Raw genomic sequence first — 115,343 nt, forward strand, 5'->3', positions numbered from 1 at the left:
TCAGCGAGCGATTTAATACGATGTTAAGGTGTGTTCCGTTCCGGACGCACCATCGCTTCACCAACCCGAAAGTGCAAAAGCAGGCCACCCAGCCTGCTTTTTTTGCTCATGCGCTCTCGTGCGCGCGTGCATACGTCAGGGTGATTAGTACGGTGCGGCTGCTCCAATCACATTCGTTGTTCGTAACCCGCCAAACAATACTATGTTGAGAGAAGATTATCTGCCGGCGAGCGCGGCCGCGCCCGACGAACGCGCGTCGTCGCCCCTGCGCTCATGGCTCGCGGTAGTGGCCGTTGCAATCGGCGCTTTCGCATTCGTGACCACCGAATTTTTGCCCGTCGGACTTTTGCCGCGCATTGCGGCAGATCTCGGCGTGTCGCCCGGCACGGCCGGCTTGATGGTCACGGTGCCCGGCGTCATCGCGGCGATCTCCGCGCCTGGCCTGATGCTGGTCGCCGGCCGCATGGATAGGCGACTCGTATTTCTGTTGCTTACGGCTTTACTGTTGGCATCCAATCTGATTTCGGCGCTGGCGCCGAACTTCATTCTGATGCTGGTGGGCCGCGCGTTGCTCGGCGCCGCGTTGGGCGGTTTCTGGACACTTGCTACCGCGGCGTCGGGGCGTCTCGTGCAGCCCAAAGATTCGGCGCGCGCCATGGCGACGATCCTCACCGGCGTCACGTGCGCAACCGTGATCGGCGTGCCGCTCGGAACCTTCATCGCGAGCCTTGCGTCGTGGCGCGCGTCGTTCATGGCAACCGGCGGGCTCGTTGCGAGCGCGCTGATTGCGCAGTTTCTGTTCGTGCCGTCGTTGCCGTCGAGCACCGCCTTACGTCTGCACGATATCGTTTCGCTGCTGCGCAGGCCGCATGCGCGTCGCAGCCTGCTGATGGTCGGACTTGTATTCGGTGCGCATTTTTCGTCGTACACGTACATCACGCCGTTCCTGCTGCACAACGCGAACCTGAGCATGGCGACTATCACCTGGCTGCTGCTCGGCTTCGGCATCATCGGTTTCTTTTCGAACTTCGCCGTTTCGTCGACGGTCACGCGCAGCCTGAAAATCTCGCTCGGCGCGATGATTTCGCTGCTGATGTTTGCGCTGGTTCTGCTACCCACGTTGCAGCAGTCGTCTGCCGGTGTGATTGCGCTCGTGCTCGCGTGGGGCGTGGCGTTCGGCGCGTTGCCGCTTTGCTTCAGCGTGTGGATTCAGCGCGCCACGCCCGATTCGCCTGAAGCCGGCTCCGCGCTCTTCGTGAGCATCATTCAGGTGGCGATCGCGGTGGGCTCGCTGGTTGGCGGTATCGTGGTCGATCAGGTGGGTATTGCGACCGACTTTCTGTTCGGCAGCGGCCTCGCGTTGCTCGGGCTCGCGGCGCTCGTCAGCTTCGGCAGAAGCAGTCAGGCAAGGCCCGCGACGAAAGCAGCGGCATGCCCCGAATGCAGCACCGCGTGCAGCGACTAGTCACGCAAGCCGGGCGCGCGAGTGTTGAATTTCACGCGCGCGCCCGCAACTTCGGTTGCTGACTATTCATATGCGACAACTGAAGGAACACGTAAAGACAAGCGGATGAAAAGAGTCCCTTCCCGACTACCACCAGCCAAACGCGCCGAACTGCTGTGCTTTCTCGTCGCAATTGCAGCAGCGTCGTATGCGCTCAGCGCGGAATGGCGCGTCGATCACATCGTCCAGTGCTGCCGGCAGTGGCTCGCAAAAAACAGTGCGCGCATGCATTGGCTCGAGCGGCTGCGCATCGGCCAACTTGCATTGAAGATCGCGAGCCAGGATCTGATGAACGCGGGCGTGGCAGTGCGCCTGTCCAATGTGCAGGCGCTTTTCACGAGCGAAATGGAGTTGAACGAAGCCAGCACGATGGTTCAGCGCATGATGGCGCTTTGTCAGGAAGCGATCTGATACCACTCATTGATGATGCGTATTGCGCAGCCCGCGTCCATGGGTGTATCGCAATGCCGCGTCCATTGGAGAAGCGCAAGCGTGCCATGCGCGCGCACTAGGCTGCAATTCGGCGCGATGTGTCCTGATTCGCTTTTGTTATCGACCTTTCGAATTCTCGGATTGTTGCTGCATCGGCGGGCTCGTATATTGGCGTAAAACACCGACACGACAACACGAACGCCGGAGACACGAATGAACCGAATCGACCTGGAAGGACGCGTGGTGGCCATTACCGGCGGCGCGCGCGGCATCGGCTATGCAGTGGCGCAACGGGCGCTGGACTCGGGCGCCTCGGTCGCGCTTTGGGACGTGGACGCCGAGCGCCTTGCGCGCAGTCAGCGCGAGTTGGGCGAACGCGGCAAGGTGACGGCGGTCACCGTCGAACTTACAGAGGAAGCGGCCGTCGCGCATGCCGTCGCGCAAACCGTACTCGAACACGGCGCGATCGACGTGTTGATCAACTCCGCGGGCATAACCGGCGGCAACGGCGCCACGTGGGAGCTCGAGCCCGAGGTGTGGCGCCGCGTGATCGACGTCAACCTGGTCGGCCCGTATCTCACGTGCCGCGCGGTCGTGCCGCAGATGCTGAAGCAGGGCTATGGGCGGATCGTCAATATCGCTTCGGTGGCAGGCAAGGAGGGCAACCCGAACGCCTCGCACTACAGCGCGTCGAAGGCGGGGCTCATCGGCCTGACGAAATCGCTCGGCAAGGAACTCGCGACGAAGAACATCCTCGTCAATGCGGTCACTCCGGCCGCCGCAAAGACCGAGATTTTCGATTCGATGTCGCAACAGCACATCGACTACATGCTCTCGAAGATTCCGATGAATCGCTTCCTGCTGCCGGAAGAAGCCGCTTCGCTGATTCTCTGGCTCGCCTCCGAGGACTGCGCATTCAGTACCGGTTCGGTATTCGATCTGTCCGGCGGACGCGCGACTTACTGAGTCTGTCGCGCGCGGCGGAGCGCCAACCCACGCCAACCTGGGCCGCCAAACCTGCAAGCCGTAGATCAAACGAAAAGCGCAAAGCCGCGCAAGCGAGCTGCGCGAAGGAGACGACATGGACCCGCATGCGAGCGCTTCCCTGGAAGCGATCAACAGCAAGGTAATGCGCCGGCTGTTGCCGTTCCTGCTATTGATGTACGTGCTGGCGTTTCTGGACCGCGCGAACATCGGCTTCGCGCAGAAAGCGCTGCAGCACGACACCGGGCTTTCGAATGCGGCGTTTGCTTTCGGCGCGGGCGTTTTCTTCGCGGGTTATGCATTGTTCGAAGTGCCAAGTAATCTGTTGCTCCATCGTGTCGGCGCACGAGCATGGATGTGCCGCATCATGGTGACGTGGGGCATCGTATCGGCGGCGATGAGTCTTGCGCACACCGCGAGCGCGTTCTACACCCTGCGGTTTCTACTGGGTGTCGCCGAAGCCGGATTTTTTCCCGGCGTTATCTATTACCTGACGCACTGGTTTCCGCAGCGTGCGCGTGCCCGCGCGGTCGGCATGTTCTATTTCGGCGCGCCGCTGGCATTCATTTTCGGCAGTCCGCTGTCGGGCTCCCTGCTCGAACTGAATGGGGCACTCGGCCTCGCCGGCTGGCAGTGGCTTTTTCTTGTCGAAGGCGTACTCGCTTCGCTCGTCGGCGTGTGGGCATTCTGGTATCTCGACAATCGTCCGGAGGACGCACGCTGGCTCGACGCCCGCGAACGCACGAGCTTGCGCACGGTTCTGGACGAAGACGCCCGCGCAGCTTCCACGCATGGACCGCATCGCATTCTTGCCGCGCTAGTGGATCGTCGCGTGTTGCTGCTGTCGCTGATCTATCTGCTGATCCAGATGAGCGTCTATGGCGTGATCTTCTATTTGCCGCAACAGGTAGCCGCTTTGCTCGGCACGACGGTCGGCTTTCATGTCGGCCTGGTCGCTGCATTGCCGTGGCTGTGCGCGCTCGCCGTGACCTGGTATGTGCCTCGCCGCGCGGATCGAACGGGCGGGCATCGTCGCTGGGCGTGTGCGTTGCTCCTGGTGGCGGGTCTTGGCATTGGCGTGTCGGGGCTCGCGCATAACCCGGCTATAGGTCTCGTCGCGCTGTGCTGCGCGGCAAGCGGTTTCATCGCCGCACAACCGCTTTTCTGGACTTTCCCGACGCGCTTACTGACCGGCGCGGCGGCCGCGGGCGGCATCGCGCTGATCAACTCGCTCGGCAGCCTTGGCGGCTTTATCGCGCCGAGCTTGCGAACCGCCGCGGAGCGCGCGTTTTCGTCGACATCGGCGGGACTGGTGGTGCTCGGCGCCTCCAGTCTGCTCGCCGCGCTGCTGATCGGCACGCTGTTGCGGCGCGACGGCGCACAGGCGCCAGACTCATTTCACGAGTTGCTGCATCGCGCCCGCTAGGCGCATTTCCGGCGACACGTTCGACGTCAATCACGGAGCCTCTCTCTCATGGCCATGCCCACTATCCGGCACGTGCGTGCCTTCATCGTCCGCGGCGGCGGCGCGGACTATCACGACCAACCCGGCGGACACTGGATCGACGATCACATCTCCACGCCGATGGCGCGTTATCCCGAATATCGCCAGAGCCGCCAGTCATTCGGCATCAATGTGCTGGGGACGCTGGTCGTCGAAATTGAAGCGAGCGACGGTACGGTCGGCTTCGCGGTGACGACGGGCGGCGAGATCGGCGCGTTCATCGTCGAGAAGCACCTGGCGCGTTTTCTGGAAGGCCAGCTTGTGACCGACATCGAGAAGATGTGGGATCAGATGTACTACTCCACGCTTTACTATGGGCGAAAAGGTGTGGTGCTCAATACGATTTCCGGCGTGGATCTCGCCTTGTGGGACCTGCTCGCGAAAGTGCGCAAGGAGCCGGTGTATCAACTGTTGGGCGGCCCGGTGCGAGACGAGCTGGTGTTCTACGCGACCGGCGCGCGTCCGGATCTCGCGAAGCAGATGGGCTTTATCGGCGGAAAACTGCCGTTGCAGCATGGGCCAGCCGAAGGCGAAGCGGGACTCAAGCTGAATCTGGAGAGACTCGCCGATATGCGTAGCCGCGTCGGCGACGATTTCTGGCTGATGTACGACTGCTGGATGAGTCTCGACGTACCGTACGCGACGCGTCTCGCACAAGGCGCGCACGAATACGGACTCAAATGGATCGAAGAGTGTCTGCCTCCTGACGACTACTGGGGTTACGCCGAACTGCGCCGCAATGTGCCGCGCGGCATGATGGTGTCCACGGGCGAACACGAAGCGACGCGTTGGGGCTTTCGCATGCTGCTCGAAATGCAATGCTGCGATCTGATTCAGCCGGACGTGGGCTGGTGCGGCGGCATCACCGAGCTCATCAAGATTTCGGCGCTTGCAGACGCGCATAACGTGATGGTCGTGCCGCACGGTTCGTCGGTGTATAGCTATCATTTCGTGGTCACGCGTCACAACTCGCCGTTCTCCGAGTTTCTGATGATGGCGCCCAAGGCCGACCAGGTCGTGCCGATGTTCACGCCGCTTCTGCTCGACGAACCTGTGCCCGTGAATGGACGCATGAAAGTGCCGGACACGCCGGGCTTCGGCGTGCGGCTCAATCCGGAATGCGCACTGGTGCGGCCTTATCCGCGTTGATCGAGCGTGCCGCATTCGGCCGCATTCGCATCTACTCAGAGGAGAATCACGTGCTGCTCAAGGACAAGGTGGTGATCGTCACGGGCGGGTCGCGCGGCATCGGGCGAGCGATAGCGGTTGCGTGCGCAACGGAAGGCGCGGACGTCGCGATCAACTACTGGGGCGATAACGACGCATCGTATGGGCGCCGCTCGGCCGTCGCGGAAGTGGTCGAAGAAATCGAGGCGCTCGGGCGGCGCGTGATCGCAATAGAAGGCAACGTTGCCGCGCGCGAAACGGGTCAGCAACTGGTGCGCCAGACGGTCGAAGCGTTCGGTAAAGTCGACGTGCTCGCAAGCAACGCCGGCATCTGTCCGTTCCATGCGTTTCTCGACATGCCCGCTGAGGTACTCGAGTCCACAGTCGCGGTGAATCTGAACGGCGCCTTCTATGTCACGCAAGCCGCCGCGCAGCAGATGAAAGCGCAAGGCACGGGCGGTGCGATCGTCGCGACGAGTTCAATCAGCGCGCTGGTGGGCGGCCGCATGCAGACGCATTACACGCCGACCAAGGCAGGCGTTCATTCGCTGATGCAGTCGTGCGCGGTTGCATTGGGACCGTACGGCATTCGCTGCAACTCGGTCATGCCGGGCACGATTGCGACAGACCTGAACGCGGAAGATCTCGCCGATGAAGCAAAGAAAGCCTACTTCGAAAAACGCATTCCGCTAGGTCGCCTTGGCCGCCCCGAGGATGTCGCCGAGTGCGTGGTGTTTCTCGCGTCAGACCGCGCGCGCTATGTGACGGGCGCGGCGTTGCTCGTCGACGGCGGCCTGTTCGTCAATCTGCAATGACGCGCGATGCCCGCTTTAACTGACCGGCGCGGAAGCATTCGCGGCTTGCGTGGAAGCGGCTGCGTCGTCGCGTGCAAGACGCCGCGAGAAACCGCGCAGCAGTTCGATGAAGCGCAGCGCCGGCTCCGCGAGCGGCTCTTCCTTGCGCGTGAGAATGCCGAAGCCCGCGAGGCTTTTGCCGATTTCGAGCGGCAACGCGACCAGCAGCTTGCCGCGCACGTGATCGCGCACCACGGACTCCGGCAGCATGGCGACCGCGTCGTAGTTTTCGAGCAATTGCAGCGTCGCAAAGATCGACGCGCATTCGGTGAGATTGACCGGCGTGGCGAGCCCGGCACGCGCAAGCTCTTCCTCGAACAGCACGCGCGCCGGACTGGTCACGGGCTGCGCAACCCACGGCCAGTCGATCAGTTCGCGCAGCGTGATGCGTGTGCGGTTCGCAAGCGGATGCACCGAGCGCACCACGAGCAGCAGCGTCTCGCGCGCGAGCGGCTCGAAACTGAAATCGTTGTGTTGCAAGGGACTTGTCAGACGGCCAAGCGCGAGATCGACTTCGCGGCGATGCAGCAACTGCACGACCTGGTCGCTGGTTTCGCCGAGTATGCGCACGTTCAGCAGCGGACTTTCGGTCTTCAACGCGGCGACGGCCATGGCCATCAGATCGGGCGCGGCGCCCATGATCGCGCCAACCGTCAATTGACCGTGCCCGCCGCGGCGCTTGACTTCGAGGTCTTCAGCGAAACGCGTCAGTTCGGCGAGCGCCCGCCGCGCATACGCCAGCGTGACCACGCCGAGCGGCGTGGGCGTCATGCCGCGCGCGTTGCGCTCGAACAGCAGAAAGCCGAAGGCTTCCTCGATGTCGCCGAGCATGCGGCTCGCGCTCGGCTGCGCGACGTTGACTGCTTCGGCGGCCTGATGGAGATTGCGCGCGTCGTCGAGCGCGACCAGCAGCGCGAGGTGTTTGAACTTGAGCCGATTGACGAGTGCGACGGTTGCTGAGAGTTGGCTCATGGTCCCGGTGCGATTCGGTTTGTGGATCGCCCAATCAGAACAACGGATTGAGATGCTATCGACGCAGGAATTATAGTCTTTGCAGGCGCTTCGCCAGGAAAGCGCCAATAACGAAGAGACAGCCGCAATGGAGACAATCGCTTTCCGGATGGTGCTCAACCCCGGCATGCGCGAGGAATACGAGCGCCGTCACGCGCAGATCTGGCCGGAACTGGGTGATGCGCTGCACAACGCCGGCGTGCGCGACTACCGCATCTTCTTCGACCCCGGCACCGACCACCTTTTCGCCGTGCTCACGCGCACTTCGCATCACACGATGGATGCGCTCCCTCAGCTCGAAATCATGCGCAAATGGTGGGATTACATGGCCGACATCATGCATACCGCCGTGGACCATACGCCGCTGCAGCAACCACTTGAACAGGTTTTCCGTTTGAGTTCGCTTACCTGATTGTCACGCTTGGCACGCTTCGTACGTTTCAAGAGCCGGAGGCACCGCATGCAGGTTGTCGATTCGCATATCCACCTGTGGGACCTGAAAACGCATCGCTATCCGTGGCTGGAAAATCCGGGCGTGTCGTTCGTCGGCGACGCTCGCGATCTGAAGCACGACTATCTGCTCGACGACCTGCTCGCCGAAGCAGGCGACATCGACGTGAAGAAACTCGTGCACGTGGAAGCGAATCACGATCCCGCGGACCCCGTCGAGGAAACGCGCTGGCTGCAGTCCATTGCTGACCAGACGGAATCGCGCGGCATGCCGAATGCGATTGTCGCCGCGGTGGACCTGGCCGCGCCGAACGCACCGGCCTTGCTCGAAGCGCATGCGTCGTTTGCGAATACGCGCGGCATCCGGCAGATCCTCAATGTGCACGAGAACAAGCTCTTCGATTACGTCGGCCGTCACTACATGCGCGAGCGGCAGTGGCGCGAAAACTTCGCGCTGCTGCGCCGTCATGACCTGTCTTTCGACCTGCAACTGTACCCGTCACAAATGGAAGAGGCCGCGGCGCTGGCGCGCGCGTATGCCGACACGCTTTTCGCCGTCAATCATGCGGGCATGTTCGTGGACCGCGACAGCGTCGCCGGTTATCGCGCGTGGCGCGACGGCATGCGCATGCTCGCCGGTTGCAGGAACGTGTGCGTGAAAATCAGCGGACTCGCGATGTTCGATCATCAATGGACGGTGGAAAGCCTGCGGCCCTATGTGCTCGAAACGATCGATACGTTCGGTGTCGAGCGCGCGATGTTTGCGTCCAACTTTCCCGTCGACCGTTTGTTCGGTTCGTACCCGGACTTGTGGCATGCGTATGCGGCGATTGTAAAAGGGGCGAGCGTGGCGGAGAAAGACGCGCTCTTTTGCGGTAACGCGGAGCGTTTCTATCGCATCTGACGCAGCTTGCGCGGCACCCAGGCACATTCGAAGCAGAGGCACAGCAAAGCACACGCGGCCATCACGCAATAGAAGGAGACACGCAGTGCAGCAACCCTCAACCGCTCACGCTCAGCCGAGGCTTGAATTGCGGCATGCGAGCAAATCGTTCGGGCGCGTGCGCGCACTGTCCGACGGCGATCTCGCGCTCTGGCCCGGTGAAGTGCATGCGTTGCTCGGCGAGAACGGCGCGGGCAAGTCGACGCTCGTGAAGATTCTGGCGGGCGTGCATCAACCGGATAGTGGCGAGTTGTTCGTCGACGGCGTGGCGCGCCGCTTCGCGACGCCTGCCGAAGCACGCGATGCCGGGCTCGCTGTCATCTACCAGGAACCGACGCTCTTCTTCGACCTGTCGATTGCCGAAAACATCTTCATGGGAAGGCAGCCGGTGGACCGCATCGGCCGCATTCAATACGACGCGATGCGCCGCGAAGTGGACGGCCTGCTCGCCTCGCTCGGCGTCGATCTGCGCGCGGATCAGCTGGTGCGCGGCTTGTCGATTGCGGATCAGCAGGTGATTGAAATTGCGAAAGCGTTGTCGCTGAACGCCAACGTGCTGATCATGGACGAACCGACAGCCGCATTGTCGCTGCCCGAAGTGGAACGGCTCTTTGCGATCGTGCGCAAGCTGCGCGAGCGCGACGTCGCGATTCTGTTCATCACGCACCGGCTGGACGAAGTGTTTGCGCTGACGCAGCGCGTGACGATCATGCGCGACGGCGCCAAGGTGTTCGACGGCCTCACCGCCGATCTGACCACCGACGCCATCGTCGCAAAGATGGTGGGCCGCGATCTGGAGACGTTCTATCCGAAAGCAGAGCGGCCGCCTGGCGAAGTGCGGCTCGCGGTTCGCGGCCTCACGCGCATGGGTGTTTTCAAGGACATTTCCTTCGACGTCCGCGCAGGCGAAATCGTCGCGCTCGCGGGTCTCGTCGGTGCGGGGCGCAGCGAAGTGGCGCGTGCGATCTTCGGCATCGACCCGCTGGACGCCGGTCAGGTTCTGATCTGCGGCCAGCGTCTTTCCACCGGCAGTCCCGCCGCCGCGGTGCGCGCGGGACTCGCGCTCGTGCCCGAAGACCGTCGGCAGCAAGGGCTCGCGCTCGAGCTGAGCATCGCGCGCAATGCGTCGATGACGGTGCTCGGCCGGCTCGTCAGGCACGGCCTCATCACGACGCGCAGCGAGACGCAGCTTGCCGACAAGTGGGGCACACGGCTGCGCTTGAAAGCAGGCGATCCGCATGCGCCGGTGGGCACGCTGTCGGGCGGCAACCAGCAGAAGGTCGTGCTCGGCAAGTGGCTGGAAACGGGGCCGAAGGTGCTGATCATCGACGAACCCACGCGCGGTATCGACGTCGGCGCAAAAGCCGAGGTGTATGGCGCGCTAGCGGAACTGGTGCGCGAAGGCATGGCGGTGCTGATGATTTCGAGCGAATTGCCAGAAGTGCTGGGTATGGCTGACCGCGTGCTCGTCATGCACGAGGGGCGTATCAGCGCGGAGATTGCGCGCGCCGACGCCGACGAGGAACGCATCATGGCCGCTGCACTCGGACAACCGATTCCTCCGTTGGGACGGGCAGCATGATGCGCCATTCTTCGACTCACCCTGCGCCGGTGCAAGCGCCGCCGCCCGCGAAGCGCTCCGCGAGTTCGGCTGGCGGCTTTGCGGCAACTCTCGCGAAAAGCCGCGAGACGACGCTTTTCATCGTGCTGATTCTGCTGATTGCAGGCACCGCGCTCGCGAGGCCGCAGTTCCTGAACTTGCAGAATCTGCGCGACGTGCTGCTCAATGTATCGATCATCAGTCTGTTGACCGCGGGCATGACCGTCGTGATTCTGATGCGCCATATCGACCTGTCGGTCGGCTCGACGGTCGGCATCAGTGCATATGCGGTGGGCAGCCTGTACGTCGCCTTTCCGCAGATGCCGGTAATCGTCGCGCTCGCGGCGGGGCTCGCAATCGGCCTGGTGGCGGGCGGCATCAACGCGTTGCTGATCGCGGTGGGGCGCGTGCCGTCGCTGGTCGCCACGCTCTCCACGCTCTATATTTTTCGCGGCGCGGACTACGCGTGGGTGCATGGCGGACAGATCAATGCAACCAGTTTGCCCGAAGCGTTTTCGCGTCTTGCCACCGGCACGTTCTTCGGCATCCCCTCGCTCGCACTGATCGCGCTCGTCGTGCTGCTGGCGCTTGCCGTCTACCTGAAGCAGTTTCGCGGCGGCCGCGAGCATTACGCAATCGGCTCGAATCCCGAGGCCGCGCGTCTTGCCGGCGTCAATGTCGAGCGGCGCGTGATGGCGGGCTTTCTGCTGTCCGGCGCCATTGCCGGCTTTGCGGGCGCATTGTGGCTCGCGCGCTTCGGCACCGTCGACGCCAGCACCGCGAAGGGCATCGAACTGCAAGTCGTGGCGGCGGCCGTGGTGGGCAGCGTCGCGATCACCGGCGGTGTCGGCACGATTCTCGGCGCCACGCTCGGCGCGCTCGTGCTCGGCGTGATCAGCATCGCGCTTGTCGTGCTGCATGTTTCGCCGTTCTGGGAGCAGGCAATAGAAGGCGCGCTGATCGTCGCCGCGATCACCGCCGATACCTTGCTGGCCCGCTCCGTCGCCAAACGCATGATGAGGAAACGCGATCATGGCTAAACCCGATTCCGCGCTGCTCACGCGCAAACGTGAAACGCCGCTGCAATGGGAAGTGCTGCTGGTGATCGTGCTGATACTTTCGCTGGCACTCGGACGCGTGCTGTCGCCGGTGTTTCTGACCGGCGCGAACCTGAGCAACGTGCTGGCCGATCTCACCGAGATCGCCTTGATGGCCTTGCCGATGACGCTGATTATCGTCGCCGCCGAGATCGATCTTTCGGTAGCTTCGGTGCTCGGCGCGTCGAGCGCATTGATGGGCGTGCTGTGGCACATGGGCTTGCCGATGCCGGTCGTGATCGCGCTCGTGCTGGTCGCGGGCGCGGTGGCGGGCTTGCTGAACGGTCTTGTCATCGTGAAGCTGAATCTGCCTTCGCTCGCGGTCACGATCGGCACGCTTGCGCTCTTTCGCGGCCTCGCTTATGTGCTGCTCGGCGACCAGGCTGTCGCCGATTTTCCGCCTGCCTACACCGCGTTCGGCATGGATACGCTCGGCGCCACTTTCATTCCGTTGCCGTTTGCGGTCGTGATTGTCGGCGCGGTGCTGTTCACCGTGCTGCTGCAAGCCACGGCGTTTGGCCGCAGCCTCTATGCGATCGGCGCAAATCCGACCGCCGCCGCGTTCTCCGGCATCGAGGTCGCGAAGATCAGGCTGCGTCTTTTCGTGCTGTCCGGTTTGATGAGCGCGCTGGCCGGCGTGATCTACACGCTGCGCTTCACGAGTGCGCGCGGCGATAACGGAGAAGGCTTCGAACTGTCGGTGATCGCGGCGGTGCTGTTCGGCGGCGTGAGTATTTTCGGCGGACGCGGTTCGATGATCGGTGTGTTGTTGTCGCTGCTGATTATCGGAGTACTGAAGAATGCTCTCACGCTCGACGACGTATCCAGCGAGACGCTCACCATCGTCACCGGGGTGCTGCTGCTTGCCTCCGTGCTGATATCGAACGTGGTCGCCCGTTGGCGCGCGGCGCGCGACCGGCGTTTCATCGCGAAGTCGGCTTCTTCCACATAGCGTGACCATCAAAACCCGGACACCACTTCGTCCAACAACAAGCAGGAGACACTTCATGTTCAAACCCCTACGTCATACCGGCGCGGCGGCGCTCTGCGTAGCGTTGCTCGCGATCAGTTGCGCGAGCTCTGCCGCGGGCCTGAAAAACGGCCTGAAGATCGCGTTCGTGCCGAAGCAGATCAACAACCCATACGAAGTGATCGCCGACGACGGCGGCATGGCCGCGATCAAGGAATTCGGCGGCACGGGCAAGGTGGTCGGGCCGTCGGACGCGGGCGCTTCGTCGCAGGTGCAGTACATCAACACCCTGATCACGCAGCGTCAGGACGCAATCGTGATCGCAGCCAACGACGCGAACGCCGTCGTGCCGTATCTGAAGAAGGCCATGTCGCAAGGCATCAAGGTGGTCACCTTCGATTCGGATACGGCGCCCGAAGGCCGGCAACTGTTCGTCAATCAGGCGAACGCGGAGGGCATCGGCCGCGGCCAGATTCAGCTCGTGTCGAAGCTGATGGGCGGCGAGGGCGAGTTCGCGGTGCTGTCCGCCACGCCGAACGCCACCAATCAGAACACGTGGATCAAGTGGATGCAGGAGGAACTGAAGAAGCCCGAGTATTCGAAGATCAAGCTCGTCAAGATTGCGTACGGCAACGACGACGACCAGAAGTCGTTCGTCGAGACGCAGGGTCTGCTGCAGGCGTATCCGAACCTGAAGGCGATTGTCGCGCCGACCACCGTCGGCATCGCGGCGGCGGCGCGTTATATCTCGTCGTCGTCGAGCAAGGGCAAGGTCGCGGTGACCGGGCTCGGCACGCCGAACCAGATGCGAGCGTTCGTGAAGAACGGCACCGTCAAGGCATTCCAGTTGTGGGACCCGAACCAGTTGGGTTATCTCGCCGGTTACGCGGCGGCGGCGCTCGCTTCGGGCACGATCAGCGGCAAGCAAGGCGAGTCGTTCGATGCAGGCAAGCTCGGCAAGCGGACCATCGGCGCGCAAGGCGAAATTATTCTCGGACCGCCGACTACCTTCGACGCCAGCAATATCGACAACTTCAACTTCTGACCGGCGTAAAGCGCCGCGCATGTGCGCGCAGCGCCGATGATCGGGCGCGCGGCACCGACTATCACACGCGAGGCGCGCCAGGCAATGAACCGCCCGCGCGCCGCGCTTTTCTTGCATGCGTGACGCGGCTCCCGAGCCGCATGCAAAGCGCGTTCAGAAGCGGTGCTGAATGCCCGCGGTCACGCCCGTTTGCGTGTCCGCGGCGCCGGTCAGATCGCGCGAGAGGCTGACGCCGTTGCCGTGCCTGGCCATCGCATAGCCGCCCGCCAGATACAGCACCGTGCGCTTCGAGAGAGCATATTGGCCGCGCAGCGAAATGAGCGTCGGGTCGGCGTCGCTCGCGTTCTTGATGTCCTGGTGATAGACGGCGCCGAACAGCGAGAAGAACGGCGTGATCTCGTACTGGCCGCCGATCCAGTACATGTCGCTCTTCAAGGTCGGCGTGGCCGTGTGGAACGTGCGCCGGTAATTGCGGTAGCCGGCCATTGCCTTCACCGCGCCGAAGTCGTAGCTCAGGCCCGCGTGAATGCCCTGAATGTAGTTGGTGGTGTCGGCGGGCGTCACGCTGTCGTTCGCGCCGTTCTGACGGTCGAAAGTGACCACGGCGGCAAACGGACCGTTCTCGTAGCCCATAGCGAGGTCGTATTTCGAACTCGATTTCATGCTGCCGGGCACATTGCCGAAGCCATACATCGCGCCGAGTTTGAAGCCGGAGAAGGTGCCGTCGTAGCGCACGGCGTTGGCCGAGCGCGTGAACATTCCGTCCTTGCGGGCGCCCGTTGCCGTGGATGAAGTCGCCCACGAGTAGTTCGGCGCGTAACCCATCGGGTCGAACTGCAGCATGTAGTCGTAGGTGGTCGTGAAGGTGCGGCCCAGCGTGATTTGCCCGAAGCGGTTTTTCAGGCCGATGGTCGCACGCCGGTCGAAGATCGCACCGGGGCCGTCGTCGAACTGGCCGTTCGCGACGTTGATGCCGCTTTCCAACTGGAACACCGCCTTCAATCCGCCGCCCAGATCCTCCACGCCGCGCAGACCCCAGCGCGACGTATTCTTGCCGCCGGACACGAGACGCGTGGCGCCGCCGTCCGCGCTCGCATGGTTCACGTATTCGACGCCCGCGTCGACGATGCCGTACAAGGTCACGCTCGACTGCGCGTGCGCGCTGCTAACGAAACCCGCAAAACCGGCGAAACCCGCGAGGCCGGCGCAGGTCGCGCCGAGGGTCGTTTTCCTGATGCTCAACTTCATCAACAGTCTCCTGTAGCTGCTTTTTTTACTTCGGTGGGTGATTGTGCAAAGGGCCTTGCCGCGGCGCTGAGCCGGCCCGTCAACCGGCCTGGGCGAAGGCCCAGCAGTCGTTCGCGGGGAATTCGATCCAGTGGCGCCCGGCCGCGCGCGGCACGTTGCCGAACGCGCGCAGACGCAGGTCGCCGCAATGGAACAGGTACTCCCAGCGGTCGCCGAGATACATCGACGTAATCAGGTCTGCTTGGAGGCGATTCGCGCCCGGGCCGTCGGCCACCTGCACGCGCTCGAGGCGAATCACGGCTTGCGCCTGCTGCCCGGCTGTCAGCGCCTCGCGCGCTTGTGCCTGCAACTGCCAGCCCTCGCCGGCCAACGTCACGTTTTCGCCGTCCACCGCGGCCACGCGCGCGTCGATGCGGTTATTGCTGCCCATGAATTCGGCGGTGTAGAGCGAGCGCGGCGCGCCATAAAGTTCCGCGGGCGTGCCTTCCTGTTCGATGCGGCCGTTGCGCAGCAGCAGGATGCGATCGGACATCGCCATCGCTTCGGTCTGGTCGTGAGTCACGCAAAGCGCCGAAAGCCCGAGCGACACGATCAGTTCGCGCAGCCAGGCGCGCGCTTCCTCGCGCAGCTTGGCATCCAGGTTGGAGAGCGGTTCGTCGAGCAGAATGACGGGCGGGTTGTAGACGAGCGCGCGCGCAATCGCGACGCGCTGCTGCTGGCCGCCGGAAAGCTGATACGGGTAGCGCGCTGCGAGATGACCGAGGCCCAGTTGGTCGAGCGCGCTTTGCACGCGCTTTTTCTGCTCGGCCGAAGAGACGCGCCGCAGCTTCAGCCCGTAGCCGACGTTATCCGCCACGGTACGGTGCGGCCACAGCGCGTATGACTGGAACACGAGCCCGAGCGAGCGCTGTTCGACGGGCAGATCGACACGCGCGGCACCGTCGAAGAACGCCTTGCCGTCGAGTTCGATGCGCCCGGACGAAGGCTGCTCCAGACCGGCGACCGCACGCAGCAGCGTGGTCTTGCCGCTGCCCGACGCACCTAGCAGGCACACCACTTCGCCGGGATTCAGCTGGAACGACACGCCCTTGAGAATCGGGTTGTCGCCATAGCTCAGAAAGAGGTTGTCGACTGAGAGCTTATCCATGAAGTTTCACTCCGAAGCGCAGGGCCACGCCGAGCCCGGCGCCGACCATCGCGATGTTGATGACAGAAAGCGCCGCGACCTGATCCACCGCGCCGGTCGCCCACAGCGACACGAGCAGCGCGCCGATCACTTCAGTGCCGGGCGAGAGCAGATAGACAGCGGTCGAATATTCGCGCTCGAAGATCATGAAGATCAGCAGCCACGCCGCGAGCAGGCCGAAGCGCACGAGCGGCAGCGTGACGTCGAGGCTTACGCGCGCGCGCGTGCCGCCGACGCTGCGTCCCGCTTCCTCGAGTTCGGGGCCGACCTGCAGCAGCGCGCTTTGAATCAGACGCATGCCGTAGGCGAGCCACACGACGGTGTAGGCGATCCAGATGCTCCACATGGAGTTCTTCAGCTCTTTCAAGCCCGGCACGAACAGAAAGATCCACAGGAACGCAAGACCAGCGAGCAGACCCGGCACCGCGCGCGGCAGCAGCACGAGATAGTCGAGCAGACGCGTCGCCCAGTCGTTGCGGCGATGGCCGGCGAACGCCACCAGCGAATAGAAGCCCACCGCCAGCGCGCCGCCGAGCACGCCGATGCCGAGCGTGTTGAGCACCGCGCGAACGAGGTTGTCCTGCTCGAACAGTTCGGTGAAGTTGGCGAGCGTGAGCACGTCGGCAAGACGCACGCCCTCGCCCCAGTTGGTAACGAACGCGCGCAGCGTGATACCCGAAAGCGGCACGAACACGGTCAGGAACAACCACACGGCGACGATCGCCAGCGCGACCCAGCGCCATGCGCCGAGCGGCAACACAGTCTGGCGTCCCGCCTTGCCTTTCACGGTGACGAAGCGGTTCGCGCGCTTGAGCAGCCTGCGTTGCAGCAGCACGAGCGGAAACGTGATGGCGACGATGCACACCGCGACCGCCGCCATCAGGTGATACGACGGCATGCCGAGCTTGTTGGTCAGCTTGTACAGATAGGTGGCGAGCACGAGGTGGCCTTCCGGGTCGCCGAGCACGAGCGGCAGACCGAACACCTCGAAGCCGAGGAAGAACACCAGCACGCCCGCGAAGAGCAGCGCGGGCAGGGTCATCGGCAGGCTCACGTCGAGCGCGACGCGAAACGGACGCGCGCCGGCAACACGGGCGGCTTCCTCGACATCGGAGCCGAGATTGCGCAGCGCCGCCGACGAATACAAATACACATGCGGCACGTGCGTGAGGCCGACGATTACCGTGATCGCGAGAATCGAGTACACGGTCCACGGCGCTTCGGCGCTGCCGAAGAGCGCCTTCCACCAGACCGAATAGAAGCCGACCGGGCCGGCAGCGACGACATAGCCGAAAGCGAGCACCATCGGCGAAACGAATACGGGCGTAAGCAGCAGAGGTTCGAGCCAGCGGCGGCCGGGCAGGTCGGTGCGCACCATCAGGAACGCGAGAATGCCGCCGAGCGGAATCGAAATGAAGAGCATGCCGCCCGCGATCACGAAGGAGTTCTTCAGCGCGGACCAGAAGTCCGGATCGCTGAAAATGAATTCGAAGCCCGCGAGGCCGAGCGTGCGGTTGGCGTCGAAGAACGGCGCGTTGAGCACGCTCTGGAACAGGATGAAGCCGAGCGGCAACGCGACGGCGACTGTCAGCACGGCGACGACGAGCCAGCGCAGCAGCCCCGCCAGCGGTTGCAGGCGGCCGCGCGGCAATGCGCCGATGGAGCCGCCGTCGGCCGCGAGCGGCGCGGCATCGCGAGGCCCGGTTGCGCTAGTGGAAAGCATGAGTGTCCCCCTGCGGCGCAAAAGCCGCATATCGACAGGTGTTCAACGGAAAACCGCAAGCGTTCGCGCGTGGCGGCGCGAACGCGGGTGTCAGGCGAAAGCCTTTAGCTCAGAGGCAAGCGTTTAGCGCTTGATCGACTGTTGCCATTGCTTGAGGAATTCGAGGCGCTTGGACTGGTCGAGATAAACCAGCAGGCCTGAGCCGATCGGAATCGGCTTGAGCGAGTCGCCGAGTTGCTTCGTGAGGCCGGCCATCGACGTTTCGCCTTCCACGTCCGAGCGGATCGAGAACAGGCTCGCCTGATTCGCGAGCAAGGTCTGGCCGCGCTGCGACAGCAGATAGTCGACCCACAGCTTTGCGGCGTTCGGATTTTTGGCCTTCTTCGAAATGGTGACGAGGCGGCTCACCACGAGCGTGTAGTCCTTCGGGTAGACGTAGCCGATCGACGGATCTTTCTTGGCCTTGCTGAGCGCGTACGAGCCGAGAATGTTGTAGCCGATCAGGTTCTCGCCCGACGAAATGCGCTCCATCATCGCGCCGGTGCTCGATTGCAGCTTTGGCCCGGTGGCGCCCATTGCCTTCACCAGATCCCAGGTGACCTGCGGGTTCACGCGCGCGTCCTGCGTCAGATAGTTGAAACCGACGCCAGACTTCTCGATGTCGTAAGTCGTGACCTTGCCTTTGAACTGGTCGGGCTTCGCCTGCAGCAGCTTGATGAGATCGGCGCGCGTCTGCGGCACCTCTCCGGCGGGCACGAGACGCTTGTTGTAGACGATCGCGAGCGGTTCGTACGTAGTGCCGTACGCCTGCTTCTGATACTGCGCCCATTGCGGCAACTGCTTCGCTTCGGGCGAGTCGTAAGCCGCCATCAGGCCGTCGTTGACGAGCTTCACCTGCAGGTCCATTGCCGAGCTCCACAACACGTCCGCGCTGGTGCTGCTCGCCGCGTTTTCGCTGATGTAGCGGTTGTACAGCTCGGTGCTGTTCATGTCGTTGTATTCGACCTTGATGCCGTACAGACTTTCAAAGTCCTTGATGAGCGGACGCACGAGGGCGGTGTCCGTCACCGAGTAGACGATCAGCTTGCCTTCTTTTTTCGCGCCGTCGACGGTGGCCTGGTAGTCGCCCGGATAGCCGGCCGGAAAGGCCGCCCACGCTGCGTTCGCGGCGAACGCCACAGCAGCGGCGAGAAGCTTCAGAGAGCTGTGCATGTCTTCCTCCAGAAAATATCGTGTTGGTTTTGTGAAGGCGAATGGTAAGAGAGAGGCGCTTTCTGAACGCTTTCAATTTGCGAGGGAAATGCGTCACAATGATCGAATTCGCCTCATGGATTTCCCTGGGATTCTGTTCATGCGTGTGCTGCTTGTCGAAGACAATCCGATTCTTTCCCGCTCGCTGACCGACGCGTTGACCAATGCGAAACTCACTGTCGACTGCATGCATGACGGCGAATCCGCCGATCACGTGCTGCGCACGCAGGACTACGCGCTGGTGATTCTCGACATTGGTTTGCCGAAGCTCGATGGGCTGGAAGTACTGCGCCGTTTGCGCGCGCGCCGCAACGCGGTGCCGGTGCTGATGCTGACCGCGCACGGATCGGTGGAAGAGCGCGTGCGCGGCCTCGATCTCGGCGCAGACGACTATCTCGCCAAGCCTTTCGCGCTCACCGAACTCGAAGCGCGAGCGCGCGCGCTGCTGCGCCGCGGTCACGGCCAGGAGGCTTCGCGTGCCCAATGCGGCACACTGATTTACGACAGCGTCGACCGCAGCTTCACGCTCGACGGCGAGCCGCTCGCGCTCACGCCGCGCGAACGTTCGGTGCTCGAAGTATTGATCTTGCGCAACGGCCGCGCGATCAACAAGGAAACGCTGTCGGAGAAAATTTTCGGGCTCGACGAATCGGTGAATGCGGACGCCATCGAAATCTATGTGCACCGTTTGCGCAAAAAGCTCGAGCGCAGTTCGGTCGGCATCGTCACGTTGCGCGGGCTCGGCTATCTGCTGGAAGCGCGCACGCCATGACACGGCCGAATCTGCGCGTGCGGGTCGCGCTGTGGCTGCTGCTGCCGCTTCTGTTGCTGCTCGCGCTCGATGCCTGGCTCACCTATCAACGTGCAATGAATGCGGCACACGCGGCATTCGACCGCACGCTTGAATTCGCGTTGCGCTCGATTCGCGACGGCGTGCGTCTGCGCGATGGACGCATCGAGGTCGACCTGCCTTACCTCGCGCTGGAAATGTTCGAATCGAATGGCGGCGGCAACATCTACTATCAGATTCGCGAGGAACATGGGCGCGTGGTGACGGGTTACCCCGATCTGCCCGAAACGGTAAAGATGCCGGCCGAGCCCTACAGCGTGCAGTTCTACGACGACGTGTTTCGCGGACGTCCGCTGCGCATTGCCTTTCTGAGGCTGCCGGTGCACGACGTGCCCACTGCGCAAACCCGCGTCGTGCTGGTGAGAGTGGGCGAGACGATCGAGCCTCGGCAGGCGCTGGCGCGCGAGATTCTCACCGGCTCGCTGCAGCAGGAAGGCTTGCTCGTCATGCTCGCGCTCGGCATTGTGTGGCTCGGCGTGGCGCGTGGCTTGCGGCCGCTCAATCGGCTGTCGGCCAAAGTCGCCGCGCGCGACGAAGACGATCCCACGCCGCTCGATACCGTCGGCCTGCCGAGCGAAGTCGCGCCGCTCGTCGATTCGATCAACCAGTACATTGGCCGCACGCGGAACATGCAGTTGTCGCGGCGGCGCTTTTTCAACGACGCCGCGCATCAGTTGAAAACGCCGCTTGCGGTCATTCAGGCGGAGTCCGAACTGGCGCTGCGCGATCTCGACGGCGTGGAAGAGAGCGGCGCGAGCCCGAGGCGCCAGGGCGTGCATTTGCGGCGCCTGAACCGCGCGGTACAACAGGCGGTGCGCATCGTGCAGCAGTTGCTGTCGCTGTCGCGGCTGGATGCGGATAGCGGCTACACGGTGAGGCATGCCGCGGTGCCGTTGCACAAGGTTGCGCGCAGCGTGACGCTCGACTGGTCGCCGGTGGCGCGCTCGCGCGGCATCGATCTCGGCTTCGAGCAGGAAACGCGCATCGACGTGACAGGCCAGGCCGATCTGCTCGCGGAACTGGTGGGCAACCTGATCGACAACGCGATCCGTTATTCGGGCGACGGCGCCGTCATCACGGTCCGGGTCGCATGCGAGCACGGGCAACCGCTGCTTCAGGTCATCGACAATGGGCCGGGCATTGCCGCGAGCGAACGCGACGCGGTATTCGAGCGCTTTTATCGCAGCGAGGCGACGCAGGCAGTGGAGGGCAGCGGGCTTGGCCTGTCGATTGTGCGCGAGATTGCGCGGGTTCATGAGGCGCGCGTCGCGTTGAGCGATGCCCGCGGCGGTGGCCTCGTGGTGAGCGTGTGGTTTCCCACGCCGCAGCAACAGGCAGCGTGAGTTGGGCGCTTATCGACGGATCCCGAAGCTTCGGGCGAAAGTTGCGGCCGGCGTGGTGCTGTTCCATGTGACGCCGTCCATGAATCTTTGCGTGGTTTCATGCGCCGGCACGGCGACCTTCACATGCGCGGCCGCCTCGCGGTACAACTGCGTCTGATTGATACGCTCTGCGATCTGCGCGTAATCGCCGCGCGCGTCGATCATCCCCCAGCGCTCGAATTGCGTCAGGAACCAGGCGCCCTCGAACGGCTGCGGATAGTTCACCGCGCCCTCGTCGAAGAAGCGCACCGGCAAACCGTGCGGCACCGAAGCGGGAAGCGCGTCGCCAAAACGCGCGGCGATCAGTGCTTCGTCGATGCCGATATACTCCGGCCGCGCCAGCCAGCGCGCGATCTCATTGCGGTGCCCGGGGCCGTCGAGCCAGCGGCAGGCTTCGAGCATCGTCTGCACGAGCGCGCGCGCGGTATTCGGATTCGCGCTGACAAAATCGCGCCGGCACGCGAGCACTTTCTCCGGATGATCGGGCCACACTTCGCTCGTATAAGCGACCGTTCTGCCAACGCCTTTCACTTCGGCCATCGCATTCCACGGCTCGCCCACACATAGGCCGTCGAGCCGCTCTTCGGCAAGCGCGGCGACCATCTGCGGCGGCGGAATCACCACGCTCTCCATGTCGCGCAACGGGTCCACGCCCTGCGCGGCGAGCCAGTAATACAGCCACATGGCGTGCGTGCCGGTGGGAAAGGTCTGCGCGAAAACCGGCTTGCGGCCGAGCGTGGCGAGCGCTTCGCGCAATGTGCCGCGCGCGGCGAGCGCATCCGCGAGACGGTTTGACAATGTCAGCGCCTGGCCGTTGCGGTTGAGCACCATCAGCACGGCCATGTCCGTTTGCGGACCACCAAGGCCGAGTTGCACACCGTAGACGAGGCCGTACAGCGTATGCGCCGCGTCGAGATCGCCCGCGATCAGCTTGTCGCGCACGGCGGCCCATGAAGGCTGGCGCGACAGTTCGAGCGTGAGTCCATGCGCGTGGCCGAATTCGAGCAGCTTCGCGGCGACGAGCGGGGCGGCGTCGGAAAGCGCGACGAAGCCGAGGCGCAGATGCGTTTTCTCGAGCTGCCCCAACGGCGATGCAGCAGACGGCGAAGCGGAAGGGCTGGCAGAGTTCATGGACATGCTTCACTTGAGCGATTCGGCCGCCGCGACCACCGCGCGCGCGACCTCGGCGAGCTTGACACCCTGGTTCATCGCGCGTTTGCGCAGCGTGGCGTAGGCGGCATGCTCGGTGATTTTCTGCTGATCCATCAGCAGGCGTTTTGCGCGGTCGATCAGCTTGCGCTCCGCGAGCTCGTTCTCGACCTGGGCGAGGCGTTCGCGCAGTTGCGATTCCTGCGCGAAGCGGGCGAGCGCGACTTCGAGAATCGGCGCGAGCCGCCCGGTTTCGAGCCCTTCGACGAGATAAGCGGTAACGCCCGCGCCGACGGCGTCGCGGATCAGTTGCTGATTGTCGTCGTGGCTGAACATGAGCACCGGCCGCGGCGCGGTGGCGTTCATCACCGCCAGTTGCTCGAGCGTGTCGCGCGAGGGCGAATCCGTATCGATGATGATGACGTCCGGCCGCTCGGTCTGAACCGTGCTGTGAAGCGCGTGCGGCGTCGCGGTGCTCGCGAGCATCTCGTAGCCGAGCCGGGCGAGCGCGTCGCGCAGGTCGCCTATCGGCTTATCGGTGTCGGTGACGAGGAGAACACGCAGCATGGAGTAGTGGCAATCGACGGCTGAACACCGTTTAAGCAACTTCAATGCCAGGTGCCGGAAAGCCTTGTCTGCGAAGGAATCACGCGCTTACGCCGAGTTTCCCCTGGCAGCGGCGCACCGCGACAGGGCATGCGCGACCGATGCACCGAAGCAGCGCACGCCGAGCAGCGCACGCGGAGCAACCGAGGGGAGACGGATAGGGAAGGTGCGCAAAAAGCGCGAAAACCGCGAGACGCGCAAAACGCGATCAGGATCGCGAGTTGGTTCCGGGCGGCGTAACAGGCATCGCGACGCATCGCGACGACCGTCGCAATGAGCGAGCCCTGCATGCCTGCCGCAAAAGCGACGCTGCTGCGCCGCCCCGGTTCGGCTCATGCCGGACCGGAGAACGCACGAGAATGCCTCTGCGTACAACACTGGCTCCAGGCCACGAGCAAGAGCTTGCCCGGCCCGGCGCCGGTCGCCTTAACGGCGACGGAATTGCGAATTGCTGCGAGCCGCGCCGCCACCGCCTGCCCGCTCGTCCTTGTGACGAAAGTTGATCCGGCCTTTGGTCAGGTCGTAGACCGACAGTTCCAGCGTCACGCGGTCGCCCGCGAGAATACGAATGTGGTTCTTGCGCATGCGTCCGGACGCGTAAGCGCCAACCACGACGCCGTTGTCGAGCGTCACGCGGTAACGGCTGTCCGGAAGTACTTCGTCGACGATACCGTCAAGTTCAAGCAGTTCTTCTTTCGCCATGCATAACTCCTGGTCGATGGGATAGGGGCGCGCGACGCCTCACGCGAGGCGCTGCAGCGGATAGTGTTGCGAGCGGGCGGCAAGCCCGCGGTTTGCGTCAACGGCTTATGCGCCGTTGCCGCCGCTCAAAGATCGGCGACCGACTGGCCGTCCACGCGGCCGTCAATCAGTTGCTCGGCGTGGGCCGTGCACGCAATGCGCGCCTTGCCCGTGCCGTCGAACGGAAACAGATACTGCAGGCGGAACACGCGGCCCTCGGCCGCCGGATTCGCGCCCACGCGGCAGATGCGCACCGACGCGTCGTAGCCGGCGTCCGCGTTGCGGCTCGTCTGGCCGTTGGTAGGGCGGCGCGGATAGACGAGCGGGTGGATTTCATAACCCTTGTACGTCTTGACTGCTGAGTTCATAAGCACATGTCCTGTATTACGTGGCCGGCGTGTCACGCGTGTTACGCGGGGCACGGCAGGCCGGGCAGCGCAGCACCGGAAGGCGCGCCGCCATGGAAAAAGTTGGCGCAGGCCCGATGAGAAAGGCTTGAGCGCGCCGCGCAAATTCGCGGATTCGATGGAGAAGAAACACGCTGATGTCGCGCGGACACCGGGCGCGTGAAAGCTGAAATTCAGCTGAACAGCTCAGCTACACAACTCGCGACGGCTAATGCAGGCGGCGCATTGCCGGAGTGACGGGATCGCCGACGGGCGGCGGTCGAACAGTCGGGGATGTTGCGGAGATGCCGGTATGAGACTGCCAGTGCTGCAAATGCGGAATACAACTATTCCAATATGATGCACTAAATAGGTCCGATTGGATAGCAAAAAGTTCCCGGCGCGCCCAGATCGTCCGGCGGGCTCGCTACAATGGCGAGTTGCCGCGCGAGGCGACGCAGCAATGCGCTGCTCGTTTTGCAGCCCGGTACGATAGCCCGGCTTCGGCCGACCTCCGCACTCCATCATTCGCTCTCAACGCCGCCACACCGTCATTTGCCAATGCGCCAGACCACCGCGTCCCCCGTGAAAGACCTGCTGCTCGAGCGCTACGCTCCCATCGCCGACGGCATTGCGGCGCTTTTCTATCCGTGTGCCGAAGTCGTGATTCACGACCTGCGCGACCAGACCATCGCGTATCTCGCGAACAATCTGTCGAAGCTCGAGGTAGGCGGACCTTCGGTGCTCGACGAAGTGCACTATGCGGCTCGCGGGCGCACCATCGGCCCCTACGAGAAGCTCAATTGGGACGGCCGTCGCATGCGTTGCGTGAGCAACATTCTGTTCGACGACAACGGCAAGCCCGCCGGCATGCTGTGCATCAACTTCAATATCGCGGTCTTCGAAGACGTGCGCTCCACGCTCGATCTCTTCATCCGAGGCGGCAATCTGACCGACGCGCCCGCCGACGACCTGTTCCGCGACGACTGGCAGGACCGCATCAACACGTATCTGCACACGTGGCTGCGCGAGCGGCAGATCGGCATCAATGCGCTCACCCGCGAGCATAAGCGCGAGATTGTCGAGGCGCTGCATGCGCAAGGTGCGTTTCGCGGCCGCAGCTCCGCGAATTACGTGGCGGCCGTGCTGACCATGGGCCGCGCCACCGTCTACAAGATCCTCAAACAGATGAAAGAAGGCGGCTGAGCGCCGCCCACGCAATCCATGACGACAAACACGCGCTACCGCCATTACAAAGGCGGCATCTACGAGCTGATTTGCGAGGCGACGCTCGAGTCCGATCCGTCTGTCACGATGATCGTCTACAAGGCGAGCAACGGCGCGATCTGGACGCGCCCGGCATCGGAGTTTTTCGGGCAGATCGAGCGTGAAGGCGTGAGCATGCCGCGCTTCGCGCAGATCGACTGACGTTCGGGACGCTCAGGGCGTTAAAGGCGTTAAAGGCGTTAAAGGCGTTAAAGGCGTTAAAGGCGCTCAAAACGCTCAGCGCGACTGTCGCGCCGGCAGTGCGATTGCCTCCGGCGCTTCTATCACCACGTCGGTTTGCGCAATCGCCACACACGGCAGGATGTAGCCTTCCTGCTTTTCCTCGCGGCTAAGACCCGGCCATTCGATCGTGTAGCGCACTTGTCCCGCCGTCATTTTGCAGATGCAGGTGCGGCACGTGCCGTTGCGGCACGAACGCGGCAAGCGCAGATCGGCGAAGCCGGCGGCTTCGAGAATGGTGAGCGTATCGGGCGCCTCGAAGCTGCAGCCAAGCGGCTCGACGCGAACGAGAGGCGGACGGTCTGAATCGGACATCATGCGAATGTGTGACTGGGTTCGTCACACTTTACACGCTAGTGCCGCCGTCCATCGGCAATTGCGGTGTGGCCGGCTCAGTGCGTCGAGCCGCCGCGCCGCAAATAGCGGTACACGGTATTGCGCGCGAGTCCCAGCTCGCGTGCCGCCGCCGACACGTTGCCGTCGAGCCGCGCCAGCGTCTGCGCGATCAACGTGGCCTGCCAGTCTTCCATGCGCGACGGCGCGCGCGCCTGGGCGTCGAACGGCACGCTTCGCGCGTCGTTGCCGATCGCGCGCGCCGCGAATGCCTTGTCAGCCGGGCTGTTTTTCGCCGCGGCCTCGGCACAATCGTGCAGGAAGTCTTCCGGCAAATCGTCGAGTTGGATCTGCTCCGCGCCCTCGGCCATGATGCTCGCCGTGCGCAGCACGTTGGCCAGTTGCCGCAGATTGCCTGGCCAACCGTATGTCATGAAGCGCTCGAGCACTGGCTGCGAAACACGGCGCGGCAGGTTCTCGCCCTCGCGCTGAAGCTCCAGCATGCGCGTGACGAGCGCAGCGAGATCCGTGCGCTCGCGCAGCGGCGGCAACGTCACCACGAGTCCGTTGATGCGGTAATACAGGTCTTCGCGGAAGGTGCCTTCCTCGATCATCGCGCGCAGATTGCGGTGCGTCGCGCAGACGATCCGCAGATCCACCGGAATTGCGCGCGTGCCGCCAAGCGGCACCACGGTGCGCTCCTGCAATACGCGCATGAGCCGCACCTGCTGCGCGAGCGGCATGTCCCCGATTTCGTCGAGGAACAGCGTACCGCCGTCGGCCTGCACGATCTTGCCGACGCTGCCGCGCTTTTTCGCGCCGGTGAACGCGCCGTCTTCATAGCCGAACAACTCGGCCTCGATCAAGGTGTCCGGCAGCGACGCGCAATTCAACGCGACGAACGGCGCCGCGCGCCGCGGCGAATCGTGATGGATGGCGCGCGCGAGCCATTCCTTGCCGGTGCCCGTTTTGCCGAGGATCAGAATGGGAATGTCGCGGCCGCGAACCTTGGCGACGCGCCGCAAAATCGCAGAGACTTGCGCGTCGCCGGTATCGAGCGTCTGCAACGTGGCCGGCGTAGTCGTGGCGGCGGGCAGCGCCGGCTCAGCCGTTCGCGCTGCGTGACGCGCGGCGTGCGATGCGAACCCGCCCACTGTCTGCACGGATTCCGCTGCCGCCCCCACATAACGCTGCGCCGAATATTCGCCGCGCGCGACAACCCGTACGCCGCTTGGCAATGTGAGCACGACGTTCTCGCCAGGCGCGTGGGCGATCCGCTGCAGCACATTGGTGAACGCGACGCCGAACAGCGCCTCGAACGGCTGCGCTTGCAAGGCCGCAAGCGGCTGTCCGAACTGGAACAGCGCGCTGCGATTCGCCGACAGAAACGTACCGTCGGCGGCGAATGCGGCCAGCCCTTCGAACAGCGTGCCGATGAATTCCGCGCGCGCGTGAAAGTGCACGCGCACTGCATCGGCGAATTGATTGGAGAACAGATGATTCTCGATCATCTGCGCCGACATTCTGACGAGCGCAAGCGTGTGTTTGTGAAAGCCGCGCGTGTCGCCGCTCACGTCGAGCGCGCCGATGGTGCGCCCGAACGGATCGGCAATCGGCGCGCACGAGCAGGTGAGAATGCGGTTTGCGTGCAGGAAGTGTTCGTCGGCGTGGACCACGGTCGGCTGCCCGTCGACAAGCGCCGTGCCGATGGCATTCGTGCCGCGGTCGGCCTCGGCCCACGACACGCCCGGGCACAGCGCGACGCGATTCGCCTTCGCGACGAAATCGCTGTCGCCGAGACTATGCAGGATCACGCCCTGACTGTCGGTGAGCAGCACCATGCTTTGCGTGTCGACGATCTGCGCGTGCAGCGTTTCCATGACCGGCAGCGCATGCGTGAACAGCGACTGATTGCGATCGACCAGTTCGCGCAACGCAGGCCGGCGCAGCGGATGAAAATCCGGCACTTCGGACGCTCGCAGTCCGAGCTCGAGCGAACGCGCGTGAGCTTGTGCGATGACATCGGGCCGACCGGTGCGGGACGGCGTGGCGGGGCGATGGCTCAAGGCATGTCTCCGGTGAGCGGGGCGGCGGGTACATTGCCCGCCGTTTGATGCCGCAGCGCAGCATGCACGCTGGTGGCCGAACACCGATATTACAGGAGCCAGAGCCCTCCGCGCGGCAGGGAAAACACGGCGGCCGGCGTCCCGCGGGTTGCATGCGCCATGGCGCCCACTCCCGACGACAATGCGCGCCAATGCACACTGGTGCACGATTCGCGCGCCACCCGCACCATCATCAAGCAAACAAAAAGGAAAACTTGCGCCGCGCGCGAACTCGTCTAAAGTGAATCAAATCATCCTCGCGACGTGCGAAGCACGTGCCCGTGACAACGGATGACGAGCCCGCGTCGCCCGCATTGGACAAGGAGGAACGAACGGCAGGCGCGATCAGATGTAACCGGCGTGCGCATTACCCATGCGAATCGTGCGCAGTGCCTAACTTCCAGGTGACTCCCATGCAGATCCTTTTCCCAAATGAAAGTCCTGAATATTCAGGTCGCGAACTCACCCTGGCGTTCCCGGCGCTGGTCGATGGGCAGAGGGTGGAGTGCATGATCACCGCGGAAGCACTCGAAGATCACTTCGGCGCAGCCTCGCCACGCCTGGAAGATATGGTCGGCGCATTTGACACGCACCGCGAGCGCATCGAGGCGGCCACGCGGCGCCTGCTATCGGAAACCAGCGCGCAGTGCGTCGTCCTGCGAAGCGGCTATGTGCGCTTTTATGAAGCGAACTGGCGCGCCTGATGCCTGACGGCACCGGCGCGCGCGGCCCATTGCGAGACTACTCGCTGCCGAGATAGAAGTAGCGGAACAGAAAAATCGCCGCGATGATCCACACCACCAGCTTCACTTCGCGCGCGCGGCCGGTCAGCAGTTTCAATCCCGCATACGAGATGAAGCCGAACGCGACGCCATTCGCGATGGAGTAGGTGAACGGCATCAGCAGTGCGGTCAGCGCGGCCGGCACGACTTCGGTTGCGTCGTCCCATGGCAGGTCGAGCATTTCGCGCAGCATCAGGCACGACACGTAAAGCAGCGCCGGCGCCGTCGCGTAGCCCGGCACCACCCCCGCGAGCGGCGCGAAGAACAGCGCCGCAAGGAACAGCACGGCCACAGTGATTGCCGTCACGCCGGTGCGGCCGCCTGCCTGTACGCCCGAGGCGCTTTCGATATAGGCGGTGGTGGACGACGTGCCGAGCACCGAGCCCGCCAGGATCGCGGTGCTGTCCGCGAGCAGCGCGCGATTGAGCCGATGCATCTTGCCTTCCACCAGCAGACCCGCGCGATTTGCCACGCCCATCAGCGTGCCGGTTGCATCGAACAGTTCGACGAGGAAGAACACGAGGATCACGTTCAGCACGCCGGTGGACAGCGCGCCGCGGATGTCTAGCTGGAACAGCGTCGGCGAAATGGACGGCGGCGTGGAGACGATGCCGTGGAACTGATTGCCGCCGAAGAAAAAGCTCAGCACGGTCACGCCGACAATGCCGATCAGGATCGCGCCGCGCACGCGCAGATAGTCGAGCGTGACGATCGCGAAGAAGCCGATGATCGCGAGCACCACATGCGGGTTATGCAGATCGCCGAGCGTGACGAGCGTGGCGGGATTGCCGACCACGACGCCCGCCGTCTTCAGCGAAATGATCGCGAGAAACAGGCCGATGCCGCCGGTAATGGCAATGCGTATGGAGTGCGGAATGCCCTTGACGATCACCTCGCGCACGCGAAACAGCGTGACGACGAGAAACAGGCACCCTGAGATGAACACCGCGCCGAGCGCGGCCTGCCATGTGAAACCCATGCCCTTGACCACGGTGTACGCGAAGTACGCGTTCAGTCCCATGCCCGGCGCGAGCGCAATCGGGTAGTTCGCATACAGACCCATGATCAGCGAGGCGAGCGCCGCCACGAGGCAGGTCGCGACGAATACCGCGTCTTTCGGCATCCCCGCGTCGCCCAGAATGGCCGGGTTGACGAAGATGATGTAGGCCATCGTCAGGAAGGTGGTCAGGCCGGCCAGTACTTCGGTGCGTAGATTGGTGCCGGCCGCGTCGAGGCCGAAGTAGCGTTTTATGGAATCCATAGGGCGCATCTCTCGTCGTAGGGGCGAGATGATACCTTGCCAGCGCCTCATGCGCAGCCGCAAGCGAATTTATGCAGCCCGGTACCAAAGAGTAGCAGCGGAGTAGCAGCGGCAGCCCGCGCAATTAACAGGCCCGCGTGGGCCTCGCGACCGTTGCAGTCGCGCGCAGCGTGGCCTGCCGTGCTTCAGTAAGACACTTATTGAGTGACGGTCGTGCCCGTCTGCTGCGCATGCCGTTCGGCGACGATGCGCGCTGCGCGCTGGGCGTTGTGCGGATAGTTGATCCAGTCGAGCGGATCGTAGCCGGCCGCGCGCCACTCGGCGAGGTCGGCCTTGACCTCGGCGCGGGTCTTCGGCGCGGAGGGATCATAGGCGCGGGTTGACGACTGCGCCAACGCAGCGCTCATGCTGACGGCGGCCAGCAGCGCGCCGAGTCCAATACGGGAAAGCGTTTTCATGATGGGCTCATCTGAGCAGTTAGGGACGACCCTGGTATTGTAGGGTTGCCGGATGTGCCGGGTAAGGCGCCGTTGCACAATGCACTGTTTCATCGGGCGCGCGCGGCGACCCGCGTCGGCCCCGTTCACGGCGCCGGCGGCCTGGTGAGACGGTCCACCACGGCGTTCAGCAGGTCGACAGGCAGCGGAAAAACGATCGTCGAGTTCTTGTCGGCGGCGATCGTCGTGAGCGTTTGCAGGTAACGCAACTGCATGGCCTGCGGCTCGCGCGCGAGCGTCTGCGCGGCCTGCAGCAGTTGCTGCGACGCCTGCAATTCGCCTTCGGCATGAATCACCTTGGCGCGCCGCTCGCGTTCCGCTTCCGCCTGGCGGGCAATCGCGCGGATCATCGTTTCGTTGATGTCCACGTGCTTGATTTCGACGATGGCCACCTTGATGCCCCACGCATCGGTCTGCGCGTCGAGCACTTTCTGGATGTCGGCGTTCAGTTGCTCGCGCTCGGCGAGCAGTTCATCCAGTTCATGCTTGCCTAGCACCGCGCGCAGTGTGGTCTGCGAGAGCTGGCTGGTGGCCTCGAAGTAGCGGGCCACCTGGATCACGGCCTTCTCAGGGTCGACCACGCGGAAATACACCACGGCGTTGACCTTTACTGACACGTTGTCGCGCGTGATCACGTCTTGCGGCGGCACGTCGAACACGACGGTGCGCAAGTCGATGCGCACCACCTGCTGCACGACCGGAATGATCAGCACGAGCCCGGGCCCCTTGACTTTCCAGAAGCGCCCGAGCATGAACACGACTCCGCGTTCGTACTCGCGGAATATCCGTATCGACGAAGCGATCAGCGCCGCCACCAGCAGAACAAGAAGACTGCTGAAACCGAATGTGAAACCGATCATGAGGTCTTTCCTCCCAGAGAGGGTTGCTGCTGCCGCGCGTTGGCGGCAACGACGGGCTCGACCATCAGCGTGAGCCCTTGCCGCGCGCTCACGCGTACCGCTTCGCCCGCCGCGAGTGGAACCGGGCTCGACACGTGCCAGCGCTCGCCGTTGATGCGCGCCCAGCCGGCCGCCGCGCTGCCTGCCAGGGTGCTTGCCGTGCTGCCTGCGATGCTGCCGGGCCCGGCGGCGGTGACGAGACCCTCGTCGAGCACCACGCCGACGCTGCCGATCAGCCCCTCCGAACCGGTCACCACCGGCCTGCGCCGCGCGCGCAGCGCGAGCCTCGAGACGCCCAGCACGAACAGCACGCTGAATACGACGACGGCGGCGATCATTGGCAGCGGAATGCCGTAGCCGGGCACGTCGGTGTCGATCAGCATCAACGCGCCGATCACGAACGCGACAATGCCGCCGAAGCCGAGCGAACCGAAGGTCGGCAGAAACGCCTCGCCGATCAGAAACGCAATGCCGAGAAAGATCAGGCCGAGGCCGACGTAATTGATGGGCAGCATCTGCATGGCGAACAGCCCGACGAGCAGGCTGATTGCGCCGACCACTCCGGGCAGCACGAAGCCCGGGTTCGCGAATTCGAAGAAGAGGCCGTACATGCCGAGCATCAGCAGCATCAGCGCGACATTCGGATCCGTGATGACCGCGAGAAAGTGGCTGCGCCAGTCGGCCTCGAGCGTGACGATGGGCGCGTGGGCCGTCGCGAGCTTGATGTTGCCCGCGCTCGTCGTGACGGTGCGCCCGTCGAGCTGGCGCAGCAGGTCGGGCACGTCGCGCGCGTTGACATCGACGACGTGTTGCGCGAGCGCGTCGGCGGCCGTCAGGCTCACCGCCTCGCGCACCGCGCGCTCTGCCCAGTCGGCGTTGCGCCCGCGCATTTGCGCGAGGCCGCGGATATAGGCAGCGGCGTCGTGAACCTGCTTGCGTAGTTCCGTCGACTGGGTGTCGAGCGGCAGCGAGCCTGACGCGGCGGGTGCGCCGGTCCCGCTGCTGGCCGGACTGGCCGTGGCGCGGCTCGCGGCTGCCGGCGCCGCGCTGCCGGAGCCGGAGCCGGGAGCCGCTGCCTGCGGAGCCGGCGCTTGCGGAGCCGGTGCCTGCGGAGCCGGTGCCTGCGGCGCGCGGTCGCCCGTGCCCGGCAGGCGCGGCGTGCCGCCTCCGGGCGGCTCCGTGCCGCCTATACCCATCTGGATCGGCGTGGCCGCGCCGAGATTGGTGCCCGGCGCCATCGCCGCAATATGGCTCGCATAGACGATGTACGTGCCGGCGCTCGCGGCCCTCGCGCCGCTCGGCGCAATGAACGTCGCGACCGGAACGGGCGAGGCCAGAATCGCCTTGATGATCTGCCGCATGGAGGTGTCGAGCCCGCCCGGCGTATCGAGTTGCAGCACCGCGAGCTGGGCGTGGCCGTCGGCGGCACGCTGGAGACTGCGCACGATGAAGTCGGCGCTCGCCGGACCGATCGCGCCGCTGACCGGAATCACCACGACACTGTTGGCCGCATACGCATTGGCCGCCGGTTCAGCGACGGGTGCCGCGTGAGCCGCGGACGCTGCAACGTATTCGCTGGATGCGAATAAAGATGCAAACTGGGACGCGAGCGGAGACGCAAGCAACAGCGCGAACGCCAAAAGCCTCCCGAACGCGGTCATGCCGCGCAGGAACCGGCGCGCGGCACCGCCGTGGATAAACGGCCGGCGCGCGCCAGACTGCCGGAACGGGCGACGCGGATACGTGCTCATCGCTAATGGGCGCCGCGCGCCGTCGACGGATACTGAGCAGCGCGGGCCGACACTCCAGAAAGACTGGCCTGCTGCTTACAGCTTAGTCCGATTCCGCGCGCCGCGTGAGGTCCGCGCGCGCCGGGCGATAGTCGGTGGGCCGCATGCCGGTCCATTTGCGGAACGCGCGATGAAACGCGCTCGGCTCCGCAAAGCCGACCGAAGCGGCAATATCCGCGATCGTGCGGCGCGACTTCTGCAGTTCGCCGATTGCAATGTCGCGCCGCAGATCGTCCTTGATCGACTGATAGGTATGGCCTTCCTGTTTCAGGCGGCGCCGCATGGTCGCCTCGGCGACGTTCAGGCGCGCCGCCATCTGGTCGGCGGCGGGCCAGCCGGCCGTCGGCAATGTGCGCAGCGTCTTGCGCACGCGCGCTGCAAGCGAGCCCGGATTGCGGTACTTGACGACGAAGCTCGCCGGCGCATCACGCAGGAACGGCTTCGCCGACCGCGGAGTTTGAATCACCGGCAGCTCCAGAAACACCGGCGAGAGATCCACGTACGACTCAGGCTGGCCGAACGCCATGTCGTCGCAGAACATCAACTGGTACTCGTGCGCGGCGGGCGGTTCGGCGCAGCGAAAGCGCGCCTCGATGAGCGGAATGCGCCGCCCGACCAGCCAGCACAAGAGCCCATACACGACGATGAAATACGTCGCATACGCAAACATCGCGGGCGGCTTCGTCCCTTCGCGTTCGACGAGGCACAGGCGCACGCGCTCGTCATTTGTTTCGATGCGTGCGCCCAGGTCGTCGAGTACTAGCCGCATGAAACCCACTGCACGCGCCAGCGCCTGCGCGCCGTTGCGCGCCGTGAGCGCGGTGCGCGTCATCGCGATGAAGCTGCCGAATTTCATGCGATGCGAATCCTGACCGAAGAATTCGTCGTCGAGCGCGCGTGCGATGCCGACCCACAGCGCGCCATATTGCGCCGACGATACGCGGCTTTTCGGCGAAGCAAGCATGGGCGCAGGAATGCCCGCGGCTTCGGCAAGCTGCAACGCATCGAGCCCACGGGCGACCGCAAGCGCCAATGTTTCGTTGACGAGACTTACGGAAATGGTGCCCTTTTCGGTTTTCATCTGCGTTGGCTTTGTGTGTGGTCGGAGTGGCAATCGCGCTCAACGTTTTGCTTATCGAAGCCCGCCTTGCACAGCAAAAAGCGGCCTCGTGCGGTACCAGATGGTACCAGTGTGGCAAATGCGCTCACGCACAATGATCGCGCTGAGCATCGAAGCGTGTGACCGAGTTGCCTACACTTGCAGCGAACGCAAGCACAGGACTCACGCTCATGGACAGCTTCTACACCGAAGAACAACGCATGATCCGCGACGCGGCACGCGACTTCGCGACCGAGCGCCTCGCGCCGAACGCCGCGCAATGGGACCGCGACGCACAACTGCCCGCGGATGTGGTGAGGCAAATGGGCGAACTGGGTTTTCTCGGCATGATCGTGCCGCCGCAGTGGGGCGGTTCGTACACCGACTATGTGGCCTACGCGCTCGCGCTCGAAGAAATCGCGGCGGGCTGCGCTGCATGCGCGACGCTGATGAGCGTGCATAACTCTGTCGGCTGCGGGCCTATCCTGAACTTCGGCAGCGACGCGCAGAAAGACCGCTATTTGCAGGACCTGGCGACCGGCCGGCGCATCGGCGCGTTCTGCCTGACCGAGCCGCAAGCGGGCTCGGAGGCAAACAACCTGCGCACGCGTGCAGTGCTGCGCGACGGCAAGTGGGTACTCAACGGCAACAAGCAGTTCGTGACGAACGGCGCACGCGCGGACATCGCCATCGTGTTCGCCGTCACGGACCCGGATCGCGGCAAGCGCGGTCTCTCCACCTTTATCGTGCCGACGGATACGCCGGGCTTCAACGTCGGCAGGCCGGAGCACAAGCTGGGCATTCGCGCTTCGGACACCTGTCCGATTTCGCTCGACGACTGCACCGTGCCCGAAGCAAACCTGCTCGGCGAACCAGGCGAGGGTTTGCGCATCGCGCTGTCGAATCTGGAGGGCGGGCGCATCGGCATCGCGGCGCAGGCCGTCGGCATCGCGCGGGCCGCGTTCGACGCCGCCCGCGCCTATGCCAGCGAGCGCACGCAATTCGGCAAGGCGCTGAAGGATCATCAGACCATCGCCAACATGCTCGCGGACATGGCCACGCGCCTGAACGCCGCGCGCCTGCTCGTGCATCATGCGGCGCGGCTGCGCTCGGCGGGCGAGCCGTGTTTGTCGGAGGCGTCGCAGGCAAAACTGTTCGCGTCGGAAACGGCCGAACAGATCTGCTCGAACGCGATCCAGATTCACGGCGGCTACGGTTATCTCGAGGACTACGCGGTGGAGCGCCACTACCGCGACGCCCGCATCACGCAGATTTACGAAGGAACCAGCGAAGTGCAGCGCATGGTGATTGCGCGTCACGTTTGAACGCTGCGCGAGCCGCGTTTGAGCGCAAAATAGCTTGCCGACAGAGCAAAGCGAAGCCAACCCGAGCAAGAGCGGACCCATACCGCGCCCATCAGGAGACGACCATGACTGCAGCGAAAGCCTTCTTCGACGCCCGCGACCTGTTATTGCGCCATCGAACCGACTATGACCGCGCATACCGCGAGTTCGCATGGCCGGTGCTGGATGAGTTCAACTGGGCGCTCGACTACTTCGACGTGATCGCGCGCGGCAACGACAACCCGGCGCTGTGGATCGTCGACGACCCGGCCGGCGAGGGCCTGCGTGTGTCGTACGCGCAGATGTCCGAACGCTCCGCGCGCATGGCCAACTTTCTGCGCGGCGTGGGCGTGAAGCGCGGCGACCGTGTGCTGCTGATGCTGCCGAACCGCGTCGAACTATGGGACGTGATGCTCGCCGCCATGAAGCTCGGCGCAATCGTGCTGCCCGCCACGACCCAGCTTTCCGCCGACGACGTGCGCGACCGCGTGCAGATAGGCGGCGCGAATTTCGTGGTGGTGGACAGCGCGGAGTTGTCCAAGTTCGATTCGCTCGATGTACCGTTGACGCGTCTTTCCGTGGGCGCGCCGCGCGACGGCTGGATCGACCTGGCTGCCGCGTACGACGCATCGCCGCAGTTCATCCCCGAAGGCGTCACGCGCGCCACCGACCCGCTGCTGCTGTATTTCACGTCCGGCACCACTTCGAAGCCGAAGCTCGTCGAGCATACGCATCAGAGCTATCCGGTCGGGCATCTGTCCACCATGTACTGGATCGGCCTGCAACCGAACGACATCCATTGGAATATCAGCTCGCCGGGTTGGGCAAAACACGCGTGGAGCTGCTTCTTCGCGCCCTGGAACGCGCAGGCTTGTGTGTTCGTTTTCAACTTCGCGCGCTTCGTGCCGAAAGACACGCTGAATGTGCTGGTGCGTTTCAACGTGACCACGCTGTGCGCGCCGCCCACTGTGTGGCGCATGCTCGTGCAGGAACATCTCGCGGATTATCCGGTGAAGCTGCGCGAGATTGTCGGCGCGGGCGAGCCGCTGAATCCGGAGATTATCGAGCGCGTGAAGCACGCGTGGGGCATCACGATTCGCGACGGTTTCGGACAGACGGAGACGACTTGCCAGATCGGCAACTCGCCGGGACAAGCGGTGGTTGCGGGCTCGATGGGGCGTCCATTGCCCGGTTACAGAATCGAATTGCTCGACGCCGACGACCAACCGGTGAGCGAAGGCGAGATCGCGTTGCCGATTGGACCTGACGGGACCGTGCGTCCGCTTGGTTTGATGACCGGCTATGCGAACAACGCGAAGGCCACCGCCGAGGCCATGCGCAACGGTTTTTACCGCACGTCCGATGTGGCGCTGCGCCGCGACGACGGTTACTACGTGTACGTGGGCCGCGCCGACGATGTTTTTAAATCGTCCGATTACCGGCTGAGTCCCTTCGAACTGGAAAGCGTGCTGATCGAGCATGAGGCTATCGGCGAAGCGGCGGTCGTGCCGAGCGCCGACGCGCTGCGCCTGTCGGTGCCCAAGGCGTTCGTCACCGTACGTCAGGGCTATGAAGCCGGGCCCGAGCTCGCGCGCGCGGTGTTTGCATTCTCACGCGAAAAGCTCGCACCGTATAAGCGGATTCGCCGTCTGCAATTCAGCGAGCTGCCGAAAACCATCTCCGGCAAGATCCGGCGGGTCGAGTTGCGGCGCCGCGAAATGGAGCGGCAGGCCGAACCCGCGCGTTTGCCCGACGAGTACTGGGAAGAAGATTTCCCCGACCTGCGCTAGACCGCGTTAGACACTTTTCTTTCCAAGCCACTGTCCGGGCCCAGGCCCGCAACAGGCACAACAGGAGTTCACAGCATGAACGCAACGGCCTCGAATACCGTGAAGCTGCTGATTAACGGCGAGTTCGTCGAATCGAAAACCACTGAATGGCGCGACATTGTCAATCCGGCGACGCAACAGGTGTTGGCGCGCGTGCCGTTCGCGACTGCTGACGAAGTCAACGAAGCGATCCGCTCGGCGCATGCCGCGTTCAACACATGGAAGAACACGCCGATCGGCGCGCGCATGCGCATCATGCTCAAGTACCAGGCGCTGATTCGCGAGCACATGCCGCGCATTGCGAAGACGCTGAGCGCGGAACAGGGCAAGACGATCGCGGACGCCGAGGGCGACATCTTTCGCGGACTCGAGGTCGTCGAGCATGCATGCTCCATTGGTACCTTGCAGCAAGGTGAATTCGCGGAAAACGTCGCGGGCGGCGTGGATACATACACGCTGCGCCAGCCGCTTGGCGTCTGCGCCGGCATCACGCCGTTCAACTTTCCCGCGATGATCCCACTCTGGATGTTCCCGATGGCGATTGTCTGCGGCAATACCTTTTTGCTCAAGCCCTCAGAGCAGGACCCGTTGTCGACGATGCAACTGGTCGAGCTCGCGATCGAGGCGGGCGTGCCCAAGGGCGTGCTCAACGTCGTGCACGGCGGCAAGGACGTGGTCGATGCGCTCTGCACACATGAACTCGTGAAGGCCATTTCGTTTGTCGGCTCAACGGCGGTCGGCACGCACGTGTACCGCCTCGGCAGTGAACACGGCAAACGCGTGCAGTCGATGATGGGCGCAAAGAATCACGCCGTCGTGCTGCCGGACGCGAATCGCGAGCAGACCTTGAATGCGCTCGCCGGTGCGGGCTTCGGCGCGGCGGGGCAGCGTTGCATGGCGACTTCGGTGGTGGTGCTGGTGGGCGCGGCACAGCAATGGCTGCCCGATCTGGTCGCAAAGGCGAAGACGCTCAAGGTCAACGCGGGCAGCGAGCCCAACACCGATATCGGCCCGGTCGTTTCGCGCGCCGCAAAAGAGCGCATTCTCGGGCTCATTGAAGCGGGCGTGAAGGAAGGCGCGACGCTCGCACTCGACGGCCGCGATGTGAAGGTGCCCGGCTACGAGCAAGGCAACTTTATCGGGCCGACGATTTTCACGGACGTCAGCACGGAAATGGAAATTTATCGCACGGAGATTTTCGGGCCGGTGCTGCTCGTGCTCAACGCTGCGACGCTCGACGACGCGATTGCGCTCGTCAACCGCAATCCGTTCGGCAACGGTGTTGGACTGTTCACGCAGAGCGGCGCGGCGGCGCGCAAATTCCAGAGCGAGATCGACGTGGGCCAGGTCGGCATCAACATTCCGATTCCGGTGCCGGTGCCGTTCTTCAGCTTTACGGGTTCGCGCGGCTCCAAGCTCGGCGATCTCGGTCCGTACGGCAAGCAGGTCGTGCAGTTCTACACGCAGACCAAGACGGTGACTGCGCGCTGGTTCGACGACGACACCGTCAACGACGGCGTGAACACCACCATCACGCTGCGCTGAGGGAGCCCGCAACAATGGAGGCGGCATCATGAAGATTGGCTTTATCGGATTGGGCAACATGGGCGCGCCGATGGCGCACAACCTGTTGAAAGCGGGCCACGCGGTCAACGTTTTCGATCTCAGCGCGCAGGCTGTGCAGGCGCTTGTCGATGCGGGCGCGAAGGCTGCGGCTTCGCCGAAAGCGGCGGTGAGCGACGTCGAGTGCGTGATCACGATGCTGCCCGCGGCGGCGCATGTGCGCAGCGTGCTGAGCGCTGAAGACGGCGTGCTGGCCGGCATTCCGAAAGGCGTGACCATCGTCGATTCGAGCACGATCGATCCGGCCAGTGTCAAAGCGTTCGCGGAGCTCGCGCAGCAGCATGGCAACACGTTTGTCGATGCGCCTGTTTCGGGCGGCACGGGCGGCGCGGCTGCGGGCACGCTGACCTTCATGGTGGGCGGCAGTGCGAGCGCGTTCGAGCAGGTGAAGCCGGTGTTGTCGGCGATGGGCAAAAACATCGTGCATTGCGGCGACACCGGCACAGGCCAGGTGGCGAAGATCTGCAACAACCTCGTGCTCGGCATCACGATGGCGGGCGTGGCCGAAGCGATGTCGCTCGGCGAGGCGCTCGGCATCGACGTGAAGGTGCTTGGCGGCATCATCAATACATCGACGGGGCGCTGCTGGAGTTCGGACACCTACAACCCGATGCCGGGCGTGATAGATAGCGCGCCGTCGTCGCGCGGTTATACCGGCGGCTTCGGCACGGACCTCATGCTGAAGGACCTCGGACTTGCCACGGACGCCGCAAAGTTCGCGCGTCAACCCGTGTACCTCGGCGCGCTCGCGCAGCAGCTTTATCAAACGATGAGCGCGAAAGGCGCCGGACGTCTGGACTTTTCGGCGGTGATCAAGCTGTATCGCGATGACAGCGAAAACAGCAGCGGCAATAACAGCGGCAACGGCGCTGCAAAGGGAGCCGCGCGATGATCGAACTCCACTACCTGCACGAAGACACCGTCGCACAACTCACGTTGAGCCGTCCGCCCGCGAATGCATTCACGCCTGAGGGCCTGCTCCAATTGCAGCAGACAGTTGAGCGTCTCAATGGCGAGCCGCGTGTGCGCGCAATCGTCATCACCGGCGAGGGCCCGAAGTTCTTCAGCGCGGGCGCGGATCTCAACACGTTCGCGGACGGCAATCGCGAAGTGGCGCGTGTTGCGGCAGCCCGCTTCGGCGCGGCCTTTGAAGCGTTGCAGAACGCGCGGCCCGTGGTGATCGCCGCGATCAACGGCTATGCAATGGGCGGCGGGCTCGAATGTGCGCTGGCTTGCGATATCCGTATTGCCGAACAGCAAGCGGTGATGGCGTTGCCCGAGACCGCGGTCGGCTTGCTGCCATGCGGTTGCGGCACGCAGACGCTGCCGTGCCTGATCGGCGAGGGCTGGGCGAAGCGCATGATCCTGACCGGCGAACGCGTCGACGCGTCGACCGCGTTGCGCATTGGTCTCGTCGAAGAAGTCGTGGAAAAGGGCGCCGCGCGCGAAGCCGCGCTGGCCATGGCGGCACGCGTGGCGACGCTGAGTCCGCAGGCCGTCGGCTTCAGCAAGACGCTGATTCATCAGGCACGCAACGGCGTGCCGCGCTCGGCTGCGCTGGCAGTGGAACGCGAACGTTTCGTCGATCTGTTCGACGGCGCCGATCAGCGCGAAGGCGTCAACGCGTTCCTCGAAAAGCGCGCGCCGCGCTGGGAGGTCATGGGCGATGAAGCAGCCCGTGCTCCTCAACCCGCAAACAAGGAGACGCAACAATGAGCGCTTTGCAAAGCGTCGTGCCCGAGTTTGTGCCCGAAGCAGGCGTTGAAGCCGAACGCGAGATCCTGTTTCGTGTGGTCAACCGCGTCGCGATCATCACGCTGAACCGGCCCGCTGCGCTCAATGCGCTGTCCCACGCGATGATTCGCGAGCTCGCGGTGCTGGTCGAACATTGCCGCAATGACGACGGCATCGTCGCGCTCGTGCTGAAAGGTGCTGGAAACAAGGGCTTTTGCGCGGGCGGCGATGTGCGCGAAGTGCATCGCCTCGCGAAGAATGGTGACAACCGCTGGCTTGCGTTTTTCATCGACGAGTACCGGCTCGATTACGCGTTGCATACCTTCCCGAAACCGGTGGTCGCGCTGCTCGACGGTATCGCAATGGGCGGCGGCATGGGCCTCGGGCAGGCGGCGCGCCTGCGCATTGTCACAGAGCGCAGCAAAATCGCGATGCCCGAGACGCGTATTGGCTTCCTGCCCGACGTGGGCGCCACGCGTTTTCTCGCCGTGATGCCCGCGGAGTTCGAGTTGTATGTCGGCCTGACCGGCGCGACCTTGTCCGGCGCCGATGCATTGCGGCTGCAACTCGCCGATCTCTGCGTGCCGGCCGACTGGCTTGCTTCCGCGGAAGAGCGGTTGCGGCGCATCTCGCATGAAGGCGATCTGCTGAGCGCATTGCGCGCCGTGTTCGAGCCGCCGTGCAACATCGTGCCGCACGCCGCGTTGGCACCATTGACGCAACTGGTGCTGCGGCATTTCGACCGGCGCTCAGGCGTCGACAGAATCATGGCGACGTTGCGGCACGATCTCGAACGCGACTCGCCGCGCGAGGTGAGGCAGTGGCTGCAATCCACTTACGATGCGCTTGCGGCGCACTCGCCCACCATGCTCTACGTGACGCGCGAGGCGCTGTTGCGCGGCCGGCAGATGACACTTGCCGAGTGCTTCCGGATGGAGCTGGGCATCGTCAAGCGGGCGATCGAGGAGGGCGACTTCTGCGAAGGCGTGCGGGCGCAGTTGATCGACAAGGACCGCAAGGGGCGCTGGGCGCCCGCCACGCTGCCGGAAGTGCGGCCCGAGCGGGTCCGGCATTTTCTGACTTCGCCGTGGAAGCGCGACGCGCATCCGCTTGCGGACCTGGGTGCAGAAACACACTGACGCATGGAGCGAACGCGGCGCCGTTCATGGCCTCCTTGCTCAGCCTTCCCCGACCACAGCATCGCTGCGCAGGACAGCCGGCGCGGGTGCCTCGCCTTGCGGAGCCTGCGCGCTTCGCACGCGCGAGACCCACACAACGCCAGCAAGCGCGACCGCCACCGAGACCCATCCCACCGTCCCATATCCAACGATCTGCCCGGCAGACGAGTTGCCGAGCATCAAGCCGCCGATCCATGCGCCGCAGCCGGTGCCCAATGCCTGCAGCGCACTGTTTGCGCTGAGAAACGCGCCTCGCCGGTCAGGCTGCGGCACGGTGGTCAGCAGGGCCTGCATCGGCACCGTCCGCCCCGACATGAGGACCATGAACATCGGAAAGAACAGCAACAGTGCGTAGAACGGCAGATCCGGCAGGTGCGTCACGAAGAGCACCGGCAGACAGGCGAGCAGCGCGGCGATGCGAAACACGCGCCGTGCGCCGAAACGGTCCGCGAGTCTGCCGACGCGGCGCGAGGTAAAGAAAGTTGCGGCACCACCGGCCATGTACAGCCACGACAATTGCTCGGGCGCCACGCCGTGATTCGCGACGAGCACCGGCGCGATGAACGGGATGATCAGCATGTGCGCGACCATCATCACGAAGGTCAGTGCAAACGCAGCCAGGTGCCGCGGATTGCCGAGCAGGCGCATGAGTTCGGGCAGCACTTCGGCGAGCGGCGGTTGGCGCCCGCGCAGATGCGCGGCCAGCGACGGCACGAGTTGCTGACCCGTCAGCCAGATCGCGCACGAGAGCGCGACCAGCAGCAGGAACGGCGCGGCCCAGCCGAAGTGCGCGCCGAGCATCACGCCGGCCGGTACGCCCGCGATCGCCGCGAGCGAGAAGGCGGTCATGATGGTGCCCGTGGCGGCGCCGCGCCTTTGCACGGGAACGACGTCCGCGACGATCGCCATGATCACCGACGCCAGCACGCCCCCTGTGATGCCGGCGAAAGCGCGCGCGGCCAGCAGCAAGTGGAAGCTGTTCGCGAGCGCGCACATGAGGTTGGACAATGCGAAGAGCGCATACATCACGAGCAGAAGACGCCGCCGGTCGAAGCGGTCGATATAGGTGGCCGCGAACAGTCCCGACAGGCCCGAGCACCACGAATACGCCGACACCGCAGTCGCGAATGCGGCCGGCGTAATGCTGAACGAGTGCATGATTTGTGGACCGAGCGGCATCATCACCATGAAGTCCATGATGATGGTGAACTGCGTCAGCGCAAGCAGCCACAGCAGACGGCGCTCATGCGTCGAGTCGATTGAATACATCGGCAGGTTTCCCGTTTTTTTTGTTGTCGTTGCAGGCGCCGCTCGCAGTTGCGCGGCGCTCAGTCGTTCAGCGTTTCATGCACGGCCACGGCGCCCTGTTTCCAGTAGCTCGCCGCGCGAATGCGCGATTTGTCGACGCCGCGTTCCGTGCACAGGTGATAGCGGATCGCGCGCATCGTCGCGGCTTCGCCCGCGGCCCATACATAGCCTTCGCCGTCTTCCGGCAGATACGTTGCGCGGACCGCTTGCAGCAGGGCCTCGCCGCGCGTGGCTTCGTTACTGCGGTAAGCCCACACCAGATGCAGCTCCGCCCGAGTCGTGAACTCGATACGGGCCGACGGATCGGCCACTTCGATCACCGTGGCCACGCGCTTGCCGGCCGGCAGTTCCTCGAGGCGCCGCGCGATGGCGGGCAAGGCGGTGTCGTCGCCGATCAGCAGGTGCCAGTCGAAAGCAGTGGGGATCACCAGCGAGCCGCGCGGCCCGCCGATGCCGAGATACTGGCCGGCTTTCGCCTGCGCCGCCCATGTCGCAGCGGGTCCGGCTTCGTGCATCGCGAACTCGATGTCGAGCTCGCGCGCCTCGCGGTCGAAGCGGCGCGGCGTGAAATCGCGCGCGGTCGGCCGGCGTCCTTCGGGGAACACGGGACCGTCGGGGCCAGCTTCGGGCAGCACCGGTCTGTCGGCGCCCGGCTCGGGGAAGAACACCTTGATGTGGTCGTCGAACGAGGCGGACATGAAGTCATGCAGGTCTTCGCCGCCGAAGGTCACGCGGACCAGATGCGGCGTGAGCGTCTGCACCTTTTTCACTTGCAGCAGACGGAACTTGAGCGGATGCCGTACGCGCTGCACGGCGAGGTCGGGGCGGTTTTCTTGAGTCGGCATTGAGGCACTAGTCCTGTCGGTTCGGTGAGTGACGTGCCGCGCGCCTGCGCGGCAGCGTTCGACGAGGCGCGGGCGCGCAATCACGCACCCGCGCTCGCACTGTCACGTGGTGGGGGCGTCGCCGCTATTGCTGCTGCCCGGATTCTGTTCGCCTTCGATTTCCTTCGCGGCCCGCATCAGGATCGCGGCGATGCGGCGCTGTTCTTCCGCGGGCGCGTTGTCACGGCGCAGCAGCGCGTTTTTCAGCGTGCGGCGCGCGTGGTTCAGCTCGGGCAGCCAGCCGCCTTCGCTGATGTCGGCCGGTTCCTCGCCGGCAAAAGCGCGGCGCACCGAGTCCATCTTGCGGGCGATGTGGCTCAGCTTTGCGAGCATCAATTCGACGCGCTCGCGATTGGCCGCGAGGTACTCACGGCCGGCTTGCGCGAGTTCGTAGCGCTTGCGGTTGCCTTCGAGCTGCACGGTGACGTAGCCGAGTTCTTCCAGATACGTGAGCGCCGGGTACACCATGCCGGGGCTCGGGCTATAGAAGCCGTTCGAACGCGCTTCCAGCGCCTTGATGAGCTCGTAACCGTGGCTCGGTTGCGCGTCGATTAGCGCGAGCAGCAGCAGTTGCAGATCGTCGGAAGTGAACTTGCGGCCGCGCGGAAAACCGTCGCCTTCACCGCCGAACCCGCCGGGGCCGCCGCCGAAGATACCGCGCCCGCCGCGTCCGCCGCGATGCTCGTGATGGCGTCCGATCGCATGCCAGAGTGCCCACGGCGAAAAGCGATGCGAGCGTCCGTCGCGCTCTTCCCACGGCAAGCGCTCGTTGCGCTCGTCGCCGTGCCCGCGCACGGCATGGTGATGGGCAAAGGCATGCCAAAGCGCATGCAGCGAGTGGCGCTCGAAGCGAGCGTCGAAAGCGTGGTCTACGCCGTGCGGACGGCGAAAACGATGGTGATGACGCATCTTGCGTCCTCCGTTTGGGTCTTAAGATGTGTCTTAAGATATATATCTAAAGATGGTTTGTCAAAGTTTTTTAGCGGATATCGGCGAACACTAAAGTCTGCGGGCGCGCCGAAACCGTCGTTCACAAACAAAAAAGCCTGCGGGAATGCAGGAATTCGGTGTGCATCGCAAAATAGATAGGCGGCGAGATATGAAGCGGCGGACTGGACTATTTAGATCGCACCCATCGGCTTCCGGTTGGCGCGGAAGCGCTGAGCTGGGGATCTCAGAGGTCTCTGAGGACTGGTCGCTCAGCTGTCGGAGTCCGCTAGCAAAAGACTGCGACCGTTGGTCTGTCGCCCGACATGGCTCGAAGCCTGCAAAAAGGGCTTGGATTGACGGGGAGGTCGGTGGCCGCGATTCCGCTAAAAACGAGGTGGCTCCGGGCGTCAAGCGCACGGGGCAGCGCGTGCGACCGCTTACTAGTCTTCACATATGAAATAGTTTGCGCAGAAGTGTCTGCTTCACGTCGGCTTTAGAGGCGCAGTCGATGACGCTGGCGGCGCCAGCACGTCGAATTTTTCGGGACCGGTAGCCCGTTCGACAGCCGCCGGAACCGTTCGTTGAAGGTTGCTGCGTCGCATTGTTCAACGGAAATACTGACCCATGCTCGGTAATGATCTCCCGCTGTCCGCTTGCGCCAAATACCTTTCGCCGCCGTAAGTTAGCAAAAGTAACGGACACGATCACGCGTTAACGCACGCCATCAGGAGAAGCGAGAATTGCAACGGAGGGATGGGGAAGTAGACATCACGGCGCCGAAGAGGCTCGCTAGCGCGGTACCGCGCCAGCGGGTCGAGCATAGCGCCGCCATGCTCCTAACGGTGCTAAAGATCAAAGCGGACCGTGACGACTAAGAATCATGCGTGACCGAGGACGTGGGGATGTAGTGAAATAACAGCAGGGCTCTTCGGGACGGAACGATCAAAGCGCGCCTTTCAGGCAATCTTCAGCATGCCAGCCGTACAACCACTGAAGCGCGTCGTAGAACTGCTCACGCGTGCGTCCCACCCACAGCTGGTTACGGACCAGGCGTTCGACACCCTTGGCGTGATACACGCGCCCCATCTCCCGCGCGCCCCACAGCACGCGCGCGGTGCGCGGAATCCGCGCCTTCTCGTACAGCTTGAATGCTTCGGTGAAATCGCCGTCGGTTTCCTTGATCGCGGCGCCAAGCGTCACGGCATCTTCGAGTGCCTGGCACGCGCCCTGAGCCAGATACTGCGTCATCGGGTGCGCAGAGTCGCCCAGAATCGTCGCACGGCCGAAGCTCCACTGCTCGACGGGATCACGGTCGGCCGTGGCCCAGCGGCGCCATGAGGTCGGGCGATCGAGCATCTGGTGCGGCAGTGGGTGGATACCCTCGAAATACGACAGCACCTCCTCCTTGCTGCCATCGGTCACACCCCAGACTTCCTTCTGTCGGCTGTGGAACGTCACCACGAGGTTGTACTGCTTGCCGCCGCGCAGCGGGTAGTGCACAAGATGGCAGCGCGGGCCGGCCCACACCACCGGCGAATTAATCTGCAGATCCTTCGGCATGTTCTCGATATCGACCACCGCGCGGTACACGACATGACCGGTCACGGTCGGTTCGTCGCCAATCAGCGCGGCTCGTACCGCCGACTTCACGCCATCGGCGCCGATCACGGCGTCGGCGTCGTAGCGGTTGCCATGCTGGTCGATCACGGTCACGCCGCGCTCGCTCTGCTCGAGCTGCCGCACCTGCGTGCTGGTACGGAACTGGATCAGCGGATTGCGCTGCACCGCCTCGTAGACCGACAGATGGATATCGGCACGATGGATCACGCCATACGGATTGCCGAAGCGCTCCCGGTAGGCGTCGCCGGTTTCGACACGCACGACTTCCTTCGCATCCACGGCGTCCATCAGCGTGAGTGCTTCGGTAAAGACGGCGCGGCTGCGGGCTGCTTCGCCGGCGCCAAGCGCATCGAGCGCGTTGAACGCATTGGCGCCGAGCTGGATGCCTGCGCCGATTTCGCCAATCTGTTCGGCCTGTTCCAGCAGCAGCACTTCGACGTTTTGTTGGGCAAGCGCGATAGCGGCCGCCAGGCCGCCGATGCCGCCACCGACTACGATCACGCGGCCGCGGGTTGCGGAGGTGCGGGTCATGTTTGTCTCCTAATATCTCGGGATACTAAATAATTGCCGGCGACTTGCGCTCAGGGGCGCGAAGTGTCGCGTCAGGCGCTGTAATCTGGCTGGCGCTTCGGGTCCGCCTGGATAAACGCAGGATGCGTGATGGCGTTCTGATAGGCCGCCATCACGCGCGTGTAGGGCGAGGTGTCGCAGCCCATACGCTGCGCGTTTGCGATCTGTGGCACGAGGCAGACGTCGGCCAGCGTCGGCTCGGCGCCGAAGCACCACGGGCCTTCATGCATCCGCGCCGCGCGTGTGAGCAGGCGCTCGGCGGCAGCCAGGCCTTCGGCGATCCAGTGCTTGTACCAGGCATCCTTCTGCCCGGGGGTCACCTTAACTACGTCGGTCAGATACTTGAGGACGCGCAGATTGTTGACCGGATGTATATCGCAGGCGATCAGGTCCGAAAACTCGAGCACGCGTGCGCGCACGGTCGGATCGGCGGGCATCAGGCGCGGTTCGGGATACACATTGTCGAGCCAGTCGATGATCGCGAGAGACTGCCCGAGCGCGAAATCACCCTCGACGATTGCGGGCACGCTGGCCGACGGGTTCACCGCAGCGACGTAATCCGCTGCGCGATGCTCGCCCACGCGGATATTGACGCCATGAAAGTTCGTCTCGATGCCCTTGAGCGCGAGCGCAATGCGCACGCGGTACGAGGTCGAGCTGTTAAAGAAGCTGTAGAGATCCACGTCGATGCTCCGATTTGGGTGGCTGAACGCGTTCTTAGACGATCTTGGCGGTCAGTTCGCCAAGGCGTTCGACGCCGACCTTGATGGTGTCGCCGCGCTTGACTGCTCCGACGCCTTCAGGCGTGCCGGTATAGATCAGGTCGCCCGGTTCGAGCCTGAAGAAGCGCGACAGGTACGACACCGTTTCCGCCACCGACCAGATCAGGTGTGTGATGTCGCTTTTCTGGCGGGTCTCGCCATTGACGGTCAGCCAAAGGCCACCCTTCTCGAAGTGTCCGACTTCCGACGCACGATGGATCGGGCCGATCGGCGCCGACTCGTCGAAGGCCTTGCCGATTTCCCACGGGCGGCCCATCTCGCGCATCTTCATCTGCAGATCGCGGCGCGTCATATCGAGGCCGACGGCGTAGCCCCAGACGTAGTCCAGCGCCTGCTCGAGCGGCACGTTCTCTCCGCTTTTGCCGATGACGGCCACCAGTTCGGCCTCGTAATGATAGTTTTCGGTCTCGGCGGGATAGCGGAGTTCGAGCGGCCGATCATAGGCAACCGGCACCACAGCGTTGTCCGGCTTGCAGAAGAAGAACGGGGGTTCGCGGTCCGGATCGAAGCCCATTTCGCGAGCGTGCGCGGCGTAGTTGCGGCCCACGCAGTAGACGCGGCGCACCGCGATTTCGTCGCTGGAACCGGCGACCGGCACTGCGACTGGGGCTTCGGGAGTAAAGACAAATGCCATGGTGTTTCTCTCTATCGGGTGGATTCGAATCGATTTTGGTAACTGATGGTCAAGCGCGTTGTTCGCGAAGCAGACCTAGCGCTTCGAGCACCGGGCGATTCGAATAGCTGAACAGGACCGCATCCTCATCGCTCTCGAAACGGACCGGCTGCCAGGACGGCGCGACGAACACGTCGCGCGGCGCAAAGTGGAAGGTGGCTTCGCCGATATTCACGGTGCCGTGACCTTCGACCACACTGAACACGGTCGACTCCGTGCTGCGGTAGGTCTTGCCGCGGAAGTCTTTTGGTAGCAACTGCATGAAGGTCGCCATGGTCGGCATCGCATGGCCGCCGGTGGCCGGGTTCACGTAGCGCAGCTTGTGGCCGTCCCAGGCGTCGGGTTCGCTCGTGCGCGTCAGCGTGTCGAGCGCTTCGCGGCTCTTCGCATACGGATAGTTGAAGATCGGCGAATTGCCGTCCTTCACTTGGTGATGCACGGGCAGCATGTTGTGCCCATAGCGCGCCCAGCTGTCGCCTTCGGGGCGGCTGATCGGCTGCGTGTCTTCCGGGAAGTTTTCCGCAAAGCCTGCATCGAGTTGCTGGAGCAACGGGATATCCAGGCCGTCGAGCCAGACCACCGGCTCTCCACCGGCTTCCACCTGCGGATTGCCATGATCGTGCCAGTTCCACGACGGCGTGATGATGAAGTCGCCTGGATGCATGGTCGTGCGTTCGCCGTTGACCGCGGTCCACGCGCCCTTGCCCTCGACGATAAAGCGCAGCGCCGACTGCGTATGGCGATGGGCCGGTGCAATCTCGCCGGGCAGAATCAGCTGCAGGCCGGCATAGAGGTTCGAGGTGATGCTGGCCTTGCCCGGCAGGCCCGGGTTTTCGAGGATCAGCACGCGGCGGACGGCCTCGGCGGCGCTGATCACGCTCCCCGAGCGCATCACGATGTCGCGCAGTTCAGCGTATCTCCAGTGCGCGGGCACGATTTGCGGGCGCGGCGATTTGGGCACCAGGGCATGTAGCGATTCCCACAGCGGCGAGAGGTTTAGCTGCGCAATTTCGTCGTAATAGGCCTGGCGTTCGGCCGTTGGGGCGGTACTCATGCATGTCTCCTAGTGTTTTGCTGTTTCGATGGTACATTTATAAGCCGAGTGACCTATATTTTCAAAATCATCAATTCTTATCAGCTATACGGTTTTCGATATACATCGGGGGATGTACGGAGCCGACAAATCGGTGGACACCTCATTGTTCTTGCGGCGAGGCAAGTGTGAAAGTCGATTAGGCGGTGCCGCGCACCAAAAAAGGATTTTTCCATGGCCAACGAAAGCTTAGGGTTTTCCTATGTCATCGTGCATTGAAAATAGGTCATAGGACTGATTACTATACGAGACATGACCCACGAGGTCGGCAATGCCGGCGGACCAAGAGGTGCAGTCCGACAAGAAGCCGACCACTAAGCATTGTTCTAAAGGTTGCGACTATGGAAGACGGTGACAATAGGCGTCCGGTGGCTCTTGTCACCGGCGCGGCCCAAGGATTGGGAAGCGTTATTGTCCGGCAGCTCGCCAGCGACGGATTTGATGTTATCGCCAACGATCTGATCCTCGATGACCGGCTCGAGCGGGTATGTGAGTCGGCCCGCAAGGCTGGAGCACGATCCATGGCGATTGGTTGCGATATCGCCAAAGTGGACGATCACGCGAAATTCGTCGACAAAGCGGTGGAGGCGTTCGGCAGCCTGGACTGCCTCGTGAATAACGCCGCCGTTTCAGTGCTCTCGCGCGGTGACATTCTTGATGTCTCTACCGAGAGTTTTGATCGCAGCATCAACGTCAATCTGCGGGGAACGTTCTTTCTCACGCAACGAATTGCGCGGTGGATGGTGGCGAACAAAGCATCGGCGTTGCAGACCAAGCGCCGGTCAATTGTCACCGTCTCGTCCGTGGGGGTAGAAGGCGTCATTGGTCGTCAGGTTACCGAATATTCGCTTGCCAAAACCGCCCTTGTCGTGATGACCAAGCAATTCGCGGTCCGACTGGTGACCGAAGGTATTGATTGCTATGACGTCCGCCCAGGAATGATGCAGACCAGTATGACGGCGTCGTCGCGTGAGAAGTACGACCGACTTATTGCCAACGGTTATGTTCCAGCAGAACGGTGGGGCCAGTTGGAAGAGGTCGCGGGCACGATCTCCAGCCTGGCCAATGGCGCGCTGAGATATACAGTCGGCCAGACCATTCACGTCGACGGTGGTATGTCCCTTAAGCCCTTCTGAGCGCGCAATTCATCGGCGCTCCCGAGCAGAAAACATCTTTCTGCATTTATCGACCTTAACGACTACTTTCAAGGATCCCATAATGAGCATACCTAAACGCGTCACGCTGATGTTCGAGGTTTACCGTTGGGCAGGGACGACCCCGGAGGAATTCCGGAAGCATTACATCGAGACGCACGCCCAATTGGGCAAGAAGATTCCGGGCATTGTCTGGTACGAGACCTTCCTTAACGAGCAGCCTACCGGCGCCTGGCAGGCTCAGGAGCGTCCGCGCCCCGACGCATACGTGATCATGAAACTCGAATCCGAAGAAGTGCTGCAAAAGATGCGCGAGACCGAGGAATGGCGCATTGCGAAGGAAGACGACATCGGCTTCGCGAGCCATTCGTTTTCGACGCCGGTGGAGCGTTTGACCTGGATTGCGGACGTTGATCCCGTTGTTGTCGTAGGGCAAGAAAGTTGAAGGACTTCGTTGCCTTCACATAAAGGGGCTTACTGAGCCCCTTGCGCCGGCTCACCCCTTGCAACCGTTTGCCACGTTTCAATGGTTATCTTTTTGATCGCTTCGGGACTAGACGTCCCGAAACTCGTTCTTCTCAAGAACACGATCAATCCCTGCCAGTGCGAGTACAGGAAGGCGGCGCGTATCCGGCATTCGCTGACGGAATGATTAGGATTGATGTCGCCTACCAGTTTCGCGAACAGATCGTGATACTCCTCGCTCACGCGTTGCATGAGCTCGTGTATCCACTCGTGGCGTTCGGCGAGCGCCCAGCATTCGAGCGCGAACGGACTTGTAGTATTTTCCGGGCCGGAAAGCATCTCGAACGAATGTTGAACGAACTCGGTCAGCCGCTCTACGGGCCCGCTATTGCGGTTTGACAGGATGGCCCGAACCGTGTGAATGTGTTTGAACACGCTCTGCTCGATCGCGGCTTTAAGGAGTGCTTCGCGACTCTCGAAATAATGCTGCACCGTACTGAGATGCAGGCCGGCCTCGGACGCGATTCGGCGCTGGGTGAAGCCGGCATCGCCGGACTCGCTGAACACGCGAATCGCGCAATCCACGATCTCCGGAATCCGGGTCGCGCGAGTGCCGCGCCTTTTGACTGCCACGCGCGTGGCTTTATGTCCGGAAAGCTTATTTCTGGGGGCCGATGTTGCCGTCATGGGGTCTCGTTCTCGCTCTAGTCGCGCGCCGGCGAAGCGCAAAGTGGTACGCGTGGAGGGTTAGGTCAACGGGTTTTGACGGTCAAGCTACGGCCAAATCGACCGGCTCAGTCGTGCACCAAAAGGCCACGAGCGAGATCGCCCGCGCACGAGAGGTCTCGTGCGGCTAGTATAACCAGTCAAATGACTCAAGAACAGTCTGCGTGGCGACAGTCGCGGACGGATAGGGCCTCTGTGTCGACAAGCTGGCCGTCACTCCCCGGCGTTGCTGATCCCCGCCCAGATCACTTTAACTGCCTTGCGGAGCGCTGCCAGTCGCGCGGGGGTGTCGTCGTTCCAGCGCAGGTAGGTCGCAAGTCCTTCCCAGCTGGACAGCAGTAAGGAGCCTCGCAACGCGCTTTCTTCGGGCGACAGTGTGGGGTTCAGCTCAGCTACCAACCCGGCAAACATCGCCTTGTATTCCTTACGCAGTTGCGTGACCAACTCGTGGGCGAATGGCTCGTGCAGCGCTACGCCCCAGCATTCGAAGATGGCGAGCGCCAGGCCTGGCTTGGCGAGTTCTTCGAAAGCGTCGTCGACAATGCCGTCCAGCCGCTCACGAGGCGAGCGGCTCTGGTCTTTCACCATCCGCTCGAATGAATCGCGGAACTTATCGGCGACCGCCTGGATCGTCGCGCGCAGCAATTCCTCGCGGTTCGAAAAATAGTGTTGCAGGGTGCTGAGGCGAATGCCTGCCTCGCTGGCTACGCGATTGATCGTATAGCCCGCATGGCCCACGGCCACCAGCACGTTGATCGATACCTCGATGATCTCGGGGACCCTGCTTTGACGATTTCCGCGCTTCCGGGAAGGCGCAAGGTCTTCAACATCAAATATCGCCTCAGAGGGGAAAGTAAGACGCTCCATGGGTCCTTTGTCAAACGTAGTGCTTCAACCATCTATCCCTGCGGACAGACTGCTTTGCTCCATTTTAAACAAATGGCGGCGTCCGGCCTTGTCAGGAAGCGCGCGCCAACAGTTCGTGTCGATGCGAAGCACGCCGCAACGCTGCGTCTTGCTGTCGATCTGCCTGACGGGCTCCTGCAAACGCAGAATATAGGTTGAACAACCGATTCGTCAACTTAAGTAACCAATTCCTTGAAAAACGGTTTAAGAGCCTATCGCATAAGGTGCGCACCCAAATCGGGGCTTTCCCTAAACACAGCTTGTTTCCGTTGTGTTTGTAGGTTAACTAACCTATATTATCCTCAAGTGACGTTACTGCACTGGGTGACTGGAAGAGTCGAGCAGCACCCTAGGAACTGCGAGGAGTGGAAGCATGAGGTCTGGCATAGGCTGCCTGCGTGCACAGATTGAGAAGTGGTTCGGGCGTGAAGGCGCGCCTGCAGTCGGTGTACTTGAGTTCGGGCGAACGGGACATGACGGCGGACGCTTTGTGCGCATGGGCGCGCAATGGCCGGGAAATCAGTTGGCCATTGTGTTTTTCCGGCACCACGACGGCACATGGAATGTGTTTCCACCGCCGCCCAGGACGGCGACCATGCTCGCGCGCACGGACGGCCTGGCCGCATCGCTATTTTTTGAGGGGGGCAAATCAAATGAAGAGAATGGCTTCAAAAAGGGACATCTCGGGCGGAGCACGATTGGCTTGCGGCTCTGATGCCGACGGCAGCGAACGGCACGCCGCGGGGCTGGATCGCGCATGTCGACTGGTCCTGAGCTGGTTGACGACGGTTGCGCTCGCTATCGCGGCTTCGGCGTAGCCTGAAGACGTCCGGTCGCCACGCTAGCTGGTCGCCGTACCCCGTTTGTTTGCCAAAGGGTGTGATGAAGTTCCAGACGACAGCTAATTCAATGACGAAAACTTAGGATGCCGAATCAAAACGGTTACGGCTTTTAATCTCAAGCTCGAAAGATTCAACCACGGAAGCGAAAATGAATAGTAACGATATGATCGAAGTCGAGATCACCGCAATTATCAACGAGGCGCGTGACATCAACTCCTATGAGTTGCGTCCCGTGGCCGGCGGTGTTCTGCCGGCCTTCACCGCAGGCGCCCATATCGACCTGCATCTGTCAAACGGGCTCGTGCGCAGCTATTCGCTCAGCAATAACCAGGATGAGCGTGACCGCTACGTAGTGAGCATAGCCAAGGATGTCGCCAGCCGCGGCGGTTCCTCCTTCATTCACGAAACGTTTGCTGTGGGCCAGAAACTGATGATCGGTCCGCTGCGGAACCACTTCCCGCTGAATGAGTCCGCGCCTCATACGCTGCTGATTGCTGGGGGTATTGGCATCACGCCGATGTGGTGCATGGCCCAGCGCCTTGAGTCGTTGGGACGCTCGTGGGAACTGATTTACTGCGCGCGTACCCAACCGCAGGCAGCGTTCCTGGAGGTGCTGCGGAACTTGCAGCCGCGCAGCGGGAAGGTGCGATTCAACTTCGACGGCGAACCGGGCGGCAGCATTCTCGACATCGCTGCAGTCGTGAACGAAGCCGCGCCGGGCACGCACTTCTACTGCTGCGGCCCCACGCCGATGATCGAAGCATTCGAGCGCGCGACGGATAACTATCCGGCGGAGCAGGTTCACGTTGAATACTTCTCGGCGAAGGAAGCGCCTGCCGCGAACGAAGAGTACACGGTGGTCCTCGCGAAGTCCGGTAAAGACTTCGCCATCGCCCCGGGGATGACCATTCTCGATGCGCTCCTGGACAACAACATCAACGTGAGTTACTCGTGCATGGAAGGTACTTGCGGCGAATGCGTGGTCCGGGTCATCTCCGGTACGCCGGATCACCGGGATGTGTTTTTGTCGAAGGCCGACCATGCTGCCAACGACAAGATGACGGTGTGCTGCTCGGGCTCGAAGTGCGATCGCCTGGTGATTGATCTTTGATCTAGTCGGACAAGAGCTGACCGCAGCCTCCGAGACTGCGGTCCGAATCGGCGGGCAAGTGGCAGTGCGCCCGGGACACCGTGCACCGCGCCACCGGCCGCCTGGCCGCAACAAGCTTCCAATGAGGTTTGCATGAACGATATCGACGTCAAGGTGCTCAGTGTCTTTGCTGAAACCTATCGGACGAGCAATATCTCGCAGGCCGCCGAAAACCTCGGCCTTTCGCAGCCGACGATCTCCTTCAACCTGTCGAAGTTGCGCAGCTATTACAACGATCCGCTGTTCGTGCGCACATCGCGGGGCACAGAGCCAACACCATTCTCAGCGGATCTCTACGAGCAGGTGGTCGATCTGCTTGCATCGTTCGAAAAGATTACGCGATTCCAGAGCACCTTCGATCCGTCGTCGGCTGAGCGACTGTTCAGCATTGCAATGACGGATATCAGCCAGATTCTGTTGCTGCCGACCTTGCTCAATGAAATTCGTCTGGTCGCGCCCAAGGTGCGTCTGAAGGTGAGCCATATCACTACGGAGACGCCGCGTATGCTCGAGACCGGTCAGGTCGACCTTGCCGTGGGCTTTATGCCGCAGCTGGCCGCGACCTTCTACCAGCAGAAGCTGTTCGTGCAGCACTTTGAGGTTCTCGCTGCAACGGGGCACCGGGCGTTGCGCGACGGTATGTCGCTCGAGGCTTATCTTTCAGGGGACCACGTGGCCGTCATTCCGCCCGGAACGGGACATTCGATCATCGATACCGCCTTGCGCGAGCAGCAGCTGCGCCGGAATGTCGTTCTCGAGGTGCCGAACTATCTGGCTGTCGCGGATATCATCTCGCGCACCCATCTCCTCGCGACCGTCCCGCAAAAGCTGGCCGCCGCAATAGGCACGGCCAACAGTGTCCAACGGTACGCCGCGCCATTCCACATCCAGAAATACGATGTGAAGCAGCACTGGCATACGCGATGCCATCGGGATGCCGGTCATCGATGGTTGCGCTCACTGTTCGCCGAGCTATATGCCGAGGCCAGTTGTGACCGGCCCTGTGTCGATGAAGCTATGTCAGTCGCGTAATCAGGCTTGACGTGTCCCAGTGCTGTCCGCCGGCCTGCTGCACGTCGGCGTAGAACTGATCGATCAGCGCCGTCACCGGCAGACGCGCGCCATTGCGCTTCGCTTCGGTAAGGGCGATGTTGAGGTCCTTGCGCATTCCGTCGACCGTAAAGCCACAATCGAAGTCGCCGTCGATCATCGTCTTTCCGCGGTTGTCCATCTGCCAGCTTTGGGCCGCACCCTTGCTGATAACTTCGAGTACTGCGTCCATGTCGAGCCCGGCGCGCTGACCGAACGCAAGTGCTTCCGACAAGCCTTGCACAACGCCCGCGATGGCAATCAGGTTCACCATCTTCGTCAGTTGGCCTGCGCCGGTGCCGCCCAGCAGCGTAACCGCACGCGCGTATGCCATGCTTACCGGCTTGATGCGCTCGAACACGGCCGGATCGCCGCCACACATTACGGTGAGTGTGCCGCTCTGCGCGCCGGCCTGCGCGCCCGAGACGGGCGCGTCCATAAAGTGAAGGCCGAGCGCCTTTGCCGCAGTGGCCAGTTCGCGCGCCACGTCAGCCGAGGTGGTGGTGTGGTCGACCAGGACTGCGCCTGGTTTCATGCCGGCGAAAGCCCCGTCATAGCCCAGCACTACGGAGCGTAGGTCGTCGTCGTTGCCGACGCAACAAAACACGATGTCCGCGCCTGCGGCCGCCTCGCGCGGGGTGGTGGCATGGCGCGCGGTGGGGCCAAATTTCGCGGCCCAAGCCTCGGCCTTGGCGAGCGTCCGGTTGTAGGCCGTGACTGTGTGGCCCGCTTTGACAAGATGACCGGCCATGGGGCCGCCCATGACACCGAGCCCAATGTACGCGATGGTATGTGCTGGAGCGTCGGGGTAAGCGCGAATATTAATGCTGTCCATTGGCGAAATTAATATAGTAAGTATGCCTATTAAAAGTGTACCAACCGGATGAGGTCTTGTTATCCGGGTCTACCCGGCACCATTGCAATTCAATGTGACATCTATTTCGTTAATGTTGCGTATTGATGGCGCTTTATGGACTGTTGGGGATGGCTGAGTAGAATCGCCAAAGGACGACTTAAAGCCTGAACCGGCCGTCGTAATCGAGTTATTGCAGGTGGGCCCTATGCTGGAAAGCGTTCGCCTTTGGCATGCCCGCCGCCCGAACAGGAGACATCATGTTAGACCCCAAGGCACCATTCCCCCCCTCCCGTTGTCCGATGCACCGGATGGATCCGCCGACGGAATTGTTGGAAACCCAGAAGGAAGGCGGCGGCGTGAAGATCCGTCAATGGGATGGCGTTGAGGGTTGGGTGTTCACCCGTTATGCCGATGTGCTCACCGGCCTGAGCGACAGCCGCGCGAGCGTCGACCCGAGTAAGCCGGGCTTCCCGGAGAAGAGTGCCGCGTACGGCGAAGTTCTCGGTAAGGACCGCACCCTGCGCACGCTGGATGGCCGCGCCCATGCGGCGCAGAAACGCATGATTCTCGACGACTTTTCAACGAAGCGCGTTGAAGAGATGCGTCCCGCGATTCAGGCCAAGGTCGACGCCCTGATCGACGCAATGGTCGAAAAGGGTTCTCCGGCTGAGCTGGTCAAGGATTTCGCGTTGGGTGTTCCGACTATGATTATTTGCGAAATTCTCGGCGTGCCGTTCAAGGATCGCGAGTGGTTTGGCGAGCTTGGAGGCCGCTGCATCTCGTCGGTTGTTACGGCCGAGGAAGCCGCGTCTGCAGGTGCTCAGCTTTACGAATATTGCGACACCCTGATGTCCGCCAAGGAGAAGGAGCCGCAAGACGATCTGACCACCCGTCTGGTGCTGGAGAAGGTGCATACGGGCAAGCTGTCTCGCAAGGACGCGGTGGAGCTCGTACGCTTTATTCTTATCGCGGGGCATGAAACTTCGGCTCACATGATCGCCCTGAGCACGCTAGCGCTGTTGCAGAATCCTGAGCAGGCTGCGCTCCTCAAGGAGAACAATGATCCGGCTTTCCTGACTAACGCGGTAGACGAACTGTTCCGCTATACCTCGATCACGCACATCGGCCGCCGGCGCGTCGCCGTTGAGGACTTCATGATTGGTGATCAGCTCGTGAAGGCCGGTGAAGGCCTGATCCTGATGAACAACGTGGGCGATCGCGATGAGTTGGTCTTCCCGAATGCCGATAAGCTCGACCTCAAGCGTCCGAACGCCAAGGACCACATGGCGTTCGGTGCAGGCCCGCACAAGTGTCTGGGCGCGGTGCTGGCCAAGTGCGAGCTGGAAGTGGTGCATGGCACGCTCTGGAAGCGGCTACCGAACCTCCAGCTCGCGGTCCCGTTCGAAGAAATCGAGTTCAATGAAACCAGCTCGGCGTATGGTGTTCATAAGCTGCCGGTCAAGTGGTAACAGTAACGCAGTAGTTCAGCCTTGAAGGAATGCAGCGCACATGCGCTGTGTTCCGAATGCTGACAACCCTCGCCAAGTGCGAGGGTTTTGTTTTTGATAGCCTGACGCTGAGGACTTTCCGCCGTCACGCAACACGAACTCCGGATGGTGACGCTCGAGGAACTCGTGCCGAAGGACGACTTGCTGCGCCGGATCGACGCGTCTTACGTGTCCGAGCGCTCGGCTTGGCTTTTGCGCTGTGTGCCGCGGTGACGCGATAAGGCCATCGCGGCGGAGGCGATGGCGAAGACCGCCATCACCTGCACCAGAGAGCGCGGCGTGCCGCCGCCTAGCGCGGCTAGCAACAGCGAAGAGACAATGCCACTGCCGTACTGCAGCGAGCCGAGCAGCGCGGCGGCAGAGCCCACCAACTGCTGCGGTACGCCATCAAGGGCGGCCGCAGTAGCGCTTGCCGCGACGATGCCGTTCATCGAGAAGTAGATGAACACTGGCACCATCAGACCGGGCAGTCCGCCGAGATGCAATTCCACTAGGGCGACGCCGACCAGTAGCGCCGCGGCGGCGATGACGGTGGCCGCGCGCAGCAGGACATCGAGGCTGAGGCGCCCGACCAACTGGCGATTCGCCAGACTTACGACCATCATGCCGAAGATGTTGATGCCAAAAAGCCAGCCGTAGTGCTGGGTGTCGATATGAAGGTACTCTATATAGACCTGCGGCGAGCCGGTCACAAATGCGTAGGCGCTGACATAGAAAAGGGTCACGCACAGCGCGTAGCGCATGAAATTCGCGTTCCTGAGCAAGAATAGATAGTCGGCGAACACGCTGTTGGCCGGCGTAGTTGTACGGCTCGCCTGCGGCAGGGTCTCGGGCAATTGGCGGAGCGCCACCAGCATCAGAGCGCCCAGCGCCGCCAGCAGCCAGAAGATGTCGCGCCAGGAGCCGAAGCGCATGATCTGCCCGCCGAGCAAGGGGCCGCCAATGGGGGCGACTGCCATGATCACGGCCAACGTGGATAACGTATGCGCGGCCAAGGTCCTCGGGTACAGGTCGCGTACCATGGCGCGGGCCAGCATCGGTCCAGTGCAGGCGCCGACTGCCTGGAACATACGCCAGAGCACGATCTGGTCAAGGTTGTGCGATAGGGCGGAGCCCACCGAGCCGGCGACAAACAGCACCATGCCGATCGCCAGCGGCCAGCGCCGCCCGACGCGGTCGCTGACCGGTCCCCAGATCAACTGGGCCAGCGCGAAGCCGATGAGGAAACCTGTAATGGTGAGGTCGATATTGCCGTGGAGATCGCGCCGCATCTGCGGCATCGCAGGCAGGTAGATGTCGGTCGACAGCGAGGTGAAGGCCATCAGCGCGGCCAGGATCGGCAGCATACGACCGCGCTGTGTCAATGTCGCCGGCTCATGTTCGAGAGCCGGATTGATGTCGGTTACGCTGCCCGCCGCCCTCTGCGTGGTGTGCTGCATCAAGTCATTTCCACTATGTCATGCACACTGCGCTACGCACGGACAGCACTCGACTGGGCGCGGTGATGGAGAGACGGCTACGAGTGACATGGAGAGGGCGGCAAGCGCTTTGATGCCTCCCTATGTCACCTGGTGTAGCCAACGCTGCGTCAATGGACGCGGAGTTAGCGCGCCGGCCTTCCTTCGCAGCGGTGTGCTGGCCCGTTACGCAGCCGGCTCTTCCTCTGGAATCAGCACGGCACGGCCCCGCACGGTGCCTGCTTCGAGCGCGTCGAAAGCCTTGATCGCGTCGCGGAGCGGGTAACGGGTGACGAGTGGACGAATGGCGCCGCTTTGCGCGAGGGCAATGACGGCGGCAAGGTCCGAGTAGGTCCCGCCTTGTGGACACATCAGCGTGACGCCACGCGGCAGCGGGTTGCCGGCCGAACGCGAGACGAACGGCAGCGTGCCGCCGTTAAGGCCCACCGAGCGGATCGCGCCATAGCGGCCGACGATCAGACCGGCCTGGCGCAGGCTCTTGTCATTGCCGACGAAGTCGATGACGACGTCCGCGCCACAACCTTCGGTCAGCGACAGTACGTCGTCGATAAAGGTGGGCGAATCCGCGCGCAGCTTGACGTCAGCCCACGGACTCACGGCCTCGAGGGCGGCGTCAGAGATGTCGACGGCGACGATACGCGTTGCGCTAATGGCGCGAAGGATCTGCGCTGCGAGATTACCCAGGCCGCCGACACCGATGACGACCGTGGTCGAGCCCGGATGCAGCAGATCGCTACAGGTGCGAATCGCGTGATAGGGCGTCAGGCCAGCGTCGGTTAGCGTGGCGGCGATGGCCGGGTCGAGGTCGCCGAAGGACATGATGGTGTCCGAAGGCACGGTCACGTAGTGAGTCATACCGCCGTTCTTCGTCACGCCCGGGCAATGCGGAATATCGAGTCGCGGCGTCTTGCGGCAAGCGTTCTGGCGGCCGGCCAGACACGCCGAACAGGTCTTGCACGACCAACAGGTATGGACGACTACGCGCTCGCCGGTTTTCCATTGTGTGACGCCGTCGCCGCATTCCTCGATGACGCCGGCAATTTCGTGGCCGAGCGTCGTCCCGTCCGGCGTGCGCGAATCGGTAGCTGCACGGATATGCAGGTCGGTCTGGCAGATGCCTGCGGCCAGCACGCGCAACAGCACTTCGTTCGGGCCGGGCGTCGGGCGCGGTACGTCCGTGAGGACCACTTCGCCGGGGTGCGCGAGCTGTACTCCGAGCATCGAGCAGCACATGGGCTTGTACATAGGGACTCCGTATCAAATTGGAATTTATCTACGATGTAGACGGTAGTGTTGGGTCACGCGAGCACTGAAGCGGGGAGGCCGATCGACTCACGTGGCCTGTAGAAGCGGGGGGCCGCAGTGCGGCGCCGAGGGAAAACCGGCCGCCGCGCATGAAGCCGCTCTCAGCTGCCTTGGAGTTCGCGGGCCGCGCACCGGCCGGCCAGCAGGCCGGATACCAGTGCCCAGCCCAGGAACCCGCCATAAGTCTTGCCGAACACGCCGCCCGCGTCCGTGCCCGCCGCGTAAAGCGACGGTATAACGGCGCCGTCGAAGCCGAGAACGTGACCGTTCGGGTCGATCTGAATTCCGCCGCTCGTTGCCGTAATGCCGCCCCGTACCCGAAGGCTGTAGAAGGGACCCTCTTCAAGCGGGAACAAGCAGTCATTCCGGCGCGGCACCAGCGTGTTGCCATCCTTGGCGCGACATGCGGCGTTGTATTCGTGCAGCAGCCGCTGGGTGCGGGCAGCATCGAATCCTTCCTGCGCGGCCAATTGCGCCACAAGGCCCTCGAGCGTATCGTCGGTCAACACCTGCGCGCCTGATTCGCGCCAGCGCTGCAGTCGGTCGATTTGCGGCAATTCCTTGGAGAACACCGGGCGCAAGCCAAAATCGCGATAGATCCGGCTGTCAAACACCAGGTAGAAGTAGCCTCGCGGCTGGCTCCAGCCATATTGCGAGTTTGTCTCCTCGAGCCGGCCTTCGGTTTCATCGGCGAATCTTTCGCCACGCGTGTTCAACATCACGCCTTGACGCGACATATAGACGGCGAGCGGGCCGATTTCATTCAGCGGCACCTTTCCATCGGGCATTACGTGGCCGTAGAAGCGCATCATGTTGCGGCTGCATGCGCCACCGAGGGAAATGGCGGTGAGAAGACCGCTCCCTTTCGACGTCGGAGAGGAGCGCAGATACAGCGCGTCCCCGGCCCCATAGCCGATAAAGCGATCAAGAAGGTCTTTGTTCCCCTGGAAGCCGCCGGTGGCCAGAAGCAGACCGCGCGAATGTAAGACCGTGCCGCCGGCAGCAATCTCGAAGAGTCCGCCCACCCGCTTGGCACCGGTGAGCGGGGTGCTATAGCGGATCACGGCGCCACTGGCCTCGGCGGTGCTCGCCATCTTGGCCATGTATTCCTCGCGTCGGCCCACTTGTCCAGCAAGCATCGCGCGGCCGCTCCCGAGGCCGCCCATGTCTGATGTGGGCGCCAATGCATGTCCGTGACTTTCCAGCCACCCCAATGCCTCTTCGAAATGATCGAGGTAGGCACGTTGCAAGTCGGCATCGCCTTCCGGTACCAGTTCCCTGAACTTGGACAGGCCGCCATCCGGGGCCCAGATGATGCCGCCGGAAATCGCGGCGTTCCCGCCAGGGGTAGGATTCGCTTCAAGGACCAGTGTCTTCAGGCCGGTTTCTGCGGCGATTTGCGCTGCCACCAGGCCGGAAATCCCTGCTCCACAAATGACGATATCCCATTCTGCTTTCTGGTCGCCCCGGGAAGGTGCAGACTCAGTCATGATGTGTCTCCTTGTTGCTTCGATAAGTGGTACGAACTTCGTGCTCCCCTGAACACGGGAGCGCCCGAAGTTAATGCTGTGCTGTCAGGATGCGCGTTGCGCTCGAACCTCCAGCTTGCGCCGTTGGTCGCGCTCCAGCACGCGCGGGGCAGTCTCCTTGACGAACAGCACGGTCAGCAACGAAATGACCGCTGCGCCGATAACGAGGTACGAAGGCGCGATTTTGTCGCCGGTCATCTGGACCAGGAGCGTGGCAAGGAAAGGCGCCGGGCCCGCGAAAACCGCGATGCCCACGTTATAGCCAATGTTCAACCCGCTCAGGCGACGCGCGGTCACGAACACCTCGGTGATCGACGCCAGAGCTACCACGCCATACGCTGCAGTGAGCATTGCGAGTACGCTGGAGACCACCAGCGAGACGCCGAATCCGCTTGTCGACATGATCATGAATGCTGGCGCAGGCAGAATGATCAGCAGGCCAAGCGTAACGAACATGGTGGCGCGGCGGCCAAAATGGTCCGACAGCCGACCTGCGTACGGCATCGAAATGATCACAGCCGTCAACAGAATGGAAATGGCCCATTGCGCCTCGCCTGCCGTGAGAACGCCGACGCGCGAAAGATATGACTGGAGGTAGATCGAGAGCACGTAACCGCCGACCGACATTTGGACCATCAGACCGATCACCACGAGGATGCCGCGCCAGTCGTGCCGCAGGCTGTTCTTCAATGGGCTCTTTTCGATTTCGCCCGCGTTGCGCAGCTTGACGAATTCCGTCGACTCATCGAGCTTCATGCGCATCCAGACTGCGACAATAGCCGTCGGCAGCGCCAGGAAGAACGGGATTCTCCAGCCCCACTCATGGAAGTCAGTCCCGTTCATTTGAGTGCGCAGCGCGAGAAGTACCAGCGAGGCGGCCAGGAGCCCGATATAGGACGATTGCGGTACCCGGGCAATGTAACGGCCGCGCTCGTGCGGCTGCGTTGACTCGGCAATGTATGTCGCGCCGCCGCCGTATTCGCCGCCAACGGCAATACCCTGAATAACGCGAATCACCGTTAGCAAGATCGGCGCGAATATGCCGATCTGGCTATAGGTCGGCAGGACGCCGATCAGCGCGCTTGCGAGCCCGGTCAGGAGGATCAGCGTCGTGAGCACGGGCTTGCGTCCGTACCGATCGCCCAGCGTGCCACTGATGAATCCCCCCACCGGGCGGAAGAAGTATGCAACGGCAAACAGAGCGAAGGTTTTGAGCAGGTTTGCCGTCGGATCATTGCCGGGGAAAAAGTGGCTACCAATTTCCGTCGCAGCGAAGGCAAACACCACAAAGTCGTAATACTCGAATGCATTGCCGGCCGTCACCGAGTACAACTGGGCCCGGGTCAACTTTGGTACACCTGATTTAATGCTGTCCATCAATGTCTCCTATCCAAGTCTTCAAGACTCTTTTGTTTAATAAAAATAAGCAAAAAGGTCTTGTTCACTATGCCCCCGGTCATCCGTGAATGGCGGGCTCAGGCGCTACCTCTGCTTATCCCGATGGATCGTACTCACCTGCCGCTCAAAGTCCATAAAGCCTCGCCAATACGCCATATCAACAAAATAGATGTGGCCGACGGTGGCTCGTGGGGCGGCGTGCTGGGGGATCGACTGCGGGGTACACGGGCGCAACTGACCTTGCACTGGTATGCGTCAGTCAACTTCGGCGAACAGCTGGAGCAGGGCGCGCAGCCATCAATGGCCCGCATCATGATGCTTCCTCTCGCTTGCTAATGTCGCTTCACGTCGCACCGTGAGAAGTTGTCGAAAGGCGAGGGAAACCCTGCATGTCCGTGGTCGAACTTGTCAGCTCGACAGGTTTTCGCGGGACGGTCGCGAGCAGATCGGTTCGCGAAACCATTTTCGCGACGACCCGATAGTTCGGCACCTCGAGCACCGACTTGTCCATTGTGAAGCGCTCGCGACGTCGCAACCTGTGTGTCTGAACCTTCAGCTGCAATTTCGGTGCGACGGTGTATAGCTCGTTCAGCAGGTGGGCAGCAGGACAATCTGGCTGATGTCCGTCATGGCGATGCAGAACGTGCGCTTGGTCGACGACGGATCAGATCAGATTTGCAGGCTTCTCCTCCGTCTGGAAAACGCTGCTCAGCTTCACGTCGAGATCACTGATGCCATGCCACTACCTTGCGCGGGGCAGGCCGCGCCCGCTACGGGCCGCCCAAGTCTAGGGGCCGCCAACTCTATTGGCCATAAAGCTTGCTAGATCCGCAATATTTAGGTCACAGATATTGGTTCGGATCGGTGGGGCGTCGGCCTGATTTTGGGGAAAGCATATGCCGCCCCGAACACGGAGGACAGTCCGTGCTATGCGGTCCGCAGCACGAAATGCTGGGGTTTCCCGAGAAACTGCAGGTCTGCCGCGCTCACCTGCGAGGTGGCGTTCAGTTGACCGTCGCGGTTCAAACTCTATAGATCAGTGAATGTACCAGGATTGTTAGTGTGTCAAGTGACACAGTAGTATAGCTCACGTGTTTGATTTCGATCACGGCGATGACCGGTCTCGGTACCTGAAGCGGTGAAGCTGTCGGTCGCACACGTTAAAGAAAATGATATCAGGAGACTCCGCATGAACCGTATCAAGCTGGTGTCCGCGTCCGCGGCTTTGTTGGTCACCCATACGGCTTACGCTCAAAGTAGCGTGACGCTGTACGGGGTGATCGATTTTGGTCTGAATTTTACGAACAATGCACAGACAATAGTTTCCGGCGTGCGGACGGGACGACAGCAGTACTGGATGAGTAGCAGCATCATGCAGGGCAATAGATGGGGGCTGAGAGGATCGGAAGACCTTGGCGGAGGTTACAAGGCCATCTTCGTATTGGAGAACGGCTTTGATGTCGGGACTGGCAACTTCCAGCAAGGGGGCGACTTGTTCGGTCGACAGGCGTATGTGGGACTTTCTTCGCCGTATGGAACGTTGACGGTGGGCCGTCAGTATGACTCGCTTGTTGACTTCATCGGCCCATTAACTGGCGCCGTCGGTAACGGAACTTACTCAGTCCAGAATAACGATATCAACAACTTTGGGAATACTTACCGCGTCAATAACGCTGTCAAGTTCACCACGAACAACTACCGCGGGTTCGTAGCGAGCGGGCTGTATAGCTTTGGTGGGGTTGCGGGCTCCTTTGGAAGGAACAGTATATTTTCGTTTGGAGCCTCGTATGCGACTGGAGGACTCACCGTCGCGGCCGCGTTTCTTAACGTGCGCGATCCCAATCGGTCCTTCTGGGGAAATAACGCTAATAGTTCGGCGACGGCGAGCAATCTGGGCGCGATCTCAGGCGTTCAGGCGAATCCCGTTTATGGCGCGTTTGCCTCTGCCTCTACCTACCAGGTCGCGGGTGGTGCGATCCAATACGCAGGTTCCGGCTTTTTCGTCGGCGCAAACTACTCCCATATCAGCTTTCGGAATCTGAATGATCCGGCTTCCGGTACTCTGTCGCTTACGAATCCGCGCGGCTATACCGGTACCGCCTCCTTTAACAACTACTCTCCCTATGTTAGCTATGCGCTGACGCCGTTCCTTTGGCTCAATGGTTCATACGACTACCTCGTCGGCGGAGCCGTTGATGGAAAGGCGAGCGCCAGCTATCACACCTTCTGCGCGACCCTTGATTACCTGTTATCGAAGCGTACCGACGTGTACTTCATGGCCGATTATCAGATCGCGCACGGCACCGATTCGACCGGCCAGCCCGCGGTGGCATCTTTTCTGACTGTCACGCCGTCCAACACTTCTCGACAGGCCGTTTTTCGAATCGGTATGCGTCACCGATTCTGACGAACACGTCGACGCTGCCTCTCGCGCTCATGCGAAAGTTCATTAAACGGGTCATAGAGACTTGCAAAGGGGGACCTAATGCAAAATGCTGACGCAGGCCAATCCAGATTGACCCGTGGCCAATTGCTCGCGATTTCGGCCGGCAACGCTTTCGAGTGGTACGACTTCGTTGTGTACGCTTATGTTGCGGGCGAGCTGGGCAGCGCTTTCTTTCCCGGTAACAACCCTACTGCGAACCTGCTGAAAACGTTCGCGATATTTGCCGTTGCCTACTTCTTCCGTCCCCTCGGCGGGGTCATCTTCGGGCAGCTCGGCGATAGGATCGGACGCAAGAGCATCCTCACACTACTCGTCCTCCTGACCGGCTTGTCGAGCGCCGCAATCGGGATATTGCCGACCTATAGTAATGCCGGCCTGATCGCCCCTGTAATCTTAATGGTGCTGCGCATTGTTCAGGGCATTGCTGTCGGTGGCGAATATGGCGGAGCGGCGGGTTACCTTGCGGAGTCGACGCCGCCCCATGAGAGAGGCCGCTACATTAGCGTGATTCCTCAAACGTCTTTTGCGGGACTGCTCGCGGCCTCTCTTCTGCTTACCGCATTGCGCGCTGGGTTGGGGCAAGCGGCATTCCACGAATGGGGCTGGAGAATTCCCTTCCTTATCGCGCTACCGACAGCGCTCGTCGCAGTCTGGATGCGCTCAAGACTGGACGAGTCCACGGAGTTTGCGAAGCTACAGGACGCAGGAGAACTGGAAAAAAGTCCCCTATGGAACAGCCTGCGATACGACTGGCGCAGCATCTTGCAGGTCATCGGCTTGATGGCGCAGTTATCCGTCGGAAGCTATGTCATCACTGTATATCTCCAAACCTACCTTTCTGGAGTGGGCCGACTGGACGCGGTCTCGGCGCAATGGGTCATGTCAGCCGTGTTGCTCGGGACGATCGTGATAATGCCCTACGCTGGGCGATTCACCGACCGTTTCGGCCGGCGTCCTGCAATGTTGAGCAGTCTCATGCTTCTGATGATCGCGCCCATACCAGGGTTTGTGATCTTATCGTCGAGTGGCTTCGCAGTTTCGCTCATAACGGCCGTCACTCTCGCGTTGATTTTCGCGGTCTACGAAGTAGCGGCCTTAACGGCAATGACGGAGGTGTTCAAGACCGCGCGGAGATTGAGCGGGTTTAACGTCGGCTACAACATCGCGATTGCCACGTTTGCCGGACCGACGCCATTCGTTGCAACGCTTCTAATCCAGGTCAGCGGGATGAAGATTGCACCGGCATTTCTTGTCGTTGGCGCAGCAGTCATTTCTCTTCTCACGGTGATGACGGTGAGAGAGAGCGCCCCACTGGCGAAGGGGCGCGGCCAGCGTCGGAGTGCGGACAATCAGAGTCCAAGCGTCTTCTAGCGCCACTATGACGATCCCTCCTGACCAACGCGTCCAACACTCCACACATCCGAGCAACAGACTTCATAAACCTGTCGTAACAAGAGGAGTGACTTATGAAAACCTGGTTTATCACGGGCGCGAGCCGAGGGTTGGGCCTGGAGATCGCTCGAGCAGCACTTGGGAACGGCGATCAGGTTGCGGCCACGGCGCGCAACCCGGCGCAGGTCGCCGAAGCGCTTGACGGTTACGGCGAGCGACTTTTTCCCGTTCGGCTCGATGTAACGGATATCGCCGCCGTTCAAGCCGCTGTTTCGGAGGCTGTTGAGCGATTTGGTCGGATCGACGTGCTGGTCAATAACGCGGGCTACGGACAACTAGGCGCGTTCGAGGAGACGTCGGACGAAGCCATCCGCCGTCAGTTCGCGACGAACGTATTCGGGGTGTTTAGCGTCACTCGGCAGATACTGCCTATCATGCGTGGGCAGCGTTCGGGCCACGTCATTACGATTTCATCCATGGCCGGCCTGGTCGCCTTCGACGGTTCGTCAATTTACTCGGCAACGAAGTTTGCCCTGGAAGGGTGGTCGGAGTCGTTGCATCTCGAACTTCAGCGCTTCGGGATCAAGGCGACGGTGGTCGAGCCGGGTTACTTCCGGACGGATTTTCTCGACCCGCGCTCGGTCAGGCACGGCGATATCGTTATCGACGATTACGAGTCGGCCGCTGCTCTCAAGAAACAAAGCATATCGGAACGAAATCATCGCCAAGCCGGTGATCCCGCGAAACTCGGCGACGCCATTGTTGCGCTCGCTGCTACTGAAGTACCGCCCGTGCGTTTTGCCGCGGGAACTGACGCATATGCCGCAGTGAACAAGAAGGCAGATAGCTTGCGAGCAGAAGCGGATCTTTGGCGATTCTTGTCGGTTTCGACGGACTTCGAAGCATAGACACACGAAACGCAGCGGCTTGCTGCTCATCGGCGCCAAGGTCATTGCCTTCGCATCCCTCGAGCTTCGCTGCGTACACAACGATCTTCGCGTTTTCCCTGGCCTTCGTACCATTGCTGATAGGTCAAGCGACACGATATTATAGGTCGCATGACGGATTAATGAGAATTGGAGACAGACCATGTCAGTTGAACAATCCTGGGACAGGGAAGTCGGTGTGCTCGTCCTGGGTGCCGGAGCCGGTGGGATGGCGGCAGCGCTTATCGCTTCGATTGAAGGCCTTGAGCCCTTGGTCATTGAGAAGACGGAACTGGTGGGCGGCACTGCATCGACGTCTGCGGGTTCGATCTGGATTCCGGGCAATCGACAGAGCCTCGAGGCCGGATTCAAGGACGATCCACAGGATGCCGAGCGCTATATGCGGGCGCTGACCGGCAGCGACGAGCGCGATCCGATTCGCGACGCGTACCTGGCCACCGGCCCGCGCGCGGTCGACTATCTGCGTGAGCGGTCGGATGTCCGTTTCGTCCCCTGTGGCAAGCATCCCGACTATCGCGACCTACCGGGCGCCGCAGTGTATGGCCGTGCGCTGGTTCCGGAAATGTTCGACGGTCGGCAGCTCGGCGAGGCCTTCGAACGTGTGCGGCCGCCCATCAGAGAGTTCCTTCTGCTCGGCGGGATGATGGTGAGCAAGGCGGACTTGCCGCCCTTGCTCGGTCGCTTCCGCTCGGTCAAAAACTTCGTCTATTCGGGCCGTCTGGTCATGCGGTATCTGCTTGACCGAACGCGCTACAGCCGCGGTACGCGTCTCGCGATGGGCAATGCACTGGTTGCGCGCCTGTTTCATAGTCTTCGCAAGCGGAATGTTCCGTTTCTGTTTAATGCTCGCGCGATCAGTCTGATCACTGAGGGCAACACCGTAATGGGGGCGGTCGTCGCATGCAATGGCGCCACGATGCGGATTCGTACGCGAAAGGGCGTGGTGATTGCCACGGGCGGCTTCGGTCACAGCACCACGTTACGTGAGGAACTGATGCCGACCAACCCGAAAGACTATTCGCTCGCATGTCCGGCGAACACCGGCGATGGCATCGACCTGGGCCGTAAGTCGGGCGCCGCAATTGCGGTCAAGGAACATGGCCGTGGCGGCTTCTGGACACCGATGTCCGTCGTTAACCGTGACGATGGAACCAAAGGCCTGTTTCCGCATCTTCTGCTGGATCGCGCGAAGCCGGGCCTGATCGCCGTCAATCACAAGGGACAGCGCTTCGTCAACGAAGCATGTTCGTACCACGATTTTGTCGAGGCGATGCTGTCCGACGCCGGTCCTGCACGTGGCACGCCGGCCTGGCTTATTTGCGATGCAGTCTTTGTCGAAAAGTACGGCCTCGGCGCAATCTATCCGGGCACGCGCAATCTGAAGCCGTTCGAACGCAACGGGTACATCCATGTTGGGCAGTCGATCGAAGCGCTTGCGGCGAAGCTCAATGTAAACGCCGCGGCGTTGGCGAACACGGTTCGCCGCTTCAACGGGTTCGCGCAAGATGGCAAGGACGGCGATTTCGGCAAGGGCGAGACCGAGCTGAACCGTTTCAACGGCGACCCGGACGTGAAGCCGAATCCATGCCTGGCGGAGATCAAGCACCGGCCGTTCGTCGCGCTCGCGGTGTGGCCCGGCGATATCGCGACCAGCGCGGGCTTGCGCACCAACGCGGACGCGCAGGTAATCGGCGAAAACGGCGAACCGATGTCTGGGCTTTATGCATGTGGCAACGATATGGCCTCGGTCATGCTCGGTACCTATCCTGGCCCGGGCACCACGCTGGGTCCGGCGCTGACATTCGCTTATCGCGCGATGATGCATGCGGCGGGCAAATCCGACATCGCACGCTTTACGGGTGCCGCCATGAGTGCACAGCAGGTCGGCTGATGCGAGCTCCGCTCGAACATTTATTCCTCGCTCAAATAAACAAGGATCAACGCGTGTTCAATCCGATGCCGATGATGTTCCACCCGACCGTGCTTGTCGATAGTCTCGATCAGACGACCGAGTGGTTTGCTCGCGTGTTCAACCGACCGCCGGTTCGCTGGGAGGAGAAGTGGAATGTCGAATGGCTCAATCCGACATATCCGCTTAACTACTCGTATTTCTATGTGATCGCGGATGTATGTCTTGACGCCCTGTGCCCGCCGTTGTTGAAGCTGCCGGGCGGCAAGAAAGCGGTGTATCCGGACGTCCGCCAACTCGTCGATATCGCGTGGTACACGGATGATATCAAGGCGGTCTCGATCCAGCTCGAGGAACATGGTTTTCGCACGCGGAATCAAGAGGGGGCCGTCATCCATAACGGCGACGTGCCGCCATCGAACCTCGTTGCCGATTGCCCGATGATATGGTCCGTTCCCGAAGACACGGGCCTGACCTACGAGTTCTTCGAAATGGGCCGCAGGCATTGGGACTATTACTCGGAGAAAGGCGATCCGCGCTTGTCGGCGAAGTGGCAGGACGGCCGGGTAGATGCCAACGATCCATTGGGTATCGTGCGCTCAGCCTATCACCATGTCCTGACTCTCGATCGCGCCCGCGCTATTCGCCTCTATGTCGATGTGCTGGGCGGCAAGATCGTCGATGAAGGGCACGACGAGTCGCTCGATTCAGATTACGTGAGCATCGCTTACGCGAAGTCCAACCTGCGTTTCGCGACGCCGCGCAACGGCGTCATCCTTGATATTAATGGCGCCGTGGCAAATAGCGATCGCTATGTCGGCATAACGTTCGAAGTCGAAGACCTGGCGAAGGTGGCAGCACACCTCACGGCGCAGCGCGTGCCGTTCAAGCGCGCTAAGGAGGCGCTGTTTACTGATGCCGCAGAAACCCTTGGCATCCGATGGGGATTCTGTTCCGCCAGTTCCTGGACATTCTAAAAACAGTCTTGAGTGATTGTGGGTCGTTGAGCCCACCATAATGTGTCGTATGGCCAGTATCGTTCAATCATATTTGAAAGGATAACTAAACATGAAGCGTCGTCTTGAAGAGAAAATCGTTCTGAATGTCGGTGGTGCGCGTGGTATCGGTGCGGCCGAGTCTCGCCTGTTTGCTAGTGAGGGCGCAAGTGTCCTGATTGGTGACATTCTCGACGAGCGTGGCGAAACTCTTGCTAAAGAGATTCGCGAGCAGGGCGGTGATGCCACCTATATTCACCTGGATGCCCGACGTGAAGAAGACTGGGCGAAGGCCATCGCCCAGCTGGAATCGGTGAAGGGGCGGATCGATGTGCTGATCAACAACGTGGGCATCAACGATCGAAACAAGATCATGACCACTAGCCTGGCCGACTGGAACAACACAATCGAGACTAACGCCACCACGATGTTCCTGGGCATCCGTGCTGTCGTACCACTGATGCGCAAGAACGGCGGTGGCTCGATCATCAATATCGGCTCCACGTCGAGCGTGACCGGTACGCCGTTCGCAGCGTATAGCTCCAGCAAATGGGCGATGCGCGGTCTGGGCAAGATCGCTGCGCGCGAGTTTGCCGCCGACCGAATTCGGGTCAATACGGTGTGCCCGGGCTTCATTCTCAATGAGTTCAATGAAACCCAACCGTACGTCGAAGCATTGCGCCAAAGCGTACCGATGGGACGGTCAGGGTCGTCAGAGGAGGTTGCGCATCTTTCGCTTTACCTGGCATCGGATGAAGCGGCTTATGTCACCGGTCAAGACATTGTCATTGACGGCGCACTGAGCATGCCGAGCTATGTCCTCAGCCAGTTCGCCGGTAAATAAAAATCTCAGAAGAGATACTTCTCGGGCCTTTAGAGGCCCGAGAGTCGAGGATAGGGATGTTGAAAAGAACAATCGTCATCGCAGTGGTGGCCGGAACTTCCCTTCATGCGTACGCCCAGAGCAGTGTGTCTGTATGGAACCATCGACGACTCATTGCTGTACGTGAACAACGAAGGAAAAGGCAAATTCGTGGGTATGGCGGTAGGCCGACGTTCTAGTGATTTTGGTCTCACCGGTACTGAGGACCTCGGCGGCGGGTACAAGACGTACTTCAAGCTCGAGAACGGCTTTTCGCTGAACTCCGGTGCAGCGAATCAAAATGGTGCGATGTTCGGCCGGCAGGCGGCGCTCGGACTGGTCAGCCCGTATGGAACATTGAGCTTTGGCACGCAGTACGACGTTGTTGTAGACGCACTCGTTGAACACACGGCCGCGTTCAACTTTGCGGGCTCCACTGGCGCCAATGCGGGCGACGTTGATAACGCGTGGAGTGACTCTTTCCCCACGAACACTATCAAGTATCGTTCGCCGAGCTTCCATGGCGTGGCTTTTGAATCAATGCTGTCCATGCCGGGCAGCTCACTGGGGTTCTCACATAACAAGCTTGTCGGCGCCATGGTCGAATACCGGGGCGACCCCTATTACGTCTCTGTCGTTTACCGGATTGCGGACAATCCGCTGACCTCGTTGTATTACGGTAAGGAAGGTGTCCCGCTGTCGCAGCAAACGTTGACCGTGCCATGGACCAATCCGATCTATGGAGGCTACGTGGCAGCCGCGAGCCAGCGAGTATTTGGAACGTCGTTCGGCTATAAGTTCGGCGGCAATACGTTCTCCGCAATGTATACCAACACGGTATTCACCGATATTCCGGTCGCCGTGAATTCCGATCCAGCGGGATTTTCCGCGCGCTTCCAAAACATCGCCGTGACCTACAGCTACCGCTGGACCCCTGCTTTCGCGTTTTCGGCCGGCGCGATTATGACGTATGCGCCGCACTCAAAATATGAGGAAGGCATTCTTGCGGCCGATTACGCTTTGTCGAAGCGAACAGACGTGTTTTTGATCGGCGGCTTTATGCACGCCTCTGGGCGCGATTCAACCGGTCACACGGCTGTAGCAGCTATCACCAACCTGGCGCCGTCCTCGACCTCCAGGCAACTGGCGATTCGTGCCGGAGTTCGACACAACTTTTAACGAGCGCATGGTTTTTTGGAAGTTCAAAGGGGAGTGGAATGAGTACGCGGTATAGCGTCGAAAACGTGAATTTCTCTCGCGTAGGCAGTCCATGGCGATATGTCGGTGCTGGATTCGTTGCGCTGATGGTCGGTGTCAACGTGATGCCGGTTCTATTCAACGTGTTTGCTGGAGCCTTTAGCGCCGAGTTCGGCTGGACGCGTGCTGAACTATCGACCGCGCTGGCCATTTTCACCGCCGTGGATGGTCTGAGCATGCTCGCTGTGGGCGCCTTGGTGGATCGATGGGGTATCAAATCGACGGCCTGGATGGCCGTCGCCTTCGGTGGCGGCCTGATGGCCATGTCTTTTGTTCCCCCGCAGCTGGTGTGGTTGTACGCGCTTTGCGCAATAATGGGCCTTGGAGCAGGCGTTGTATCTCCTACGATCTATTCGATCGTTATCAACGCGTGGTTCGAGGGGCGTCGAGGACTTGCATTGGGGATCGTCAACGTTGGTTTGGGCCTTTGCGGAACGCTCATGCCGTTTGTATTGTCGTTATTGTCGGAACGTTTTGGCTGGCGCAGTGCCGTTCAGATGGTGGGCGCGCTCGCCATGATCCTGCCGTTCATCAATGTAGCGTTCTTGCTGCGCATGCCTCAACACTGGGAGCAGGAGCGGAAAGCGGCACTCAGTAGAGGCAAGTTCGCCGGCGATTCGCTTCTGGACCTTGCAAAAACAAAGCACCTTTGGCTAGTGTCGAGCTCGATTCTGTTTGTTTCTGCGGGGACATATGGTCTGCTTTCTCAAGTAGTCCCGATCGTGGTCGACAAAGGAATGACCAGAGCGGTAGCGTTGACCGCGCTTTCGACCATTAGCCTAAGTTCGGTCGTGTCTCGTATGATGGTGGGCGCTTTGCTCGATAGGCTCTTCGCCCCGTTTGTAGCCGCGTTCATTTTTGTCCTCACCGGCGCCGGGGTGCTTTTGATCACCTATATGGACGCTGGCTGGGAAGTCTACGTCGCGGCTGCGCTCATCGGAGTGGGACTCGGAGCCGAGGCCGATGTCGCTGCCTACGTTTTGAGTCGATATGTGCCAAAGGCCAGTTATGGGCGGGCGTTTGGCTTGGTCATGTTTCTCTATGCGCAAGGCGGCGGCCTGGGCGTGCTAGTCCTTGGGAGAGCATATGCCATGCTTGGCTCATACACATTGGCACTCTATTTGATTGTTGGACTGGTCTCCCTGTCCGCAATTTCGATCGTTATCCTGGGGCCGTACAAATACGGCGTCGACAAGAGTGAACGCTGCTAATGTATCTCGCCAGGCAATCGTAGCCTTTAGCGGTTATACGGTGGTCGAGCTTCCCCTGGGATAAAGCGCGCTGGCTTCCGTTAGCACGCCTTAGCTCCTCCGCTTCGCGTCCAAGACAGTGCTCCGTTCACGTTCGTCCGCGATTGGAATTCCCAAGATTTCGCGGATGAGGACCGGTATGTGATTTAGAGGCAGTGCGTCACTGCCAACGGTTGCGTCGGCGGATATGCTGCACCGTTAAGACGCAGAGGTGATTTGATCGTCCCTTTCTGGGCGGGAGCGGGTTTAAGTGTTTCTCGGCTCCAGCGATGTCAGCCTACTGTTTCCATGGGGCGTTCTTATGGCGCACCACTGTACCCCGGCAGCGTGACGGATCGAGGCGTCTGTGGTGTTCGATTGCTCTGAAGCCTCCGTGCCGGGCAAGCATGCGCCTGATCTCGTTCCGCAGATGCGACGTGCGCGTAACGGCGTAAGGTCCGCCGCGCACAGGCGGGTTGGAGTGCGCGCAGTCACGTTACCGAGCATCGTCTGGCTCGAGGGCCGCACTTCGGCGCAGACAATCGAGCGCGAGCGCGACTGCCTCACGGCTTTCACTGTCAGGCCGCCAGTACATGGCGACCGCCCCCGAGCTAGCAAGTGGCCTAGGCATTCGCAACACATGCAGTGCATTGAGCCGCGCAAAGCGTCCTGCTGCGCGATGCGAGGCTACCCCGATCAGGTTTGAATGATTCAACAGCGTCACGTTCAGGATAGATGAATTCGATTCCACACAATGACGTGGCATGGTATGGCCGGCGGTGGCCAGCGCTGCTTCGAGGGCAGTCCGTACGGGCGTGCCCGCGGGCCACACGATCCACCTGTAGTCGAGCAGATCGTGCCAGTCAACCGAGGAGCGACTAGCCAGTGGATGCGCCAAGCCGGACACGAAGTTGATCGGGTCGCGGTACAGCGTCTCGTTTTTGAGCTGCGGATCGGGCAGGGTGTCTGCCGCGCGTCCTACCACTATATCGAGCTCGCCGTGGATCAGTTGCGGCATTAGCTGATTCATGGTGCTTTCGACCAGTCGTATCTGCGCGCGCGGCATACGTTCGACTAAGGCCGCGGTCGCCAAAGGCACAGTATCGGCTGCCGAGACCCCAGAAGTGCCGATCGAGACCAGTCCGGTACCGCCTTCGCGCAGTGCCAGCATGTCGTCGCGCGCGTTGTTCAGATGACCCTCAATGCGCCTCGCGTGCTCGACCAGCGCCAGTCCGTACTCCGTCGGCCTTAGCCCGCGCGCGCGCCGCTCGAACAGCGGTAGACCGATATCTTCCTCAAGTTCGCGTAGCCATTTGGACAAGGCCGGCTGCGTGGTGCAGAGTTCTTCTGCGGACTGGCTCAAATTGCCGGTCTGCATGATCGACATCAGCATCCGTAGATGCCGGAGTCGCAGGCGGTGAGTCCAATCCATGGCGCGTCCTTGACGTTCGGTAAATAGAATAAATAAGAGGACCAGTCTATTTTACCTGGCATATCAGGAGCCCATCTTGCTTGTTCCGACTGGCTATAGTGAAGGAAATTTATGGTCCCCCCAGATTTGCAACGCTCGCGTTTAATGACAAGAGCCAGGGAAGCACCGTGCATCTCCAGAACGCCTCGTATCACTGAAACGGCAGCCATAGGACAGAGGCTGCGGGAGTAACGAAACTGGGACGGCAGCGAGCGAGTGCTTTTTCGGGGCCTTGGCTGGAAGCCATGGCATTTCCCGGGCAGGCGGCCCGACCAAGGGCTGCATGGCGTCTCTCAGAGCTACACTAAGCAGGACAGCCCGCCATCAGACACATTCGAGAGGATGTACTCCAGCTTGTCCAGAGAGAGCGGCTTTGTAAGGTGGTAGTCAAAACCCGCGGCAAGCGCGCGGGACTTGTCTGACTCAGCGGCGTAGCCGGTAAGGGCTACCAGCTGGACGTCGTCGAGGTTCGGGTTCAAACGGACCTGGCGTGCAACTTCGAAGCCATCCATCACCGGCATCCCGATGTCAATCAATGCGACCTTTGGATGGCACGCTAACATTAGCTTGATTGCGTCGGCTCCATTGTCCGAAGTTGCCACTTCGTAGCCTTCGACTTCCAGCAGAATCCCGACCGCTTGCAAAGCCTCGCGATTGTCGTCGACGACCAGCAGTCGGACTCCTTTCATCTCGGTAGATGTCTTCGCCTGCCGAGTGGTGTCGGTATCGACCGCCGACCTTAGTATCGGCAATCTGAGGCTTACGGTCGTTCCACATCCCGGCCCGTCGCTGCGCAGCGAGATTTTTCCGCCGTGAAGCTCCACCATGCGCTTGGCGACGGCTAGTCCGATTCCAAGGCCTCCGTCTGCTCGCGCTCCGCCGCTGGCTCCTTGCGCGAATAAATCGAACACGTGATGCTGAGCGGCGCTTTCAATACCAATGCCGTTGTCCTGAACCTCGATAAGTACCAAGCCGGGTGGGTCATCAAGATTGCCGGCGCTCTCCACGTTGACGCTCAGCCGTATGTTCCCGCCGACCGCGGTGTATTTGGCCGCATTCGAAAGCAGATTGCCAAGGACCTGACTTAGTCGAACATGGTCAGCACGAACAAAGACCGGGTCGTCAAGGCCGGTGATGGTCAACGTATGCTTGCGCGCGTCGATGTGATGCCTGATGGCCGCAAGGGCATCGAACGTAATGTCGTTGAGCGATGTATCGCTGAGCTTGATAGAGAGTTTTCCATGCTGCAGGCGCGCGGCATCGAGAAGGTCGTCAACCAGCGTGCGCAGGTGACGCATCTGCCTTTGTGCGATTTTCAGCACACCAGCAGCTCGTGGATTATCAGCGCAGAGACGCGTCGCGGCGCCAATTGCACTATCTATTGGGGCCATGGGATTTCGCAGTTCGTGGCCAAGCATTGCGATGAATTCGTTGTGCCTACGGTCGCTGTCGACACTGACGTCCCGGGCATTCACTATGGTGAGCGCAGAGCCCGCGAAGACCGCCAGGTTGGACAGAAGCCGCGCATCTTCGGCGTCGAACCGGCAATCTTCCCGATGGGACATGACCCATATTGCCCCGAGGTCTCGTCCGGCGACATTGATGGGTACAACGATACCTTCCGGGACGCAAATTCCGGGAAAGGCCAGGCACGGGAACTGGGTTTGTGGGTCGACGAATAGCTGAGCGGTACCCGCATGCAAGGTTACTGCGCAGGGGCACTCATTCCATGCGGTTGTCTTTCCCTGCAGTCCCGCACAGAGTCCGGATACGGCAAGCCAGCGAAAGAACCGCTCGTCGTCTTGCTGCTCAATGAGGCTGATGCCGGCGCTGCCTGCCGAGCAGAGCGACATGGCGGTGTCCGCAACAGCCTGCAGGAAGTCTGCTCGCGAGCCTGCCTGCGCCCGCGCGAGAGCAACGAGCGCCCGATTTTCGGCTGCATAATCTGGCGCCCGCGCAGGCCGTCGGGCAAGCTCGCCGGTATATCCGGGCATGCTACCGTCCAAGGGATGATGGCGAAGGGGACTGGAAGGAAACGCTCGCCGCAGCTTGCGACCAATGCCTTATCCCAAACTTTGAGCGAATGCATAACAGTAGGGGACTCCGTCGATGAAGTCAACGGCGGACGGCCTGATCGGGAGATTTCGGCAGACAGCTGGTTCGGGCGCATTTGCGCTGCCGGATTAACACCGGGGGGTGGTCACCGAAGATTGCCGTCAGAACGTCGTGAGCATAGTGGGCCGCAATACGTTCAGCGTATGTTCATCAAGCGTGAACGCGGTCGGCTCGACGACCAAGCGCAGCACTGCCCGAGGCGACATCGAGTGAAATGGGCTATCGCTACCGTTCTTATAGCGATCTGCGCATTCTCTGCTCTTCGGCGCTGAGCGCACGAACGACTGCCACGTGCCGCTCGAGGGGTCAGGAGGCGTCATGCGTCACCTCATCTCACGATATAGACCAGAGTGTAGCCAGAACTCGCCGCTCGTCTTGATGATGGAAACGGTCATGGGAATTGCGTCGCAATTTGCAACCGATTTTGGAATTAACGCGAGCGAATTTGCGCTAAACGAGCGACGAGAGATCGTAGATGCAATCGAGGCCCGCAAGGTTTCAAAGGCAACCGCTGCGGTGAAGGCTCATCTGGACAATGTCCACTCGCGATATCGAAACGCAATCGACCAGTCGTAGAAGTGCAGGCAGGTCTCCCAAAGGGACGGCAGCGCCGACGGCATGGGCGCCCATACGGGCCTGCGGTGCGCTAAAGAAGGAATTGCCGGAGCATTTGCGGCGGACGCTGACGATGCGTCGTTCCCGTCATCACAGCATGAAGACGGACGACCACCGCAGACTCTGCGGCACCGTATCGATCAGCGAGCCCCCCGCGACAGGTGAGGACCGCGCGATACTGGGTCATTGGGCGGCTTTAACCGGTTCGTTTCCAGTCTTGGAGCAGCAGCGCTTCGCTAAGCATCGACGGGTGCCACGCTTCGTCCAGTGCGCGACGCAAGAGCGCTTGCTGACTGGCGGGCGCAAGGCCACCTGCCGGTGGGTCGCGATCAAGATTGGTAGGGAACGCGTATCCTTCCGCCGTGGATGCAATGACGGACTCGATCTCAGTCGCGGTCAACTGGCCGTTGGCCGTGTACTCGAGAAGTACGGGATAGACGGCTTCACACATGCGCATGCGATCGAGAGTTTCCATCGCGCGGCCATAAGCCGAAGATATCTGCAACAGATTCGCGATTCGCTGCACGTCTGGCGTGCGATTCGCGCCGGCGGCATGGAAGAGTGCCGGATTAAAAAAGAGCGCGTCCCCTTTAGCGAGAGGTAACTGCACGCAGTGGGCTTCGAAGAAGTCGCGAAAGTCGGGGCGTCGCCACGCCAGGTAGCCTTGAGCATAACGCTGCGAAAACGGCAGCAGTTTCGTGGGACCACTCTCGATTGGCATGTCGCTATGCGCGACAGCGCCTTGCAGTGTCAGGAATGGCGACATCGTATGGACATGGGCGGGAAAACGCTGCGCTTCCTCTACTGTCTGGAAGCCGAGATGGTAGTCGCGGTGTGCTTGCTGCGCCTCTCCGCCTGGGCGAACGACGTTGACCTGAGCGGTCATCTGAAAGCAGGGGCCGAGCCATGCTTGCGCGACACATGCGATGAACGCATTCGAAAAATAGCGTGCGAACACGGTGGGCGCATGCAGACAGAGCTTTTCGTGAGCGTTCCAGATGCGGTCGTTCGCGCCCGCTTTGGCGAAATGGTCTGCTCCTTGTGTCCCGGATTCACGCTCCTGCCTGATGATCTGTTCAAAAATGCGGGTCGCTTCATCGACGGGCGCCGTGTCCCTGAAGGCGCTCTTTAGCACCAGCACGCCCGCGCCGTCGAGAAGCACGTTTGTCCATTCGGCCTGCAGCGCCTGTTGCCGAACAGGATCGATCAAAACTTCATCAAGCGCACGGCAATCGTAGAAGGGAACTTCGCACTCTGCCTCGACCGAAAATCGCAAGCCGAGGTCAGTCTTTTTCCGCAGTTGATCCGCGAAAGCTTCGAGTGAGCAGTCGCTCTCCCGATACCAGTTGTTTGCTAACGTTTCGCTGCGTGGCTCCGTTGCATTCATGTCTCGCTCCGTTTTCGTCAAGCATAGACGCATCGTCGAGCCGGGAGGTACGATAAACACATCAAAAAACCATCAAAACCAAGGACGTGACGATGGCTCATCGCTTCCTCATAAAAGAGATTGCGTTGCAGGCTGGTGTCGGTGTCGCTACGGTGGACCGCGTATTGAACAGGCGTGCCCATGTGCGCGAAGGCACACGCAGGCGGGTCGAGCAGGCTATCCGGGAGTTGGAGAAGCAGGAGATTCAACTGGCGGCGACGGGGCGCAAGCTCATCATCGATGTGGTGGCCGAAGCGCCGTCCCGATTCTCCACGGAAATTCAGGAGGCACTCGAAGCGGAGTTACCCGCCTTTCACCCTGCGGTGCTGAGGCCCCGCTTTCACATGCGTGAAACGATGACTACGGCGGAGGTCGTTGAAACGCTTCGATCGATTGGCAGGCGAGGTAGTCACGGCGTTTTGCTGAAAGCACGGGACGTCTCTGATATCTCCGACGCAATCGGAGAGTTGAAGACAATGGGCATACCTGTCGTGACCACGTTCACCGACATTCCGTTGTCGGCGCGCATCGCCTACGGCGGACCCGATAATCGGGTGGCGGGTGCGACGGCGGCGTATCTCATCGGTCAGTGGCTGAAAGGTACCGGCGGAACGGTGTTAATCACGATGAGTGACGAAGGCTTCAGAGGAGAGGAGGAGCGTGAGGCGAGTTTCCGGCGCGCCCTGCGTGTAAGTTACCCGAACCTGAGTTTGCTCGACGCGAGTGGTGGACACGGATTGAATCTGCAAACAGAAGAGAGGATGCGCAAAGTCGTGACCAGAAGGTCAAGCATTGCTGCCGTGTACTCGATGGGTGGAGGCAACGCAGCCGTGCTTAAAGTGTTGGAGGCGGCGAAGCAAAACCCCATATGCTTTATCGGGCACGATCTTGACCGCGACAACGTTGGCTTGCTTCTTCGGGGAAGTGTGCAGGCCATCCTTCATCACGATTTGCGTCAGGACATGCGTTCGGCTTGCCAGCACATCATGCACTTTCATCGGCTGATTCCTGCATCAGCGATCGCTCCATCTTCTTCGGTCGTCGTCGTGACTCCGGAAAACATCCCGGAGCACATTGCCAGTCGATTTAGATAGGCCCGTCTTCACAAAGGCTGCAATCACACGCGGGGCGGGTTTCCGTTCCAGGCGTCCTGCAGCAGAGCGCGAAGCGGCTCGCGCTCTATCGGGCGTGGATTCCAATAAGGGTTTGCCAGTGCGATATCGCATGCACGGTCGAGATCGGATTCCTGCATTCCAATCTCGCGCAACCCCGACGGAATGTTGAGTTCGCGACCAAGCTCGAAGACGCCAAGCGCTGCGCTTTCACTTCCTAGTGCTCGCGCGATTCGCAACATGGCATCGGGTGCCGCGTCGCTGTTGTACGCCAACGCGTGGGGCAAGACGATAGCGTGCGTTTCCGCGTGTGGGAGACTGAAGCTTCCTCCCAAGGTGTGGCAGAGCTTGTGGTGAAGAGCCATTCCGACGTGGCCCAGTACACTGCCGCACATCCATGCGCCGTAAAGACACTCGCCCCGCGCCGAGATGTTCTGGGGATCCGCTTTGATGCCCCTCAGGCCGGCTGCCATCGCGCGTATTCCGTCTTCGGCCATCAGCGACATGACGGGATTACCGTCGCGGGCATACAGCCCTTCCGCAGCATGCGCAATGGCATTCAGGCCGCTTACGAAGGACAGCCCGAGCGGCAGGCTCGACGACAGGATGGGATCGTAGATAATAGTCTTGGGCAGCACACGCTGGTCGCGTCCGGTACGCTTCAACCCATCCTCGGTGAGTCCGTAGATCGGTGTCATCTCCGAGCCAGCATACGTCGTAGGAATTGCAATGATCGGCAAGCTGGATTCCAGGGCGATGGCTTTACCCAGGCCGACGGTGGATCCTCCGCCTATCGCCACCGCGCAATCGGCGCCAACGCTTCGTGCATGGTCACGGGCACGTCTCGCTGTTTCAATCGGGACGTGCATCTTTGCTTCTGCAAAGATACCTGCGCTGAGCGGCCCCAGCAGATTGGAAACCTGCGCTGCTTGCGCCTCCTGTTCCGGGGTGCAAAGGACCAAGGCCTTTTTAGCTCCGAGCGCGTGAACTTCTTCTTTGACGCGGGCTAGTACGCCGGCGCCGAAGACCACTTTCGAAGGCTGCGAGGTATAAACAAAATCGTGCATTGAAGCATCCTTACCAGTCGTAGTGCGCGGTTGATGTCGAGCGAGCATCCAGAGGCCACCAATCTCGAACATCAGTACCTGCGATCTGCTCATGCCCTGCTATCGATCAAGCACTGGCTTTGGGTTGCCGTGCTTCAACGTTGTGGAACTGCTGCATGGTTGTGTCGAACGACCTGGTCGCCATTTCTTGCAGCGGAAGCTTGCGATACTCGGTCGAGATGATCTCGACGCCGTACCACTCGCCGTTAAATCCGGCGCCCTGGACCGCCTCAATGAACCCCGGACAATCGAACTCGCCCTCACCACAAAGCTTGCGGCGAAAGACAGTATCTTCCAGCAACGATCCTTCGACGGTCGAGCTGGCGTCGTCGAGTTCGACCGCCTTGATGAACTGCGGAGGGACTTTTGCGATTTCGCTGAAGTCGATTCCGCCGCGAACCATGTGCCAGATATCCAGGAGTAGGCCACCGTTTGGCTGGTTAGCTTCCTGAACGATCGCGAGACCATCTTCAAGCGTTTTGACGATCGAGAACGGCATGACTTCGATCGACACGTTTGAACCAACCTCGGCCGCTTCCTGACACAGAGTTGCGAATTCATCCGCCATCCGGGCGAAGTTGGGCGTTCGCTGATCCAGCACACTCGCAGCAATCTTCACGTTCTTCATGCCAAACTTCGCGCCTAGTTCGAGGATCACGCGGCGAGCACGATCCGACGCCTGGCGCTCGGGACCGTCCCTGTACCAGTCAACGAGGAACTCAAGTTCGAAGTGTTTGATGCCGTTGTCTTCCAGTATGTGTTTGACAGTGTCCGCGCCTACCTTGTCGATAGTCGCCACCAGGTCCTCATGGATCACGCCAATGCCCCGCCAACCGGCTCTTGCTGCCGCTTCGACGCGCGCCTGTAACGAGTAAGGACTGATAGAAGGCTGGAGCGGATCCACGTCTCCAGCGAGAGTCCAGTACGCGGCCAGCAGGTCAATGTCAAATGTGCTCAATTGGTGTATTCCAAAAGCAGGGTTCGAATTTTCAGGCAGGAACCAGCGCTGCAAAGCGCTCGCTGATACGGTGGCCCGATGCATCCAGCTCGTCGAGCCGTTGCTCCAGATGCTCGTAGAGGAGTTTTCCGTCGCGCTTTTTGAATTCGCCGGCGACCAACACAGTGTCGACGTTTGCTGCACTTCCCTGCATCAGTACTGCCGAAACAGGATCGTGCACTGGTCGCATACTCAATCCGTCTGCGCGGATCAAAACGACATCGGCTTGTTTTCCCGGCGTCAGCGAGCCGAGGCGGTCCTGAAGGCCCAGTGCCTCTGCACCGCGGATCGTTATCCAACTGAGAGCATCAGAGGTGGATATCGTGGAATGAGCGGGCAACTGTCCGGTTTCGGCCCGAGCTTCCGCGTTGTCCAACGCGCGCTGCGACGCCAATGCGACGCGCGCAACGGTGAACATATCGCCTGCGATGGCCGACTCGAGGTCGACTCCGAGGGAAGGCGCGCTGCCCGCATCGCGCAGACGGCCGGTAATCGGATGGCCGTGCCCCTGCGTCATTTCGGTCTCGGGCGCCACAGAAAATGTGACGCCACGATCGATCATCATCCGGAGTTGCGCGTCAGTCAGATTGTTACCGTGCACGATGTTGGTGGTCGGGCCAAGAAGGTTAGCCTCCGCCAGACGTTCCCAACCATCTGGTGTCTTCGGGTCCAGACCCGCGCAGTGCATGCTGGCGATGAGTTCGAATTCGGCCGCCAGTCGAAAATCATGCTCGGACACCTCATACGTCGAGTAGTGAGGCCCGAGAATCGCCATCCCGAGTGTGACTCTGGCGTCGCGCCTCGCAAATCTGTTCTTCAGCAAGCGCTCGATTTCGCCGCGAGGATGAGGAATCTCACTGAAGTGCTTCTGTCCGGGCTTCGGGTCCGGCTTTGGAGAGCCGTGAAAATAGACCGCACGAATTCCTGATTCGAGCAGCCCGTCGATCGCACGATCCGTGTGGTCGGGCGTCGGATTGTTGTGGCACCAGTCACCGAGCGTTGTCGTTCCCAGGTTCAGCTGGTTAAGCGCGCCCACCAGCGTGCCGATGTAGAGGTCATCCGGGTTGAAACATGTCGCAAGTCCCGCATGAACGCTGCGGAAGTAGGTAGGCAATGTCCAGTTCGCCGTCACGCCGCGAAGGGCGGTCTGCCACGTGTGCATATGCGCGTTGATGAGGCCCGGAATGACGATGCAACCGGACGCATCGAGCTGTTCCGCATCGTGTGACTGAACCTCCGGACCGATGTCGACAATGCGGCCGTCCTCGATCAATAGGTTGAAGCGGCCATTGCCGATGACCGGATCCATCGTGATTACGTGACCTCCTGTAATCAGCAGCTTCATCAACGCGTCTCCTCTGTTATGGATGGGATACATACTCGTCGAGGTCAAGCATGCAATCTCGCCTCGACGTTATTAGCAGATCACTTGTTCAGAAGTTTGCGCTGCTGGGCGAAAAGCGCAAAGGCCTTCAACTGGGCGGAGATGATCTCGCGCGTCTGCGGGTCGGTGATGGTCTTACCCTCGACGTCAACCTTGCTCGCAGCGCCGCCAACCATCACTTCCGGCTTGTTGAGCACCTGCGCATCGAGGAACACCATGCTTTGACGCAGATGATATTGCGCACGGGCACCACCGAAGATGCCGGGCGATGCCGACTGGATCGCTACGGGCTTCCCAGCAAAAGGAGGTGTCGGGAGGCGAGAAAGCCAGTCCAGCGCATTTTTAAGGACACCCGGAACGGAATAGTTGTACTCGGGCGTAACGATGATGACGCCGTCTGCCTCGCTGATTGCATTGCCCAGGTCGAGCACCGATTGCGGAAAGCCTTCGGCCTGGACATCCGCGTCGTAGTGCGGGAGCAGCCCAACCGAGGGAAGCTTCGTGAGCCGAACGTTTTCGGGCGCGAGTGCCTGCAGCGAGTCTGCGATAGCCGCATGGAAGGAGAGACGACGCAGGCTGCCGACGAGCGTTACGAGACGCAGCGAGTTTTGATCAGACATGAGATTTCCTTTTGAAAGTGGTTTTGCGACGACCGGAAGGCCATCTAAGTAAGATTCGTTTCAATGTTCGGCGTCGCCGTTCAAGCACGTACCTGGCGCAACTCACGACCTGCCGCGATCGCGTCTCGTGCTTCAGAGTCGGCCTGCTGATCGATCTCATAATCGACTTCGTAGTCGACCTGGAAGCGCGCCGTTCGGATGTCGCCGAGCCTTTCTCGCACTCTCAGGTGCTCTGGATGAGCCGCGTATCCGTCGAGTGCGGCCTGCGAGTCGAACTCCGTGATCAGGATGACATCGCAGGCATAATCGACCGCGCTGGAATCGAGCCCGACTTCGAGCTTGAGCATGCCGGGGATCACGCCTCGCAGTCCTTCGAAACTCTCCTTGACGAGTCTGCGTGCTTCCTGACGCTCGCCCGGCGTCTCGCCACGGACTCGCCACATGACGATATGTCGGATCATGCAGGAACCTCCGCGGGATTCAGGACGAAGTCGTACTTGAGCGAATAGAACGGCGTTTCCACTTTTGAACCGTCCGGGGCAACGCCGCTGTCGTGCTTGACCCATTTGGTGATGAGCGTTGACCGGACCCCGAAAACCGCGTCGGAATCGAGATATTGGTCGCCGTCGCGAAACACATGGGTAATCAGCGTCTCGTATCCGGGCATCTTGATCATGAAATGCAGGTGAGCCGGACGCCAGGGATGACGGCCGAGTGCTTCCAGCATTCGTCCCACAGGCCCGTCGTGAGGAATGGGATAGGCCTCGGCGAGAATGGAACGGAAATGGAACCGGCCGTCGTGACCGCTGTGCAGTCTGCCGCGCGCCTGATGGACTGAGGAATTCGCATTTTCGGACGACTTCTGCACGTCGTAGAATCCGTCCTCGTCGGATTGCCACACGTCGATTTGCGCACCGGCCAGCGGCGTGCCGTCGAGGCTTCGAATCTGGCCGCTCACAAAGCACGGCTCGCCGCGCGCGCCATTTGCGATGTCTGCGCCATTTTCATACTCCGGCGCCCCCTCGACGTAGAAGGGACCGAAGACGGTCGCCTCCGTGCATTCGGTCGGCTTCTTGTTATTCTGAGCCATCACAAGCATCGAAAGCCCGAGCGTGTCCGACAGGAGAATGAACTCCTGGCGCTTGTCGTCAGTGATATGGCCGCACTCGGTCAAAAACTGGATGGCCTTGAACCACTCTGCCTCGGTCAGTTTCACCTCCCGGGCGAAGCTATGAAGATGCTGCACCAGGCTGGTGAAGATCGTACGAAGCCTGCCGTCGCAGCGTTCGTCCATCGACGCCAGTACCGCCTGGGTGATGGTGTCCTCATTGATGTTGCGCATCGCTGTGTCTCCTAGTGCGCGTGTACGAGACGACAGGGTAATAGCCCCGTAAGAGGAAAAAAATGCGCTATAGTGAAATGACATTTCCGCTAGGTGGATGAATCGCGCGCATGGACCGCTGGACCCAGATCGAACTTTTTGTGCTGACGGCTGAACTCGGTAGCTTGTCCAAAGCGGCTGAACAACTCGATATGTCCAACGCGGCAGCGAGCCGCACACTGAGCGCGCTCGAGGAGCGGCTGGGTACCCGCCTCATTGAGCGCACGACGCGCAGGCAATGGCTCACGGACGCAGGCGAGGCATACCGGCGCAGTTGCGTTGCCGTCCTCTCCGAGATGGCCGAAGCCGAAGCCGCGGCAAGCGACGCGACTTTGCGCCCGACCGGAGTCTTGCGAGTGACGAGTTCTGTCTCGTTCGCAACGCTGCACATTGCTCCATTTCTGACTGAATTCAACCGACGATATCCGAGCATTTCCGTGCAGGTGATAGCGGCGAACCGCTACCCTGATTTCATTGAAGCTGGAATCGACATTGCCATCCGCACGCGTGAGCACGAAGGCGATTCGGGAATTACGGTCCGTAAGCTGGCGGATACCTCCCGCATCCTCGCAGCGTCACCTGCCTATCTCAACGAGTACGGCCGACCCGCCAGACCTGAGGATTTGGGCCAGCATCGCATGCTGGTCTACAACCTCGCTGTCGATCCATATCTTCTTCACTTCCGGCGCGGCGAGGAGACGTGCGACGTTCCGATCACCAGTGTGCTGGATTCCAATGAAGGTCAGGTCATCGTCGCTGCAGGGCGATCTGGCTTGGGAATAGTGATTCAGCCGCTCTATATCATTCATGACGACATCGTCGCTGGACGTCTCGTGCCCGTCCTCGAGGATTGGCAGTTGCCCCGCCTCACCATCAATCTCGCCTATCAAAGTCGCCGCTATCAGCCCGCCAAGATAAGGGTCTTCACTGAATTCCTGATCGAATGGACGGAACGACGACAACTTGCCGCGAAGTGGCGAGCTGTTCGATAGAAAACGCGATCAGGCTCCCCTAAGCCGGGCCCCTTGGCCAGCTGTTTCGGGCAAGTACCGATGGACTTTTCCTGAAGATGTACCCTCTCGAAAGATATTTCCGCTAGCTGGAAATATGATTTCGCGGAGGCGCATATTTCTTTGGGACGCGTTCGAATAGTCTACAGCCATGTCGGAAGTTGCAACGCAGTGTTGCAGTGACGACAACCAAGCGGTTAGCGCCTGACGATGAGGGGCATGAAGCCGAAGATCCGCGCAGGACCCACGAACGCCGAACTGCGAAAGCAAATATAGACAGGAGATACAAATTGGACCGACTCAAAGACAAAGTCGCTTTGATCACCGGGGCCGCACAGGGCATCGGTTTGACCGTGGCGCAGACCTTCGCACGCGAGGGCGCGACGGTTATCGCGGCTGACATCAAGGCGAGTGACTCAAAAGAGTTCGACGTTCAGCAACTGGATGTTTCGTCCCCTGCGGACTGGTCGCGTGTAGTGGAATCGGTAATCGCCAAACACGGGCGCATCGATGTACTCGTCAACAACGCGGGCATCGTCTACTGCTATGAAACGTTGGATGGCACAGACCTGGACAGCTGGCAGAAAGTGCTGTCTGTCAATCTCACGGGCAGTTTCCTCGGAATCCAGGCTGTGTTGCCGTCGATGCGCGGTATGCGCAAGGGTTCGATCATCAATTTCTCGTCGATGTGGGGCATCGTGGGCACTGCCGGCGCCGCAGCATACGCGGCAGCAAAAGGCGGCGTGCGCAACATGACCAAAAACGCGGCCGTAACGTATGCGCCCGAGAACATCCGGGTGAATTCGGTCCACCCGGGATTGATCAGAACGCCGCTCGTGACGAGCCAGCCGGACGACCTAAACGCAGAGATCATTGCCAAAACGCCGATGGGACGCATGGGCACCCCCGAGGAAGTCGCGAACGTGTGCCTATTCCTCGCCAGTGACGAATCCTCGTTTATGACAGGTGCCGAACTCGTGATCGACGGCGGGTATCTGGCCCAGTGAGCGCCCGCGAACGTACGCGTTGACTCGCCGCCTCACAGTTTCAAAAACCGAAGTGCTTCTATCGACGTCGCCCCGTGCTTCTTTGCACGATTGGCAAAACTTCAAACAGCCTCAGGTAATTCTGCAGGCACAAAGCAGGTGAAACGCATGTCTACTGACCTTCTTTCTCAATTCGGCCGACGCGTGCGAGTGGGCCTTGTCGGCGGCGGAAAAGATTCCGTCATCGGTCGCACTCATCTTGTCGCCATGCGAACCGACGGGCTCTACGACGTTGTGGCCGGCGCGATGTCGATTGACCCTGAGATTGCGAAAGCATCAGCGCGGGCCGAGTTGATCGCTGATGACCGTGCCTACACCGACTTCCGTGTGATGGCGGAACGCGAAGCGGCACGTGAAGACCGAATCGACGCAGTTGTGATTGCGACGCCCCCGCAGTTGCACTACGAGGTCGCACGCGTCTTCATGGAGAAAGGAATCGACGTCATCTGCGAGAAGCCGCTGACCCGTGACCTCGCCGAGGCTCAACGCCTCAACGATCTCGTCAAGCAACATGATCGGCTATTTCTTCTCACCCATTGCTACACCGGCTACCCGATGGTGCGCGAAGCGCGCGCGATGGTAGCGTCGGGGGCACTTGGCAAAATCCAGTGCATCGAAGGCGAACTGTGCGCCGGGTTCGTAGTTGATCCGCAGAATCCTGATCGCCATTGGCGCTTCCGCGAATCGTCGATGGGCAAGGGCGTTCTCCTCGGTGAAGTCGGCTCTCACGCTCATCACATCGTTTCGTACATCACAGGGCTTCGCGTCGAGCAAGTGTCCGCGGAAATGACCACTTTCGCTGAAGGGCGCGAAGTGTATGACAACGCCTATCTGACGGCACGCTTCGAAGGCGGTGCTCGCGGCCGCCTCTGGGGCAGTTACGTCGCAGCCGGCAACGATCACGGTCTGTCCTTCCGCATCTTTGGCGAGAAAGGCAGCCTCACGTGGGTCCAGGAAGAACCGGAAATTCTCTGGTTCAAACCTCCTGGTGCGCCGGCCCAACGTCTGGCTCGCGGCTACGCGACCCTCTCGCCGCAAGCCGCTGCTGCGACGCGCTTCACAGCCGGACATCCCGAAGGATACGCCCTCGCTTTCGCGAATCTCTACTCTGATTTTGCAAAGGCTTTGATGGCTAAGCGTCTCGAGTTGCCGTATCAGTCATACCTCGACGGCATTCCGGGCATTGCGGATGGCGTAGACACGATGTCGTTGATCGACGCGGCTGTCCGGTCCGCTGAGCAAGACGGCGCGTGGACAACGCTCACCCGGTAATCGAGGAAGCAGGGAGCTGGTGACAGAAAACCCGGGTTCGGATTCAACAGTCGCCGTCCGGATTCAGCCGGACAAGGTTAGGTTTGCTTAGTGTGTGACAAATGCCAGGAGATTTAACCTGCCGGGAGGCAGCTCTCTCCTGACTTCGATCCCAGATGCGCCGCTCTCTTGCGACGCCTTGCTCATAGGTTTTTTTAAATCATAATCGGAGACAATCATGTTCACGAAAATCTTACTCGGACTCGCAGCTAGCAGCTTCCTCGCGAGCGCTGTGTCAGCCAAGGACGTCAACTCGGTAGGAGTTGCAATCTATTCGCTCGGTGATCCCTTCCAGACTGCAATTTCCAAAGGCGTTACTGACCGGGCGAAGCAGAACAATCCGAACGCAAAGGTCATGACGGTCGCGTCGGACTACGACCTGAACAAACAATTCGCCCAGGTCGACAATTTCATTTCGGCCAAGACCGACCTGATCATTCTGACCGCAGATGATCCGAAAGCGATACTTCCGGCAATCAAACGTGCCGGGGCAGCCGGCATTCCTGTGATCGCTGTGGACGTGTCGGCCGACGGCGCAGCAGCCACTGTGCAGACGAATAACTTCAAGGCCGGCGAGATGGCCTGCCAGTACCTGTCTGACAAATTGGGCGGGAAAGGCAAGGTTGTCATCCTGAACGGACCGTCCGTTTCGTCGATCCAGGACCGCGTCAAGGGCTGCCAGTCGGTGCTAAGCAAGGGCAAGTTCGAGATCCTCTCTGACAACCAGAACGCAAAGGCGACGCGTGAAGGTGGTCTGACGGTGATGCAATCCCTGTTGACGCGCTTTCCGAAGGTCGACGGCGTCTTCACGGTCTGTGACCAGGAAGCCATCGGGGCCGATCTTGCGGCCAAACAGTTCAATCGGAAGGATTTCGTGATCGTCAGCGTCGACGGCTCGCCTGAAGTGACCTCGCTTCTGAAAGCTCCCTCAGCGATTCAAGGGACGGTTGCTCAAAGTCCGTATTCGATGGCACAGACGGCATTCGATATCGGCAACGACATGCTGTCGAAAGGAAAGAAGCCTGCGAACCCCGTGATTCTGCTTGATCCCAAACTGGTCACGCGTGACAACGTTGCCACGTACAAGGGCTGGGGTGGTTAATCTGACCACCATCAATGCAGCGTAGATCTTGCTGCATTGAGGCGCGCACCGGCATTCGCGTGCGCGCCTGCGAGCAACACAAATGGAGACATCATGCCTACCGATAATCGGATTCCTCTGCTCGAAATGCGCAACGTTAGTAAGACGTTCGTCGGCACGAAGGCACTTGATAACGTCGAACTGCGCGCGTGGGGCGGTGAAGTGCTCGCTCTCATGGGAGAGAACGGCGCGGGCAAGTCGACGCTGATGAAAATCCTGTCTGGCGCCTATGAGGCCGATCCGGGTAGTGAGATCCTGATCGACGGCAAGCCGGTGACGATCGCAGATCCGGTGGAGGCAAAGAAATACGGCGTTTCGATCATCTACCAGGAACTGAGCCTCGCGCCCAATCTCTCGGTCGCCGAAAACATCTATCTGGGGCGGGAAGTCTCCGTTCGCGGAGTGGCTAATCGACAGGCAATGTACGCGGGCTGTCGTGAAGTACTCGAACGCCTCGACGTTCCCTTTACCGCCCGTACGATTGTCGGGACGCTCTCCATCGCAGAGCAGCAACTGGTCGAGATCGGCCGGGCGTTGCACGCAAAGTCGAGGATTCTGGTCCTTGATGAGCCGACCACGGCTTTATCATCGCGGGAAAGCGAGCGGCTGTTTGCGTTGATCCGGCAATTGCGCTCCGAAGGTATCGCCATCATTTACATCAGTCACCGGATGGAAGAGGTCTATGACCTGTCCGACCGTGTATCTGTGCTGCGGGATGGGCGCTATGTAGGAACGATTGACCGTGCCGAGCTATCGGCTCAGGCGATCGTCAAGATGATGGTTGGCCGGGACCTGTCGACCTTCTATATGAAGGGACATGATGCCGGCGGTAGCCGTGGCCCTGTCATCTTTGAAGCAAAGGACATTTCCGATGGCGACAAAATCAAACCGTGCAGTTTTCAACTCCATCAAGGCGAGGTGCTGGGAATTGCGGGACTGGTCGGATCGGGACGGACAGAACTCGCCCGCCTGATATACGGCGCCGACGAAAAGGCGAGCGGAAAGGTTTTTATAAACGGTCAGGAAGTGAGCATTCGTCAACCGTCCGACGCCATCAAGCACGGACTTGCGTACCTGACGGAAGATCGCAAGGCACTGGGCCTTTTTCTCGACATGTCGTGCGCGGAGAACATTAATCTGGGCGTCATTCTTCGGGACGCACGCCCAGGCGGCTTCCTGAATCTGTCGAAAGGAAGAAAGCGCGCGAACTCGGCCTTCGAGCAACTTCGTGTGCGGGCAGCAAGCCCTCTGGTCAACGTTGGCAGCCTCTCAGGCGGAAACCAGCAAAAGGTGCTGCTATCGCGCTGGCTTCAGATCGGGCCGAAGGTGCTGATTCTCGACGAGCCTACGCGCGGGGTGGACATCGGCGCTAAATCCGAAATCTATCGGCTCATCGACGACCTGGCGCGTCAGGGAATTGGTGTGGTCGTGATTTCGAGCGAACTGGCGGAAATCATCGGGGTCTGCGACCGCACGCTCGTGATGCGCGGAGGCCATATCGTCGGCGAAGTCGGCGGGCCAAACAACGACGCAATTACCCAGGAAAACATCATGGCTCTCGCAGCAGGAGCGGATGCAACCCTAGATGCCGCCTGAAACACAGATTTGGAGACAATCATGAACAAGTCAACGCTTCGTAGTCCTGTTGTAAAGGACAAGCCAACCGACGCAGTCGGGATGTCAGCGCACAAGGTGCACGTTCGCCGGCTGATCAGTTCGATCGGTATGCTGCCAGTGTTGATCATCCTTTGCTTCGCATTCAACATCGCTACGCAAGGCACATTCTTCACCGGCCAAAACATTTCGATCGTCGCACAGCAGGCTGCTATCAACACAGTGTTGGCTGCAGGGATGACGTTCGTCATTCTGACGGGAGGCATCGACCTTTCGGTGGGCTCGATGCTGGCGACCGCGGCCATGACGTCGATGATCTGTTCTCTCGACCCCTCGTTCGGAGCGTTGGCCCTCCCGGTCGGACTTTTGACGGGTATCGTTCTTGGCTCGATCAACGGCCTCCTCATCGCGTACCTGAGACTTCCGCCGTTTATCGTCACGCTGGGATCCCTTACCGCGGTGCGAGGACTTGCACGCTTGATTGGCAATGACGGCACGGTGATGAACCCGAACCTCAGCTTTGCGTGGATCGGGAATGCAAGCTTCCTCGGCGTTCCGGTTCTGGCGATCATCGCGCTTGCCGTTATTGTGATTTCGTGGGTCATTCTTCGCCGTACGGTGCTCGGGATCTGGATTTATGCCATGGGCGGGAATCCTGCGGCAGCGCGTCTTTCCGGCATCAAGGTCAGCCTGATCCTGCTGTTCGTCTATGCCGTGTCGGGGTTGCTTTCCGGTCTCGGCGGTGTGATGTCCGCAGCGCGGCTCTATGCTGCGAATGGTCTTCAAATCGGCACTGGCTATGAACTCGACGCCATTGCAGCGGTCATTCTCGGCGGCACGAGCTTTGTAGGCGGTGTAGGTTCGATCTGGGGGACTTTGGTCGGTGCGTTGATCATTGCGGTACTTTCTAATGGCCTCGTCATTCTCGGCGTGTCCGACATCTGGCAGTTCATTATCAAAGGCCTCGTCATCATCGCTGCCGTGGCGCTCGATCGTTTCCGTCGCAGCGGTGAGAACCGCACCTGATCAGTAATAACCGCGAGCGAAGCGCGCCATTGGTGGATTGGTCGCGTTTCGATTTGCGTCCTAACGAAGCAACCTGAAATCTGACGCTGACGTATGTCAAGCGTCTGTCTTGGCGCGCCGTAGTTCGTGCACGTTGATTGGCCCGGACTGGTAAGCACCTTTTCGTGCAGTCCCCACGCTGATCCAGTCCGGAAGTCAACTCCAAGGTTACTTAGAGAACAGGAATGCGAAGACGCAATGTTAGGTCTATTAGCAGCACGAATTAACAATAAATAAGTGATCAACCAGGTTTGGAGATAGGAGAAAAAGATGAAGCGTATTATCTTGGGATCGCTGGCGATGGGTTTTGCAGCTGCTGCCAGCGCGCAAAGCAGCGTGACGCTATACGGACTAGTGGATAACGGTGTGCAGTTTGAGACCGGTTTGCCAAATGGTCATCGCCTGGGAGCCGAGTCGGGCAATTGGGCTGAATCACGCTTCGGCCTGAAGGGACTGGAGGACATTGGCGGCGGCACGTTCGTGACTTTCCAACTCGAGTCCCGACTCAACACGCAGAACGGAACCTACGCGAATGGGTCGTTCTTCGAGGGTCAAGCGACTATCGGCATGAGTAACCCGACGTACGGCTCCATCCGGATGGGTAACTTCGGCGCTAGCGAGCTGCTCCAATACGCGGGTATCCTCGACCCTCAACAGACGCAAAAATACTCGTTTGGCACGCTTGTGAGAGGCCGCATGTTCCCGCAGGCGGCCAACGGATTCGAGTATCTGTCTCCGAGCTTCGGGGGATTCACAGTACAAGGTCAGTACAATCTGACGAATTCGACGAGGTGGAACTCAGGTAATCCGGGCAGCGCTCCGGGCCAACTGGGAACATCAACCGGACTCGGTAGTTCCCAGGGCCGCGACGACGGCATCAAACTGGAATACAACGCACACAATCTCGACGTGCAGGCGATCTATGATGAGATTCGTGATGGGAACGGAAAATTCAGCAACGTCTATCTTGCTTCTCGTTCCATATTCGCAGGTGGGTCATACGTCTGGGGCCCAGTGACAGTCTTTCTAGGGTATCAGCACCTGAGCGCGCCAGACGCGACCAACGCGGGCTTCTATGGAACGGCGAATGCGTCGGCATTGCCCGCAGGCGTATCGTTGCCGACGAAGGTCGACCATGAGTGGGTCGGCGCACGTTGGGCCGTGACACCCGCAACGTTCCTGACGGGCGCGGTGTATCACGCGAATGCGAACAACGGAAACGGAAACGCCACGCTGTACACGCTTTCCGGTGCATACCTGCTTTCCAAACGTACTCGCCTATACACCGAACTGGGCTACCTCCGTAACAGCTCGACATCGAATCTCGGTCTCAATGGTGGACTCTACGGGCCGAACACGAACAATGATCCGGTAAATGGCAATCCATCAAGCTTGAATCCGAACTATGGTCACAGCCAGTTCGGCGCTTTCGCAGGCATCGCGACGCAGTTTTGAAGTCGTGGAAGAACGGCGGCGAGACGTGTAGGGCGCGCCGTCGTTTCCGTGCAAAGGCGAAGATGAAGGCCGTGAGTTTGACGAATGCGTGCATCGATCGGATGCGCGCACCAGATACCTTCCAACCTCATTAAATTTTTTTGGAGACGGGAATGAGTTCTACACGGATCAAGGCACTTGCGTTTGGCGTGAGCTGTTCACTGCTCTTGTTTTCAGTTGCTCAAGCGCAACCTGCCAGCAATCAAGCGTCGACGATGGAAGGTGCGAGCACTTCAAAGCAAGCCCAAAAGGCAACGAAGAAAGCCGAACGAAAAGCTCGCCGTGAAAAGAAGAATGCCGAGCTAAACGAACTGGAGAAGAACGGCTACAACCCATCTGGCGACCAGCTTAGATACCCGCAAAACGTGCAGAACGCGGGGCGGAAAGCGAATCCGAAAGGCGCTGGGGTAGCGGTACCGGCTTCGGCACCCTAAGGCATGCGTTCAGGGTCGCGGACTTGAAGACGAAGCCTCGGTCAACGTCGCCGATCCTTCCGGGCGATATCCTCGGAGAGTTGTCGCGGCTGAAGTTGCTGCAACCGGGCTAACACCCCGTTGCCCACCACGCCCTCTCGCTTGCGTGCGAGAAGGGTGTGGATGACCGGCAGTGTATAGGTCGCCAGTTACAGTGGAATGCGTGCTTTCGTGAACTCCATTGTTGCGATGCGTGATGAACATGATGCAGCCCGATTTAGAGATGCTCCGGTACGCCCGTGGAACGGGCTGCCCGCGCACTTTGTGTTCCTGAAATGAGGGCGCCTCAGGTCGATGATTGGTTTCCCGCACACTGTGCGGATTATTGCAGTCGCATCATCAACGGTGCTACGGGCCTCCCAGCCATTTTTCCCGCACACTTTGTCGTGCGTCCATAAGCGGATGCTGTAGTCGTCCCGCGGTTTGCCCCGCGTGAGGAGGCTGATAGAGCGCTTATTGAGCGAGCAGTTCGGGTATTCCAACGCGACAGCGAGGCAGGATACGACCACCGTCTCCTCATTCGCTGCGGACGCGTCGACGAATTGCGCTAGCTGAACGATACGTGGCTGCCGGCCTGAGAATTGAAAGTGCTTCCAGCCGACTGTCGAGGAGAGCCGTGTTAGCCATCGAAGAGCGACTCCCCGCCGAAGATCTGGACGGTATCGTCTGCGTTGATATGTTCGGTGAAGGCTATGATTTTCCACACTTCAAAATCGCAGTATTGCATGTAGCGCATCGCTCGCCTGTGTAGATTCAGAGAGCGACGAGCTATACAAGAGCGGCTTGCAAAGGGACCTTCTTATTCCAAATGTCGCCGACGCACGACAACAGTTGACTCTGGCGGCTGAGGAAACTATGCGATCGTTCGTCGAATCTGCGCGACCTCGATGCGGCTATCCAGCTTCGCAACGAAAATCATCTGAGCGCCGATCAGATCGATCGCATCGACTTGCGCGTGCATCCGCTCGTCATCGAACTGACGGGGAAGAAGACGCCGCGGATCGGGCTCGAAGGCAAGTTCAGCATCGATCACGCAGCGGCGGTTGCGATAATCGATGGCGCAGCCGGTGAAAAACAGTTCAGCGATGCCAAGGTCCGCGACCCGCAAACGGTGGCGTTGCGCGAGAAGGTCAATCCCATCGTTGATCCGTCGATCAGGCCGGAACAGGTAGACATGACCATGACGCTCAAGGATGGCCGCAAGCTGCACAAATTCATTCAGCACGCGATCGGCAGCACTGAAGTTCCCATGACCAATAAGCAGCTCGAAAAGAAATTCTCCGACCTCGCGGGAGGCATTCTGACCGCCGACCAGACGCGCGCGCTGATCGACAAATGCTGGCACGTAGAGCAACTCGACAGTGCCGCGGAAATCGCGGTGGCCGCTACAAAGCGCTGAACCTCCAGTGCCGCACTGTGCGAGCGACCGTATTCAGTGGCCCAGTTGAGAGATCCTCACACTGGACGCTGCATTCGCTTCTTCAACGTTTGCTTGAGCCGATGCGGCCTGTTCTGCACGCTGAAGATCGGCGGGATAGCAGGGGCAACTTTCGGACGGGTTGTAGCCGGACTTTTCCAGGCTAGCCAATTCCGCATGGCGCGCGGCGCGCGTCGTTTGCGCAATCGATTGTGCGTAAGATTCCATGGGAGCTGTCACGGCGATGAGTGCTGCAAGCAAGATGATCTGTTTCAAGACGGACCTCCAATTGGCTGTGCCCTTAGCCACGCGGCAAAAATGACAGCGAGTATAGGTAGTACTCTGTAGATTGAAACCCTACGTTCGACGCCCTAAGCATCAATCTATTGCGGCTGCCTATTTCCGATGACAAGCGGGAATGGAACTTTGCCCAATCCATTGCCAGATTGGAAAAGAGCATCCTTTGACGGCCGCCCACCGGCGACTACAAGGTCGCGGCCATCCACTAGCTGGAAATTCCCGATCTGCGACTCCAAATCGGGGGCCGGTTGAGCCAAACGCGCGGCGAAGCGTCCACCGTGCCTCGGAAACTTTCTTGATCGCGCGCGTTGTGCACCCATTGCAAATGGAAGCATCTCTCAGAGCTGCGTAGACGCCGAACAGCTGGAGGATCTATTCCCGCCATGGTTTTCTCTGGCGACCTCGGTGATCTCGACCAAGGATTGCTGACGGCCACCTCCGTTGGTGATGAGAGCCGGGCTTGGCGACCATTAGACACACCGGCGACCGCCAGATCAGCATCAATCTATCGCGACGACCTATTTCCAATGACAAAACGCAAGCCGCGCCGCCTAGACTGGACTCACTCGTTCTTCACGACATCGACACTTGGAGACACTGATGCAGACCCTGATGCTGGTGGGCACGGCCGCGAACCGGCCGAACACCGTGGGCTCGATCTACGCGTTGCAACCCGGGGGCGATTGGGAACAGGTCACCGGCATTCCCGCCGACGCCTCCGTGCAGGCCATCACGCCTGATCCGACCGATCCGCAAATCCTTTACGCAGCCGCGCGCAAAGGCGTGTTCCGCAGCCGCGACGGCGGCAAGAACTGGCAACGGCTGAACGTCACCGACGAGAACCCGCAGTTCTGGAGCATCGTGTTGCATCCGAAGCAGCCACGCACGCTGTTTGCCGGCGCGGGTCCGGTCAGCTTCTATCGCAGTGACGACGGCGGCGATACCTGGCGTCAGTTGAAAGCCGACTACCCCGAGCGCTTCAAGATTTCGTTTGGTTCGTCGCGCGTGATGCGCATTGCGTTCCATCCCACGAATCCCGACACGATGTACGCAGTCGCCGAAATCAATGGCTTTCTGATCAGCGAAGACGGCGGCGAAACCTGGCGCGGCGCGAACGAGGGCCTCGTTGCGCTCTCGCAGCAGCCGCATCTGAAAAGCCGGCTGGAAACCGACGATGAAGCGGAAGGCATGTTCGACGCGCACGCGGTAGCCACCACGCCCGCCGATCCCGACGCCGTGTTTTATGTCTGCCGCATGGGCGTGTTCGAGACGCGCGACAAAGGCGAAACGTTCCACGATCTCGAGGTCGGCAAGTACGCGCCGTTCTCTTACGCGCGCGATATCCGCATCTGTCCCGACAATCCGAGGAGACTGCTCGCGTGTTTCAGCATTTCGTCGCGCAGCGAAGCGGGTGCGCTGTACGCGAGCGACGACATTGGTAAGACCTGGTATCGCGCAGACGAAGCCGTTGATCCGCGCAGCACGATGCTTGGCTTCAACGTGCATCTGAGTGATCCGCGCGGCGTGATCACCGTCACGCGCGGCGGTCAGGTGTTCTACACGACCGACGGCTGCAAGACGTGGACGGAAAAACCGCTGCCTGGGGACGCCGGCGACGGATTCTGCACGGCGATGCTTTGATCGTCGCCCACTGCGCAAAGTTATTAGACAACAAAACCACGAGACAACGATGGCAGAACGACTTAACGGTGTGATCCGCGCGCTGGAAACCGGCCGGCGCATTGCCTTCACGTCATTCATGCAGGCGGAAATCGAAAACGCGGTGGCGTTTGCGCAATCGTCTAACGACGGGGTCGTGTTTGAGCTCGAGCACAACCCGTGGGACATTCGCGCGCTGCGGGAGTCGATGCAGTTCCTGCTGCTGCGCGAGAAGATTGCCCGGGCTGGTTCGGTTGCCTGTCAGATGACGCCGATCGTGCGCATTCCACCGAGCGGCAGCGAAATGAACCTGTGGTTTGCGAAGCAGGCGCTCGATCTTGGCGCTTACGGGATCGTCTGGCCTCGCATCAGCACGCCCGAGGAAGCGTACAACGCTGTGTCGGCGTGCCGGTATCCGCGCCTGAAAAGCGCGCCGCTCTATGAGCCCGCCGGATTGCGCGGCGATGCGCCGATGCCCGCGGCGCGATACTGGGGCGTGTCGCAGCAGGAGTACTACAGGCGCGCTGATGTGTGGCCGCTCGCGCCGGACGGCGAGATCCTTACCGTCCTGATGATCGAAGACACGCAGGCGATCGAGAACATCGAGCGCATCGTCAAGGAAGTACCGGGCATCGGCGTGTTGCTGATCGGCGAAGGAGATCTGACGCAGGAGCTCGGCTGTCCTCGCCAGTACGAGAACCCCGAACTGCTGCGCATGATGAAGCATGTGCTTGAAGTGGGCAGGGCGCACGACATTCCGGTCGGCCATCCGCACGTGACGAAGGACAACGTCGCGAGCGTGATCGACGAGGGCTACCGCTTCCTCATGACGTACCCCAGGCGCGATTTCTCGGCGCTGGAAACGGGCCGTGTGCTCGCCGAACGCGCATAGGAGAGGACACGTAATGAGCAATAATCTGTCGATCGTGCTCGGGCCTCACGGCCAGGTGCAAGATCTCAAGAACGGCGCGGTTCGCGTCGAGGGCTTCGATCTCACGTTCACCGAGGTCAAGCGCATGCCCGATATCTACCGCGAAATGGCGCGCAGCCAGCCGTACGACGTCTGTGAAATGGCGCCGACATCGTATCTCATGGCGCGCGCGGCCGGCGCGCCGCTGACCGCGTTACCGTTGCCGATGACGCGCCGCTTTCGCCACGGCGGTGTGCAGCGTCTGCGTCATTCGACCGTGCGCGATCCGAAGGATCTGGAAGGCCGCGCCGTCGGCGTGCGCACGTACTCGGTCACGGCCGCCGTATGGACACGCGGCATTTACGCCGACGAATACGGGCTCGACCCCGACAAGGTCACGTGGCTCACCCAGGAGGAAGAGAACGTCGCCAGCTTCGCGTTACCGCCAAACGTCAACTGCGTTGGCAAGACAGCCTCCTTCGCGGATCTGCTGCGCGCCGGGCAGCTCGACGCGGTTTTCGCGGGACTCGCGGGCGGCGCCGAAGGCCTCGAAGACGAGCTCGTCGATCTGGTGGACGACGCCGCAAGCGCGGAGCGCACCTGGTTCGAGCGGACCGGCATCTACCCCCTGCATGGCGTGATCGTGGTGAGAAACGAGGTGCTGGCAGCGCATCCGCATCTGCCAGCTGCGTTGTTCGAAGCGTTCGGCGCGGCCAAGCGCAACTATCTGGCGCGTGTGCAATCCGGTGAAGCAGACGGCGCGGAGGACCAGCGGTATCGCAAGCTGGCCGCGTGGGTCGGCGATCCGCTACCGTATGGCGTCTACGAAAACCGGGCGTCGTTCGAAGCGCTGATCCGTTATGCGCATCGCCAACGGTTGATCGACAGTTTGCCGTCGCTCGACGAAGTTGTGCTGGATCCGCAGCGTGCATCGCAGCATCACGCACAGAAGGTGCTGGCATGAACGACGTCGCAACGCAAACGCAGGAGACAGGGATGATTACGCTCCGTGCGATGATGGGCAGCTACCCGAAGACCGCGCCGCTCAAGCAGAACGCGATCGACTCGCCGCTCCTGAGGCTTAGCTTTGCGCCGGTGGACACCGCGCAGACGGCCTTCAGGAATGTCGTGCGGGGACTTGAATACGACGTCGCTGAACTGGCGATCATGACTTTCCTGCAGGCATTGGACGCGGGCAAGCCTTACCGGATGTTGCCGTTTGTGATGAACGGCAACTTCCACCACAAGAGCATTCTATGCCGCGCGGACGACACGCTTACGCCGCGCGATCTTGCGGGAAAAACCGTTGCGATGCGCGCCTATACGCAAACCACGCCCGCATGGGTGCGCGGGATCCTCGCCGATGAATACGGCGTCGACCTGCGCTCGGTGAAATGGGTAAGTCAGGAAGGGGCGCACGTCGCGGATTATGTCGAGCCGGAGTGGGTTACGCAGTTGCCGGAAAAGCGTGATCTCGAAGCGATGCTGCTGGCGGGCGAGGCGGACGCAATCATTTCCGGCGGCAAGCCGTCGGGCAATCCGGGCGTGCGTCAGTTGATTCCGGATGCAAAAACGGCCGCGCTCGACTGGCACGGGCGCACGCATGCGGTGCCGATCAATCACATCGTTGTGGTCCGTGAATCGATTGCTAATACGCATAACGGCGTCGTGCCCGAGCTGTACCGCATGCTGATCGAGAGCCGTCGGGCGAGTGGGGAAAGCGCTGCGGGTTCCGGGCCGGATCTCCAGCCCATTGGTTTTGATGCGTTGCGCCCGGCGCTCGAAATCGCGATCCGATATGCGTACGACCAGAAGCTGATATCACGGCCATTCAGCATTGGCGACCTATATGGTGACGTGGCGACTCAACTCGCCGTTTGAGCCAGGCTCGCAAACAGGGGACAAGGAGACATTGTGGTTTCGCCCATTAGAGGAATGACACACGTGCGCCTTAGCGCGCCGGATCTCGGGCGCATGCAGGCGTTTCTCGAAGACTTCGGCATGGCGCTCGCACACCGCGACGCGAAGCGTCTTTACATGCGCGGCGTGAGTGACACGCCGTTCCTCCACGTCACGGAACTCGGCGATCCCGGCGTGGTGAGTTTTGGCTACGAAGTGCGCGATCCGTCGCTGCTCGACAGTGTCGCAAAGCTGCCCGGTGCACAGGGCATCGAGACACTCGACGCACCCGGCGGTGGTCAGCGCGTGCGCGTGACCGACCCGAACGGCTTGACGCTGGAACTTCTTGCCGGACAGAAGCGCGTCGAGAAACTCGAGCCACGCGTCCTGGTGCGCGGCGCCGACGGCGAGAGCCGGGTGCTGGGGTCGGCGCGCGTGGTGCGCATCGCGCATACCGCGTATGCGACGCCGAACCTCGCCGGCACGATCGACTGGTATCAGGATGCTTTCGGTCTGTTGCCTACCGACGAACTGTTCGTAGGTTCGCGCGACAACGCGATTGGCCGTTTCTGCCGCGTGGATCTCGGCGACGAACTGGTCGATCATCACGTGATCTTCCTGCTGCGCGGCGCGCGCGCGGGAATGCACCACGTCTCATATCAGGTCGAAGGCGTCGACGACATTTTCTTCGGCTTCGATCACATGACGCGGCAGTCGCACGACCATGTGCGGGGCATTGGCCGGCATGCGCTCGGCAGTCAGATCTTCAATTACTGGATGAGCCCGTTCGAGCAGATGCACGAGCACTGGATCTCGCACGAGAAGATGAACGCGCAGAGCCGCTTCAATCACATTCAGATCGGCGAAGGCATGAGTTACGACACCGGCGAAAAGCCGCCGGAACGCTTTGTGAAGCAGGCGACGCAAATTGTCGCGTGGCCGGACTGAGCGCACTCACCACACAGGAATCAACCCGATGATAATCGACTGCCACGGGCACTTCACCACAGTGCCGAGGACCCTGCATGCCTGGCGCGAGCGTCAACTGGCATCCGAACGCGGCCATTACGGCGCGCCGCTTGCAATCAGCGACGACGAATTGCGTGACGCCATTGAAAACGGTCAGCTGAAGATGCAGCGCGAACGCGGCCTCGACGTCACGCTGTTTTCACCGATCGCGGGACAGATGGGCCATCACCTTGGCACGCTCGACAAGAGCATTGAATGGTCGCGGCTCTGCAACGACCTGATCGCACGCGTGGTCGCGCTATATCCGCGCAATTTCGCGGGCGTGTGCCAGTTGCCGCAAGCGCCCGGGCAAAGTCTCGACGCATCGGTGCAGGAACTGGAGCGCTGCGTGAAGGAGCTTGGCTTCGTAGGCTGCAACCTGAATCCCGACCCGTCGGGCGGTTTCTGGCAGACGGCGGCGCTGACCGACCGCATCTACTACCCGCTGTACGAGAAAATGGTCGAGTTGGACGTGCCCGCGATGATTCACGTAAGCGGCTCCTGCAACGCGTGCATCCATCACACCGGCGCGCATTACCTGAACGGCGACACCACCGCGTTCATGCAACTCGTGCAGAACCCGCAGGTGTTCAAGGATTTCCCGACACTACGCTTCGTGATTCCGCACGGCGGCGGCGCAGTCCCGTATCACTGGGGACGCTATCGCGGTCTGTCGCAGGATCTCGGTCATGGCGAACTCGACGACGGTTTGATGAAGAACGTCTATTTCGACACCTGTGTGTATCACCAGCCCGGCATCGACCTGCTGACATACGTCGTGCCGCACAGGAACATTCTGTTCGGCTCGGAGATGATTGGCGCGGTGAAGGGGATCGACCCGCGCACCGGCCATCATTACGACGACACGCGCCGCTACGTGAGCGCGACGCCCAATCTGGACGATACCGCGCGGGCGAATGTATTCCACCGCAATACCCTCGACGTTTATCCGGCGCTTCGTGCGCGGATCGCATGAATTCAAGCAAGGAAACGTGACCATGAACCTGGGACTCGACAGCAAAAACGCGCTGGTTTGCGCATCGTCGCGGGGACTCGGCCTCGCCTGCGCGACCGCGCTCGCCCGCGAGGGCTGCAACGTCACCATCAACGGACGCAACAAGGAAGCACTGGACGATGCCGCCGCGCGGATCGAAGCGGCGACGGGCCGGCGCCCGGTCATCGTCCGTGCGGATCTGAACAGCGAAGCGGGCCGCGCCGCGCTGACCGAGGCTTGCCCGTCGCCCGACATTCTGGTGAACAACAACGCGGGTCCGGAGCCGGGGAAGATCGCCGACTGGTCGCGCGAGGACTGGCTCGCCGCGATCGAGGCGAACATGCTCGCGCCGATCTTTCTGATCAAGCACTACCTGCCGGGCATGCGTGAGCGGCGCTTTGGCCGCATCGTCAACATCACGTCCGCAATGGTGAAGTCGCCGAGCGCGACGATGGGTCTGTCGGCGGCGGTACGTGCGGCGGTGACGGCACTCAGCAAGTCGGTGCAGCGTGACGCGGTGGTGGACAACGTGACGATCAACAACCTGCTGCCCGAACGTTTCGACACCGACCGGCAGAAATACATGGCCGAGCGCATGTCGAAGAAAGACGGCATCAGCGTCGCGGAGGCGAAGCAACGCATCGCCGCGACGATAGCCGCGAAGCGCCTCGGCGATCCGCAGGAGTTCGGCGACGCATGCGCGTTCCTGTGCAGCGCACAGGCGGGCTTCATCTCGGGACAGAACCTGCAACTCGATGGCGGCTCGTACGCGGGCCTTGTATGAGTTACGCCAGAACATAACTGGAGGAAAGAAAGTGAAATACGCAAGCTTTGCGATTGACGGGAAGACGAGCTACGGCATCGTCGTGAAGGATGGCGTTGTCGATCTGGGCCGCCGTTTCGGCGACCGCTACGCGGACCTGCAGGCGCTGGTGAAAGCGGACTTTCCCGCCGAAGTGGCCGCGTCCGCGAACGAGACCGCCGACCACGCGCTGGAAGCGATTACGTTCCTTCCGCCGATCCCGCGTCCGATGCACATCTGGTGCCTCGCGCTAAACTACGCCGAGCATCACAACGAGGTGCAGAGCGCCGGGCGTGTGCAGGAACTGCCGAAGCAGCCGGCGCTGTTTGCGCGCGCGGCCGATTCGCTCACCGGCCATGGCCAGCCGCTGCTTCATCCCGGCGTGTCCGGGCAGTTCGACTTCGAAGGCGAGCTGGTGGTGGTAATTGGCAAACCGGGCTATCGCGTGAAAGCGGAAAACGCGTTCGATCACGTAGCCGCCTATACGATCATGAACGAAGGGAGCGTGCGCGACTGGCAGTTCCACACGCGGCAGATAACGCCGGGCAAGAACTTCTATCGCAGCGGCGCGATCGGTCCGTGGCTCGTGCCGGCTCGCGAGATTGAGGATGTGAACGCGCTGCGGATCGTCACGACGCTCAACGGCCAGACCATGCAGGACGAGTCGGTGAGTGCGATGCTGCACAAGATTCCGCGATTCATCGAGTACGTATCGACGATTGCGCCGCTCGTGCCCGGGGATATTCTCGCGACCGGCACCCCCAGCGGCGTGGGTTTCTCGCGTCAACCGCCGGTGTTCATGAAGCCTGGCGACACTTGCGAGATCACCATTGATCGGATCGGCACGTTGTCCAACCAGGTCGCTGCGGAATAGTTCCGGCGGCGCCCAGTTTGAAGGGCGAAATGGGAAAGATCGAGCCGGACGCTTGCGAAAGCGTCACATCGTCGCGCGAGCTGCCGAGCATCTGGCAGTTGCGCGTCTTCGAGGCGGTCGCGCGTCACGAAAACGTGACGCAGGCGTCGCAGGAACTGTTGCGCTCGCAACCCACCACGACTTCGTCGATCGCGGCCTTCGAGGCGGCGCTCGACGTCACGCTGTTCGAACGCTCGACCACCGGCACGTGGCTCACGCCGGTTGGCGTCGCGGCGCAGGTGCGCGCACGGCGTATTCTGCAAAGCGCCGAGGAAGCGGTCGCCGCGCTCGGCAGTACGCGAAAGGTCTCGGCGCTGGCGCTCGCGAGTGGCATCACGCGCACGCAGATGCGGTGCCTGATCGCAATCGAGGAGAGCGGTTCGTTTCGCGCGGCGGCGCGGCGGCTCGGCATCACGGAAGCGTCGCTGCAACGCGCGGCGCGCACGCTCGAACAGAATCTGGGCGTGACGCTGTACCGACATACGCCGTCGGGCGTGGTGACGAACGAGACGGGCGGACCGTTCGCGCAGCGTCTGAAGCAGGTGTCGAATCAGATCGCGGCACTGGTGGAAGCGGTCGGCGCGTTCGAGTACCCGAAGGAGCGCTCCGTGACGGTCGGGGTGCTGCTGCTCGATCCGGCCATTCTGATCGTCAACGCGATTCGGGCGCTCTCGCAGCAGTTTCCCGACACTCGCGTGACGGTGTTGAGCGGCACGTACGAGACGTTGCTGAACAAACTGTCGCGCGGCGACATCGACTTCATGATCGGCCTGCTGAAGCAGCCGGGGCGCGCATTCGATTTCGTCGAGGAACCGCTGTACCGCGAGCGCTACTTTGTGGTGGCGAGCCGCAATCACCCACTCACGCGCGACGGCGCGCTCTCCGTGGAAGCGCTACGCGGCTATCCGTGGGTGCTCCCGCCGAAAGGATCGCCGCGCCGCGAAGCATACGAAAACCTCTTTTCTGAAGGCACGCCGCCGCCGGCGCGGATCGAAACCTATTCGCTCTCGACCATACGCATCACGCTCGCCGACATGGACATGCTCACCGTATTGAGCTGGACCGAGATTCTGAGCGAGCGGCGTTTTGGGCTGGTCGCGCCGCTGCGCGTCGACGTGCCGTGGAAAGGCCCGATGTTCGGCATCACAATGCGGCGCGACTGGACGCCGAACGACGTGCAGGCGGAGTTCCTGCTCAACCTTAGAAAGAACGCGGCGGCCATCGCCGGAGATTCGCTGGAAGGCTGAACCGGTGCTTGTCATTAGATCATGGGACATGCGCCGGCATATTAATAAGGCATCCAGATTAAAACGAATGGAGACAAATCATGGTTGCAGCACAGGGCGGACGTAGTCCGTTTCAGGATCAGACAACGCTATCCGGCAATCAGAAGACGCTGATCGCGCTGGTCGGCATCGGCAGCATGCTCGAGTTCTGGGACGCGTATCTGATCGGTTTCATCATGGCGTTCCTGATTAAACCCTGGGGTTTGACCTACGGCATCATGGGCGCGGTCTTGCTGGCGTCAGGCGGGGGGGCGATCGTCGGCGGGGCCGTGTGGGGCATGCTGGCCGACCGCTTTGGCAGAAAGCCGGTTTTCGTAGCGTCACTGCTGGTGTTGGGCGCGGCGAGCATTGCGCTTGCTTTCACGCCGGAACGCGGTTGGGTCTACATGGCGGCGATGCGCGTGCTGATCGGCTTCTGTTCAGCGGGCTACTTCATCCAGATCGCACTTGTACAGGAGTTCACGCCGCCGAAACGGCGCGGCATGCTGACTGGCGTCGTCTCGGCGATCACCACCGGCGGCTTGCTGCTCGGTGCGTTGAGCGGCGCGTGGCTGATCCCGACAATCGGCTGGCGCTGGACCTTCGTGCTCGGCGCGGCGCCCGCGGCAATCGCGTTGGTCGGCGCGTTGCGGGTGCCGGAATCGCCGCGCTGGCTGAGCCTGCACGGCCGTCAGGACGACGCGCGCAAGGCGGTCGCATGGGCGCGCGGCGACACCTCGTGGGAACGCGATCATTCCGCGCCGCAGCCCGCGGCGGCGCGCAGCTGGTTTGATATTTTTCAGTGCCCGCGCAACGTGCTGACCACGGGCCTCATTAACGTCGGGCTGATCTCCGGCTACTACGGCATCGTGCTATGGGGCCCCACGCTGATGTCGCAGGTCCAGTCGGTCTCGCCTGTGACCGCGTCGAAGGTGATGATCGGTTTCAGCCTGATCGGCATCATGTCGCGGCTCGTGGCCGCGCTGTTGGCCGATCGCATCGGGCGTCGCAAGACCGGTGGCTTCTATGCGCTGGCGGCGGCCGTGGCGCTTGTGCTTGCCGGCTACATCGGCCACGGCGACCTGTTCTCGCCGTCGCTGTTCTGGCTGCCGCTGCTGCTCTCGTTCGTTTTTGCGGACGGCAGTCTGTCCGTATGCGCCGCGTATTCAACCGAAGTGTGGCCATCGCGGCTGCGGGGCTCGGGCGCGGGCTTCGCCGGGCTCGCCGGATCGGTGGGAAAAATTTTAGGACCGTTGGGACTTGCGATGACAGCCGGATCGGCCAACATCGTAATGCCATCGGCCACCGTTTCGGTGATTGTGCCGGCGTTCCAGTTCCTCGCGGCGTGCCTCGCGGTGTGCGGTCTCACGTATCTCGTGTTCGGCATCGAAGCACGCGGCAAACCCCTCGAATCGTTCGACCAACCCGACGATGGCGCCGCACCCGCGCTCGACCCGGCGCATCAGCGGCAGAACGGATGAGCGGCTGAGCGCGGGGAGGGCGATAGAGAGCGTGCACAGCAAAAACATATGGCGACGGCGCTTTTTCGATTGGGACCGCGAATCAGGCTCCCATAGACTGGCCGCAGGCTGGACCGAGGGCAGCCGCCACGTTTGACACTTCAACAGAGAATTCGTTACTCATGCAGATCGTAGATGCCCAGATTCACGCGTGGTTGGAGGGCGAATCGACCGGCCACCACCGGCGCACGCCGATCACCGCCGACGTGCTCGATGCCGAGATGAAGCAAGCGGGTGTTGACCGTGTGGTGCTGGTGCCGCCGCTATGGGACCCGAACGGCAACGCGTACTCGCTCTCACTCGCGCAGGAGCACCCGGAGAAATTCGCGGTGATGGGCCTGCTCGACGCCGCGCCGGAACAGGCCGCGCAACGCATTCGCGAATGGCGCGCGCAGCCCGGCATGCGCGGCATCCGTTTCCTGTTCAACACGAAAGAACGGCTTGCGCCACTTCTCGAAGGCCACTACGACGCGCTGTGGCCAATCGCCGAGGAAACCGGCCTGCCCACAGCGCTGCTCTTACCGAATGCACTCGGAGAGGCCGCTGCGATTGCCGAACGCCATCCGCGCTTGCCTCTGATCGTCGATCACCTCGGCGTACCGCGCGGCGCATCCGGTCCGGGCGCATTTGAACACCTGCCGCAGCTGCTGGCGCTCGCCCGTTATCCGAACGTCAGCGTAAAGGCGGTGGGCGTGGGTGATTACGCGCTTGATCCGTTCCCGTTCCAGTCGCTGTCCGAAACACTTCGGCGCGTGGTGGACGCGTTCGGACCCGATCGCGTCATATGGGGCAGCGATCTGTCGCGTCTGCATCACCCGTACTGGCAGTGCGTAACGCATTTCAGCGAGAATCTGTCGTGGCTCGGCGGGGCGGATCTCGAACAGGTTATGGGAGGGAATCTTTTGCGTTTATTGAAGTGGGAAACTTGAAACGGCGTTTCGCGTGACGGCGGGACACCTACACAATTAGCGAAGCCAAAAGATATTGGCCAATTTCTGGAGACGACAATGCTTAGAGCGGGACGCTGGCCGTGCATCATCCTGTTGTACATTTACGGGACCGTGGCAACCTCGCTGGTCACGCAGTCGGTGCCGGTAATCGGCGACATCGCCGCGTATTTTCATCTCTCGCACGCCGCATCCGGCTGGGTGATCTCGATTCCCTCGCTGATCACTGCGCTGTTTGCGCTGTTCGCCGGCTGGCTGGTGGACCGGATCGGCGATAAGCGCGTGATTCTGGCGGGCTCGGCGTTCGCCTTCGCCGGTAATCTCGGCGTGTTCTTCTCGCACGATCTCAGTGCTCTGTTCGTGAGCCGGCTGCTAGAAGGCGTCGGCTACCTGTCGCTGACCGTTGGGGCGGTTACGCTCATCATGCGCACCACCAGCGGCACGCGGCGAAGCATCGCGCTCGGACTATGGACCTCGCATACCGCGGTGGGCATTGGCCTTACGCTGTCGATCGTCGCGCCGCTCGCGCAGAAAGGCGAGCTGTGGCGCTGGGCGTTCGGCGGCCACGCCGTCCTGATGGCGGCGCTGACAGTCGCCGCATTCCTCCTGCCTGCCAAAGTGAGCGCGACGCACGATCGCAAGCTCGGCGACATCTGGATCGTGCTGAAGAGCCGCGCACTTTACAGGGTCGCGCTGGCGTCCGGGTCGTCGGCATTCATTCAGACCGGCGTGATGGCGGCGCTCACCGTCTATCTCGCGAGGCGCTTCCATATTTCCGTCGCCGCGGCGGCCGGAATAGGGACGCTCGCTGAAGTGTTCGTCGCGATCGGCTGTCTGTCGGTCGGGCATTTGCTGAAGGCCGGGGCGACGGTGCGCAAGCTCGCGCTGATAGGCGGCACGGTGATGCTCGTGGGCGGCCTGGTGCTGTATTTGCCGGCCACACCGCTCGTCGGCGCGAGCGTGTCGGTGTGTGCGTTCTCGATCGGCGTCGGCACGGTGATCGGCTCGATCTGGACACTGCTGCCGTCCGCCTCGCCCACGCCCGCTACCCTTGGCGCAACCAGCGGCCTCGTCTCGCAGGCGACTTACCTGGGAGTGCTACTCGGGCCGCCGGCCATTTTCGCGACGTTCTACGAGGGCGGCTGGATCGTGCGGGTGACGCTCGTGGTGATCGCGACGCTGCTGCAAATCGCGCCGGTGGTCTGGCGCGCCGGCGCGGGACGCGCGAGCGGTAAGCCGACCGACGGCCACGCGCTGCATCCGCACTAACGGCTGCGTGAAGCACGGGCGAGCGCGACGCACGCCCGCTCACTTCCTGATTGGATTCCACTGAGTTTTCCGGCGCAGTGACTGGCGCCGCAGTGGCGTCTGCGCGCGCGAAATGGGTGGCGCTGACTCTGACAACTAGATTCGCATACGAAGGCGGCTCTGACGCCGTCCCAACGGAGACTCGATATGACAACGAACACGACAACGAAAACAACGAAAAGGCGCTCGTCTATTCGCCTGTGCGCGGCTGCTGCGCTGACGCTTGCCGTCAGCGGCGCCGTTCACGCCCAAAGCAGCGTCACGCTATACGGCGTGATTTCGACCTCGCTCGAATACGTGAGCAATTCGCGCGGATCGCATCAGTTCGCGCTCGCAAATGCGGGGATGATGCCGCCGCGTTTTGGTTTGCGCGGTGTGGAAAATCTTGGCGGGGGCAACAAGGCGCTCTTCACGCTGGAAAACGGCTTTAACGTCACGAATGGCGCGATGCTCGGCGGCGGAATTTTCGGGCGCCAGGCGTTCGTCGGTTTGTCGAATAACCGGCTCGGAACGGTGACCTTCGGCCGTCAGTACGAGGAAATGACGAACTCGCTCTGGTTCGCGACCGCGGCCAACGCGTTTGCCGGGTACGGCGCGCACATCGGCGACAACGACAACATGTTCTTCACCAACCGCTTTAACAACGCCGTTCGGTATGCGTCGCCGACGCTCGACGGTTTCACCGTTGCAGGCAGTTACGCCTTCTCGAACACAACGCAGTTTTCGAACAACAACGGCTTCAGCGGTTCGCTCACGTACATGAACGGTCCGCTGAAAGTAGGCGCAGCCTTTACGCAGATCAACCGGCGTACCAATGCGGCGATCCCGAACCTGACGAGCGGTGCGGTGGACAGCACCGGCTGGGGCTTTTCATCCCCATTCGTCACAAGCCCGGGAGGCGCCGGCACCAACCAGCAGCGGATCATGGGCGTGGGCGGCACCTACGATTTCGGCTTTTTTAACGTGATCGCCGATTACACCAACGTGCTCTACAACTACTCGGATTCGAGCGGGCTGCGCCTGCAGAACTTTGAGGGATCCGTCTACAAGTTCATTACGCCGGCGTTCGAAATGGGTTTGCAGTACGTCTATACGGTCGGCAATTACTCGAGCGGCCGCGGAGTGCACTACAACCAGGTCGATCTGGCGTCGCACTACCTGCTGTCGAAACGCACCGAGCTGTTTCTGATCGGCATCTACCAGCGCGCGGCGGGGCCGAATGCGTATGCACAGATCTACACGGCAAGTCCGTCGTCGGGCAAGACCCAGACGCTGATCGAGGCCGGGATCATGCATAAGTTCTGAGGCGCCTTCGCGGACATCGAGGCGCAACACCTTCAGTCGAGTTTTTGGAGAGAGCATCATGAAGCGCTTGCGGATCGGCATGATCGTGCCGTCGTTGAACACTATCGCGGAAGACGATTTCCGCATGTATTGCCCACCGGGGGTTGCGTATCACGTGCACCGGCTGCGGCTGCGCAAGGAGAACGGCGTAGTCACCGAAGAAAGTCTCACGCGCGCACATCTCGAAGCGGCCGAAGAGGCGGAGTACCTGAAAGACATGTCGCCCGACGTGATCGCGTTCAATTGCACGGGCGCGAGTATCGCGTACGGCAAGGACTGCGATACGCGGCTGGCGGAGCGCATGACCGAGGTTCTCGGCGTGCCGTCGACGAACACAATGGTCGCGGTGAAGGATGCGCTGCGCGCGGTTGGCGCACGGCGCATCCTGCAGGTCTGCCCATTCGGCGACGCCTTTTTGCGGATCGAAGCGCAGTCGCTCGCCGATGCGAGTCTCGACGTGCATCGTTCGGTGTCGCTCAACTTCACTGACGCAAAAGTCGCGGCGCGCATGGAACCCTGCGAAATCGTCGATCGGGTGTTGCAATTGATCGACCACGGCACCGAATCGGTGTTCCTGTCGTGCGCGAATGTGCGCGCGTTCGAGGCGGTTCGCGAGCTCGAACGCACGCTGGATATGCCGGTCGTCACTAGCAATCAGGCGATGCTATGGGGAGCGTTGCGGCTCGCGGGCTGGCAGGGCGCGATCGACGGCGCGGGGCGTCTGTTCGCCGACGCACGCGCTGTTGCCTGAGCGCGGCGTCCCGCGCATTCAGCTGCGCTCGCCGGACGACGCATCGCGCCGCCGTTGCGACGGACACGCGCCGACGTACCTGCTAAACGCGGCGCGAAACGCGCGCTCGGGGCGATAGCCGACATGCGCCAACCATTCCCCTTTTATGGCGCAATCGAGTAAGGCTCATCGGGTATGTCGAACAGCCTGTCATCGACATTCATCTCGACTGCACAGTCACCGTGGCGCCCGGGCGGGCTTTGCAATTCACCAAAACGCTCCTGCACGGCGGTCTTGAGCCGCTGCTGGATCAACCTTCGTTTCGCGGTGTCCATCTCCGAGTAGACATCGATCTGCGTGTGCGAAAACCTGAGAGTTACAACGCAACGGGCATCGAGAGACGTATCCCGGTGCGATTCCAGAACCCACGATAGCTGGATGTAGAGTGTGTCCCCCTCATCGTAGGTCAAAACTGCGGGCGATTTGGGTGATTCAAAGCTGCGTGCGAGCGTCAGCTCGATTTCTTCAATGCGCTGCTGTGTGTCCGTCTTTCGCATGGCTGAAATCTCCATATCGTTTGTCGGTTTGATCCGGAAAGCCGAAAAGCCGAAAAGCGGCCGCATCGGCCGGCGAAATCCAGAGCGTTCGCCGGGGCCTGCGGCACGTCGTAGATTTTCTTTACGGTGGCGTCGCAGTACACCGGCTCAGGCCATGCCGGTGCTGGCCGGTACTTCTGGACGGTGTAACGGCCTTGTCGAACCGGCAGTTGGCCGTGCACGGGTCTTCGGCGCGTATTCCATTCAAAGGGCTCGCAAGCAATGAACCATCCGCGCCGGCATGCACTGACGACTTCGGGCCCGGTTGAGAGAAGGAACGGCCCGGCGGCGCTGCGGGGCATGGGCCGTGATGCACGGTATGTCCTGTTATATGTAGTCTCTGTCCATTGTTCCACAGACGCTTGAGGCGTTCAATGGCGATACGATTTCAGAAAGCGTAATTGCACGGAAAACTGGACGGAGAGTAATTAGATGGCACAGCAAAAGGAAAATCGCGCAGCCAACCACGGGCTGAATCTTGACGGCAAGGTCTGCGTGATCACGGGCGCGGGTAGCGGCATTGGCGCCGGCATCGCGCGCGCTTTCGCCAGTGTTGGAGCGCATGTCGCGCTTGTGGACCGCGATCTTGCGGGCGCGCGAGCTATCTCCGCCGAACTGCGCGAGACAGGTGCCGTGGCGCAGGCGTTCGGCTGCAACGTGTCGGACGAGGCATCGGTTGCAGCAGCCGCTGACGAGGTTCGCGCGGCGCTCGGTCCGGTCAGTGTTCTCGTCAATAACGCAGGAGTGCTACGCGTTGGATCACTGGAGACAGTTTCGATTGCAGACTGGAACCAGGCCCTCGCCGTGAACCTCACCGGCTATTTTCTGTGTGCTCGCGCATTCGGGAGCGACATGCTGGCAGCGGGCAAGGGCAGCATCGTGCACGTCGCCTCGATTGCGGCGCTCAATCCACAGACCAATAGCGGCTCCTATAGCCCGAGCAAGGCCGGCGTGCTTCTGCTTTCGCGGCAGTTGGCGGCGGAGT

General features: G+C 61.4%; 103 protein-coding genes and 1 pseudogene (1 of these 104 running past the window's edge). 63 read left to right on the forward strand and 41 right to left on the reverse strand.

Features of this window, described 5'->3' with window-relative positions; all coding sequences use genetic code 11:
* Positions 1-202 precede the first annotated feature (202 nt).
* From A3AC_RS0103145 to A3AC_RS0103170, 6 genes are all read left to right on the forward strand, one after another.
* Positions 203-1,465, forward strand: coding sequence for an MFS transporter (locus A3AC_RS0103145; protein WP_025597222.1), 1,263 nt, complete (start codon positions 203-205; stop codon positions 1,463-1,465).
* A gap of 105 nt (positions 1,466-1,570) precedes the next feature.
* Complete coding sequence (locus A3AC_RS0103150; RefSeq protein WP_025597224.1) at positions 1,571-1,915, forward strand: hypothetical protein; 345 nt, start codon at positions 1,571-1,573, stop codon at positions 1,913-1,915.
* A 234-nt stretch (positions 1,916-2,149) separates the two neighbouring features.
* On the forward strand, positions 2,150-2,902 hold the full coding sequence (locus tag A3AC_RS0103155) for an SDR family NAD(P)-dependent oxidoreductase (protein WP_025597226.1): 753 nt from the start codon (positions 2,150-2,152) through the stop codon (positions 2,900-2,902).
* Between the two features lie 115 nt (positions 2,903-3,017).
* Positions 3,018-4,346, forward strand: coding sequence for an MFS transporter (locus A3AC_RS0103160; RefSeq protein ID WP_025597228.1), 1,329 nt, complete (start codon positions 3,018-3,020; stop codon positions 4,344-4,346).
* A 48-nt stretch (positions 4,347-4,394) separates the two neighbouring features.
* The gene (gene rhmD / locus A3AC_RS0103165; RefSeq protein ID WP_025597229.1) at positions 4,395-5,573 is read left to right on the forward strand and encodes an L-rhamnonate dehydratase; all 1,179 of its coding nucleotides are present in this window, start codon (positions 4,395-4,397) and stop codon (positions 5,571-5,573) included.
* Positions 5,574-5,623: 50 nt separating this feature from the next.
* Positions 5,624-6,406: an SDR family NAD(P)-dependent oxidoreductase gene (locus A3AC_RS0103170; protein ID WP_025597230.1), complete on the forward strand. Its 783-nt coding sequence runs from the start codon at positions 5,624-5,626 to the stop codon at positions 6,404-6,406.
* Positions 6,407-6,421: 15 nt separating this feature from the next.
* Here A3AC_RS0103170 and A3AC_RS0103175 read toward each other — a convergent pair whose 3' ends face one another.
* Complete coding sequence (locus tag A3AC_RS0103175) at positions 6,422-7,417, reverse strand: LysR family transcriptional regulator (protein WP_025597232.1); 996 nt, start codon at positions 7,415-7,417, stop codon at positions 6,422-6,424.
* 127 nt (positions 7,418-7,544) lie between these two features.
* Here A3AC_RS0103175 and A3AC_RS0103180 point away from each other — a divergent pair, with 127 nt between their 5' ends.
* The 6 genes from A3AC_RS0103180 to rhaS all read left to right on the forward strand — a co-directional run bounded on the left by A3AC_RS0103180 (position 7,545) and on the right by rhaS (position 13,561).
* Positions 7,545-7,868: an L-rhamnose mutarotase gene (locus A3AC_RS0103180; protein ID WP_025597234.1), complete on the forward strand. Its 324-nt coding sequence runs from the start codon at positions 7,545-7,547 to the stop codon at positions 7,866-7,868.
* Between the two features lie 48 nt (positions 7,869-7,916).
* The gene (locus tag A3AC_RS0103185) at positions 7,917-8,810 is read left to right on the forward strand and encodes an amidohydrolase family protein (RefSeq protein WP_025597236.1); all 894 of its coding nucleotides are present in this window, start codon (positions 7,917-7,919) and stop codon (positions 8,808-8,810) included.
* A gap of 85 nt (positions 8,811-8,895) precedes the next feature.
* Complete coding sequence (locus A3AC_RS0103190; protein ID WP_025597238.1) at positions 8,896-10,431, forward strand: sugar ABC transporter ATP-binding protein; 1,536 nt, start codon at positions 8,896-8,898, stop codon at positions 10,429-10,431.
* On the forward strand, positions 10,428-11,489 hold the full coding sequence (locus tag A3AC_RS0103195) for an ABC transporter permease (protein ID WP_025597240.1): 1,062 nt from the start codon (positions 10,428-10,430) through the stop codon (positions 11,487-11,489). The genes A3AC_RS0103190 and A3AC_RS0103195 overlap by 4 nt, the downstream gene beginning before the upstream one ends.
* Positions 11,482-12,498, forward strand: coding sequence for an ABC transporter permease (locus A3AC_RS0103200; protein WP_025597242.1), 1,017 nt, complete (start codon positions 11,482-11,484; stop codon positions 12,496-12,498). Before A3AC_RS0103195 ends, A3AC_RS0103200 begins: the two co-directional genes overlap by 8 nt.
* A 55-nt stretch (positions 12,499-12,553) precedes the next feature.
* Entirely contained in the window at positions 12,554-13,561 is a 1,008-nt protein-coding gene (gene rhaS / locus A3AC_RS0103205) for a rhamnose ABC transporter substrate-binding protein (protein WP_025597244.1), read from the forward strand.
* A gap of 153 nt (positions 13,562-13,714) precedes the next feature.
* Here the strand turns inward: rhaS and A3AC_RS0103215 are convergent, their stop codons facing one another.
* The 4 genes from A3AC_RS0103215 to A3AC_RS0103230 all read right to left on the reverse strand — a co-directional run bounded on the left by A3AC_RS0103215 (position 13,715) and on the right by A3AC_RS0103230 (position 18,930).
* Positions 13,715-14,809 (reverse strand): porin, encoded by a 1,095-nt coding sequence (locus tag A3AC_RS0103215; RefSeq protein WP_025597246.1) that lies wholly within the window; start codon positions 14,807-14,809, stop codon positions 13,715-13,717.
* 79 nt (positions 14,810-14,888) lie between these two features.
* Complete coding sequence (locus A3AC_RS0103220) at positions 14,889-15,956, reverse strand: ABC transporter ATP-binding protein (protein WP_025597248.1); 1,068 nt, start codon at positions 15,954-15,956, stop codon at positions 14,889-14,891.
* Positions 15,949-17,718 (reverse strand): ABC transporter permease, encoded by a 1,770-nt coding sequence (locus tag A3AC_RS0103225; protein WP_025597250.1) that lies wholly within the window; start codon positions 17,716-17,718, stop codon positions 15,949-15,951. Before A3AC_RS0103225 ends, A3AC_RS0103220 begins: the two co-directional genes overlap by 8 nt.
* A 123-nt stretch (positions 17,719-17,841) precedes the next feature.
* Positions 17,842-18,930, reverse strand: a complete 1,089-nt coding sequence (locus A3AC_RS0103230; protein WP_025597252.1) for an ABC transporter substrate-binding protein — start codon at positions 18,928-18,930, stop codon at positions 17,842-17,844.
* Positions 18,931-19,045: 115 nt separating this feature from the next.
* Between A3AC_RS0103230 and A3AC_RS0103235 the strand changes: the two genes are divergently transcribed.
* Positions 19,046-19,741: a response regulator gene (locus A3AC_RS0103235; RefSeq protein ID WP_442856452.1), complete on the forward strand. Its 696-nt coding sequence runs from the start codon at positions 19,046-19,048 to the stop codon at positions 19,739-19,741.
* Positions 19,738-21,162 (forward strand): sensor histidine kinase, encoded by a 1,425-nt coding sequence (locus tag A3AC_RS0103240; protein WP_025597256.1) that lies wholly within the window; start codon positions 19,738-19,740, stop codon positions 21,160-21,162. Before A3AC_RS0103235 ends, A3AC_RS0103240 begins: the two co-directional genes overlap by 4 nt.
* 9 nt (positions 21,163-21,171) lie before the next feature.
* Here the strand turns inward: A3AC_RS0103240 and A3AC_RS0103245 are convergent, their stop codons facing one another.
* The 4 genes from A3AC_RS0103245 to A3AC_RS0103260 all read right to left on the reverse strand — a co-directional run bounded on the left by A3AC_RS0103245 (position 21,172) and on the right by A3AC_RS0103260 (position 24,065).
* Positions 21,172-22,332, reverse strand: a complete 1,161-nt coding sequence (locus tag A3AC_RS0103245) for a CmpA/NrtA family ABC transporter substrate-binding protein (RefSeq protein WP_025597258.1) — start codon at positions 22,330-22,332, stop codon at positions 21,172-21,174.
* 9 nt (positions 22,333-22,341) lie between these two features.
* On the reverse strand, positions 22,342-22,917 hold the full coding sequence (locus A3AC_RS0103250) for an ANTAR domain-containing response regulator (protein ID WP_025597260.1): 576 nt from the start codon (positions 22,915-22,917) through the stop codon (positions 22,342-22,344).
* A 465-nt stretch (positions 22,918-23,382) separates the two neighbouring features.
* Positions 23,383-23,658 carry a translation initiation factor IF-1 gene (gene infA / locus A3AC_RS0103255; RefSeq protein ID WP_013343004.1) on the reverse strand — a complete coding sequence of 92 codons (276 nt, stop codon included), beginning with the start codon at positions 23,656-23,658 and terminating at the stop codon, positions 23,383-23,385.
* 125 nt (positions 23,659-23,783) lie between these two features.
* Positions 23,784-24,065 carry a hypothetical protein gene (locus tag A3AC_RS0103260; protein WP_025597264.1) on the reverse strand — a complete coding sequence of 94 codons (282 nt, stop codon included), beginning with the start codon at positions 24,063-24,065 and terminating at the stop codon, positions 23,784-23,786.
* A 579-nt stretch (positions 24,066-24,644) separates the two neighbouring features.
* Here A3AC_RS0103260 and A3AC_RS0103265 point away from each other — a divergent pair.
* Together A3AC_RS0103265 and A3AC_RS0103270 are read left to right on the forward strand one after the other, a co-directional pair.
* Positions 24,645-25,289: a helix-turn-helix transcriptional regulator gene (locus A3AC_RS0103265; RefSeq protein ID WP_025597266.1), complete on the forward strand. Its 645-nt coding sequence runs from the start codon at positions 24,645-24,647 to the stop codon at positions 25,287-25,289.
* Positions 25,290-25,307: 18 nt separating this feature from the next.
* On the forward strand, positions 25,308-25,511 hold the full coding sequence (locus tag A3AC_RS0103270) for a DUF1653 domain-containing protein (RefSeq protein WP_025597268.1): 204 nt from the start codon (positions 25,308-25,310) through the stop codon (positions 25,509-25,511).
* 75 nt (positions 25,512-25,586) lie between these two features.
* Here the strand turns inward: A3AC_RS0103270 and A3AC_RS0103275 are convergent, their stop codons facing one another.
* Complete coding sequence (locus tag A3AC_RS0103275; RefSeq protein ID WP_025597270.1) at positions 25,587-25,904, reverse strand: 2Fe-2S iron-sulfur cluster-binding protein; 318 nt, start codon at positions 25,902-25,904, stop codon at positions 25,587-25,589.
* A 77-nt stretch (positions 25,905-25,981) separates the two neighbouring features.
* Positions 25,982-27,988 carry a sigma-54-dependent Fis family transcriptional regulator gene (locus tag A3AC_RS0103280; protein WP_025597271.1) on the reverse strand — a complete coding sequence of 669 codons (2,007 nt, stop codon included), beginning with the start codon at positions 27,986-27,988 and terminating at the stop codon, positions 25,982-25,984.
* Positions 27,989-28,440: 452 nt separating this feature from the next.
* Between A3AC_RS0103280 and A3AC_RS0103290 the strand changes: the two genes are divergently transcribed.
* Entirely contained in the window at positions 28,441-28,731 is a 291-nt protein-coding gene (locus A3AC_RS0103290; RefSeq protein WP_025597272.1) for a DUF1488 domain-containing protein, read from the forward strand.
* A gap of 37 nt (positions 28,732-28,768) precedes the next feature.
* Here A3AC_RS0103290 and A3AC_RS0103295 read toward each other — a convergent pair whose 3' ends face one another.
* The 5 genes from A3AC_RS0103295 to A3AC_RS0103315 form a co-directional block, all read right to left on the reverse strand.
* A complete protein-coding gene (locus A3AC_RS0103295; protein WP_025597274.1) occupies positions 28,769-30,070 on the reverse strand; it encodes an NCS2 family permease in 1,302 nt (433 codons plus the stop codon).
* A 197-nt stretch (positions 30,071-30,267) separates the two neighbouring features.
* Positions 30,268-30,528, reverse strand: a complete 261-nt coding sequence (locus tag A3AC_RS0103300) for a DUF4148 domain-containing protein (protein ID WP_025597276.1) — start codon at positions 30,526-30,528, stop codon at positions 30,268-30,270.
* A 125-nt stretch (positions 30,529-30,653) separates the two neighbouring features.
* Positions 30,654-31,427 (reverse strand): slipin family protein, encoded by a 774-nt coding sequence (locus tag A3AC_RS0103305; protein WP_025597278.1) that lies wholly within the window; start codon positions 31,425-31,427, stop codon positions 30,654-30,656.
* Entirely contained in the window at positions 31,424-33,217 is a 1,794-nt protein-coding gene (locus A3AC_RS0103310) for an NfeD family protein (RefSeq protein WP_025597280.1), read from the reverse strand. The genes A3AC_RS0103305 and A3AC_RS0103310 overlap by 4 nt, the downstream gene beginning before the upstream one ends.
* A gap of 82 nt (positions 33,218-33,299) precedes the next feature.
* Positions 33,300-34,337: an AraC family transcriptional regulator gene (locus A3AC_RS0103315; RefSeq protein ID WP_025597282.1), complete on the reverse strand. Its 1,038-nt coding sequence runs from the start codon at positions 34,335-34,337 to the stop codon at positions 33,300-33,302.
* A gap of 209 nt (positions 34,338-34,546) precedes the next feature.
* Between A3AC_RS0103315 and A3AC_RS0103320 the strand changes: the two genes are divergently transcribed.
* From A3AC_RS0103320 to A3AC_RS0103345, 6 genes are all read left to right on the forward strand, one after another.
* A complete protein-coding gene (locus tag A3AC_RS0103320) occupies positions 34,547-35,680 on the forward strand; it encodes an acyl-CoA dehydrogenase family protein (protein WP_025597284.1) in 1,134 nt (377 codons plus the stop codon).
* Between the two features lie 104 nt (positions 35,681-35,784).
* Positions 35,785-37,488 carry an AMP-binding protein gene (locus A3AC_RS0103325; RefSeq protein ID WP_025597286.1) on the forward strand — a complete coding sequence of 568 codons (1,704 nt, stop codon included), beginning with the start codon at positions 35,785-35,787 and terminating at the stop codon, positions 37,486-37,488.
* Between the two features lie 75 nt (positions 37,489-37,563).
* Positions 37,564-39,072 carry a CoA-acylating methylmalonate-semialdehyde dehydrogenase gene (locus A3AC_RS0103330; RefSeq protein ID WP_025597288.1) on the forward strand — a complete coding sequence of 503 codons (1,509 nt, stop codon included), beginning with the start codon at positions 37,564-37,566 and terminating at the stop codon, positions 39,070-39,072.
* Between the two features lie 28 nt (positions 39,073-39,100).
* On the forward strand, positions 39,101-40,042 hold the full coding sequence (gene mmsB / locus A3AC_RS0103335) for a 3-hydroxyisobutyrate dehydrogenase (protein ID WP_025597290.1): 942 nt from the start codon (positions 39,101-39,103) through the stop codon (positions 40,040-40,042).
* On the forward strand, positions 40,039-40,866 hold the full coding sequence (locus tag A3AC_RS0103340; RefSeq protein ID WP_025597292.1) for an enoyl-CoA hydratase: 828 nt from the start codon (positions 40,039-40,041) through the stop codon (positions 40,864-40,866). Before mmsB ends, A3AC_RS0103340 begins: the two co-directional genes overlap by 4 nt.
* Positions 40,863-42,023 carry an enoyl-CoA hydratase/isomerase family protein gene (locus A3AC_RS0103345; RefSeq protein WP_025597294.1) on the forward strand — a complete coding sequence of 387 codons (1,161 nt, stop codon included), beginning with the start codon at positions 40,863-40,865 and terminating at the stop codon, positions 42,021-42,023. The genes A3AC_RS0103340 and A3AC_RS0103345 overlap by 4 nt, the downstream gene beginning before the upstream one ends.
* A gap of 39 nt (positions 42,024-42,062) precedes the next feature.
* On the opposite strand, the gene A3AC_RS0103350 is transcribed toward A3AC_RS0103345, so the two are convergent.
* The 7 genes from A3AC_RS0103350 to gtdA form a co-directional block, all read right to left on the reverse strand.
* Positions 42,063-43,331, reverse strand: a complete 1,269-nt coding sequence (locus A3AC_RS0103350) for an MFS transporter (RefSeq protein WP_025597296.1) — start codon at positions 43,329-43,331, stop codon at positions 42,063-42,065.
* A gap of 59 nt (positions 43,332-43,390) precedes the next feature.
* Positions 43,391-44,215, reverse strand: coding sequence for a siderophore-interacting protein (locus A3AC_RS0103355; RefSeq protein ID WP_025597298.1), 825 nt, complete (start codon positions 44,213-44,215; stop codon positions 43,391-43,393).
* A gap of 102 nt (positions 44,216-44,317) precedes the next feature.
* A complete protein-coding gene (locus A3AC_RS0103360; RefSeq protein ID WP_025597300.1) occupies positions 44,318-45,163 on the reverse strand; it encodes a PadR family transcriptional regulator in 846 nt (281 codons plus the stop codon).
* A 963-nt stretch (positions 45,164-46,126) separates the two neighbouring features.
* Entirely contained in the window at positions 46,127-47,335 is a 1,209-nt protein-coding gene (locus A3AC_RS0103370) for a 3-hydroxybenzoate 6-monooxygenase (protein WP_025597301.1), read from the reverse strand.
* A 71-nt stretch (positions 47,336-47,406) separates the two neighbouring features.
* On the reverse strand, positions 47,407-48,057 hold the full coding sequence (gene maiA, locus A3AC_RS0103375; RefSeq protein WP_025597303.1) for a maleylacetoacetate isomerase: 651 nt from the start codon (positions 48,055-48,057) through the stop codon (positions 47,407-47,409).
* Between the two features lie 34 nt (positions 48,058-48,091).
* Positions 48,092-48,790 (reverse strand): fumarylacetoacetate hydrolase family protein, encoded by a 699-nt coding sequence (locus A3AC_RS0103380; RefSeq protein WP_025597305.1) that lies wholly within the window; start codon positions 48,788-48,790, stop codon positions 48,092-48,094.
* Between the two features lie 49 nt (positions 48,791-48,839).
* Positions 48,840-49,883 carry a gentisate 1,2-dioxygenase gene (gene gtdA, locus A3AC_RS0103385; RefSeq protein WP_025597307.1) on the reverse strand — a complete coding sequence of 348 codons (1,044 nt, stop codon included), beginning with the start codon at positions 49,881-49,883 and terminating at the stop codon, positions 48,840-48,842.
* A gap of 380 nt (positions 49,884-50,263) precedes the next feature.
* On the opposite strand from gtdA, the gene A3AC_RS0103390 reads away from it, so the two are divergent.
* Together A3AC_RS0103390 and A3AC_RS0103395 are read left to right on the forward strand one after the other, a co-directional pair.
* Complete coding sequence (locus A3AC_RS0103390) at positions 50,264-51,058, forward strand: 3-ketoacyl-ACP reductase (protein WP_025597309.1); 795 nt, start codon at positions 50,264-50,266, stop codon at positions 51,056-51,058.
* Between the two features lie 82 nt (positions 51,059-51,140).
* Complete coding sequence (locus A3AC_RS0103395; protein WP_025597311.1) at positions 51,141-51,521, forward strand: EthD domain-containing protein; 381 nt, start codon at positions 51,141-51,143, stop codon at positions 51,519-51,521.
* A gap of 29 nt (positions 51,522-51,550) precedes the next feature.
* Here the strand turns inward: A3AC_RS0103395 and A3AC_RS0103400 are convergent, their stop codons facing one another.
* Positions 51,551-52,228 (reverse strand): TetR/AcrR family transcriptional regulator, encoded by a 678-nt coding sequence (locus A3AC_RS0103400; protein ID WP_051361556.1) that lies wholly within the window; start codon positions 52,226-52,228, stop codon positions 51,551-51,553.
* A gap of 252 nt (positions 52,229-52,480) precedes the next feature.
* Positions 52,481-53,134, reverse strand: coding sequence for a TetR/AcrR family transcriptional regulator (locus tag A3AC_RS0103405; protein ID WP_025597315.1), 654 nt, complete (start codon positions 53,132-53,134; stop codon positions 52,481-52,483).
* Between the two features lie 1,029 nt (positions 53,135-54,163).
* Between A3AC_RS0103405 and A3AC_RS0103415 the strand changes: the two genes are divergently transcribed.
* On the forward strand, positions 54,164-55,126 hold the full coding sequence (locus tag A3AC_RS0103415; protein ID WP_025597319.1) for a PDR/VanB family oxidoreductase: 963 nt from the start codon (positions 54,164-54,166) through the stop codon (positions 55,124-55,126).
* Between the two features lie 132 nt (positions 55,127-55,258).
* A complete protein-coding gene (locus A3AC_RS0103420) occupies positions 55,259-56,197 on the forward strand; it encodes a LysR family transcriptional regulator (protein ID WP_025597321.1) in 939 nt (312 codons plus the stop codon).
* Here the strand turns inward: A3AC_RS0103420 and A3AC_RS0103425 are convergent.
* The gene (locus A3AC_RS0103425; protein WP_025597323.1) at positions 56,181-57,089 is read right to left on the reverse strand and encodes an NAD(P)-dependent oxidoreductase; all 909 of its coding nucleotides are present in this window, start codon (positions 57,087-57,089) and stop codon (positions 56,181-56,183) included. The two genes, A3AC_RS0103420 and A3AC_RS0103425, sit on opposite strands and share 17 nt — an antisense overlap.
* Before the next feature lie 278 nt (positions 57,090-57,367).
* On the opposite strand from A3AC_RS0103425, the gene A3AC_RS0103430 reads away from it, so the two are divergent.
* Complete coding sequence (locus A3AC_RS0103430) at positions 57,368-58,579, forward strand: cytochrome P450 (RefSeq protein ID WP_035474509.1); 1,212 nt, start codon at positions 57,368-57,370, stop codon at positions 58,577-58,579.
* A gap of 203 nt (positions 58,580-58,782) precedes the next feature.
* Here the strand turns inward: A3AC_RS0103430 and A3AC_RS0103435 are convergent, their stop codons facing one another.
* The 4 genes from A3AC_RS0103435 to A3AC_RS0103450 all read right to left on the reverse strand — a co-directional run bounded on the left by A3AC_RS0103435 (position 58,783) and on the right by A3AC_RS0103450 (position 64,307).
* Positions 58,783-60,057 (reverse strand): multidrug effflux MFS transporter, encoded by a 1,275-nt coding sequence (locus tag A3AC_RS0103435; protein ID WP_025597327.1) that lies wholly within the window; start codon positions 60,055-60,057, stop codon positions 58,783-58,785.
* 204 nt (positions 60,058-60,261) lie between these two features.
* Positions 60,262-61,341, reverse strand: a complete 1,080-nt coding sequence (locus tag A3AC_RS0103440) for an alcohol dehydrogenase catalytic domain-containing protein (RefSeq protein ID WP_198017961.1) — start codon at positions 61,339-61,341, stop codon at positions 60,262-60,264.
* Between the two features lie 161 nt (positions 61,342-61,502).
* Positions 61,503-62,891 carry an FAD-dependent oxidoreductase gene (locus A3AC_RS0103445; RefSeq protein WP_084515343.1) on the reverse strand — a complete coding sequence of 463 codons (1,389 nt, stop codon included), beginning with the start codon at positions 62,889-62,891 and terminating at the stop codon, positions 61,503-61,505.
* Between the two features lie 84 nt (positions 62,892-62,975).
* Positions 62,976-64,307 carry an MFS transporter gene (locus A3AC_RS0103450; protein ID WP_084515345.1) on the reverse strand — a complete coding sequence of 444 codons (1,332 nt, stop codon included), beginning with the start codon at positions 64,305-64,307 and terminating at the stop codon, positions 62,976-62,978.
* A gap of 60 nt (positions 64,308-64,367) precedes the next feature.
* On the opposite strand from A3AC_RS0103450, the gene A3AC_RS0103455 reads away from it, so the two are divergent.
* The 9 genes from A3AC_RS0103455 to A3AC_RS0103510 all read left to right on the forward strand — a co-directional run bounded on the left by A3AC_RS0103455 (position 64,368) and on the right by A3AC_RS0103510 (position 75,347).
* On the forward strand, positions 64,368-64,664 hold the full coding sequence (locus A3AC_RS0103455) for a hypothetical protein (protein WP_156924562.1): 297 nt from the start codon (positions 64,368-64,370) through the stop codon (positions 64,662-64,664).
* Positions 64,665-65,517: 853 nt separating this feature from the next.
* Positions 65,518-66,735, forward strand: coding sequence for a porin (locus A3AC_RS0103475; protein ID WP_025597337.1), 1,218 nt, complete (start codon positions 65,518-65,520; stop codon positions 66,733-66,735).
* Positions 66,736-66,813: 78 nt separating this feature from the next.
* Positions 66,814-68,145, forward strand: coding sequence for an MFS transporter (locus tag A3AC_RS0103480; RefSeq protein ID WP_025597339.1), 1,332 nt, complete (start codon positions 66,814-66,816; stop codon positions 68,143-68,145).
* Between the two features lie 95 nt (positions 68,146-68,240).
* Complete coding sequence (locus A3AC_RS0103485) at positions 68,241-69,074, forward strand: oxidoreductase (protein WP_025597341.1); 834 nt, start codon at positions 68,241-68,243, stop codon at positions 69,072-69,074.
* A gap of 181 nt (positions 69,075-69,255) precedes the next feature.
* Positions 69,256-71,004 (forward strand): FAD-binding protein, encoded by a 1,749-nt coding sequence (locus tag A3AC_RS28990; protein ID WP_035474515.1) that lies wholly within the window; start codon positions 69,256-69,258, stop codon positions 71,002-71,004.
* A 53-nt stretch (positions 71,005-71,057) separates the two neighbouring features.
* Positions 71,058-71,999, forward strand: a complete 942-nt coding sequence (locus A3AC_RS0103495) for a VOC family protein (RefSeq protein ID WP_156924563.1) — start codon at positions 71,058-71,060, stop codon at positions 71,997-71,999.
* 91 nt (positions 72,000-72,090) lie between these two features.
* Positions 72,091-72,861 carry an SDR family NAD(P)-dependent oxidoreductase gene (locus A3AC_RS0103500; protein WP_025597346.1) on the forward strand — a complete coding sequence of 257 codons (771 nt, stop codon included), beginning with the start codon at positions 72,091-72,093 and terminating at the stop codon, positions 72,859-72,861.
* Positions 72,862-72,966: 105 nt separating this feature from the next.
* Entirely contained in the window at positions 72,967-74,058 is a 1,092-nt protein-coding gene (locus tag A3AC_RS0103505) for a porin (RefSeq protein WP_084515347.1), read from the forward strand.
* 38 nt (positions 74,059-74,096) lie between these two features.
* Positions 74,097-75,347, forward strand: a complete 1,251-nt coding sequence (locus A3AC_RS0103510) for an MFS transporter (RefSeq protein ID WP_025597350.1) — start codon at positions 74,097-74,099, stop codon at positions 75,345-75,347.
* A 514-nt stretch (positions 75,348-75,861) separates the two neighbouring features.
* On the opposite strand, the gene A3AC_RS0103515 is transcribed toward A3AC_RS0103510, so the two are convergent.
* Positions 75,862-76,797, reverse strand: coding sequence for a LysR family transcriptional regulator (locus A3AC_RS0103515; protein WP_025597352.1), 936 nt, complete (start codon positions 76,795-76,797; stop codon positions 75,862-75,864).
* A gap of 338 nt (positions 76,798-77,135) precedes the next feature.
* Positions 77,136-78,830: a hybrid sensor histidine kinase/response regulator gene (locus A3AC_RS0103520; protein WP_035474519.1), complete on the reverse strand. Its 1,695-nt coding sequence runs from the start codon at positions 78,828-78,830 to the stop codon at positions 77,136-77,138.
* Between the two features lie 749 nt (positions 78,831-79,579).
* Between A3AC_RS0103520 and A3AC_RS30875 the strand changes: the two are divergent.
* Positions 79,580-79,756: pseudogene (locus A3AC_RS30875) on the forward strand (IS30 family transposase); the annotation flags it as partial.
* A gap of 6 nt (positions 79,757-79,762) precedes the next feature.
* On the opposite strand, the gene A3AC_RS0103535 reads toward A3AC_RS30875, so the two are convergent.
* Positions 79,763-80,953, reverse strand: a complete 1,191-nt coding sequence (locus A3AC_RS0103535; protein WP_025597357.1) for a phytanoyl-CoA dioxygenase family protein — start codon at positions 80,951-80,953, stop codon at positions 79,763-79,765.
* 92 nt (positions 80,954-81,045) lie between these two features.
* Between A3AC_RS0103535 and A3AC_RS0103540 the strand changes: the two genes are divergently transcribed.
* Entirely contained in the window at positions 81,046-82,086 is a 1,041-nt protein-coding gene (locus tag A3AC_RS0103540; RefSeq protein ID WP_025597359.1) for a LacI family DNA-binding transcriptional regulator, read from the forward strand.
* Between the two features lie 23 nt (positions 82,087-82,109).
* Here the strand turns inward: A3AC_RS0103540 and A3AC_RS0103545 are convergent, their stop codons facing one another.
* From A3AC_RS0103545 to A3AC_RS0103570, 6 genes are all read right to left on the reverse strand, one after another.
* Positions 82,110-83,171 carry a maleylacetate reductase gene (locus A3AC_RS0103545; RefSeq protein WP_025597361.1) on the reverse strand — a complete coding sequence of 354 codons (1,062 nt, stop codon included), beginning with the start codon at positions 83,169-83,171 and terminating at the stop codon, positions 82,110-82,112.
* 106 nt (positions 83,172-83,277) lie between these two features.
* Complete coding sequence (locus tag A3AC_RS0103550) at positions 83,278-84,168, reverse strand: sugar phosphate isomerase/epimerase family protein (RefSeq protein ID WP_025597363.1); 891 nt, start codon at positions 84,166-84,168, stop codon at positions 83,278-83,280.
* 31 nt (positions 84,169-84,199) lie between these two features.
* On the reverse strand, positions 84,200-85,552 hold the full coding sequence (locus A3AC_RS0103555) for an amidohydrolase family protein (protein ID WP_156924564.1): 1,353 nt from the start codon (positions 85,550-85,552) through the stop codon (positions 84,200-84,202).
* Between the two features lie 80 nt (positions 85,553-85,632).
* Positions 85,633-86,211: an NADPH-dependent FMN reductase gene (locus A3AC_RS0103560; RefSeq protein ID WP_025597366.1), complete on the reverse strand. Its 579-nt coding sequence runs from the start codon at positions 86,209-86,211 to the stop codon at positions 85,633-85,635.
* Between the two features lie 80 nt (positions 86,212-86,291).
* Complete coding sequence (locus tag A3AC_RS0103565; RefSeq protein WP_025597368.1) at positions 86,292-86,672, reverse strand: Dabb family protein; 381 nt, start codon at positions 86,670-86,672, stop codon at positions 86,292-86,294.
* Positions 86,669-87,553, reverse strand: coding sequence for an intradiol ring-cleavage dioxygenase (locus tag A3AC_RS0103570; RefSeq protein ID WP_025597370.1), 885 nt, complete (start codon positions 87,551-87,553; stop codon positions 86,669-86,671). Before A3AC_RS0103570 ends, A3AC_RS0103565 begins: the two co-directional genes overlap by 4 nt.
* A gap of 110 nt (positions 87,554-87,663) precedes the next feature.
* On the opposite strand from A3AC_RS0103570, the gene A3AC_RS0103575 reads away from it, so the two are divergent.
* From A3AC_RS0103575 to A3AC_RS0103620, 9 genes are all read left to right on the forward strand, one after another.
* Positions 87,664-88,584 (forward strand): LysR family transcriptional regulator, encoded by a 921-nt coding sequence (locus A3AC_RS0103575; protein ID WP_025597372.1) that lies wholly within the window; start codon positions 87,664-87,666, stop codon positions 88,582-88,584.
* 197 nt (positions 88,585-88,781) lie between these two features.
* Positions 88,782-89,609: an SDR family NAD(P)-dependent oxidoreductase gene (locus tag A3AC_RS0103580; RefSeq protein WP_232231883.1), complete on the forward strand. Its 828-nt coding sequence runs from the start codon at positions 88,782-88,784 to the stop codon at positions 89,607-89,609.
* Positions 89,610-89,756: 147 nt separating this feature from the next.
* Positions 89,757-90,920, forward strand: a complete 1,164-nt coding sequence (locus tag A3AC_RS0103585; RefSeq protein WP_025597376.1) for a Gfo/Idh/MocA family protein — start codon at positions 89,757-89,759, stop codon at positions 90,918-90,920.
* A 217-nt stretch (positions 90,921-91,137) separates the two neighbouring features.
* Positions 91,138-92,061 (forward strand): ABC transporter substrate-binding protein, encoded by a 924-nt coding sequence (locus A3AC_RS0103590; RefSeq protein ID WP_025597378.1) that lies wholly within the window; start codon positions 91,138-91,140, stop codon positions 92,059-92,061.
* A 93-nt stretch (positions 92,062-92,154) separates the two neighbouring features.
* A complete protein-coding gene (locus tag A3AC_RS0103595; RefSeq protein WP_025597380.1) occupies positions 92,155-93,696 on the forward strand; it encodes a sugar ABC transporter ATP-binding protein in 1,542 nt (513 codons plus the stop codon).
* A 21-nt stretch (positions 93,697-93,717) separates the two neighbouring features.
* Positions 93,718-94,740, forward strand: a complete 1,023-nt coding sequence (locus A3AC_RS0103600) for an ABC transporter permease subunit (protein ID WP_025597381.1) — start codon at positions 93,718-93,720, stop codon at positions 94,738-94,740.
* 309 nt (positions 94,741-95,049) lie between these two features.
* A complete protein-coding gene (locus A3AC_RS0103605; RefSeq protein ID WP_025597383.1) occupies positions 95,050-96,234 on the forward strand; it encodes a porin in 1,185 nt (394 codons plus the stop codon).
* Positions 96,235-96,386: 152 nt separating this feature from the next.
* Positions 96,387-96,707: a DUF4148 domain-containing protein gene (locus A3AC_RS29785; protein ID WP_084515350.1), complete on the forward strand. Its 321-nt coding sequence runs from the start codon at positions 96,387-96,389 to the stop codon at positions 96,705-96,707.
* Between the two features lie 934 nt (positions 96,708-97,641).
* Complete coding sequence (locus A3AC_RS0103620; RefSeq protein WP_269663317.1) at positions 97,642-98,145, forward strand: hypothetical protein; 504 nt, start codon at positions 97,642-97,644, stop codon at positions 98,143-98,145.
* A 33-nt stretch (positions 98,146-98,178) separates the two neighbouring features.
* On the opposite strand, the gene A3AC_RS29790 is transcribed toward A3AC_RS0103620, so the two are convergent.
* Entirely contained in the window at positions 98,179-98,439 is a 261-nt protein-coding gene (locus A3AC_RS29790; protein WP_156924565.1) for a DUF4148 domain-containing protein, read from the reverse strand.
* Between the two features lie 624 nt (positions 98,440-99,063).
* On the opposite strand from A3AC_RS29790, the gene A3AC_RS0103625 reads away from it, so the two are divergent.
* From A3AC_RS0103625 to A3AC_RS0103690, 14 genes are all read left to right on the forward strand, one after another.
* Complete coding sequence (locus A3AC_RS0103625) at positions 99,064-100,104, forward strand: sialidase family protein (protein ID WP_025597387.1); 1,041 nt, start codon at positions 99,064-99,066, stop codon at positions 100,102-100,104.
* A 49-nt stretch (positions 100,105-100,153) separates the two neighbouring features.
* Positions 100,154-101,014, forward strand: coding sequence for an HpcH/HpaI aldolase family protein (locus tag A3AC_RS0103630; protein ID WP_025597389.1), 861 nt, complete (start codon positions 100,154-100,156; stop codon positions 101,012-101,014).
* A 13-nt stretch (positions 101,015-101,027) separates the two neighbouring features.
* Positions 101,028-101,996 carry an ABC transporter substrate-binding protein gene (locus tag A3AC_RS0103635; protein ID WP_025597391.1) on the forward strand — a complete coding sequence of 323 codons (969 nt, stop codon included), beginning with the start codon at positions 101,028-101,030 and terminating at the stop codon, positions 101,994-101,996.
* A 32-nt stretch (positions 101,997-102,028) separates the two neighbouring features.
* Complete coding sequence (locus A3AC_RS0103640) at positions 102,029-102,913, forward strand: ABC transporter substrate-binding protein (protein WP_156924566.1); 885 nt, start codon at positions 102,029-102,031, stop codon at positions 102,911-102,913.
* A gap of 63 nt (positions 102,914-102,976) precedes the next feature.
* Positions 102,977-103,879, forward strand: a complete 903-nt coding sequence (locus A3AC_RS0103645; RefSeq protein WP_198017962.1) for a VOC family protein — start codon at positions 102,977-102,979, stop codon at positions 103,877-103,879.
* 28 nt (positions 103,880-103,907) lie between these two features.
* Positions 103,908-104,915, forward strand: coding sequence for an amidohydrolase family protein (locus A3AC_RS29000; protein ID WP_035474528.1), 1,008 nt, complete (start codon positions 103,908-103,910; stop codon positions 104,913-104,915).
* A 22-nt stretch (positions 104,916-104,937) separates the two neighbouring features.
* Positions 104,938-105,717, forward strand: coding sequence for an SDR family oxidoreductase (locus tag A3AC_RS0103655; protein WP_025597397.1), 780 nt, complete (start codon positions 104,938-104,940; stop codon positions 105,715-105,717).
* A 31-nt stretch (positions 105,718-105,748) separates the two neighbouring features.
* Positions 105,749-106,609, forward strand: a complete 861-nt coding sequence (locus tag A3AC_RS0103660; protein ID WP_025597399.1) for a fumarylacetoacetate hydrolase family protein — start codon at positions 105,749-105,751, stop codon at positions 106,607-106,609.
* A gap of 29 nt (positions 106,610-106,638) precedes the next feature.
* Positions 106,639-107,895, forward strand: a complete 1,257-nt coding sequence (locus A3AC_RS0103665) for a LysR family transcriptional regulator (protein ID WP_025597401.1) — start codon at positions 106,639-106,641, stop codon at positions 107,893-107,895.
* 80 nt (positions 107,896-107,975) lie between these two features.
* Positions 107,976-109,394, forward strand: coding sequence for an MFS transporter (locus A3AC_RS0103670; protein WP_025597403.1), 1,419 nt, complete (start codon positions 107,976-107,978; stop codon positions 109,392-109,394).
* Positions 109,395-109,555: 161 nt separating this feature from the next.
* On the forward strand, positions 109,556-110,362 hold the full coding sequence (locus tag A3AC_RS0103675) for an amidohydrolase family protein (RefSeq protein ID WP_025597404.1): 807 nt from the start codon (positions 109,556-109,558) through the stop codon (positions 110,360-110,362).
* Between the two features lie 78 nt (positions 110,363-110,440).
* On the forward strand, positions 110,441-111,649 hold the full coding sequence (locus A3AC_RS0103680) for an MFS transporter (RefSeq protein ID WP_084515353.1): 1,209 nt from the start codon (positions 110,441-110,443) through the stop codon (positions 111,647-111,649).
* A gap of 186 nt (positions 111,650-111,835) precedes the next feature.
* Entirely contained in the window at positions 111,836-112,993 is a 1,158-nt protein-coding gene (locus A3AC_RS0103685) for a porin (protein ID WP_084515355.1), read from the forward strand.
* A 58-nt stretch (positions 112,994-113,051) separates the two neighbouring features.
* Positions 113,052-113,783: a maleate cis-trans isomerase family protein gene (locus tag A3AC_RS0103690; protein WP_025597409.1), complete on the forward strand. Its 732-nt coding sequence runs from the start codon at positions 113,052-113,054 to the stop codon at positions 113,781-113,783.
* A gap of 143 nt (positions 113,784-113,926) precedes the next feature.
* Here A3AC_RS0103690 and A3AC_RS0103695 read toward each other — a convergent pair whose 3' ends face one another.
* Positions 113,927-114,319, reverse strand: coding sequence for a hypothetical protein (locus tag A3AC_RS0103695; protein ID WP_025597411.1), 393 nt, complete (start codon positions 114,317-114,319; stop codon positions 113,927-113,929).
* Between the two features lie 471 nt (positions 114,320-114,790).
* Here A3AC_RS0103695 and A3AC_RS0103700 point away from each other — a divergent pair, with 471 nt between their 5' ends.
* Positions 114,791-115,343 carry the 5' portion of an SDR family NAD(P)-dependent oxidoreductase gene (locus A3AC_RS0103700; protein WP_025597413.1) on the forward strand. Its footprint extends 284 nt past the window's final position, so 553 of the gene's 837 nt are visible here — the first part of the coding sequence; its start codon is at positions 114,791-114,793; its stop codon lies off the right edge, out of view.

Origin of the sequence: Burkholderia sp. WSM2230 (assembly GCF_000472445.1) — a bacterium.
Classification (GTDB): domain Bacteria; phylum Pseudomonadota; class Gammaproteobacteria; order Burkholderiales; family Burkholderiaceae; genus Paraburkholderia.

Coding starts and splice junctions, on each gene's coding strand:
- A3AC_RS0103145 (WP_025597222.1), top strand. CDS start 203: ATGTTGAGAGAAGATTATCTGCCGGCGAGCGCGGCCGCGCCCGACGAA.
- A3AC_RS0103150 (WP_025597224.1), top strand. CDS start 1,571: ATGAAAAGAGTCCCTTCCCGACTACCACCAGCCAAACGCGCCGAACTG.
- A3AC_RS0103155 (WP_025597226.1), top strand. CDS start 2,150: ATGAACCGAATCGACCTGGAAGGACGCGTGGTGGCCATTACCGGCGGC.
- A3AC_RS0103160 (WP_025597228.1), top strand. CDS start 3,018: ATGGACCCGCATGCGAGCGCTTCCCTGGAAGCGATCAACAGCAAGGTA.
- rhmD (WP_025597229.1), top strand. CDS start 4,395: ATGGCCATGCCCACTATCCGGCACGTGCGTGCCTTCATCGTCCGCGGC.
- A3AC_RS0103175 (WP_025597232.1), bottom strand. CDS start 7,417: ATGAGCCAACTCTCAGCAACCGTCGCACTCGTCAATCGGCTCAAGTTC.
- A3AC_RS0103180 (WP_025597234.1), top strand. CDS start 7,545: ATGGAGACAATCGCTTTCCGGATGGTGCTCAACCCCGGCATGCGCGAG.
- A3AC_RS0103185 (WP_025597236.1), top strand. CDS start 7,917: ATGCAGGTTGTCGATTCGCATATCCACCTGTGGGACCTGAAAACGCAT.
- A3AC_RS0103195 (WP_025597240.1), top strand. CDS start 10,428: ATGATGCGCCATTCTTCGACTCACCCTGCGCCGGTGCAAGCGCCGCCG.
- A3AC_RS0103200 (WP_025597242.1), top strand. CDS start 11,482: ATGGCTAAACCCGATTCCGCGCTGCTCACGCGCAAACGTGAAACGCCG.
- rhaS (WP_025597244.1), top strand. CDS start 12,554: ATGTTCAAACCCCTACGTCATACCGGCGCGGCGGCGCTCTGCGTAGCG.
- A3AC_RS0103215 (WP_025597246.1), bottom strand. CDS start 14,809: ATGAAGTTGAGCATCAGGAAAACGACCCTCGGCGCGACCTGCGCCGGC.
- A3AC_RS0103220 (WP_025597248.1), bottom strand. CDS start 15,956: ATGGATAAGCTCTCAGTCGACAACCTCTTTCTGAGCTATGGCGACAAC.
- A3AC_RS0103225 (WP_025597250.1), bottom strand. CDS start 17,718: ATGCTTTCCACTAGCGCAACCGGGCCTCGCGATGCCGCGCCGCTCGCG.
- A3AC_RS0103230 (WP_025597252.1), bottom strand. CDS start 18,930: ATGCACAGCTCTCTGAAGCTTCTCGCCGCTGCTGTGGCGTTCGCCGCG.
- A3AC_RS0103235 (WP_442856452.1), top strand. CDS start 19,046: ATGGATTTCCCTGGGATTCTGTTCATGCGTGTGCTGCTTGTCGAAGAC.
- A3AC_RS0103240 (WP_025597256.1), top strand. CDS start 19,738: ATGACACGGCCGAATCTGCGCGTGCGGGTCGCGCTGTGGCTGCTGCTG.
- A3AC_RS0103245 (WP_025597258.1), bottom strand. CDS start 22,332: ATGAACTCTGCCAGCCCTTCCGCTTCGCCGTCTGCTGCATCGCCGTTG.
- A3AC_RS0103250 (WP_025597260.1), bottom strand. CDS start 22,917: ATGCTGCGTGTTCTCCTCGTCACCGACACCGATAAGCCGATAGGCGAC.
- infA (WP_013343004.1), bottom strand. CDS start 23,658: ATGGCGAAAGAAGAACTGCTTGAACTTGACGGTATCGTCGACGAAGTA.
- A3AC_RS0103260 (WP_025597264.1), bottom strand. CDS start 24,065: ATGAACTCAGCAGTCAAGACGTACAAGGGTTATGAAATCCACCCGCTC.
- A3AC_RS0103265 (WP_025597266.1), top strand. CDS start 24,645: ATGCGCCAGACCACCGCGTCCCCCGTGAAAGACCTGCTGCTCGAGCGC.
- A3AC_RS0103270 (WP_025597268.1), top strand. CDS start 25,308: ATGACGACAAACACGCGCTACCGCCATTACAAAGGCGGCATCTACGAG.
- A3AC_RS0103275 (WP_025597270.1), bottom strand. CDS start 25,904: ATGTCCGATTCAGACCGTCCGCCTCTCGTTCGCGTCGAGCCGCTTGGC.
- A3AC_RS0103290 (WP_025597272.1), top strand. CDS start 28,441: ATGCAGATCCTTTTCCCAAATGAAAGTCCTGAATATTCAGGTCGCGAA.
- A3AC_RS0103295 (WP_025597274.1), bottom strand. CDS start 30,070: ATGGATTCCATAAAACGCTACTTCGGCCTCGACGCGGCCGGCACCAAT.
- A3AC_RS0103300 (WP_025597276.1), bottom strand. CDS start 30,528: ATGAAAACGCTTTCCCGTATTGGACTCGGCGCGCTGCTGGCCGCCGTC.
- A3AC_RS0103305 (WP_025597278.1), bottom strand. CDS start 31,427: ATGATCGGTTTCACATTCGGTTTCAGCAGTCTTCTTGTTCTGCTGGTG.
- A3AC_RS0103310 (WP_025597280.1), bottom strand. CDS start 33,217: ATGAGCACGTATCCGCGTCGCCCGTTCCGGCAGTCTGGCGCGCGCCGG.
- A3AC_RS0103315 (WP_025597282.1), bottom strand. CDS start 34,337: ATGAAAACCGAAAAGGGCACCATTTCCGTAAGTCTCGTCAACGAAACA.
- A3AC_RS0103320 (WP_025597284.1), top strand. CDS start 34,547: ATGGACAGCTTCTACACCGAAGAACAACGCATGATCCGCGACGCGGCA.
- A3AC_RS0103325 (WP_025597286.1), top strand. CDS start 35,785: ATGACTGCAGCGAAAGCCTTCTTCGACGCCCGCGACCTGTTATTGCGC.
- A3AC_RS0103330 (WP_025597288.1), top strand. CDS start 37,564: ATGAACGCAACGGCCTCGAATACCGTGAAGCTGCTGATTAACGGCGAG.
- mmsB (WP_025597290.1), top strand. CDS start 39,101: ATGAAGATTGGCTTTATCGGATTGGGCAACATGGGCGCGCCGATGGCG.
- A3AC_RS0103340 (WP_025597292.1), top strand. CDS start 40,039: ATGATCGAACTCCACTACCTGCACGAAGACACCGTCGCACAACTCACG.
- A3AC_RS0103345 (WP_025597294.1), top strand. CDS start 40,863: ATGAGCGCTTTGCAAAGCGTCGTGCCCGAGTTTGTGCCCGAAGCAGGC.
- A3AC_RS0103350 (WP_025597296.1), bottom strand. CDS start 43,331: ATGTATTCAATCGACTCGACGCATGAGCGCCGTCTGCTGTGGCTGCTT.
- A3AC_RS0103355 (WP_025597298.1), bottom strand. CDS start 44,215: ATGCCGACTCAAGAAAACCGCCCCGACCTCGCCGTGCAGCGCGTACGG.
- A3AC_RS0103360 (WP_025597300.1), bottom strand. CDS start 45,163: ATGCGTCATCACCATCGTTTTCGCCGTCCGCACGGCGTAGACCACGCT.
- A3AC_RS0103370 (WP_025597301.1), bottom strand. CDS start 47,335: ATGACCCGCACCTCCGCAACCCGCGGCCGCGTGATCGTAGTCGGTGGC.
- A3AC_RS0103380 (WP_025597305.1), bottom strand. CDS start 48,790: ATGGCATTTGTCTTTACTCCCGAAGCCCCAGTCGCAGTGCCGGTCGCC.
- gtdA (WP_025597307.1), bottom strand. CDS start 49,883: ATGAGTACCGCCCCAACGGCCGAACGCCAGGCCTATTACGACGAAATT.
- A3AC_RS0103390 (WP_025597309.1), top strand. CDS start 50,264: ATGGAAGACGGTGACAATAGGCGTCCGGTGGCTCTTGTCACCGGCGCG.
- A3AC_RS0103395 (WP_025597311.1), top strand. CDS start 51,141: ATGAGCATACCTAAACGCGTCACGCTGATGTTCGAGGTTTACCGTTGG.
- A3AC_RS0103400 (WP_051361556.1), bottom strand. CDS start 52,228: ATGACGGCAACATCGGCCCCCAGAAATAAGCTTTCCGGACATAAAGCC.
- A3AC_RS0103405 (WP_025597315.1), bottom strand. CDS start 53,134: ATGGAGCGTCTTACTTTCCCCTCTGAGGCGATATTTGATGTTGAAGAC.
- A3AC_RS0103415 (WP_025597319.1), top strand. CDS start 54,164: ATGAATAGTAACGATATGATCGAAGTCGAGATCACCGCAATTATCAAC.
- A3AC_RS0103420 (WP_025597321.1), top strand. CDS start 55,259: ATGAACGATATCGACGTCAAGGTGCTCAGTGTCTTTGCTGAAACCTAT.
- A3AC_RS0103425 (WP_025597323.1), bottom strand. CDS start 57,089: ATGGACAGCATTAATATTCGCGCTTACCCCGACGCTCCAGCACATACC.
- A3AC_RS0103430 (WP_035474509.1), top strand. CDS start 57,368: ATGTTAGACCCCAAGGCACCATTCCCCCCCTCCCGTTGTCCGATGCAC.
- A3AC_RS0103435 (WP_025597327.1), bottom strand. CDS start 60,057: ATGCAGCACACCACGCAGAGGGCGGCGGGCAGCGTAACCGACATCAAT.
- A3AC_RS0103440 (WP_198017961.1), bottom strand. CDS start 61,341: ATGTACAAGCCCATGTGCTGCTCGATGCTCGGAGTACAGCTCGCGCAC.
- A3AC_RS0103445 (WP_084515343.1), bottom strand. CDS start 62,891: ATGACTGAGTCTGCACCTTCCCGGGGCGACCAGAAAGCAGAATGGGAT.
- A3AC_RS0103450 (WP_084515345.1), bottom strand. CDS start 64,307: ATGGACAGCATTAAATCAGGTGTACCAAAGTTGACCCGGGCCCAGTTG.
- A3AC_RS0103475 (WP_025597337.1), top strand. CDS start 65,518: ATGAACCGTATCAAGCTGGTGTCCGCGTCCGCGGCTTTGTTGGTCACC.
- A3AC_RS0103480 (WP_025597339.1), top strand. CDS start 66,814: ATGCAAAATGCTGACGCAGGCCAATCCAGATTGACCCGTGGCCAATTG.
- A3AC_RS0103485 (WP_025597341.1), top strand. CDS start 68,241: ATGAAAACCTGGTTTATCACGGGCGCGAGCCGAGGGTTGGGCCTGGAG.
- A3AC_RS28990 (WP_035474515.1), top strand. CDS start 69,256: ATGTCAGTTGAACAATCCTGGGACAGGGAAGTCGGTGTGCTCGTCCTG.
- A3AC_RS0103500 (WP_025597346.1), top strand. CDS start 72,091: ATGAAGCGTCGTCTTGAAGAGAAAATCGTTCTGAATGTCGGTGGTGCG.
- A3AC_RS0103505 (WP_084515347.1), top strand. CDS start 72,967: ATGCGTACGCCCAGAGCAGTGTGTCTGTATGGAACCATCGACGACTCA.
- A3AC_RS0103510 (WP_025597350.1), top strand. CDS start 74,097: ATGAGTACGCGGTATAGCGTCGAAAACGTGAATTTCTCTCGCGTAGGC.
- A3AC_RS0103515 (WP_025597352.1), bottom strand. CDS start 76,797: ATGGATTGGACTCACCGCCTGCGACTCCGGCATCTACGGATGCTGATG.
- A3AC_RS0103520 (WP_035474519.1), bottom strand. CDS start 78,830: ATGCCCGGATATACCGGCGAGCTTGCCCGACGGCCTGCGCGGGCGCCA.
- A3AC_RS0103535 (WP_025597357.1), bottom strand. CDS start 80,953: ATGAATGCAACGGAGCCACGCAGCGAAACGTTAGCAAACAACTGGTAT.
- A3AC_RS0103540 (WP_025597359.1), top strand. CDS start 81,046: ATGGCTCATCGCTTCCTCATAAAAGAGATTGCGTTGCAGGCTGGTGTC.
- A3AC_RS0103545 (WP_025597361.1), bottom strand. CDS start 83,171: ATGCACGATTTTGTTTATACCTCGCAGCCTTCGAAAGTGGTCTTCGGC.
- A3AC_RS0103555 (WP_156924564.1), bottom strand. CDS start 85,552: ATGAAGCTGCTGATTACAGGAGGTCACGTAATCACGATGGATCCGGTC.
- A3AC_RS0103560 (WP_025597366.1), bottom strand. CDS start 86,211: ATGTCTGATCAAAACTCGCTGCGTCTCGTAACGCTCGTCGGCAGCCTG.
- A3AC_RS0103565 (WP_025597368.1), bottom strand. CDS start 86,672: ATGATCCGACATATCGTCATGTGGCGAGTCCGTGGCGAGACGCCGGGC.
- A3AC_RS0103570 (WP_025597370.1), bottom strand. CDS start 87,553: ATGCGCAACATCAATGAGGACACCATCACCCAGGCGGTACTGGCGTCG.
- A3AC_RS0103575 (WP_025597372.1), top strand. CDS start 87,664: ATGGACCGCTGGACCCAGATCGAACTTTTTGTGCTGACGGCTGAACTC.
- A3AC_RS0103585 (WP_025597376.1), top strand. CDS start 89,757: ATGTCTACTGACCTTCTTTCTCAATTCGGCCGACGCGTGCGAGTGGGC.
- A3AC_RS0103590 (WP_025597378.1), top strand. CDS start 91,138: ATGTTCACGAAAATCTTACTCGGACTCGCAGCTAGCAGCTTCCTCGCG.
- A3AC_RS0103595 (WP_025597380.1), top strand. CDS start 92,155: ATGCCTACCGATAATCGGATTCCTCTGCTCGAAATGCGCAACGTTAGT.
- A3AC_RS0103600 (WP_025597381.1), top strand. CDS start 93,718: ATGAACAAGTCAACGCTTCGTAGTCCTGTTGTAAAGGACAAGCCAACC.
- A3AC_RS0103605 (WP_025597383.1), top strand. CDS start 95,050: ATGAAGCGTATTATCTTGGGATCGCTGGCGATGGGTTTTGCAGCTGCT.
- A3AC_RS29785 (WP_084515350.1), top strand. CDS start 96,387: ATGAGTTCTACACGGATCAAGGCACTTGCGTTTGGCGTGAGCTGTTCA.
- A3AC_RS0103625 (WP_025597387.1), top strand. CDS start 99,064: ATGCAGACCCTGATGCTGGTGGGCACGGCCGCGAACCGGCCGAACACC.
- A3AC_RS0103630 (WP_025597389.1), top strand. CDS start 100,154: ATGGCAGAACGACTTAACGGTGTGATCCGCGCGCTGGAAACCGGCCGG.
- A3AC_RS0103635 (WP_025597391.1), top strand. CDS start 101,028: ATGAGCAATAATCTGTCGATCGTGCTCGGGCCTCACGGCCAGGTGCAA.
- A3AC_RS0103640 (WP_156924566.1), top strand. CDS start 102,029: ATGATTACGCTCCGTGCGATGATGGGCAGCTACCCGAAGACCGCGCCG.
- A3AC_RS29000 (WP_035474528.1), top strand. CDS start 103,908: ATGATAATCGACTGCCACGGGCACTTCACCACAGTGCCGAGGACCCTG.
- A3AC_RS0103655 (WP_025597397.1), top strand. CDS start 104,938: ATGAACCTGGGACTCGACAGCAAAAACGCGCTGGTTTGCGCATCGTCG.
- A3AC_RS0103665 (WP_025597401.1), top strand. CDS start 106,639: ATGGGAAAGATCGAGCCGGACGCTTGCGAAAGCGTCACATCGTCGCGC.
- A3AC_RS0103670 (WP_025597403.1), top strand. CDS start 107,976: ATGGTTGCAGCACAGGGCGGACGTAGTCCGTTTCAGGATCAGACAACG.
- A3AC_RS0103675 (WP_025597404.1), top strand. CDS start 109,556: ATGCAGATCGTAGATGCCCAGATTCACGCGTGGTTGGAGGGCGAATCG.
- A3AC_RS0103680 (WP_084515353.1), top strand. CDS start 110,441: ATGCTTAGAGCGGGACGCTGGCCGTGCATCATCCTGTTGTACATTTAC.
- A3AC_RS0103685 (WP_084515355.1), top strand. CDS start 111,836: ATGACAACGAACACGACAACGAAAACAACGAAAAGGCGCTCGTCTATT.
- A3AC_RS0103690 (WP_025597409.1), top strand. CDS start 113,052: ATGAAGCGCTTGCGGATCGGCATGATCGTGCCGTCGTTGAACACTATC.
- A3AC_RS0103695 (WP_025597411.1), bottom strand. CDS start 114,319: ATGCGAAAGACGGACACACAGCAGCGCATTGAAGAAATCGAGCTGACG.